Here is a 91186-nt window from a genome sequence, read left to right as displayed (position 1 = left end):
TCCCGACCCGACCCCCGACGCCGACCCGGCGGCGTGTTCAGGAACCGGTCGAGGTAGACGTTGACTGCGGCGTCGAACGCGCCCCGATAGAGCTCCGCGGCCCCGGTCCGCTCGGCGAGCCGGTGGACCGCGTTGGCGTAGGTGAACGTGTGGTGGACCGTGTTCCAGTCGCCGAACTCGTTGGTGGTCGAGAACCGCGCGACCCGCGTGCCGGCGGCGAAGGCGACGGCGTCGGCGAGTTGGGCGGGCGTCGCGCCGGCCCGAATCGCCTCGGCCAGCGCGTCGACGATGTCGTGCGGGTCGTCGCCGAGGAGGGTATCGAGCAGGTCGTCGGGGCGTGACCACGTTGCGCCCGCGCCGGCGTCGACGTGGTCGTCGAGGTCGGCGAACACGTCGTCGAGCGTGCCCGCGAGGTCGATTGGGCGACGCCACTCGGCGGACTCCTCGGCCCGGTCGGCGCGGGCGAGTCCGCGGACGAGGCTCGGGAGGACCTCGTCGGCGCGGTCCCAGCCGACGTGGTCGAGCGCCTCGCAGGCCTTGTTGACGAAGTCGAGGACGTGTCCCGTGTCGAGGTAGCGGTGGTCGGTGGCCGCGGCGGCGACCATGCCGGCGAGTTCGGCGTCGTCGTGACCGGCCGCGATTGCGGTCCGGAGGACGCGCTCCGCGCCGTCGGGGTCGCGGACTTCGACGTTCTCGCGGAACCACGACCGCAGGCGGTCGAAATCGGTGTCGGTCGCGCCGAGGGCGTCCTGTTCGAACCGCGGCGGTTCGTCGGAGACGTCGCCCGCGACGTGGACGAGTCCCTGATAGAGCGCGCGCTTTCGGTCCTCGGGGTCGAGGTCCGAGAGGACGTTCGCCATCGCGGTCAGGATGGTGAGTCCCGACCCCCAGCCGTCGCGCCTGTAGCGACAGCCGAACCGGACGCCGGTCGAAAGCGGCTCTGTCGGCTCGACGCCGGCGTCGAGGAGGCCGATGACGGACTTCGCGACCACCAGCCGGAGGTTCTGTTCGAGGCCGTCTTCCAGCCGGTTCGACCAGCGGACCGCCGGCGGTTCGTCCGAGTCGGGGCGGGGGTCGACGTAGACCGTCCCGTCGCGCACCTCCACGGGGTAGGTCCGCACGTCGTCGGCCCACGGGTCGAAGGTGTCGCCGCAGGAGAGCTCGAACCGGGCGTGGTGCCAGTGACAGGTCAGCACGCCCTCGTCCACGGAGCCGCGAGCGAGCGGGAACCCCATGTGCGGACAGGCGTTGTCGACGGCCCTGACGGAACCCTCGTGGTCGAAGAGGGCGATAGAGCGCCCGTCCAGCGCGACCAGTTCGCGGCCGGACTCGCGGAGGTCCGCGAGGTCGGCGGCCGGTCGAAAGCGGTCTTCGGATGCCATGTGCACACGTTCGACACGACGATTCCTAAAGATTCGCTGAAACGAATTTACGTCCGCGACGTGACTCGTTTCCGGGAATCACCCAGTCGCGGACGCTCCCGACCGATTCACGTGGGTTCTGGATTTCACCGTCACCGCCCCTTCCCGTGCCGCGAGCTAGCACGATTCGGGCGTGTCTTTTTCGTCACCGAGGCCCAACGAGGAGTCGTGTCCGCGCTGACCGTCCGCATCGACCCCCACGTGCACTCGGAAGGCTCGTACGACGCGCACGACCCGGTGGAGCTCATCTTGGAGCAGGCCGCCGAAATCGGGCTGGACGCCGTCGTCGTCACCGACCACGACGTCATCGACGAGTCGGTCCGAGCGGCGCAACTCGCACCGATGTACGGCCTCGTCGGCATCCCCGGCGTGGAAGTCTCGACGGCCGACGGCCACCTCCTCGCGCTCGGCGTGGAGGAGCTTCCGCCGCGGCGTCGCCCGCTGGACGAGACGGCCCGGTGGGTGCGCGAGCGCGGCGGCGTCGCCATCGTCCCGCACCCGTTCCAGCGGAGCCGACACGGCATCGGTCGCCGCCGGCTCGGCCGGTACCACGACGCCGCGGGCGGCGACGCCTTCGACGCCATCGAGACGTACAACTCGTGGCTCTTCACGGGCTACAAGAACCGCCGCGCCCGCCGGTTCGCGGCGAATCGGCAGTACCCCGGCGTCGCCGGCAGCGACGCCCACAGGGTCGGGTACGTCGGCCGTGCCTACACCGAAATCGACATCCCCGACGTGTCGCGGGCCTCCCTCACCGCCGACGACATCTTGGACGCCATCCGAAGCGGTTCGACCGAGGTGCAGGGCCGTCGGACGCCGATTCCGACGAGCACGAAGCACTACGCCGGCGCGGCGGGCCGGAAGTCCGCGTACTACGCCAAACGCGGGGCGCTCGGGAGCGCGCTCCTCGCCAAGAAGGGCGCGTTCAAGTCCGGCTACTACGCGAAACTCGGCGCGCTCAAAAGCGGGTCGCTGGCGAAGACCGGCGTCGCGCAGGCCGCGCGGATGCTCTACCGGCTGTCGCCGCTGTCGCGGTAGGCGGACTGATGTGACGCGGACGGCGGCGCAAGCGTCGAAAACGAGCGGTGTTCGGGCCGGCTTTGGTCCGTTTTCTCACTCAGTCGCCCGAACTCACGAGCTCCTCGTACTGCGCGCCGGTCTGCTTCAGTTTCGCCGTCGAGTACAGTCGCTCGTGGTCGAACGGGAGGTGGTCGGCGGCGAGTTCGTCTATCTTCTCGTCGACGGCGTCGGCGTCCCGGCCGTGAATCATGGTAAAGAGGTTGTACTCCCAGCCCTGCTCGGGGCGGCGCGGGCGGTGGTAACAGAGCGTGACGTACGGGAGGCTCCCGACGGCCTCGCCGCGGGCGTCGAGTTCGTCGTCGGGGACGTCCCAGACGACCATGCAGTTGTTCCGAAAGCCCGTGACGATGTGGTTGACGACGCAGCCGATGCGCTTGATACAGCCGTCCGCGAGGAGGCGATCGACGGCGACGAGCACGGCGTCGACCTCGGCGTCGAGGCCGTCGGCCACGTCGCGGTAGGGCGTCTTCGACAGCGGGAAGCCGCCCTGAATCGCCACGAGCAGGCGGGCTTCGAGCGCCGAGAGGTCGCCGGTCGCGTCCTCGGAGATACGGGTGGCGCTCACGTCGGTCGCGCCGAGGCTCTCGCGCGCGAAGCGGTCGTCGTTGACGATGGGGAATTCGAGGTCGATGTAGTAGTCGGTGAGCATCGGGAGGTTCAGCACCGCACAGCCGGTGCGCTCCTCGATTTCGTCGAGGATGCGGTCGCGCGTCTCGCGGGAGCCGGCGGTGACGACGAACCACATGTTCCACTCGTGGGCGCGGCGGTAGTTGTGGTTCACCTGCCGGTAGCCGTTGATGATTTCGGCTATCTCCTCGAAGCGCTCCTCGGGTGCGGCGACGGCCGCGAGGGTCGAACTGCCGATGACCGGCGGGTTGAGCACCGGGCCGAACCGCCGGAAGATGCCGTCCTCGCGGAGCCGGCGGACGCGGTCGATGGCGTCGTCCTCGTCGATGCCTAGCTCCTCGGCGACGACGCGGAACGGTCGTTGCTCGACCGGAAAGCCGCTCTGGTAGCCGTCGATAAGCGCCGCATCGACCTCGTCGATGCCGTCCCGCCAATCGTCCGCCAACGCGCTCATTACCCCGCGTTAGGAGTCGGGAAGCCTATCGCTTTCGGACGGCGTCGACGCTCCCGGGCGACGGGACCGAACGGGACGTTTTTTGAGCGCTCGCGCGAACACAGGCGCATGGCAGTAGTCGAAAGCGAGTTCGGGGAATGGCCGCTGAAGCGTCTGATGACGGAAGTCGTCGGCACGGGCACGAAGTCCGCCGAGGACATGACCCGCGAGCAGGCGTCCGAGGCGATGCGCCGCATCCTCGCCGGCGAACCGGACCACACGACGCTCGGCGCGTTCTGGCTCGCCAACCGCTGGAAGCACAACAACGCGGAGGAACTCGCCGCCTACGCCGACGTGATGGCCGAAGGCGTCGAGTACGCCGAACCCGACGTCGACCCGGTGGACTGCGGCGCGAACTACGACGGCAAGGGCAAGACCGCCATCCTCGGCGTCGCCGCCGGCGTCGTCGCCGCCGCGGCCGGCACGCCCGTCGTCGTCCACTCCGGCGACCGCGTCCCGACCCAGAAGCAGGACGCCTACAAGCACGTCCTCGACGAACTCGGCGTCCGCACGGAACTCGACCCCGAGGAGTCCGCCGACATGGTCGACGACACCGGCTTCGGCTTCTACTACCAGCCGCGATTCAACCCCGCCATCCACGCCCTCTGGGAGCGCCGCGACAACATGGGCGTCCGGACGTTCGTCAACACCGTCGAGACCATCGCCAACCCCGCGAACGCCTCGGTCCACCTCGGGTCGTTCTACCACCTCGCGTTCGCCAAGAAGATGGTCGACACCTTCGAGGCGAGCGAGCACCACGACCTCGACCGCGTGCTCATGTTCCAGGGCATGGAGGGCTACGACGACATCCGCCCCGGCTACACGAAGGTCGCCGAGTGGACCGCCGGCGACGACGGCGAGGCCACCTTCGACGACTTCGACATCGAGACCGCCGAGTACGGCATGGACTTCGAGTACGACGACCTCGGCGTCGACGAGGACGACGTGGCCGGCGACTCCGCGGCAATCACGGAAGCCGTGCTCGCCGGCGACCGCGAGGACCGCTTCGCCGACGCCGTCGCCCTCAACGCGGCGCTCCGCATCTACGCCCGCGAGGACGCCGAAACCATCGACGAGGGACTGGAGATGGCCCGCGAGGCCATCGCCTCCGGCGACGCGGAAGCCGTGCTCGAAGACCTGCGCGACTTCTAAAACCGACTCGAACGCGCTCGCCTCGACACGTCGGTCCCGCTTGTTCGACTGAACCGCCGTTCTCTATATGTCGAGGTCGCCGTCGGTCTCGTCGAACGGGTCGTCGCCCTCGACGTCGCCCTCGCCGTCGTCCAGCGGGAGCGCGATGCCGACGAGCGTCTCTCCGGCCGTGACGGTGGCCTCGCGGGCGATGGAGTAGACGATGCCCGCGCGCTCGGCTTCGACCTCCTGGAGCACCTCGTAGGTCGTCGGGTCGTACACCCAGCCGAGGTGGTCGCCGGGGCGGACCTCGCGGGCGAGTTCGACGTCCTCGCGGGCGACGAACAGTCCCGAAGCGTCGGCTTTCACGCGGCCGAGGTGGTTGCGGTAGGTGCGGCCGTCCCACGGCTCGACCGCGCCCGAGAGGATTCCCATGTCGCGGCAGACGTTGAGGACGCCCTCGACGCCGGCGACGACGGCCGGCTCGACGAGCTGTTTGTTGTGGGCGAGTTCGGGCGTGATGGAGGGGATGCCCGCGTTCGTGGCCGCGACGCGGAGTTTGCCGTCGAAGCTCCGCTCGGTCCACTCGTCGTCGGCCTCGTCGCCGGCGGCCTCCGCGAGGAGGATGTCGACGCCGAACGCCCGCGCGAGGTCGCGGGAGGACTCGTCGCCCCGGAGGTAGACGGTGTGAGTGAGCATGTCCGGGCTCCCGGTGTGGAGGTCGATGATGGCGTCGGACTCGCTGATGTACTCCCAGAGCTTCGCGGCCATGCGCTGGTGGAGCGAGCCCTCGGCGTCGCCCGGCCAGACGCGGTTCATGTTGGAGTTGACGGAGTCGAGCACCTCGGGAGTGACGTAGGAGACGCGGTCGAACGTCAGCGGGTCGGCGACGGGGACGGCGACGACGCGCCCCGAGAGCTCCGCGCGTTCGAGGCGGCCGTGCAGTCGGCGGAGCACTTCGGTGCCGTTGATTTCGCGCCCGTGTTGGGCGGCCTGCACGTAGAGCGTCGGCCCGTCGGTCCCGTCTGCTGGTTCGTAGGTGTGAACTGTCGTCTGTACCGGGACGCCGGAGGGGAGGCGGGTGAGCGTCACGGTCTCCGCGGTGTGCATATCCGACGCATCGCGGTGGGGTGTCTTGTAGTTAGGGGAGCGAGAAAGACGGACGGCGCGGGGCGACCGTCAGTTCCGGTCGTCCGAGGTGTCGATGCCGAACGGGAGATACAGCGGACACGTTCGCCGGAACCCGGTCACGAGCAGGGCGACGCCGACGGCGGCGACGAACGCGGCACCGAGCGCCGCGGGCACCGGCCCGAACCCGAGCGAGAACAGCCCCGCGTAGCTTCCGACCCCGCCGATGACGAACAGCGCACCGAGCGCGAGGCGAACGGTCCGGTCGAGCGTGCCGACGTTTCGTACCATACAGTAGTGCTTGTCCTTCGCAATACATTAACGTGGCGTTGCTTCTCGGGAGACGGGCAGTCTCAAAAATCGAAGGTCGTTTTTGACGACTCAGTCGTCTGCCGGCGTGGTGCCCGACGGTTCGCTCGCGGTTCGGGAGAAGTAGCTCGCGAGGAGCGGGCCGGTGATGTTGTGCCAGACGCTGAACAGCGCGGGCGGGAGCGCGGCGGCGGGCGAGAAGAACGACAGCGCGAGGGCCGCCGCGAGCCCGCTGTTCTGGAGGCCGACTTCGAACGTCGTCGTTCTGACGCGGTCGTCGGACATCCCGGCGAGGCGGCCGGTGCCGTAGCCGGTGCCGAGCCCGATGGCGTTGTGGAGGACGACGGCCCCGATGGCGGCCGCGCCCGCGCCGAGGATGGTGTTGACGTTGAGGCCGACGACGGCCGCGACGATGGCGACAATGCTCAGGACCGAGACGAGCGGGAACACGTCGAGACCGACCTCGGCGACTTCGGGCGCGTTGCGGTCGAGCAGGAGGCGGAGCGCGAAGCCGAGGACGACCGGGATGAAGACGATTTGGACGATGTTGAGAAACAGGTCCATGAAGCCGACCTGAAGCTGTTCGCCGGCGAGTGCGACGACCCACGCGGGCATGACGAGCGGCGCGGCCAGCGTGGTGACGGTCGTGATGGCGACCGACAGCGCCACGTCGCCCTTGCCGAGGTAGGCCATGACGTTCGAGGCGGTGCCGCCGGGGGCCGCGCCGACGAGGATGACGCCGACGGCGAGTTCCGGCGGGAGAGACAGGACGACCGTGAGCGCGTAGGCGGCGGCCGGCATGATGAGCCACTGGGCGAGCGCGCCGATGGCCACGTCTCGCGGGCGCTCGGCGAGGCGGCGGAAGTCCACGGGCTGGAGTGTTAGCCCCATCCCGAGCATGATGAGTCCGAGAAGCGGGGAGATGTACGGCGCAATCCACGTGAACAGGTCCGGTTGCGCCAACGCGGCGGCCGACGCGAGGAGCACGAGGCCGACGAAGTAGGTGTTTGCGAGTTCCGACAGGCGTTCGAGGGTCGAGCGGGCGTTCATTCGGAGCGCCCTCCGTCGAATCGTGATGTCATCTCACACCACTCGGTCGCGGGGTAAAGAAACGTCTGTCGGTGTGACAGTCGTCGACGGCGGCGACGAACGCGGCACCGAGCGCCGCGGGCACCGGCCCGACCCCGAGGCGGCACGGTTTTCACTCGCCCGCCCGACGGGGCGAGTATGAGCGACAACCCAACGGCCACGCTCCACACGAACAAGGGCGACATCACGGTCGAACTCTTCGAGGACAAGGTCCCGAACACGGTCGAGAACTTCGTCGGCCTCGCCACGGGCGAAAAGACGTGGGTCCACCCCGAGACGGACGAGACGATGGAGGGCGAGCCCCTCTACGAGGACATCCTGTTTCACCGCATCATCTCGGACTTCATGATTCAGGGCGGCGACCCGACGGGAACCGGCCGCGGCGGCCCCGGCTACACCTTCGACGACGAGTTCCACTCGGACCTCAGCCACGACGGCCCCGGCGTGCTCTCGATGGCGAACCGCGGCCCCAACACGAACGGCTCGCAGTTCTTCATCACGCTCGACGCCCAGCCCCACCTCGACGGCAAGCACGCCGTCTTCGGGAAGGTCACAGAGGGCATGGACGTGGTCGAGGACATCGGCTCGGTCCCGACCGACCGCGACGACAAGCCGGTGTCCGACGTGGTCCTCGAATCCGTCGACGTCGAGCAGTAACCGCCGCGAACACCGAGACGCGACCGAGCGCGCCGGACGCTACCCGCTCGCGTTCGTCGCGGGGGCGACGGTCCGGCCGCCGGTCGACCCGTCGGCGCGGTCGAGCCACGCCGGTCGCGTGACCGCCGTCTCGCCGACCGCGCCGTACGCGAACCAGACCTCGACGCCGAGGCCGTCGCGGGTCTCGTATGTGACGCGCATCGAGCGGACGAACCCGTCTTCTTCGACGACCGCTTCGACCCGGTAGTCGCGCGACCGCGGGAAGTCGGTGCCGCGGCCCCGAACTCGGTACAGCGCGGTCCCGCTTTCGGCGGTCGCGTTGGTCACGCTCTCTACGCGCGTCACGCTCGTCTCGTCGGTCGAGAGGTACCATTCGACGTAGCGGGCGGCGCGCGAGGCCTGTCGCCCCGGGCCGTCGCGCACGTCGGGGTCGAGGACGCGAGCGGCGACGCCGTCCGGCTCGGCGGGGCGGCGGGCGTAGCGCGTGGTTCCGTCGGCGTAGGCGTCCTCCGAGGCGGTCGGGCGCGGGAACGCCCTGAGTTGTCCGGCGCGCTCGACCTCGGAGACGTAGACGTTCGGGGCCTCGACGCGGACGGTCTCCACCTCGCGGCCCGTCTCGTCGCCGGCGATCGACTCGCGGTATCGGATCGTCCACCGGTACGACCGGTTCGCCGCGGCCCGGCGGTGGGCCGCCGCGAGACGCGTCGCGTTCTCGACGCCGGCGGTGGTCACGCCGGGGGCGACCGTCCGCGGTTCGGGCGTCGGCGTCGGGTCGGGAGTCGGCGTCGCGGCCGACGTCGGCACCGACGGCTGTTGTCCACCGAGCGCCGGCCCGAACTCCAGCACGCCGCCCGGCCCGGCGGTCACGACGACCGCCGCGAGAAGGAGTGCGACGAAGAGAAGCGGCGCGACCGGGAGCGACGAGAGCGAGGGCGGAAGCCGAGAGACGACCGCGCCGTTCGCGCCGTTCGCGCCGTCCGCACCGTCCGAACCGACGCCGCCCGAACCGGCCGGCAAGTCGGCGAGGCGGACGCCGAAGTGGTCGGCGACGATGTCGTCGCCGCGGTCCTCGGGGAGGCCGTACCGGACGAGGTCGTAGAGGTCGTCGAGCCCGAGGACGCGGGCGGCGTCGGGGGCCGCGCGCCGGGCCCGTTCCGGGTCGCCGAGCGCGACGACGACGGTCGCTTCGGCCGGAACCGACGGCGACAGGCGGAACCGCGAGCGCGAGACCACCGCGAGTCGCTCGGTTCGGTCGCCGCGGCGGGCGGTTACGAGGCGGTCTTCGACGGTCGTCTCCCACCCGCGAGCGGTCCAGAGGTCGGCGAGGAATCGGCGGCGGTCGCTGGGGCCGGCGGCGCGAATCAGGTCGCCGAAGCGCGAGCGACGGGACTGCCGCATCGCTCGGAATTAGGGCTCGACGGCGAAAGAATCACCGGGCGGTCGCTGAGGGGCGGTCCCTTCCGACCGGTTCCGGCCCGTTCCGACTCGCACTGACCGGTCCCACCCGGTCAGCGGTCCGCCGAGTTCTCGTACTCCGACAGCCGGGCCGACACCTGTTCGTCCATCGTCGTCAATACGGCGTCGAGGTCGCGGCCGCCGAACAGCTCGGACAGCCCCTCGGAGACGATGGTTCTGACGGTCGTGAAGGGGCCGACTCGCGCGCCGCGGGTGGCCGGCGTGTCGACGGTCTCGGCCAGTTGGTCGAACGCGACCGCGAAGCCGGGGTGCTCGTCGAACCAGCCGTCGTCGCGGAGGAGGTCCCGCGTCCGGCGGTGGACCGGGAAGTACCCCGTCCGGCGGTGCCAGCGACGCTGTTGTTCGGGCCGGGTGAGCCACGCGATGAACTCGCCCGCGGCGGCCCGCTTTCGGGCGTCGACGCCGTCCGCGACCCACAGCGACGCGCCGCCGACGACCACGCCCTCGCGGGTCGACCCGGGCGAGGGGAACCGTCCGACCTCGGCGGTGAAGCCGCGCTCTGCGGCCCCTCGAACGACCGACGCGGCGCTCGAACTGGAGTCCACGAGCATCGCGGCGCGGCCGTCGAGGAACGCCTCGCGGGCGTCTCGGCGGGCCTCGACGCCGGGGTTGTACAGCAGGTCGTTGCGTTCGAGGTCGCACCACCACTCGAACACGCGCGTCCCGACCGGGCCGTCGAGGTTCGAGGTGCGGGCGGTGCCGCTCCGCCCGTTGTCGGCGTCGAAGAGACACTCGCCGGCGGCGGCGAACCACTGCTCGACGAACCAGCTGTAGTTCGCCCACGTCGCGCCGTAGTCGACCGCGCCGCTCGTCTGCAGCGTCGCCGCGGCGGAGGTGACCGCGTCGAACGTCGCCGGCGGGTCGTCGGGGTCGAGGCCGGCCCGCTCGAACGCGTCGGCGTTGTAGTACAACACGGGGTTCGAGGCGTTGAACGGCATCGACCAGAGCGCGCCGTCGTGGCGGTAGTAGTTGGCGATTTCGGGGACGAGTTCGCCCGCGGACGCCCCGTCTGGGAGCACCGACTCGACGGGAGCGAACGCCCCGCTGTCGAGGGCGCGCTGGGTGCCGACCTCGTACAGTTGCGCGATGGTCGGCGGCGTCCCCGACCGGGCCGCGGCGAGCGTCGCGTCGAACGTGCCGCGGTAGCTCCCCTTCGACGCGGTGTCGACGCGGACGCCGTCGTGGTCGGCGTTGAACTCGTCGACGAGCGACTCCAGAACCTCGGCCTTGTCGCCGGACATACCGTGCCAGAACTGGACGACGGTCTGTCCCGACCCGGTCGCCTCGGCGTGGAGGCGGTAGTCGTCGATGGAGTCTTGGAGGTGGTCGGCCTGGTCGGAAAGCGCGCCTATCTTCGTCACCGCCTCGGAGAGCGACACGGTCTGTCGGCGGGCCGACCCGGCGGCGTCGACCGCGAGCGCCGCGGTCTCGTCGCTTATCTCGCCGACGCCGTCGGCCTGGCTCACGACCTCTTGGGAGGTCGCCGCCTGCGAGTCCGTGGCGTCGGAGATCTCGTGGAGGCTCCCGTTCGTCTCTTCGAGGTCGGAGACGACGCCGTCGAGCGCCGACAGCGCGTCCTGAATCGTCTCGCTCCCCTCGTCGAGGCGGTCGCTCGTGTCGGTGATGTCGTCGACCGTCGCGGCCGACCGACTGCGAACCGTCTCGATGGTCGATTCGATGTCGGCGGTCGCGGCCTGCGTCTCCTCGGCGAGCGCCTTCACCTCGTCGGCGACGACGGCGAAGCCCGCGCCCGCGTCGCCGGCGCGGGCGGCCTCGATGGAGGCGTTGAGCGCGAGGATGTTCGTCTGCTCCGCGATGTCGGAAATCTTGGTCGCGATGCCGGTGATGTCGTCGATGTGGTCGTCGAGTTCCTCGACGCGCTCGACGGTCGCGTCGGTCCGCTCGCCGATGGCGGTCAACTCGTCGATGGCGGTCTCGGCGGCGCGTTTGCCGCGGTCGCCGCGCGCGACGGCCTCGTCGGTCGCGTGCCTGATTTCGTCGGCGGAGGCGGCGACCTCCTCGATGGTCGCCGAGAGGTTCCGCATCTCGTCTGCGACCTCCTCGACGCTCTCGCTTTGCCGGCGCGCGCCCGCCGCGATGTCGTCGACGGAGTCCGCGACCGACCGGCTCTCCTCGCGGCTCTCCTCGGCGGCGTCGGCCACGATTCGGGTCGACGCCGAGACCTGGTCGGCGAAGGCGTCGACGTCCCGCATGGCGGCCTGCCACTCCTCGAACAGCTCGTTGAGGAGGCGGGCGTGGCGCGCGAGCGCCGGGTCGTCGGGCACGTCGACCCGGACCGTCAGGTCGCCGTCGATACAGCGTTCGATAGCCGCGGAGAAGTCGTCGATGTCGTCGAGCGCGGCGGCGTTCGAGCCCGCCGACCCGGTGGCACCGTCGTCGGCGGGGAGAGATTCCCCGCCCACCGACTCGACGGCGACCGAGGGAGTCCCCCCGCCGTCGCTTCGCGCGTCGTCGGCCGGCGGCGCGTTCGCGGCGTCCGATTCGGAGTCGTCGTCGGTCGCGCGCGAGCCGAGCGCGTCCCGGACGGCGGCGCGAACCGACGACGCTCGTCTCCGGAGGTGGCTGTCGTCGTCCATTGGTTCAGAAGATTTCTGGTCGGTGATAAGACCACGCTCTCGGCTATCAAATATGAGAACGCATTCGTGACTGGCGGTGACACAGTCGGATACCCGTTCGCCGGGAGCGACCCACTGCGTCCGGATTCGTCCGAGATAATACGGTACGTGTACTCGGCGTTTCGCCGGAAGAGCGCTCGGAGGGGGCGCTTCGGCGGACGTGACAGAAGTTCGAAGCGTGTCGCGGGTCCGGCCCGCGGCGTCGCCGCGCGACCGACAGCGCAAAGACCACCGCGCGGCAAGGGCCGACGATGAGCGAGGAGTCCGACCGTCCGAAGCCGAGCGACTTCGGAACCGACGAGAACGCCCCGCCGGTCGACGAAAAGCCCTACAAGATAATCTTCGAGGCGAACAAGTGCTTCGGGGCCGGCCGGTGCGCGGAGGTCGCGGACAACTGGGAGATGGACCTCGAAACCGGCCTCGCCCGCGCCAAATCCTACTTCATCGGCGAGGACGAACTCGACGAGAACGTCGACGCGGCGGAGGTCTGCCCGGCGAAGAAGGGCCGCGGGGTCATCCACGTCATCGACCGCCGGACCGACGAGGAGCTCTCACCGAACCCCCACGGCGACGGGACGCTCTCCGTCGACTGGTAAAGCGAAAGCACTTTTCTCCCCCTCGAAGAACGGGAGAGTGCGCGGGGGTGGCTGAGCCAGGCCAAAAGCGGCGGACTTAAGATCCGCTCCCGTAGGGGTTCGCGAGTTCGAATCTCGTCCCCCGCATCGATTCTCTGAACGTAGTGAAGGGAGCGATGCGGCCAGAGAGATTTGAACTAGGGAGCGTCGCGAACGGAGTGAGCCGAGCGAGTGGAGTTCGAATCTCGTCCCCCGCACTTTCATCGCCGAGCGGCAGCGAGGCGTGAAAACCGAACGACGAAACGGGACTCGGGAGCGGCGCGTCTCCACTTCGTCTACCCGAGACGCGCGAGGTCGCCGCCGACCCGGCCGACCCGGACTGAGAGAGCGAGGCGAGTAGGACCGCACCCACAACTATTTTGACAGTTCGAATAATGAGATGTAATTAGACCGTGACACCCGGACACCTCATCACGCGATTCGACGCCGCGCTCCTCGGCATGGCCGTCTGTCTCCTCGTCGGAGCCGTCGTCGGCGTCGTGTCCGCCCTCCCGACGCCGCTGGCCGCGGGCGGCGGCGCGACCGGTGCCGCCGCTCTCGCGCTCGGCGTCACCGCGAGCGAACTGTAGCCGAGCGTCAGCATCGCCGTCGGACGCGAGCGAACTGTAGCCGAGCGTCAGCATCGCCGTCGGACGCGAGCGACGCCGTGATCGCCTCGCCACCGACGACTCGGTCGCTCACGATTCGGGTTCTGGAACGCGTACTGAGGGGACGTCGCTCGGTTCGGGTTCTGATTCGAGCGCGCGAGAACGCGAGCCGGCGGCTCTCGGATGTGAGTTTCGTGAGAAAGGGATAGGCAGCCGCACGGGATCGGCCCGCGCGGCGAATGCCGCCCTAGATTGGTCCCCGCTGACGCTTCGGCCCTCCAAAGCGAAGCGTCACCTGAACGGAGTGCGGCGAGATACTTAAACGTGCCGCCATTCGCCCAAAACCGCCGCAGGCGGGCGATTCGAGGGCGCTCGCGACGCAACGGGCTTTTCTCCCGTCGGCACCTTCGTCCGTGCATGAGCGAAGACGACATCCCCGGTCGAGTCCGCCGCGCGTTCGGCGACCACGGGTCGTTCGAACCGGTTGACGACCGAACCTTCGAGTCCGTGACGACGCCGTTCGACGGCACCGTCGGCGTCGCGGCGCGGGACGGCGGCCGCGTCGAGTTCGACGTGGAGGTGCGCGTCCCGATGCTCTCGGCGGTCGCCGACGACGTGGCCCCCGTGGTCGAAGACGGCTGGTACGAGACGTTCGAACTCCGCCTCGAAGACGTGGGCGGCGTGGTCGCCGGCGACCACGACCTCGACCCCGACGTGGCGCGCGCGGGCGACGAGGCGGTCGTCCGGACGAGTTTCGCCGACGTCAACGAGCGCCGCGGCGTCGACGACGCCGGCGCGGTCATCGACTACGTCGAGGGCACGTTCGTCGAGGGAATCATCCCCGGCTACGACTACGGCGAGCCGGTGACGAGTCTCATCCAGAACGCGAGAGACGCCGCCGGCGCGGGCTTCTGAAAAACGAGCGTATTCGGTTCGAGCGCGGCTCGGATGGCTCCGCGGGGCTGGCCCCGTTGTCCGGGCTCAGTCCATCGCGATGTACGTCTGGGTGTCTTCGATGCCCGACACCGACTGGATGCCGCCGGCGATGTCCTTTACGTCCGCGGGCGAGTCCACCTCGACTTTGACGATGAAGTCCACGTCGCCGGCGACGATGTGGGCGCTGACGATGCCGTCGGAGACGGCCAAGAGGTCCTCTTTCAGTTGGTCGATGCCGCCGGAGACGGGCGCGGCCTTGACCATGATGTAGGCGTAGACCATCGTCACGCACCCCCCGCCGCGGTGGCGACTTCGTCGCCGACGAGCAGCTGTCGCACGTCGTCGAGCACGTCGAAGTCCGCGAGGACGGCCACGCGGTCGCCGGTCTCAAGCGAGTCGTCCGAAAGCGGGATGCCCATCGGCCCGTCTCTCTTCCCGAACGCGAGGATGCGGGCGTTCGCCGGGAGCGCCACCTCCTCGATGCTGTAGCCGTTCATCGGCGACTCCTCGGTCACCGTCACGAGGATGACCTGCAGGTGTTGCGCGATGTCGGCGATGGCCCGGATGGAGCCGCCGAGCAGCGCGTTCTTCGCGCCGATAGCGCCGAGTCGCTCGGGGTAGACGATTACGTCGACCTCCTTGGCGTACTTCTGGTACACCTCCTCGCGGTAGTCCTCGTCGACCCGGAGCACCGTCCGACAGCCGAAGTGCTTGCCGATCATGCACGCCGCGAAGTTCACGTTGAGGTCGGCGGTGAGCGCGCCGAGGGCGTCGGCCGCCTCGATACCGGCGTCGACGAGCACCTCCTCGCGGGAGCCGTCGCCTTCGACCACCTCGAACTCCGCCTCGCGGGCCCGCTTGACCCGGTCGCGGTCCAACTCCACCAGGACGATGTCGTGGCCCTCCTCGCGGAGGACGCGAGCGGTGCGCAGCCCAACCCGTCCAGCACCAATGATAACGAACCGCATGGTAAGACGGTATGTCGGCGGAGGCAAATAACCTTCCCCCGGTTCGGCCGAGCGGGGCACGGTCGGTCGAAGCAAGGCTTTTGACGACCGTGGTAGAATATCTCACGCATGGTTCACGCGTTCATCATGGTGAAGACCGGAGCCGGCGAGTCGGAACAGCTGCTCGGTCCCATCCGCGACTTCGAGACGGTGACCGAGGCCCACATCGTCGCGGGCGCGTACGACATCATCGCCGAGGTCGACACCGACGCGGTGTACGAGGTGCTGAAGACGGCGTCGAGCCACGTGCAGGGGTTACAGGGCGTCGCCGACACGAAGACGTACATCTCCTTGGACGACTGAGGAGAAACGCGACCGCGACCTCGCCGGGCGGCTGCGGAAACCCGACTCGCTGGACGACTGCGGGAGCCGACCGCGGCTCAGCGCTCGATGTCGAACGGCCCGTTGCGCTCGACGAACGCGACGTGTTCCTCGCGCTGCCGGGCGAGTTCCGGCGGCAGCTCCTCGTAGACGTTGTCGAACAGCTCGTCGGTCCCCGGTTCGGGCGTCGCCTCGGCGCGCTCGACGGCCTCGCGCAGTTCCTCGTCGGCGTCGTCGCGCATGGTCCCGACGGCCGCGTCGTCGACGACGCCCTGCTCGCGGCAGAACGACTCGAAGCGGTCGAGCGGGTCGCGCGTCCGCCACTCGGGGAGCTCCGGGTCGTCGTCGCGGTAGCGCGAGGGGTCGTCGGCGGTCGTGTGCGGCCCCTGTCGGTAGGTGAGGCTCTCGATGAGCACCGGCTCCCCGGCTCGGGCCTTCTCGAAGCCGCGCTCGACGGCCTCCCTGACCGCCAGCGGGTCGTTGCCGTCGACCTGCATCCCGTCCATCCCGTAGGCGTCGGCCTTGGCCGCGATGGATTCGCTGGCGGTCTGGCGCTCGCGGGGGAGCGAAATCGCCCAGCCGTTGTTCTCACAGAAGAAGACGACCGGCGCGTCGAAGACGCCGGCGAAGTTCATCCCCTCGTGGAAGTCGCCCTCGGAGGTCGCGCCGTCGCCGAAACAGACCAGCGCCCCGTAGTCGTCGCCGCGGTAGTTGGCGGCCATGCCGACGCCGGCGGCGTGGGGAATCTGGCTCCCGATGGGGACCGCCTGCGGGAACACCGGCACGTCGTGGTCGGAGTCGTATTCGGCGTGGCCGCGCCGGAAGAGGAGGATGTCGCTCGGCGGCACGCCGCGGGCGAGTTGGAGGGCGTTCGACCGATACGTCGGCAGCAACACGTCGTCGTCGCGCATGGCGTGGGCGGCTCCGATTTGGGAGGCCTCCTGTCCGCGGAAGGGCGGGTAGCCGCTCATCCACCCGCGTCGCTGGAGGGCGAGTGCGCGCTCGTCGAACCGCCGCGCTCGAATCATGTCGCGGAGGGCGGCGCGGGCGTCGTCCGCGGTGAACCGCGTGTCGTCCAGCCCGCGCTCTGCGATGAGTCGGTGCATGGCGGTGAGTCACGGTCCTTCGTGATAAACGTCACCCGTGGCGGGGGCGGACCCGGCGGGCGGTTCGACAGCCGGCGGCGCGGGGCGAGCGGGTCGCCGAGAGCGACAGGCCAAAGACCACCGCCTCCCTAGGTCGACTATGGTCTCGGTGGTCAACCTCGTGCTCATGGGCGCGGTTATCGTCCTCCACACCCTCATCGCGGCGGTCATGACCCGCTTTTTCCGCCTGCGGCTGAACACGCAGTGGGGGTACGTCCTGTACGCCCTGTTTCTCATCCCGCTCGTGCTGTTCGTCTCGACGCTGGTGTTCTCCGGGGTGTTCAGCATCGGCGTGGACCTCGGCAGTCCCACGGCGGCGGCCGGCGTGATGATAGGGATGCCGCTCGCGCTCGGCTTCACCATCGACACGCTCTACGTCCCGCCGCCGGAGGAGTACGGGAACCTCCCGGACTCGCGGTGAGCCGCGGCCGGTCGGCGGTTACTGTTCCGCGAGACTCTCTTCGAGCGCCGCCTCGACCGCGTCGAGCACGTCCTCGGGCGACTGCGTCGCGTCGACGCGGACGAACCGCTCCGGCTCGGCCTCGATGAGCCGTTCGTAGTTGGCGCGCACGTCCGCGAGGTACGCCGCCTGTTCGAACTTGTTGGTCGAGCCGCTGCGCGCGGCGGCCGTCTCGGGGTCCACGTCGAGGTAGATGGTCTTGTCCGGCGGGCGGGTGAAGGCCGCGTGGATGCCCATGATGTACTCCATCGGGCGGCGGAGGTCGCTGTCGCGGAGCGCGGCGGCCTGATAGGCGTACCGCGAGTCGGAGTAGCGGTCGGAGACGACGAGGTTCCCGTCGGCGAGGGCGGGCCGGACGACCCGCGAGAGGTGGTCGGCGTGGTCGGCGGTAAAGAGGAACAGCGTGGCCAGCGGGTCGGCGTCGTCGTCGTCGATGGCGCGGTTGACTGCCTCTCCGTACCACGAGTCCGACGTGGGCTCGCGCGTGAAGACGGCGTCGGGGTACGCGTCGTGGAGCGCCTCCCAGACGGTCGTCTTCCCGCTCCCGTCGAGCCCTTCGAGCGTGACGAGCATACCCTACCAACTCGGCGCTCCGGAAAAAGCGCGCCGAAGCGAGACGCCGCAACGATGATGTCAACGCGGGCCCATATGCGGGATAGTGACACCCCCCTGCGAGCGGTGGGACGACCTCCGACCGAGGGACAAACGGTACAGCGTCGTCCGCTTCGACGAGCGCGTGTCGCCGACCGACCCCTCGTTCGCGACGAAACGGTCGGAGGTCGACCACCCGAACGACGCCCCCGACGAGTGGCCCGCGGCGGCCGAAGAGCTCGTCGTCTACGACCGAATCGGTCGGATGGTGAAACGCACCGACGGGTCGGTCGCGCCCTCGGTCCTGTTTTGAACGCGCTCGGCCTCGATTTTGAACGCGCCCGGGATCGCCGCGGGGGCGCGGACGACGGGCCGCGCCCGAACGCGAGAACGTCCTTCCCATCGGGGCGTTCGCCGGCGAAATCGACCTCAGTTTCCCGTTAGCTTTACCCTCATTCCACCGAATATTACGGTATGAAAGTCCTTGTTGTCGGCGGAAGCGGATTCATCGGGAGCCACCTCTGCCGCGAACTGCAGTCGCGGGGACACAGCGTGACCGCGATGTCGCGGAGTCCGAACAGCGAGGACCTCCCCGACGGCGTCGAGAGGGCGATGGGGGACGTGACGGACTACGACTCCATCGCGGGCGCGTTCGAGGGGAAAGACGCGGTCGTCAACCTCGTCGCGCTCTCGCCGCTTTTCGAGCCGAGCGGCGGCAACCGAATGCACGACATCGTCCACTGGCAGGGGACCGAAAACGTCGTGAAGGCCGCCGAGACCCACGACGTGCCCCGGCTCGTCCAGATGAGCGCGCTCGGAGCCGACTCGGACGGCGACACCGCCTACATCCGCTCGAAGGGGAAGGCCGAGGGGGCGGTCAAGTCGTCGGGGCTCGACTGGGTCATCTTCCGGCCGTCGGTCGTCTTCGGCGACGGCGGCGAGTTCGTCTCCTTCACGAAGCGGCTCAAGGGGATGTTCGCGCCCGGCGTTCCCCTGTACCCGCTTCCCGGCAACGGGAAGACGCGGTTCCAGCCCATCTGGGTCGGCGACCTCGTGCCGATGCTCGCCGACGGCGTCGAGGGCGACGAACACGTCGGCGAGACCTACCGCATCGGCGGGCCGGAAAAGCTCACGCTCCGCGAAATCACGGAGATGGTGTACGACGCCGAGAACAAGTCCATCACCATCGTCCCGCTCCCGATGGGGCTCGCGGGCGTCGGCCTGACCGTCCTCGGGGCGGTCCCCGGCTTTCCGATGGGGAAAGACCAGTATCGGTCGCTCCAGTTCGACAACACGACCGACCGGAACGACGTGGGCGTCTTCGGCGTCGACGTGTCGTCGATGAAAACGCTCGGCACGTACCTCGCCGAGCGAAACTGACGGCGACCCAACCGTTTCCCGAGGTTAAGGGGTTGTGAACTGCGGCTCATTTCGCCGGTATTAGGGGCTCTCCCGGGATAACGTCCGATTAACATCGGTTTCGAGTCGCCGTTTTTGGCCGATAATCTGATGGTGCAGAGACACGTCCCCATCACAACGCTTATGTCCGCGTTCGTACTGCAATTCACGCAATGGCGAGGGGACTGAACCTATGAAGCTCGCAATGATCGGATTCGGGCAAGCCGGGGGAAAAGTAGTCGACAAGTTCGTCGAGTACGACCGGGAACGCAACGCCGGAATCGTCCGCGCTGCGGTCGCGGTGAACTCCGCGAAAGCCGACTTGCTCGGACTGAAGAACATCCCGAAGGACCAGCGCGTCCTCATCGGCCAGTCCCGCGTGAAGGGACACGGCGTCGGTGCGGACAACGAACTCGGTGCCGAAATCGCCGAGGAGGACATCGACGAGGTACAGGGTGCCATCGACAGCATCCCCGTCCACGAAGTCGACGCCTTCCTCGTCGTGTCCGGCCTCGGTGGCGGCACCGGGTCCGGCGGCGCGCCGGTCCTCGCGAAACACCTCAAGCGCATCTACACCGAACCCGTCTACGGGATCGGCATCCTGCCGGGGTCCGACGAGGGCGGTATCTACACGCTCAACGCCGCGCGCTCCTTCCAGACGTTCGTCCGCGAGGTCGACAACCTCCTCGTGTTCGACAACGACGCCTGGCGGAAGACCGGCGAGTCGGTCCAGGGGGGATACGACGAGATTAACGCCGAAATCGTCAACCGATTCGGCGTGCTCTTCGGTGCCGGCGAGGTCCAGGACGGACAGGAGGTCGCGGAGTCCGTCGTCGACTCGTCGGAGATCATCAACACGCTGGCCGGCGGCGGCGTCTCGACCGTCGGCTACGCCTCCGAGGGCGTCGAGCCGCGGAAGAACAAGGGCGGCGGCCTCCTGTCTCGGCTGACGGGCGGCGACGAGCCCGACGACAACCTCGACACCGCACACACGACCAACCGCATCACGAGCCTCGTCCGCAAGGCCGCGCTCGGTCGACTCACGCTCCCGTGCGAGATCGAAGGCGCGGAGCGCGCGCTGCTCGTTCTCGCTGGTCCGCCGGAGCATCTGAACCGGAAAGGCATAGAGCGCGGGCGGAAGTGGATCGAGGAGCAGACCGGTTCCATGGAAGTTCGCGGCGGCGACTACCCCATCCCGGGCGCGGAGAAGGTGGCGAGTGTCATCCTCCTGTCGGGCGTGACGAACGTCCCGCGCATCAAGGAACTGCAGCAGGTCGCCATCGAAGCACAGGACAACATCGAAGAGATCCGCCAAGAGAGTGATTCGAATCTGGAGACCCTCATAAACGATGACGAGGACGAACTGGAGTCGCTTTTCTAAGCTGGCGCTCGCGCTCGTCGTGCTCCTGTCGGCCTTCGCGGGGCAGGCAGGGGCGGTGAGCGTCGCGTCCGACGACGTCCCCGACGAGGCGCAGGTCGGTTCGCAGGTGACCGCGTCGGTCACCCTCGAAGAGCTGTACCGGAGCCCGCAACTCGAATCGTGGACGCTCGCGGGCCAGACCGACCTGGAGGACGTGACGTGGACCGTCGCGTACTACGACCAGACGGGCGCGAGAGTCGACCAGCAGTCCTTCGACGGGCAGAACTTCAGCGGCGCGGAAATCGCCACTGCCGACGGGACGAGCGAAGTGGAGGTCACCGTGACGGGAATCGTTCCCGAGGTGGAGTCGTACAGCTACGACCCCGCACAGACGTTCACGATAATCTCGCTCGACCAGACCCGCGAGGGCGGCTCCAGTAACGATATCGACTCGTGGACGGTCCACCACTACACCGAGGAGAGCGCCGCCGCGCGCGACGAACTCGACAGCGCGCGGGACGCGATTCAGCGTGCGAGTGGGGCCAACACGCAGCAAGCCGAACAGACGTTCAACAACGCCGTCGAAGCGTACAACGGCGAGGAGTTCAACCTCGCGACGAACCTCGCCAACGAGGCCGAGACCAGCGCGAACCAGGCCCGGCAGTCGAGTCAGACGACCCAACTGCTCATCTACGCGGCGGGCGGCCTGCTCGTCGTCGCGCTCATCGTCGGTGGGTTCCTCTACTGGCGGTCCCAGCAGTCGACCTACGACAAACTGGGCTGATTTCCCGTGCGAGTCGTCGTTCCCTTCGGGGGACGCGAGCCGAAGACCCGACTCGCCCCGTTTTTCGACGCCGACGAGCGGCGCGACTTTGCGGTCTCGATGCTCCGCGACGTGCTCGACGCGGTCCGCGCGGCCGGCGGCGACCCCGCGGTCGTCGCGGACGCGCCCGTCTCGGTCGAGGCACCCGTCGCCGTGGACGACCGGCCGCTCACGGAGGTCGTCGGCGACGAACTCGACGAACTCGACGAATTCGGCGGCGACCCCGTCGCGGTCGTCATGGCCGACCTCGCGCTCGCGACGCCCGCGGCGCTCGCGCGACTGTTCGAGACCGACGCCGACGTGGTCGCCGCGCCCGGCCTCGGCGGGGGAACGAACGCGCTCGTCGTCCGGCATCCCGAGTTCTCCGTCGACTACCACGGCGCGTCCATCCTCGACCACCGGCGAATCGCCCGCGACGCCGGCTGTTCGTTCGCCGAGGTGGATTCGATGCGGCTCGCCGTCGACGTGGACGAGCCGAGCGACCTCGTCGAGGTCCTCGTCCACGGCGAGGGCCGCGCCCGCGAGTGGCTGGTCGACGCCGGCGTCAGACTCGAACGCGGGACCGGTCGGGTCGCGGCCGTCCGCGAGCGCCGATAGGGCCTTAACGGTACGCGGTGAACGTTGAGAGGCGCGGTCGTCCGTCCGCCCGGCGGGAACTGAGGCGACGTGTGCCGCGCGTTCCGCGTCGCGAAGACGGCGCGGGGGGCGAAGTGGAGTGGAGTCCGAACGTCGCGGCGACGACGCGAGTCTCGGTCGAAACCAACACGGGGCGAGCGTCCGACGTCGCTTCGGACGGGCCGGTGACGTGTCTGGCACCAACTATCCGGCCCCGAAGCTCCGACTTCCGTTCTTCGGTCTCGACGCCGCCGTATCGGCCGGGGAGTGACACGCTTTTAGTGGTTCGTCACGCACCGGGAGACATGTTCCCGGGTGCCGACGAGTACGGAGTCGACCTGACTATCGACGACGCCGAGGTGGACCGACTGCTCGCCGTCACCCCCGCCGACGCCGACGCGCCGGCGTCGCTTTCGTTCTCGCGGAACGTCTTCGTCCCGCTGACGACCGCCTGCCGGTACACCTGCACCTACTGCACCTACTACGACGTGCCCGGCGAGGCGACGCTCATGTCGCTCGACGAGGTCCGCGAGGTGGTCCGCACGGGCGCGGACGCCGGCTGTACGGAGGCGCTGTTTACCTTCGGCGACGCCCCCGACGAGCGCTACACGGCGATTCACCGCCAGCTCGACGAGTGGGGCTACGACGACATCCTCGACTACCTCGCGGCGGCGTGCGAAGTCGCGCTCGACGAGGGGTTGTTGCCGCACTCGAACCCCGGCGACCTGACCCGCGAGGCGTTCGCCGACCTCGCGCCCCTGAACGCCAGCATGGGCGTGATGCTGGAGACGACCGCCGACGTGGCCGCCCACTCGGGGAACCGCCGGAAGACGCCGGGCCAGCGGCTCAACACCATCCGCGCCGCGGGCGAGGTGGGCGTCCCCTTCACGACGGGCATCCTCGTCGGTATCGGCGAGACGTGGCGCGACCGCGCGGAGAGCCTGCTGGCAATCCGCGCGCTCCACGAGCGCTACGGCCACGTACAGGAGGTCATCGTCCAGAACGTCGTCCCCAACGAGCGGTCGGACTACGAGCGCCCGTCGCTCGACGCGATGCGCCGGGTCGTTTCGATGGCGCGGGTCGCGCTCCCCGAGGAGGTGTCGGTACAGGTGCCGCCGAACCTCTCGGCGGCGGCCGACCTCGTGGCCTGCGGCGTCGACGACCTCGGCGGCGTCTCGCCGGTCACGGACGACTACGTCAACCCCGACTACGAGTGGCCCGCGCTCCGGGAGCTCGCCGACATCGCCGACGAGGCGGGCGTGCCGCTCCGCGAGCGACTGCCGGTCTACGAGCGGTTCCTGCCGGACGGGGCGCTCGGACCGGCCGGCGAAACCGGGGACCCGCCCGCGAGCGCGCCGGACCGCGAGTGGCTCCGCGACCCGATTACCGAGCGTCTCGACGCCGACGACGTTCACGGGCGGCGGTTCCGAAACGTCGCCCGGGGCGACGGGCCGCTGTCGATTCCGCGGTGAGAGCGGCGCGGCCGTCGGTCGGCGGTCTGGCGTCGCGCGCTACCGACGACGAACGAGAACTGAGTAGAGCGCGACGACCGCGCCGGTCACGGCGGGCCCGCGCCCCGAGAGCTGTGGCACGCGCTTTCTGACGAGCGTGTAGGCGACGCCGACGGCGAGGCCGGCGAGGAGAATCCCACGCGGACCGTCGCCGAGCGTCAGGACCCCCGGCACCGACAGCGCCGCGGCGAGCGCGAGGTCGCCGGGAGAGCCGTCGTAGGCGGCGAGGCGGCGGGGTTCGACCCAGCCGCCGAGGCTGCGGACGTAGACGCCGCGGTCGGTTCGGGCCTCCCACGGGCGGGCCTCGCTGCTGCCGCCGAGGTAGTCGGCCGCGCAGTGGAGCGCCGCCGCGACGAACCCGGTCGCCGCGGCCGCGGCCAGCGGGTCGCCCGTGACGACCGCGACCGCGACCGCCCCGACCGAGCCGACGACGAACGCCTCGACCTGATGGAGCGTCTTGCGGTGGACGCCGACGACCATGTCGAGGTCGGGGAAGACGCCGCCGACGAGCGCCGCCGCGACGACGAGCGGTGCGGCGGCGGGGGCGACGAACACGACGGCGGCGGCGAGCGCGAGGCTCATCGCCACGTGCGTCGGGGCCATCACGGGGCGACCGCCCCCCGCGCCGGTCGGCGTCGTCGAGTCGTCATCGCTTCGCCTACTCGGCGACCGAGACGTATGAGTTTCGTGGTTGAACCGAACGTCCGCGGGCGCTGTCGTCCTCGCAGACGCCGCGTCTCAGATGCCGAACCACTCGGGCATCCGCTTTCTGAAGCCGGTGTAGAACAGCGCGACGGCGACGCCGACCGCGACGGCGACGCGGATGCCCCCGGGGAAGACGAGAAACCCGGGGACCGAAAACAGGAGCGTCAGCGCGAGGTCCTCGGGTGCGCCGTCGTAGCGGACGAGATAGCGGGGGCGAAGCCAGCGCTTCGCGGGGTGGACGTACACCGCGCGGTCGGAGGTCCGGTCCCACGGCCGGAGTTCGCCGCCCGCGCCGAGCCAGTCGGACGCGGAGTGGAGCGCCGCCGACGGGAAGAAGAAGGCGGCCGCGACGGTGAGCGACGAAGGTGAGACGACGGCGACGGCTCCGAACACCGCGGCGGCGACGCTGTAGTAGACGGGGAAGTGCAGGGTCTTGCGGTGGACGCCGACGAAGAGGTCCACGTCGGGGAAGACGCCGCCGGCGAGCGCGCCGACGGCCGCCGCGGTGGCGAGTTCGGGCGCGACCCAGACCAGCGGGGCGGCGAGGGTCAACCCCACGGCCGCGTGGGTGGTCACCATCATCTCAGTCGTCGGCGGTCGCCGGGCCGCGGCGGCCGTCGAGGAGCGGTGTCCCGTCGGCGCGGGGGCCGAGCGTCGGGCCGTGCGGGCCGTCGTCGATGTCGATTGGGCGGCGGGTCCGGTAGTCGGTCGAGCGCTCGACGGGTCGGCGGCCGATGGCGGTTATCATGTCGACGTAGTCGTCGAACGAGCGGAACTCGCCGAAGCCGCCGCCGGCGCGCTTCGTTATCTCCTCGGAGAGAATCGTCCCCATCAGGTCGTCCGCGCCGCAGTTGAGGAGCTTCAGCGCCTTCGCGTTCCCGAACTTCACCCACGACGACTGGATGTGGTCGACGTTGTCGAGGTAGAGCCGCGCGACGGCGACCATCAGTTCGTCCTCGTCGTCGGTCGCGCCGCCGGTCACGAGGCCGCGGTCGTACAGCGGCGTGTTCTGGTGGATGAACGACAGCGGGACGAACTCGGTGATGCCGCCGTAGCGGTCCTGGAGGTCCCGAACCACGTCGAGATGGAGCACCCGGTGTTTCTCGGTCTCGACGTGACCGTACATGATGGTCGCCGTCACGTCGAGGCCGGCTTGCATCGCGCCCTCCATGCCGGCGACCCACTCGTCGGTGCCGATTTTGCCGGGGCAGATGACCTCGCGCACCTCGGGGACGAGAATCTCCGCGGCGGTGCCGGGCGCGCTGGCGAGGCCCGCGCCGGCGAGGCGACGGTAGACCTCCTCGTAGCTCCAGTCGGTGCCGCGCTTGGCGTGGTGGGCCTCCTCGGGGGTCATCGAGTGGACGTGCGCGCCGTCGGCCGCCATCGCCGAGAGCTGTTCGGCGTAGCTCGCGGGGTCGGTGTCGTACGCCTCGGGCGGTTTGTAGTTCACCTCGGCGGCGGGGTTGTCGTAGGCTTCGAGAATCTCGCGGTGTTCCTCGTCGAGCACGAGCGCGGGGTGGAGGCCGGAGACGGACGTGACCTCGTAGACGCCCATCTCGACCGCGTCGGCGACGATGTCGCGGGACTCGGCGGGCGTCTTCGTGAAGCCGCCGTGGTCGGCGTCGGAGTCGGACTCGAATAGGTGGGCGGTGTTCTTGAAGTTACAGAACAGACAGCCGGTGTTGCAGGCCGTCGTCACGTTGTTGTTGAGGTTGGCGACGAACGTCACCTCGTCGCCGACCGTCTCGGCGCGCCGCCGGTCGGCGGCTTCGAGCACGAGTTCCTTGCGCGCGGGGTCGATTCCCTCGCGGTCGGTCCCCGTCGTGATGAGTTCGACGCCGTCGTCGACCGTGAGGCGCTCGCCCGCTCGCGCCTTCGCCAAGGCGTTCTCGAACGACTGGTCTGTCTCCGGGACGTGGTCGAACCCGAAGTCGTGGGCGGCACCGGTCATGCTCGGTTGCAACGCGCCACGGTCGTAAAAACGGGGCGGTACCGGAACTCCGACCCCGGGACGCCGCGGCGGAGAAAGCGTTAGGCCCTCCCGCCGTGTTGTGTCGGGCATGGAACGCTCCCCGACTTCGACGACCGAACCCTCCCTCGGCGACGACGGAGAGAGCCTGCTGTTTTCGGCGCTCGTCGGCGCGGTCGCCAGCGTCGTCCTCTCGCCGCTTCCGGGGTCGACCGTTCTGGGCGGCGCGGTCGCCGGCTATCTCACCGGGAGCGACCGCGAACTCGGCGTGAAGTCCGGCGCGGTCTCGGGGCTGTTCGTGAGCCTCGTCGGCGTCGTCCTCGGCGTCGTCGTCCTCGGTTTCTTCGGCGTCTTCGCCATCGGCGTCACCCCGTTCGAGTTGGGATTCGGCCTCGGCATCCTCGGCATCGTCATCGTCGCGCTGTTCGTCCTCGTCGCGCTGCTCGTCTACACCGTCGGCCTCGGCGCGCTCGGCGGCTACCTCGGCGCGTACCTCCACGAGGAGTTCGCCTGAGTCCGCTCCGCCCCGATTCGGCGGTCAGGACTCGGATTCGACGCCGGTGAACTCGAAGCGAGCGCCGCCCGCGTCGCTTTCTCCCACCGATATCGTCCAGCCGTGGGCGTCGGCGACGTTCGAGACGATTGTCAGTCCGAAGCCGATGCCGGCGGTGCCGGTCGAAAAGCCGCTGTCGAAGATTCGCGAGCGGAGTTCGGGCGGGACGCCCGCGCCGTCGTCTTCGACGTAGAAGCCGTCGTCGAGCGCGCCGACGGTGACGGTGAGGCGGTCGTCGTCGTCGGGAGCATCCCGACTGCCGGTCGAACCGTGTTCCACGGAGTTCCGCATCAGGTTCTCGAACAGCTGGTGGAGCCGACCCGCGTCGGCGACGACGGTCCGGTCGGACGCCACGACGAGCGCCGCGTCCCCGGTCTCGACGTGTTCCCAACATCGCTCCGCGGTCTCCGCGAGGGACACCGGCGTCGTGGCGAACACGTCGGTGCCCTGCCGCGCGAGGACGAGCAGTTCCTCCGTCAGCGCGTTCATCCGGTCGTGCGCCCGCGCCACCGCCGCGAGGTGGTCGTTGTCGACTTCCTCGCGGGCGATGTCGAGGTGGCCCGTGGCGACCGAAAGCGGGTTGCGGAGGTCGTGGGAGACGACGCTCGTGAACTCGTCGAGCCGGCGGTTCTGGGCCTCGACCTCTCGTTCGACGTCCCGCCGCGCCGTGATGTCCGTGTACACCGCGTAGATGGTGTTCTCGCCGACCGGGACCGACCGGAGGAGGAAGTCCCGCTCGCCGTCGGCGGTCCGCCTGCGCACCTCGGTCTGGACGAAGTCGCCGGCGCGGACCATCTCGGTGAGCTTCGCGGCCTCGTCGAGGCGGTCGTCCGGCGCGACCACGTCGTCGATGGCGCGGCCGACGACCTCGGATTCGTCGTAGCCGAACGTCGCCTCGAACGCCGGGTTGACCGCGCGGATGACGGACTCGCCGTCGACGAACTCCGAGTCGATGATGCAGTCGGCGCTGTTCTCGAACAGGGCGGCGTACTGGTCGCGTTCGATACGGAGCCGGCGCTCGAAGCTGAGCCGCTGGAGCGCCGCGTTCGTGTGGGCGACGAGCAGTTCCGCGAGTTCGAGGTCGATTTCGTCGAACGCGCCGGTCTGTTCGGAGACCGCCTGAAACACGCCGAAGGAACCGATGGCGACGCTCAGGCCGGAGCGGTAGTCGCCGAACTCGGGGCGGCCGAACGCGTGGAGTTCCATGTCGACCGCGCGGTGGGACTCGCCGGTGCGGAACGTCTCGCCCATCGCGCCCGAATCTTTCGGGACCGGTCGGAGTTCGCGGTCGGTCGGCGTCGACGACTGCGCCTTCGGGACGAACCGCTCGGCCTCGGCCTCGAAGGCGAAACAGATGTCGAGGTTCAGGATGCGCTCTGCGGCCTCGACGGTCTCCGCGTAGATGTCGTCGGCGTCGGCGGTCGACGCGAGCCGCATGGCGACGCCGTGGAGCGACGTTATCTTGCGCTCGGTGCGCTGAATCCGGCGTTCGAGCCGGGAGACGATGTCGCGTTCGGTGCGCTGGGCCTGCGAGCTTCGGTAGCGGGCGACCGACGCCCGGACGCGGTCGGCGAGGCGGTCGTACGAGATGGATTCGATGTCGTCGGAGAAGCGGTGGACGGCGGGGTCGGCGACGAGCGGGCCGGCGGGCGAGGCGGTCGCCGCGCCGTCGTCGTCCGACCGACCGGGGCCGAGGAGGACGACGGGGAGTTCGGGATGGCGGTCGCGGACCAGCGCGACGAGGTCGACGGCGGTGTGTCGGCCGAACCGGCCGGGAATCAGGAGGCAGTCGACCGTCCGGTCGTCGACGCGGCCGAGCGCGGTTCCGAGGTCGAATTCGACGGTGACGGGCACGTCGTGGCGGGCGAGCGCGGCCGCGACGGCGTCCGCCCGGGTTCGGTCGGGAGCGACGAAGAGAACGGACGGTGCCGTCCCCGCCGGCGCACCCGGCGAGGGAAACCGAGTCATGCACCGACATGCCCGGGAGAGAACATCAATTGATTGGTGAGTGTAACCGGGCGCTCGTGCACTCGGCCACCACCTATTTGCCGCGGGCGACGTGAGCTAGGGGCCCGATGTCCGACGACACCGAAGCGGACGTGACGGACCGCGAACCGAGCGTCGAAGACGACGACGGCCACGGCGTCACGGTCGACGGCGGCGGCGACGCCGGCGCGTCGTCGCCCGAGGAGTCCGAGGAAGTCGACGCCGAGCGTCCGGACGAGGGGGAGGAACCGGACGCCGAAGACGAGGTGCGAGAGGAGGAGGCGGCCGAGACGGAGAACGTCGACAACCACCGCGACGACGAACCGTTCTACTCCTGACGGGGCGGTCGCGCGGTCGCGCGGTCGCGCGGTCACGAAGTCACGCGGTCGCGGTCAGATTCGTTTTTCGACCTCGGGGAGGAACGCTGCGAGGTCCCCGCGGACGAGGCGGTCGGCGCGGTCGTCGTACTGCGTCGCGTCGAAGTTGACGACGACGAGCGAGCCGCCCTCGGCGGCGCGGCCGGCGAGGCCCGCCGCCGGGTGGACCGTCAGCGACGACCCGAGCGACAGGAACACGTCGGCGTCGCCGGCGAGGCGGTTCGCCTCGCTGTAGGCGACCCGCGGGAGGTGCTCGCCGAACAGGACGACGCCGGGCTTGAGCAGGCCGCCGCAGTCGCCGCACCGAGGCGGCGCGTCGCCGGCGCGGACCGTCTCGAACGCGGGTTCGGCGTCGGTTCGCGCGCCGCAGTCCTCGCAGACGACCTCCGCGGCGTTGCCGTGGAGTTCGACGACGCGGTCCGACCCGGCCTCGCGGTGGAGACCGTCGGTGTTCTGCGTCACGACCGCGTCGAGGACGCCCCGCGATTCGAGGGCCGAAAGCGCCTCGTGGCCGGGATTCGGTTCGACGCCGTCGGGGAACATGCGCTCCTGTAAGCGGACGCGGTCGCGCCAGAAGCCGGCGGGGTCGTCGACGAAGCGGTCGCGGTGGAACGACGCCGGGTCGAACTCGGTCTCCCAGATGCCGTCGTCGCCGCGGAAGTCGGGGATGCCCGAGGCCGTGCTCATCCCCGCGCCGGTGAAGGCGACGGCCGTGTCGGCCTCGCGGAGTCGGCGGGCGACCCACGCGGCGTCTGATTCGAGGGCAGCGTCCATAGCCCGACGGACGGGCCAGCCGCGAAAAAGCGATGCGATTCGCTCGGTGAGCGCGTTCGTGCATATAATAGAGTCTCCTGCGACCGAGATACGCACGGAAGTGGAAGCTTCTTAGTGGGATGAGTCCAGAGGACGACCATGACCAGCGTGAAGGACTTCCGCGTCGAGGAGGAGCCGACGGCGACCGACCTCGGGCGGGGCCGCTTCGTCTTCTCGGACCGCTACTCGGTGTTCGACTGGGGCGAGATGCCCGACCACGTCCCGAACAAGGGCGCGAGCCTCTGTCTCATGGGCGCGTACAACTTCGAACTGCTCGACGTGAACCACGTCCCGACCCACTACCTCGGGGTCGTCGAGGACGGCGAGGTCAAAGAGCTCGGCGAGTGCGAGTCGCCGCCGACGGAGATGGCCATCGAACTCACGCAGGTGCCCGACCTCCCCCACGTCGACGGCGCGTACGACTACGACGCCTACCACGAGGCCGCCGGCGACAACTACCTCATCCCGCTGGAAATCGTCTTCCGCAACACCGTCCCCGTGGGGTCGAGCCTCCGGCGGCGCGGCGAGCCCTCGGAGTACGGCCTCGACGCCGACGAGTGGCCCGACGAGGCCGTCTCCCTCCCCGAACCGGTCGTGGAGTTCTCCACGAAGTACGAGGAACAGGACCGCTATCTCTCCCGGGAGGAGGCCGACGACATCGCCGGGAAGGTCGACCTCGACCGCCTCGAAGAGCTCGCGCTCGCCGTGAACCACGTGCTGACCGAGCGCGCCGAGACGGCCGGCTTCGACCACGAGGACGGCAAAATCGAGTGTCTCTACCACGACGGCACCGTCAAGGTCGGCGACGTGGTCGGCACGTTCGACGAAAACCGGTTTTCCTACGGCGGCCAGCAGGTCTCGAAGGAGGTCGTCCGCCAGTACTACAAGCGCGTCCAGCCCGAGTGGGTCGCGGCCGTAAAAGACGCGAAGGCCGAGGCCATCGAGACGGGCGAGCCGAACTGGCGCGAGCACTGCGCGGTCGAACCCGACCACCTGCCCGCCGACATCGTCGAGGCGCTGTCGGACCTCTACTGCGCCGGCACCAACGCCTACGTCGACCACGACTGGTTCGACGCGCCGGCCATCGAGGACGCCGTGGCTCGCGTCCGCGACCTGTAGTCGGTCGCCGAGCGAGCAACGCCGGTTTTCGTCTGTCCCCTTCTCACGACGCGTCGTTCTCCCCGACGAGGAATCGCCAGCCTCGGCGGAGGAGTTGGACGACGCCGAGCGCGAAAAACACCGTCGCGCCGGTCACGACGCCCGGTTCGACGCCGGGAAGGAGCGGGATGAAACCGAGTTCGTGTGCGGCGAGGAGGACGGTCGCCACGAGCCACAGCGCGTAACAGCCGAGGGCGACGCGATGGCGGAGGGAGACGGGCACGGCTCCGAGTCGTGGCGGCGGCAAAATAGGTCTGCTGGTGGTCGCCCCACTCAGCGTCGCCTCAGTCCTCGGACGGGTCGGGCGCGAGCGCCTCGCGCTCGCCGAGGGCGTCGATGATGCCGTCGACCGGGCGGTCGGGGTTCGACGCCTGCGCCTCGCGGGTGAGGCCGAGTTGGTAGCGCTCGGGGTCGGCGCTCTCGCGGAGGCTGGTGCGCCCGCGGTGGACTGAGACGTCGTTGTTGAGGTGAAGCTTCACGGCTTCGAGGAGCGCGTCGGCCTCCAGCGGCTGACCGCGTTCCTTTATCTCCTCGATGGTGGCGTCGTCCGGCACGTCGAAGGCGCGCTGGGCGATGATGGGCCCCTGGTCGAGGTCGGTCGTCACGTAGTGGGCGGTGACGCCGGCGATGCGGACGCCCTCCTCTTTCGCCTGCCGGTAGGCGGCCGCGCCGGGGAACGCCGGGAGCAGCGACGGGTGGATGTTGATGATGCGGTCCTCGTAGCGGAAGACGACGTTCGGGCCGAGGATGCGCATGTAGCGCGCGAGGACGATGAGGTCCACGTCGTACTGTTCGAGGAGGTCGAGCAGGCGCTGTTCGTTGGCGGTGCCCTTCTGGTCGCCGATGTCGTGGAAGGGGACGTCGTAGTGGCTCGCCAGCGGTTCGAGCGTGTCGTGGTTGCCGATGACGACCGAGATATCAGCGCCGAGGTCGTCGTTGGCCCACGCCTCGAACAGCGCTTCGAGGCAGTGGGACTCCTTCGTAACGAGGACGGCGATTTCGCGGGTCTCGCGGTCCGAGGGGAACCGGACCTGCACGTCGACGCCGAGGTCGTCGCCGAGGTCGGACAGCGCCGCCCGAAGCTCGTCGCGGGAGCAGGTCATCTCCGCGGTGTCGGCGTGGAGGGTCATCCGGAAGATTCCCTCGCGGACCGCCTGGTCTAAGTCCTCGACGTTGATTCCGCGCTCGAACAGCAGGGTGGTCACGTTCGCGATGAGTCCGGTCTTGTCTCCTCCGATGACCGTGATTTCGGTGAGTTCGCGAGTCATACCGTCACCTCCAGCTGTTCGAAGCTGAACATACCCGTCCTGCGTCGGCGAACGGTAAACCGCTGTCGTTCTCCGCAAGCGGATTCCTCCGGAACGACCGTGAACTACCGAAAGGGCGTCGAACGCGTCCGACTCGCTTCGCGCGACCTCGCGTTCGAATCCCGGACGGAGCGCTCGCGCTCACGAACGGCGCGGACCTCGACGGCCGCGACGTAACGCGGTCGTCACCGCCGTAACTGCCGATTCGAACTGATACGCACATCTGTGTATATCAAACACGACCCAAAACCGTTTTTGCACATGACCGCGCATCGCCACCTGATGACCACTTACACCGCGACGGTGACGGTGCGCCTCAAGCGCGGCGTGCTCGACCCGGAGGCGGAGACGACGAAGCGCGCGCTGGAACGACTCGGGTTCGAGCTCGACGCGCTACGCTTCACCGAACGCTACGAGGTGGACCTCGACGCGGCCGACGCCGACGAGGCCGAGGCCCGCGCCGACGAGATGGCAGAACGCTTGCTGGCGAACCCGACCATCCACGACTACGAGGTCGCGGTCGCCGAGGCCTGAGATGATCGCAGTCGTGCAGTTCGGCGGCTCGAACTGCGACCGCGACGCCGTGCGCGCGCTGTCGGACCTCGGGTTCGACGCCGAGCGCGTCTGGCACGAAGACCCCCTGCCCGAGGCGACGACGGGAATCGTGCTCCCCGGCGGCTTCTCGTACGGCGACTACCTGCGCGGCGGCGCGATGGCCGCCCGCTCGCCCATCATGGGGTCGGTCCGCGAGGCGGCCGACGACGGCGTCCCCGTCCTCGGCGTCTGCAACGGCGCACAGATCGGCTGCGAGTCCGGGCTCACCCCCGGCGCGTTCACGACGAACGCGAGCGCCCGCTTCCAGTGCGAACGCGTCTACCTCCGCGTCGAGAACGCCGACACGCGCTGGACCGCGGCGTACGAGGAAGGCGAGGTCATCGAACTCCCCATCGCCCACGGCGAGGGTCGCTTCGAACTCGACGCCGAGCGCTACGAGGAACTCGAAGCCGACGACCGGATTCTGTTCCGCTACTGCGACGAGGACGGCGACGTCACCGACGAGGCGAACCCCAACGGCTCGCTCGGGAACGTCGCGGGCGTCCTCGGCGACAGCGAGTCCGTCGCGGTGCTGATGCCGCACCCCGAGCGGGCGTCGCTCCCGCAACTCGGCAACACCGACGGTCGGGGCGTGCTGGCGGGCTTCGAGGGATAGGGGTATAAAAAAGACCGTCCGCCGCGGTGGCGGGCGGCACGGGGCCGGTTGGCGAGTGAAGCGGCGTACACGATGAGCGATGTTGGAGTGTCGAGGTTTCCGGCCCGCATGCCGCGTGCTATGGGGCGAGAGCGCAGGGAGCGTCCGTGGCGATCCACGCCTCGGTGTTCTCCTCTTCGCGTATCTCGAACCACCCATCCGCGTAGTAGACGGTCTTGTACGTGTGTTTCGTCATGATGGCGGGCGGTTCGGATGGACACGTCCGAACCACCGAATATGACAACGACTCACACCCTCTTTGATACGAATATCCTATTCGACGGTTAGGGGTCAGTTACTCTGAGACGTCACACCCTAACGCGGCCGAATCGGAGGAAATTCGGGGAGATACTGGACGAACAGTCACCGGTTCGGGACGGGACGGGACGGGACGGGACGGCTCCGTTCGCGGCGGGCGTCGGGCCGCGCGGGGAGATGCGATTCGGGGGGCTCAGCGCGCGGCGCTCACTTGACGAGCGGCATGTTGTAGCTCGTCTCGTTGTCGAGGACGAACTCCCACGTCGCCTCGCAGTCGCAGGACACCTGGTCGAAGACGCTCGGGTCCTGTCGGAGGTTGAAGTCCTTGACCGCCTTGAACACGAGTTCGTCGCAGTCGCCGCAGTTGTGCGCGCCGCGTTCCTGCCCGCCGCCGACGGGGTCGGAGACGACGATGGCGTCCACGTCGGCCGTCTCGCGGAGCGCGTCGGCGACCGACCAGAGCCACGGCGGGCGATAGCCGCCGTTGAAGAACAGCTCGTCGACCATCGTGTAGCGCTGGACGTTCGTCGGGTTCATCGAGACGGTGTGGCAGTTGTCGACCGCCGCACACCGGCGGATGGAGGACTTCATGTCGTCGAGCGCCTCGGGCTCCGAGAGGAACGGCGGCTTCATCAGGAGGTACGCCTTGACGCCGCCGCCGGCCGCGGCGGCCTCCTCGCAGGCGTCCTCGAAGTCCGCGAAGTCGAAGTACTTGTTCACGCAGTCGTGGCGAACGCGGTCGGTGGCGGTTTCGAGGCCGATTGCCACGTCGGTTTCGAGGCCGCGGTCGGTGAAGTCCGCCAGCTTCTCGCGCGTGACGAAGTCCGGGAGCGACTCGACGACCATGCGGTCGCGGTCGGCGAACGTCTCGGCGATGGCGTCGCGGGTCTCGGCGGGCACCTCGCGCTCGTCGAGGAACGAGCCGGAGGTGTAAATCTTGATGAGACCGGCTTTCTCGCCGTCGTCCATCTCCTCGGCCTCGTGGTCGAGACAGACCTGAATCTGGTCCATCAGCGCCTCGTGGGCGACGGTGCCGCCCTCGACGGACTCCGCGACGTAGCCGCACATGGTACAGCCGCCGGCGCGCGCCCACCGACAGCCGCCGGTGTTGAGGATAATCGTCAGCGAGTCGTAGACGCCGTCGGGCGTGTTGTCCTCGTCTAACCACACCCGGGTCGGCTCGTGGGGGTCGTAGGTCTTCTGCTTCCGCGAACGGATGTCGCGCATCACCTTGTTGTGCGCGTCCATCCCGCGTCCCCGCTCGTAGACCTCGGGGCTCGGCTTACTCATTGGATACCCGTATCGGACGGGTGCGTAAAGCGGCTTCGTCTGGGTGCGGCCGGCGGCGGTCGCCGGCCTGTCCCGCCGCTCACATGTTCCGCGAGATGTAGCGGTCGATGTCGGCGACGAGCGACGGCCGGAACGTCCAGTAGCCCTCCCACCGCCTCGGTTCGGTCTCCAGCGCGAGGAGGGCGACGGGCTGACCCGGAGCCGCGCCGTCGACGCTCCCATCGCCCGGTCGCCGCCCGTCGGTCGCACCGCCCGCCCCGGACGACTCGGTCGGGCCGTCGTCCGGCGGCGTGTAGACGACGAACCACGAGTCGTAGAAATCGTCCGTGTAGCCGCCGTGGGTCAGGAGGCCGGAGTCCGACGGCGGGGACCAGTCCGGAATCCCGTAGACGTGGGTCTGCACGTCGGTCGACGCGACTTTCTGGTAGACCGCTCGCGTCCCGCGTTCGTCTTCGATTCGGGAGAGCCGTTGGAACGACGACCGCAGCCTCCCTCGCCCGGCGCGCCACGCGTGTCGCTCGATGTACCGCGAAATCGCCACGAGAAGGAGTTTCTCCTTGTCCGACTCGGGATAGCCCCGGAGGGAAAACGGCACGTCGTCGAGTCGCGTGAGCACCGACGGGAGCTCGAACTCGTCGAGTTTCGTCTGGCCCGTCTTGTAGAGGTCGGAGTTCACGAGGAGGACGGCGTCCATCACCTCCGACAGCGGCGAGGTGGCGACCACCTCCCGCTCGTCGGCCGTCCGCTCGGTGAGCACGACCACGTCGTCGCCGCGGTCGTCGTCGGACAGCTCGTCGACGTCGACCGGCTGGTCGGAGAACGTGGTTTCGAGCATTCGCTGGACGGGGTCGGGTGCCGAGCGATTGACCACGGAAAGCGACCGGCTCGCGGCGTCAATCGCGTCGAGGTAGCTGTCGAGTCCCATCTAGTCGTGAGAACGACTGACCGCCGACGAAATAGCTGTTTTGGAGGCCGGAGCCGCGACGGGTTCGGCGGCCGCGGCGACAGGCGTTCATATGCGTCGCGCCCGTAGGTGAGGTATGGAGCGCCGCACGCTCCTCTCGCTTCTCGCGGGCGGCGTCGCCGGACTCGCCGGGTGCGGGACGCCGGACGGAGAGACGGAGACGCCGACGCCAGAGGAGGGGACCGACGCGCCGACCGCGACGCCGACGACCGAAGCGCGCGTAGAGCGGTCGCTGACGCTCTGGAACCCGACGCCGGACCCCGTGTTCACGACCGTCGTCGGCGTCCGCGGCGACCGCGACGCGTTCTTCGAGAACCGCGACCTGTTGCCCGGCGAGCGCGCCGCGCTGTCGGTGGCGGTGCCGACCGGAGAGACGGCGGTGCTCGTCGAGACGGACTCCGGCCTGCGGGCGCGCTCGACGTGGACCGTCGACGCGGCGTTCGAGGGGCTGGAGGTCGTGCTCGGCCGAGACGACGCGGCGTTCTGGCGGACCGTCTCGTGCGACGCGCGGGGGGCGTGTTCGCTCGCGGCGTCGCCCCCCGACGACGGGCCGAGAATCGACCTCCCGCTCGTCGGCGACGGCTCAGCACGGTGGTACGCGCCCGCGGGCGTCGTCGTCGAAAACCCCGGTCCAGAGACGACCGCGCGGCTCCGCATCGACCTCGGTGACACGGCGCTGGTCGACCGCGCGTACCGCGTCCCCACGGGAGCGCGGCTGTCGGTGCCGGTGACGTACCGAAGCGGGAGCTACCGCGTCGAAGTCGAGACCGACGACCGGCGCGTCGAGGCGGCGTGGCCGGTGCCCGACCAGCCGACGAAGTACGTCGACGTGTCGAGCGGGGCGACCGGCTGCGGTCCCGCGAACACGACGCTCACGGTCGCCAACCGCGACGGCGAACCCCACCGGCTCTCGCTCCGGGTCGACGCCGCGGGCGGCGGCGAGTCGTTCGACCGCGTGCTCGCGCTCGACCCCGGCGAGGTCCGCGAACTCGTCCCCGTGACGACCTCCGGGGGCCACGCCGTCTCGGCGAGCCTCGAAACCGGCGCGACGGCCTCGGGTACGTGGTGGTCGTGCCCGCCGCGGGGCCCCGCGAGCGTCGTCGTCGACGCCACCGGAACCGTCGCGCTGCGGGCGGCCGGCCCGCAACCGGGATGAGTCGCACGGATTGCCGCAATCCCGTGACGGTCCGGCGTCGGTTCGCGCCGGCGTAACCACTATCGGTTACTCGGAGGTGGGAATCACTAACCCGACAGCGACCGTATATAACTAACGAGGATTACAATGACTGAACTCGGTGGTTATCACGACAGGGTCGCTCGGGTGGACCTGTCGTCAGGCGACATCGCGTACGAGGGAATCGACGACGAGGACGCAAAGAAGTACATCGGGGCCCGCGGCCTCGGCGTGAAGTACGTCTTCGACCAGGGACCGGACGTGGACCCGCTGGGACCGGACAACCTCCTCGCGTTCATGACCGGCCCGCTCACCGGCACGCAGACCGTGATGAGCGGCCGAATCGCGGTCGTGACGAAATCCCCGCTCACGGGGACCGTCACCGACTCGCACCACGGCGGCTGGAGCGGCGCGCGCCTCAAGTGGTCCGGCTTCGACGGCCTGCTGTTCGAAGGCAAGGCCGACCACCCGGTCTACGCGGTCATCGAAGACGGCGAACTGACGCTCCACGACGCCGGCGACCTCTGGGGCAAGGGCGTCCACGAGACCATCGAGACGCTCGAAGGCGAGGTCGACGGCAGCCTCGGCAAGAACCTCTCGATAATGGCCATCGGCCCCGGCGGCGAAAACGAGGTCAGATACGGCTGTATCATCAACGAGGACGACCGCGCGTCCGGCCGCGGCGGCACGGGCGCGGTCATGGGCTCGAAGAACCTCAAGGCGGTCGTCGTGAAGTCCGGCACGCGGATGCCGAAGCCCGCCGACGCCGACACGTTCAAGCAGGGCTACCAGCAGGCGATGCAGCTCATCCGCGAGTCCGAGGTCACCGCGCCCAACGAGGGCGGCCTGTCGCTGTACGGGACGAACGTGCTGATGAACGCGGGCGAGGAACTCGACGGCCTCCCGACGAAAAACGGGAAGTACACCTCGACCGCGGCGATGCGAGACGCCGAGGGCGTCGACATCGACTCCGAGCGCGTCTCCGGCGAGAACGTCCGCGAGAACATCCTCGTCGACGAGCCGACGTGTCACTCCTGTCCCGTCGCCTGTAAGAAGGAAGTCGAGGTGTCGGTGATGCACAAAGGCGAGGAGCTGAACGTCCGCGGCGAGTCCTACGAGTACGAGTCCGCCTACGCGCTGGGCCCGAACTCCGGACACACCGAGCGCGACGAGATCGCCGTCATGATCGACCGCTGTAACGACATGGGCGTCGACACCATCGAGATGGGGAACATAATGGCGATGGCCATGGAGATGTCCGAACAGGGCAAGCTCGACGACCTGAGCGAACAGCTCGACTGGGGCGACACCGAGCGCATGATCGACCTCATCACCGAGGTCGCCAACCGCGACGGCGACCTCGCCGACGCCCTCGCGGAGGGCGCAAACGGCCTCGCCGAGCGCTTCGACGCCCACGACAACTCGCTGGCCGTCAAGGGCCAGACCATCGCGGCGTACGACCCGCGCTGCATGAAGGGGATGGGCATCGGCTACGCCACCTCGAACCGCGGCGCGTGTCACCTCCGCGGCTACACGCCGTCCGCCGAGATTCTCGGCATCCCGGAGAAACACGACCCCCACGAGTGGCGCGGGAAGGGCGAACTCGTGGCGCTGTTCCAGGACATGCACGCCATCTCGGACTCGTTCGACATCTGCAAGTTCAACGCGTTCGCGGAGGGCATCGAGGAGTACGTCCTGCAGTACAACGGCATGACCGGCCGCGACGTGACCGAAGAGGAACTGCTCGAAACCGGCGACCGCATCTACACGTTAGAGCGGTACTACAACAACCTCGCCGGCTTCGACGGCGCCGACGACTCGCTGCCGGGACGCTTCGTCGAGGGCGACGAGGCGATGCCCGGACAGGGCGCGTCCGAGGGCCAGCTGTGCGAACTCGACGAGATGAAAGAGGAGTACTACGCTCGCCGCCAGTGGGTCGACGGCGTCGTCCCCGACGAGCGTCTCGCCGAACTCGAAATCGACGTCGGACCCGGCACGGGCGTCTCCCGCGGCGACTCGCCCGCGCCCGCCGACGACTGAGCCGCCAGCTGGGCCGTCCGAACGGCCCGGCCGCGGTCCACACCCGCACGAATCACGCTTTTTTCGACCGATTGCGAACCGCAGTAGCGACGAGTCCGCCGACGAGCGCCGCGGCGGCGACGACACCGAGCCCGGTGAACACCATCGGCGAGACGAGCGGGAAGTCGAAGACCGGTCCAACGAGATGGAACGCGGCACCGACGACCGCGGCTCCCGCGGCGAGCCGAACCGAACCCTCCCCGCGGTACGCCCGCGTCCCGACGCGCCCGAGCGCGAGGCCGTAGGCGACGAACGGGAGTTCGTACACCCAGTAAATCACCGGGAAGCCGCCGGCGGCGAAGGTGTAGAGCCGGTAGTGGTCGCCCTCGTAGACGACGGCGTACAACCCCTGACCCGGGGCCGTGTAGTCACTGTAGAAAAAACGGTCCGGCCAGTCCTCGTCGCCGTAGACGACGTGGGAGCCGTCGGGCGACTCGATGGCCCGCCGAACCGCGTCCTGTGCGTCGGCGTCGAGTTCGTCGTACCGGAGCACGGGTGTCTCGTCTCGGACCTGGGACGCGTCGATTTCCGACGCGGAGAACGACACCTGCTCCGACCAGTCGGCCATCGTCACCGGCGCGCCGACGAGCGAGAGCGCGACGAGGAGCGCGACGACCGAGACGACGAGTCGCCGGGACATAGAGGCTCTGTGTGAGCAAAGCGGTGAATATCTTCTGGGGAGCGACGCCGGCTACCGGAACGGGCGAAGCGACGCCGCCGCCCCGCCGAGGCCGCCGAAGACGAGGCCGTACACCAGCCCGGAGAACGCCCCCCAAAGCGGGAGGCCGACCGAGTCGCCGTCGAGGTCGGTCGGGTGAAAGCCGGTCGAACCGACGCGGACGACTCCGTCCGCGTTCGGGGGCACGTCGCCGAGGCCGACGCGGGCGACGAGCGCGGCGACGGCGACTGCGGCGGCGAAGCCGAAGGCGACGGACGACCCGGTGGCGAACCCCTCGGCGGGGCGTCGGGACCACGCCGTGAGGCGCGCCGTGACGACGCCGACGAGAAAGAGGCAGGCGGGCGGCAGCGCGCCCAGCCAGTACCACGGGTCGGCGGGGCCGTCGAGTCCATCGACGAGGTTGCGGAGGACGACCGCGCGGCCGGGGCCGGTCGTCTCGACGAGTCGAACGGGCAGACCCATCGCGCCGCCGAACGTCCAGACGGGGACAAACGGGGCCGGCACGGGTTTTCCGGCGGTCATCTCGGTCGCGGCGTCGAGCGTCGAAAACGAGCCGTCGGTGGCGAAGGCGAGCCAGCCGGCGACCGCGAGCGTGCCGACGACGAACGCGGCGACGCCGGCGGCGAACCCGGTCGGGAGAAGGGCGCGACCCTCGTCGCTGGGGAACGAGTAGCGGCGCGGGGACGGGGAGGGCATACGTGCGGTCGTGGTCGCCCGCGAGACGAGTATCTTGGGGGTTGATGGCGCTGTTGAAATTCTCAGAATTTGACACGTACGGCGTGACACAGACAGAGGGTGAGTTCAGCAATCCGCCATTCTGTGTTTCACAGTTGATGGAGTGAACAAACGATAGGATGGGCGTTCGGGTCTAACAGTCGATTCATTATGAACCTGTTTTGCAGAAAGTACTTACCACAATTAATCATTTTTTCACCATGGTCCACCTCAATAGAAGATTACTCTATTGCCTCCTTCTCGTTTGTCTCATGGTGTCGCTCGCAGGTTGTGGGTCGCTCGGCGCATCATCATCTGGAACGCCGACTACTGAGACCACTTCGACAGCATCACCGTCAACGACAACAGGAGGAGTCCACGGTAATACGTACCCAGTCCGCATCGACGTATCAGTCAGTGTCGTCAGCAACGCGTCGGCGCTCGACGTTGAGGTTCCAACGCTCGCAGAAGCAAATCTCACAGAGGAGCAGCGAACGGCGGTGGTCACTGCTATCGAAGCAGACGAATCCGTTTCATGGAGCGGTCAAAGTAACGAGACCCCGCCGGCTCAACTTCGGGCACTAGTCGCAGCCTCCGACCGCCTCCCACCATCACCCTTCGAGCGGGACCCAGCAGGGGCGTGGCGAGTCGCCCGCGAGACGACGGGTTACGTCACCTACCAGAACGCGACGTACAAACTCCAAATGGTGAAAATAGCACCGTAAAAACTCGCCAGATGCCGACCGGTCAATGACCGACTTGCACCCTGTATTCAGCACGGTCTCAACAAACGATCAGTAATTGAATACTTCAACAGAACCGGGCCGATAGCTGGCGTGAGGATGGGCGGCGGTTCAGACGACGAACCGGAGAATCCAGAGCGCGCCCATGCCGACGAGGATGGTGGCGAGCACGCGTTCGGTGTACCACGCGGCGAGCGCGGCCAACGCGCCGGCGACGAGTTTCTCGTTGCCGACCGAAACCGCGAGGTCGCCCGACGGCGCGAGGAGCGCGGGGAAGACGAGCGCCGCGAACACCGCCGCGGGGACGTACTCAAGCGCCGATTCGACCGTCGGCGGCACATCGTCGATGCGGCCGAACAGGTAGATAAACGAGCCGCGGATGGCGAACGTGAGGACGCCCGCGAGGGCGATGACGAGCCAGACCGTCGCCGAGTCGTAGCCGGTCGGCATTCAGGCGTCGCCTCCGCGCGATTCGACCGCGAGGCCGGCGAGGACGCCGACGACGGCCGCGACGATGATGTCGAGGTGGAACGGGACGCCCGCGACGACGACGCCGGTGGCGACGAGGCCGCCGACAAGACACGACGCGCCGGAGGCGCGGTCTTTCAGCGTGGGGACGAGCAGGGCGAGAAAGACCAGCGGTGCGGCGAAGTCGAACCCCCACACGGGCGGGAGCCCGGAGCCGAGGAGCGCGCCGGCGACGGTCGTCACCTGCCAGACGAGCCACAGCGACGCGCCCGCGCCGAAATAGTACGCGAAGCGGTCGGTCTCGCCGTCGCGGCCGTAGCGGGCGATGGACACCGCGTACGCCTGATCGGTCAGGAGGTACGACGCGAGCGCCTTCGACCGGGCGGTCAGGTCGCGGAAGTACGGCGCGATGGAGGCCGAGTACATCATCGTCCGGAGGTTGATGACGACCGCCGTTCCGACGACGATGGCCAGCGGCGCGTCCGCGCCGAGGAGTTCTATCATGGCGAGTTGCGACGCGCCCGCGAAGACGACACTGGAAAAGCCGAGGGCGTGCGCGACCGACAGCCCCTGTTCGACGGCCGCGACGCCGGCGACGAGGCCGAACGGCGCGATGCCGAGTTGGAGCGGCCCCGCGGCCCGGACGCCGTCGAGGAGGTCGGAAGAAACGGTTGGCATCTGTCGGTAGCAGGTCGTCGTCCCCGAAATAGGCGTCTATCGTCGGGCGGATTGCCGGCTTTTCCGCCTACCGACTGACGACGGCGACCTCGCGGATTTCGAGCGCCGTCTCGAACTCGTCGCGTCGGTCGGCGTCCGCACCGACGCGCCGGAGGTGCTCGGCGTGCGCCCGGCGGACGGCGTCGACCTCGCGGTGCGAGAAGTCGAGGTCGAGTCCCTTCGTGTCCCAGTGGCCGAGGGGGACGAGGTACACCGCCGTCTCGTCGTCCTCGTGGACGCATTCGAACCCCTGTGCGTACTCGCCGGTCCGCCCGTCGAGATACGCCTGCGCCCGGTCGAGCAACAGCGGGAGATTGCTGGCTGGGACGCTCGCCTTCGCGGCCGCGAGCATGATGGCCGTGCCGTCGATGGCACCGCCGCGGGGCGCGCCGTCGTCGCCGTCCGGCGCGAGGCGTTCGCTGAGTCGTTCGCGCCCCGGTCGCCGCTCGCCGTCTGCTCCCACGGTCATCCCCCCGCGCGCATCGCTTTCTGCGCGAACCGCTTGACGAGGTCGTCGAGCGTCTCCTCGTCGCCCTCGAACGAGAGCCGTACCTCGGTGAGTTGGATACTGCTCGTTATCGTGACCTCCTCGGTCTCGATATCGACGGTCCAGTCGGGACCGACCACGCGGCCGTCGCCGTCGGCTTCGCCCCCGAGTCCTTCGAGGTACTGAATCGCGAGTCGGGGGGAGATGCCGCGAAACGCCCGCTGTCGGCGCGCCACGTCAGCCCCCCGCGACCGGCGGGAAGACGCTCACGGCGTCCCCGTCGTCGAGCGTCGTGGCCATCCCGTCGAGGTGAACCACCTCGCGCCCGTTTTTCAGCACGTTCACGTGCGGTTTGACCTCGCCGTCTTCGATGAGTCGCCCGGCGAGGCCGTCGTACTCCGCTTCCAGCGACCGGAGGACGTCGCCGACCGTCGCGTCGTCGTCGGCCCGCCACGAGATGGTCTTCTGGCCGACCACCTCCCGAAACGTCGCAAAGAAGCGCAATTCGAGTTCCATACCCCTTTTCGGCGTCCCCGAGACAAAAAGGTACGTCGCGGGGGCGCGAGGAAATCCAGGCATCGTCACCGGGAACAGGTGTGCATACAAACTACAATTACGATGCCGGAACGTTCTCAACCAACTAAGTCGTTCGGGCCGGGAAACGTTCCGGTAAAGCGTATTTCTCAAACGTATTTGATACCGATTCGGGGTGAATCGAGGCGAGATGGTCGGTCCGTTCGGCGACGGTCGGCCCGTCCCGAGCTGGTGCCGAGCGGGCCGCCCGATTACCGTCCCGCGTCGCGGACTTCGATGCGGCCGACGGACTCGACAGTGACGACGAGGTCGGCGTAGTCGAATTCGAGCGACGCACCCGATACGCGCGGCGCACCGGGCGTGTCGCAGCCGAACAGGGCGTCGAGGGCGTCGGTGTCTACGTGCTCTGTGAGCGGCGGTAACTCCGCGTCGCGGCGGATGTGTTCGTTCACGGCCGCGACGACCGCTTCAGAGACGGGCTCGGTACGCTCGCAGTCGTACCAAACCCGTGTCGGTTCGAACTCGTCTCGGAGCTGCGTGTCAGATTTGATGATAGCTTCGTCCCCCCAGTATCGTCTGTTCGATATGTCTCCTCTATCTGTTATATTTCTTGCGTACTATCGGTATGTGCCCACGATAGTGGTAAAATTGCACAATATAAAAACCCGAGAGACGGTACTGAACGGTTCGAGCGGGGCGAATCATCGAGGCGGTCGAGCCGAGGGAGCGGTCGAAACGGTCCCGGGACACGTCGCCGCGAGAGTACTCGGCGCGGCCTCCTGTCTGTCGGACGCGGATTCGAACCGGGACTGGGTCGTTTCCGAGACCGTCTCGAACAGAGGCCGCGAGTCTATCGCGCCCGCTGTCTGTGTCACGCCGCTCGTGTCGCAGGACGGGGTTCAACGGAAACCGAGCGAGACGCAGTCGGACGGGAGCAAAACGAAGCGGAGACGCGGAACGCGGCGCGGACTGCCCGCACTCACGGGCCGGTGAGTCAGGCGGTCGGCGTCACGTCGGTGCCCCACGTGACGCGCCGGTACGACGCGTCGAGGGCCTGGGCGTCCTCCGGGAGGAGCGCCGCGACGAGGAACGTCGAGTACTGCTCGAAGTGGTCGACCAGCGCGGCGATGCGCTCGGCGTCGATGGCCTCGACCGAGTCGAGGAGCATGAACGGGACGGTCTCGTACACCTCGTGGACGAGGTAGCCCGCGAGGGCGAACACGAGGCCGACGACCTCGCGCTCGCTCTCGCTGAGGTGGTCGATGGAGTCCTCGTACACCGCGCCGGAGTCCGACGCGCGGACGATGTGAAGTTCGAACTGGGTCTTGTCGACCTTGCGACGGCCCTCGCGGACCCGGCGTTCGACCCGCTCCAGCCAGACGCGCTCGATGTTGTCGTAGCCGAGGAGACCGAGCACCGTCTCCATCTCCTCGTTGAACGACTCGGCCGCCGCGGTCGTGAGCGAGCGGATTCGGGTCCGTGCGGTTTCGAGGTCTTCGTCCACCTGTTCGCGTTCGGCTTCGAGTTCCTCGCGCTCGTCGAACCGGGCGTCGAGCGCGTCGAGGTCGTCGTGAACGGACGCGAGCTCGTCGCGCTTCCGGTCGAGCGCGAACTCGACCTCGTTGAGCTCTTTGTGGAGTTCGATGAGGTCCCCGTCGGCCTGTCCGCGGAGGTCCGACGCGTCGGCTTCGAGCGCTTCGACCCGCTCGGCGAGCTCCTCGCGCCGCTCGGTCAGCGACTCTATCTGCCCGGTCCGGCGGTCGCGTTCGGCCCGTTCGGCGGCCCGCATCGACCGTTCGAGTTCGTCGAGTTCGCGGCGGAGTTCGGCGCGCTCCTCGCGTTTCTCGTCTCTGACCTCGCGGAGGCGGTCGGTCGTCCCCCGAATCTGGTCGCGGTCGACCTCGGTGCCGCAGGTCCAGCAGGTGGTGGTCTCCGACGAGACGAGCCGGTCGGTCACCGAGCCGTCGCCGTCGACCGGGCCGAGCGAGTCCTCGACGAGGTCGGCCTTCCCGTCGAGCACGTCCTCCGTGTACTGGACGACGGTCTGGAGCTCCGAAATCGTCGAGTTGAGCGACTCGATTCGCGACCGAATCGACTCGATGCGGTCGCTCGCCTCGCCGGGGTCGACCGCCTCGGCGTCGAACGAATCGAGCTCCGTCTGTAGCTCGCCGCGCTCCTCGCGGAGCGATTCGACGCTCTCGCGCTCGCTTTGCAGGCGGAAGCGGACGGTTTCGAGGTCCGACCGCGCCGACTGGAGGTCGGACAGCACCTCGTCTAACGCCGCCTGATTCTCGCGTTGGGTCTCTACCGTCCGGTCTTCGGCGTCGATTTCGGCTTCGAGGTCGTCGCGCTCGGCTTCGAGCTCCTCGATTTCGGCTTCGAGGTCGTCGCGCTTCGATTCGAGCGACCGCCGGTCGGCTTCGAGCGAGTCGAGCGAGTCGAGTCGCGTTTCGACCTGCGAGCGCCGCGACCGGAGACGCTCGATTTCGGCCTCGATAGCCTCGGTGTCGACCGGGGCCATGATGACGTCGTGGAGGTCGCGCTCGGCGACGACCGCCCGCCGCGCCTCGTTCGAGCCGAGGAGGAACGCAAAGCGGTCCGCCGTCGTCGTGTCTCGGAGGTACGGCGTCCCGTCGGTCGAGACCGTACCGTTCTCGCGCGAGAGGATGCGGGTGTACGTCCGGCCGTCGAGTTCGAGTTCGACCGTCCCCTCGTCGGCGTCGCCCTTGAGACTGACCGCGTCGCTCCCGCACGCACCCATGAGCGCGCGAAGGAAGGACGTTCGGTTCGTCGCGTTGCGGCCGGTGAGAACGGTGACGCCGGGGTCGAGTCTGACGGTCCGCTCGTCGATGCCGCCGATGTTTCGTATGCGGACAGTCGCTGCCTGAAGTGCCTCTGAATCGTTCATGTGTCGGATGTTGGTGTGTTGGTGAGCCCGAACCGCTACTCGTCTCCGTCGTGGTCGCAGTCGCAGTGCCCGGATGAAAGGAGCGCCGTCGGGGTCATTCGCGTGTCGCAGTCGGTACAGGTGACTCTGATGTCGACTTCGACCTCATACGCGCCAATGAAGACCTCCTCGGCCTTTACTAGGCGGTCGATAACGTCGATAGTCACGGTGCGAAGTCGGGACCGGAGCTTTCGAATCGTCGCGAGCCCCGACTCGGTCGCGTCCGTCTCGTCGTCGGTGTCGTCGCGTTCGACGTTTCGGTGTCGCTTGAGGTAGTTGTACACCGACTGGTAGGAGATGATGTCGGCCTCTAACTGCTCGACATCGACGCCGCGCTCGCGGAGCGTGTTCCGCGCGTCGGTGCGGCTTCCCGCGGTCACGTCATCGCTCGTCAGGAGTCGGTGAAAGTTCTCCGCCTCCCCTTCGAGGACGTGCGCGCCGGCCTCGTCCAGCGCGGCCCGAACGAGTCGCTCGTTCACGTCGCCTTCCAGTTCGCGGAGGCTCCGTTGCGGTCGCCCCTCGCCGAGCCACGCGTCGACGAGATCGTCCCCGAGGCCGTCGAGCCCGTACCGGTCCGCGATGCGTTCGATTTTCGGACCTCGGCCGCCGCGGCGGGAAACCGTTCTTCCAGAGTCTCGCATTGTGACCTCGCTGGCGAAAGCTTGGGGTGCAACACCCTAAACGTTACTTATGGATTATCAGAGATGATAAAACTAGAACACGAACGAGTTACACGAGCAACGCTCCGGTTTTTTCGGATTTCGGGGATGTACAGTGAAATATCAGCAGGCCGGGTGACCGCGCGCCGCCCGACCGCGGTCGGGTTCGGCCGTCAGTTCTCGCGAACTGTCACCCAGAGGTGGACCTCCCGGTAGGCGTTGTCGACCGTCGGCGACGCCGGCGGCGCGCCCTCGTAGAGGAGGTACGTCAGTCGCAGGCGCTCGCCCGTCATCGTCGGGCGAACCTCGTGTGGCTCGTGCCACGTCTCGTTGCGTTCGAGCCGGGGGGTGAACGTCCGGAGCCGCTCGGACTCCACGACGGTCGTCGAGTTGTTCGACACCTCGACGCGCTGGAGCACCGCGACGACGGTGTAGTTCATCGCCCGGTGTTCCCGATTGCCGACGCCGAGAACGAGCGACGCGGACTCGCCGCGGACGAGTTCCTCCGGGTAGCTGTCGGCGGTGAGTTCGCTGTCGCCGTCTTCGGTCAGGAGGTACAGCTCGGTGAACGACTCGCCGTTCTTCGGCACCGCCACCGCGTAGCCGACGCTCGTGGTCGCGAGAACCACGCTCACCACGAGGACGACGTTCAGCATCGCGTCGGTCCGCGACGCCGGCTCGAACAGTTCGTCGCGCGCGGCGGCGACCCAGCGCTCGTACGGGACCACGAGCCGCTCGTCCTCGGGGAGCGCCGACCGCCGGGCCGCCGCGAACGCCGTGGCGACGAGCGCGAAGCCGCACACGACGACGAGGATGGGAACGAGCCGTAGCCCCCACGGGGTGAAATTGAGGACGAGGCCGAGAAGCGGGACGACCGCGATGCTCGTCCCGAACGACAGCGCCACCCGCTCGATGCCGTCGATACCGTCAGTCCGCTCGTGGTCCTCGGGGGCGTCTATCGGCGGGCCGCGCTCGGGAAACAGCGCCGCGATGAGCGCGTAGCCGGGGGCGAAAAGCAAGAACGCGAGGCCGACGACGTCCCGGAGCGGCGTCCCCGCCAGTCCGGGCGTGAGCGTCGCAATGAGCGTGAGCGCGACCCCCGCGACGACGGCCGCGAGGTCGGCCGGGAGGCTGCGGAGGGGTTCGGGGAGGAACAACCGCCAGTCGTGGCGCTGCGACATCTATTCGAGGTGGGAGACACGAGCACAAAAATCATTTGTCGGCCGCGGCGTCCGCGGCCGCGCTACTCGGCCGCGCCGACCGCTTCCGACGCGTCCGCATCGCCGGCCGAATCGGGCGATTCGAGCGCGTCGGACCCGGACGGGTCGGCGAGCGAGCGGGCCGTCTCGACCAGTTCGGCGGCGTGTTCGTCGCTCACCGAGAGCCCGCTGTAGGCCGCGCGCTCGTAGCCCGCGGTCAGCGATTCGAGCGCGTCGGCTGACGCGACGTCGGCGTCGACGCAGCGGTCGCAGAACTCCCAGTGGGTCGCGGCGTCGTCCACCCCCGCGGCGGTTCCGAGCGACGCCCGGACGCCCGCGTAGGCGACGACCACCGCGTCGTTCGGCCGGCCGGCGTCGAGGGCGTCGACCGCCGACTCCAGCGTCGGCGTCCTCGTCGCCACCGGTTCCGAGTCGCCCGCATCGTCGTCGGCCGACGCGGCCGACTCGTCGGCGACCGCCGCCCGTACCGAGTCGCCAGCGCCGTTCCGTCGGAGGAGAACGGCGGCGGCGAGACCGACCACCGCGAGTCCGGCGACGACCCACGCGAGGTCGAGCGGGTCGAACGGAAGTCCGTCGGACGCGTCGCTTCCGGTCGCGGCCCCGCTCGAAAGCCGGATACTCGCCGTCGCGGCCGACGATTCGAGGTTCGTCCCCCCGCCGTCGAACGCGGCCGAGACGGTCGCGTTCTCGGCGCTGGCGTCGCTCGGGAGATCGAACGTCGCCCGGTACGCGCCCGACCGGCCGGTCGTCGCCGACGCGACCGCGCGTCCGTCGACGCTGACGGCGACCGTCCGACCGCGCACGGCCTCGCCCTCGTCGGTTTCGAGGCGGCCGTCGACGACGACCGTCCCGTTCCCGGTCCCGCGGGCGCTCGCGTCGAGCGCCGTCCCCTCGGTTTCGAGCGGGACCGACGCCGTCGCGGGGGCGAACGTGACCGCCCTGCCGTCGCCGTCGGGCGCGACGCGGAGCGAGGCCGCCCCCGTCGCGGTCGCCGGGACGGTCGCCGAGACGGTCGACTGGCCGCTCGCGTCCGTCGCCGCCGCGGTCGCCGGCGACCCGGCGAACGTCGCGGAAAGCGGGTAGTCGGTCACCGGCGACCCGTTCACGCGAATCGTCGCGCGGGCCGAGACGGCGTCGGCGTAGCCGTAGGGCGACGCGGACGGCTCCGAGAGGTCCGCGGTCGCGTTCACCTGCGAGACGGCGACGGGGACGGCCCGCTCCGTCGCCTGATACATCGACGTGTCGTTCGGGAGGTACCGGACCACGAGCGACGAGGTGCCGGCGGGAATCCGCGTCGGCCGGTAGGTCAGTTCGAACGAGCCGTCGGCGTCGACCGCGGCTCGAACCGTCTGCCCGCCGACCGCGAAGCGGGCGGTCGTCGCCCGCACCGGCGTGCCGTTATCTGCGACGAGCGACCCCGAGAGGACGAGCGGGTCGGTAAAGGAGATGTCCCGGTCGTAGTCGTCGACGGCGAGGCGGGTGGCGACGAACTCGCGGGAGACGATCTCCTCGCGCCGTTCGGAGATGTTCGCCTGCACCGCCTCGATCTGGGCGCTGCTGTCGGTCAGGTCGCTGTCGGTTCGGTTCGAAATCGCGTCGAACGCCGCCAACAGTCGGTCGGACTGCGTTTCGCCGTCCTCGGCGAGGCGCGTCAGTTCGCGGGCGAGTTCGCGGGCGCGCTCGTCGTCTCCCGCCTGCCTCGCCGCCTCGTACTCGCGGCGCGTCTCGCGGAACTCGCTGACGGTGTCGACGTACTCCCGTTGGGTCTCCCCGACGGTGCGGTACTCCTCGCCCGCGCCGTCGCCGCCGGCCTCGCCCTCAACGTCGACGTACTTGGCCAGCGAGTCGTCGTAGTCGTCGCCGAGCGCCGCCTTGGCGGCCTCGTACTCGCCTCGGCTGAGTCGCAGGCTGCTCGCGCTGATGTCGCCGTTGAGTTCGCCCGAGAGGTACGAAAGCAGACGGTCGAATTCGTTCTCGTCGCCGACCTCGTCGGGGTTCTCGTGGAGGACGCCGGTGCTGTTGTTCGTCTCGTTGGCGGTCTGTCGCGGCGGCCCCGCGGCCGGCCCGAGCGCCGAAACGCGGCCGGTGCCCGGGCCGAGAGACGCCGGTGCGGCCGCCCCGTCCCCGGACGCAGCGGGAACCGCGCCCGCGGAAACCACGGTCACGGGCGCTGTCGCGACGAGACAGGCGACGACGAACATCGTCCAAAGCAACCGCGCGGGGCGGCCCGATTCTCCACGCACTACCCGTAGCCAGACGGGGGGAGCTAATGGGTTTTGGCATTCGGCTGACGCTCCGCGGACGGGCGAGTCGCGTGATTCGCAGACTGCGCGGGGTTAACAACCGATTTAACGGTTGATTGAGCCCCCGGGTCAGCCCCGGTTCGTCGGGGGGCGCGCGGCCGACAGCGGCCCGCGCCAACACAAACATTCAACTTGGCCGGCACGAATCGAATCCACGATGCTTCCGACCCGCCGGTGGGCCGCGCTCGCAGGCGTCGCCTGCTTTCTCGCCGTTTACGCGGTCGTTCTCGACGAACCGACGCCGCTCGTCGCCGCCTGCGGCCTCGCCGCGTGGCTCGTCGTCGCGCAGGTCGACGCCGTCGGGACGATGCGGGCGGTCGACCGCGACCTCTCGGCGACCGTCTCGGTCGACCCCACGTCGGTCTCCGTCGGTGACCGCGCCGCGGTGACGCTGACGGCGTCGCTGCCCGAGGCCGTCGACGCGCCGGTCAGGGTCGAACTCGTCGCGCCGCCGAGCGTGAACGCGCCGGAGCGGCCCCGCCGGACGGTCGCGTTCGACCCCGGCGACACCGAGGGGTCGGTCACGTACAGCGTCGAGTTCCCCGTCGCCGGGCGAATCGCGTTCGACGAGGCCGCCGTCGACATCGAGGGCCGCGCCGGCCTCTTCACCGAGACGGTGACGCTCGACCTCGACGCCCGCTGTCTGGTCGAACCGCCGGCCCCCGACGGCATCCACGTCGGCCGCGGCGGCGAACTGGTCGGCGCGACCTTCGGCGACCACGCCAGCGACCAGACCGGCCCGGGCCACGTCCCCCACGAGACCCGGCAGTACCTCCCCGGCGACACGCTCTCGCAGGTCGACTGGAAGACCACCGCGCGGATGAACCACCCGTACATCCGCGAGTTCGAATCGGAGTCCGACTACCTGCTGTCGCTCGTGGTCGACTGCGGGTCGCACATGAACCGCGGGCCGACCGGGCGAACGATGCTGTCGTACGCGCGGGAGGTCGCGCTCGGCCTCGTCGACGCCGCGGAGTCCCACGCCGACCCCGTCTCGGCGCAGTTCGTCGGGGACGCCGCGACGACGTGGGAGTTCGGCCCCTCCTCGTCGTCGAACGCCTACCAGACGGTCCGGCGGCGACTGCTCTCGATAGCGCCGACCGCCAGCCCGCGCCGACCGGTCGGCGCGTCCCGGCCGGTCGCGCCGGAAGACGCCCGCAAGCGGAGCCGCCGCCTCGACGGCGACGACTCGGCGTTCGCGGAGACGCTCCGCCCGTACCTCAAAGACGGCGAGAGCTACGTCTCGCGGGTCAGCGACCGGCCGCTTTTCGACGCGGTGAAGTCCGCGTGCTCGCGGTCTGACCGACAGGACCACCTCGTGCTCGTGACGGACGACTCGGCGAAAGTCGAGACGTACGAGGCGGTCGTCGTCGCGTCGAAGCGGACCAGTCAGACGAGCGTCTTCCTCACGCCGACGACGTTCTTCGACGACGCGGCCGAAGGCGAGACCGTCGAGGCGGGCGGCGCGGGCGACGCGACCGGGTTCGTCGCCTTCGAGGAGTTCAGAAAGCGCCTCGAACGCCTGCCGAACGTCACCGCCTACGAGGTCGCCCCGAAGGGCTCGATTGAACTGGCGACGGGACGGGCCACCGCAGCGGAGTGAACACCGATGGAGACACCTGTGAACCAGCGCAAACGGACGATTCGAACCGTGTTGGACGCGAACGAACTCACGCCCATGGACGCGGCTGGCGTCCTCTGTTTCACCCTCGCGGTGAGCCTGACGGACGGGCTGTGGGGCGTCGCCGGGGGCGTCCTCGTCCTCGCCGCGGCGGCGGCGAGCGAGGGGCCGCTCGCGTTCGTCGTCGCCCAACTGACCGCCGTCTCGCTGTTCGGAGACGCGGGTCTCGTCGCGGTCGGAGCCGCGCATCTCGCCGCGTTCCCGCTTCTCGCGAGCGCCGCGTGCGCGTGGCCGCCGGACCGCGCTCGGCTCGCTCGACTGGCGGCGGGCTACGTCGTCGCCCTCGGGGTCGCGTGGGCGCTCTGGACGACGCTCCGGTGGGCGTGGCAGGCCGCGCTGGTCGCCGCCGTCCTCGCGGCGGCGGTCGCCTACGGACTCCACCGCTACGAGCGCGTCGCACTCGGCCTCGTCGGCGCGATGGAGGCCGAGCGATGAGCGCGGACGACGCCCGCGACCGAGACCGGGAGTCGGCGTTGGCGAACGGTGAAACCCGCGCCGTCGTTTCGGCCGCGACCGACGACGGCGGCGAGGGTCGACCGGACGCCGACGAGGCGGGGGCCGCCCGCGCCGAACTCGTCGACCTCCGGCGCGAGAACGCCCGACTCAGACAGCGCTACGAGGCGCTCAGAAGGGGCCGGTACCGGCAGACCGCCGTCGCGCTGGCCGCGCTCGGCGTCGCCGGCCTGCTCGGCGGCGCGCTGTTTCCGCCCGTCCGGGAGACGCTCGTCGTCCTCGGCGCTATCGGGCTGTTCGCCGCCGCGGTGACGCGCTATCTCAGCCCCGAGCGGTTCATCCCCGTCGGCGTCGGGTCGGCCGTGTTCGGCGCGCACGCGCGTAACCACGCCGCCGTCGTCGACGAACTCGGCCTGCAGGACGCGGCCGTCTACGTCCCCGACGCCGACCGCGACGGCGTTCGCCTGTTCGTCCCGGAGCACCGCGACTACGCGCTCCCCGACGCCGAGGCGCTCCGCGACACCTTCGTCGTCACCGACGACGACGACGCCCGCGGCGTCGCGTTCGACCCGAGCGGCGGCGGCCTGTTCGACGAGTTCGCACGGAGCCTCGACGGCCCGCTCGGCGACGACCCCGACGCGCTGGCGCGACAGGCGACCGACGCCCTCGTGGAACTGTTCGAACTCGCCGAGACCGCGACCGCCGAGACCGATGCCGCGGACGGTCGCCTGACGGTCCGCGTCGAGGGCTGCCGGTTCGCCGCCGCCGAGACGTTCGACACGCCAGTCGCGTCGTTCGTCGCCGTGGTCGTCGCCCGCGGCCTCGACGCGCCGGTCGTCACCGAGGTCGCCGCGGGCGAGGAGACGGACTTCGCCGTCACCTGCCGGTGGGAGGTCGAAGACGGTGACGGCGATGAGCCGTCAGCTGACGCGGCGTCGGAGACGGAGAACGAGGCCGGAGAATCGGTGACCGGAGAAACAGCGGCCGACGAGCGCCGATAACGACCCGGGTCGCGCTCAGTCGTCGTCGCCCGCGACCGAGGGCGTCGTCGACCCGTCGAGACTGACTTCGGGCGTCGGCACGGTGTCGACGACCTCCTCGACGACGTCCCGGGGGTCGCGCCCGCTGATGTCCGCCTCGGTCCCGAGGACGAGGCGGTGCGACATGATGATGGGAGCCAGTCGCTTCACGTCGTCGGGAATCACGTAGTCGCGGCCGCGAATCGCCGCGGCGGCCTTGCCGGCCCGCAGGAAGGCCAGCGAGGCGCGGGGCGACGCGCCGAAGTCGACCGCGGCGTGCGTCCGCGTCGCGCCGACGAGGTCGAGGATGTAGTCGAACACCTTGTCGTCGACGTGGACGCCCGTGACGACCTGCCGGGCCTTCCCGATGTCGGCGTCGTCGATGACGTTCGAGATGTCCGAGGGCTTGAGCGACGGCGAGCGGTCGAACCGTTCGAGGATCTCCCGCTCGTCGGCCCGCTCCGGGAGGTCGACGACGACCTTGAACTGGAAGCGGTCGCGCTGGGCCTCCGGGAGGTTGAACGTCCCCTCGTACTCGATGGGGTTCTGCGTGGCGACGACCATGAACGGGTAGGGGAGTTTGAGCGTCTCGCCCTCGATTGTCACCTGTCCCTCCTCCATCGCTTCGAGGAGCGCGGACTGGGTCTTCGGCGTCGCGCGGTTTATCTCGTCGGCGAGGACGACGTTCGAGAACACCGGCCCCCGCTGGAGTTCGAACTCGCCGAGGTTCTCGCGGTAGATGTGGGTGCCCGTGATGTCGGCCGGCAGCACGTCGGGCGTCATCTGAATCCGCTGGTAGTCGAGGTTCGCGGCGTGGGCGAACAGGTTGGCAATCGTCGTCTTGGCCACGCCCGGAACCCCTTCGAGGAGGACGTGCCCGTTCGTCAGCAACGCGATGGTGAGCGCCTCCATCGCGTCTTCGTTCCCGACGAGGAGTTGCGACGTCTCGTCCAGGATGGCCTCGTAGACCTCTTCGGGAGCACTCATATAGCACTCACTCGGAACGGCGGCCACATATAACTGCGGTCTCGGTCGCCCGCGAGGCGAGCGGGGGCCGACCGCGCCGAGCATGTCGAGCGCCTCGACGGCCTACGAGAGCCGTCCGCGCCGGGCGACGAGCGCGACCGCGCCGACGGCGAGGCCGCCGAACAGGAGTTGCAGCGCGCCCGACCCCCGGAGCGCCCGAAGCGCGACCTGCAGGGGCGGACGCTCCTCGGCGTGCGAGAAGTCCAACACGACGGTCTGTCGGTCGGCCGCGAGCGCCGCCGCGAACGCCCGGTTGTCCGGCCGGTCGAGCATCGCGTTGATGAACACGCTCGGGTCGCTCACGACGACCACGTCGCCCGCGCCGAGGCGCTCCGTGGTCACGACCGGATGCGACCGGAGCGTCTCGGCGTCGTCCAGTTCGCCGTCGTCGTCGCGGTCGAGATACGAGAAGTTCGACGAGCGGACGAGGACGGTGCTCTCGTTCGCCGTCACCGTCGCCGGGTGGTTCAGCGTGAGTTGCGTCACGTTTCGGGTGAGCGGGTCGGCGGCGACGCGCGTCACCACCGGGAGCGCGCCGGACCGATACTGGTGGCGGTCGTCGCGGAGCGGCGTCCGGTCGATGCGCGCCGACGCGCCCAGTCGGGCGAGCAGGTCGTTGCCGTGCGGTCTGAAGTCGTCGGCGACGACGACGGTCCCGCCGGCGCGGACGAACGACTCGATGCGGGCGGCCTCGGCGTCGGTGTAACCCCGCTCGGGCGAGATGACGAACGCGACGGTGCCCGCCGGGTCGACCGCGTCGTACTCGGTGGTGTTGTAGACGACCTCGGTCTCCGCGCCCGCGTCGGCCGCGACCCCGCGGACGCCGGAGCCGCCGTCCCACGCGGCGTTGAACGCGCCGTAGGTGGACGACGAGGTGCCCGCGCCGACGCCGACGCCGACGAGCATCGCGACGAGGAGCGCCGCGGCCAACAGGTGCGGGTAGCCGACCTCGCGGGAGCCGAGACGCACTCAGAACACCCCCGGCGGGAGGATGTCGAGGACGCGTCTGACCACGATGTAGCCGAAGGCGACGAGGCCGCCGCCGATGAGCCACAGGAGCCGTCGCCGCCACGCGGGCGTCACCGCGACCGGCGCGGTGAGTTCGACGACGACGAGGAAGCCGATGAGGGACACGACGAACACCAACTCGTAGGACAGCGCGTCGAGGAGGACCAAGACGAGGGTCGCGCCGAGCATCCAAGCGAGTTGGGCGCGGACGAACCGCTCGCGTCGTGCCGTTGCCATGTACGGTCGTGGACGGGGCGGGATAACTAAACTATCGCTTGCGGGGGTCGGAAGCCCCCCGGACGCCCCGCCGCGACTACAGGTGGTCGAGCGGCCGAATCCCGGCTATCTGCCGGCTGACCGCGAGCGACGAGACGAGGCTCATCACGAACGCGATGGCGAAGCCGCCGACGAGGACCGTCTGCGGGAGGACGACCACGTCGCCGAAGCCGACGAGGAGCCGGGCCAGTCGGTTCAGGCCGACCGCCGCCGGGAACGAAAGCGCCACTCCGAGCAGGCCGCCGAGCGTGCCGAGGACGAGCGCCTGCGCGGCGAGCGTCAGCGACAGCGTCGACGACGACGTGCCGAGCGCCTTCAGCGCGGCGAGCTCCCGCGTTTGATGGTAGACGTGCGACAACAGGACGTTCACGCTGAGCGCCAGCCCCGCGAGGAGCGCGAGGAAGACGAGGCTCCCGCCGGCGGCCATGATGACCGCCTGGTCGCGCAGAATCTCCGCGAGCTGTTCCTGATTCGTCCGCACGTCGTAGTCCGGATAGTCCGCTTGGATGTCGGCCGCGACCGCCTCGGGGTCGGCCCCGTCGGCGACGGTGAGCGTCATGAGCGTGGCCGTGTCCGCGCCGGTCGAGCCCGTCACCTCCTGAAGCTCGCTCAGGTGGACCACGACGCTCGGCGTGCCGAGGAACCGCGAGAACGTCGGCGAGATACCGACGACGGTGAACTCGTTTTCGCGGGCGATGCCCGTGGTCCCGCCGACGTACAGCGAGTCGCCGACGGAGACGTTCATCATCTCGGCGGTCCGCTGGTCGATGACGACCTCGTGAGTCATCGGCCCGGTGTAGTTGCCGCCGGCGTAGTGGACGTCGGTCCGATTGAACCCCGTGCCGTTCGTAATCTGGACCGACCCGCCGCGGGCGGGCGCGCCGACGCCGACGAGCGTCTCGTAGTCCGACTCGTCGGACCTGACGTACACCGTCTGGAACGACATCGGCGTGACGAGTTTCACGTCCTCGCGGGCCTCCAGCTCGGCGTCTAACCCGTGGGCGTCGACGATGGTGTTCTCGAAGCCGCCGACGCCGGTCGGCGAGAACCGGACCGGGCCGCCGGTGATCCACACGTCGCGGCCCGCCGCGTCGAACTGCTGTTGGCCCGTCTGCATCACGCCGATTCCCGTCCCCGCCAAGAGCGTCGCCGCGAGGACCGCGAGCGTGATGCCGAGGACCGTCAGGACCGTCCGCCCGCGGGCGTGAGAGAGCTGCGAGAACGCGATTCCCGCCGACGCGCGGACGCGGGAGAGCCGCGGGAACCGCGACGACTCCGGAAGTGTGCTCGCGTCCGAACCCCGGTTCGGGTCGGCGTCCTCAGTCATGCGACATCGCCTCCAGCGTCGGCGTCCGCCAGGTGAGCCACGCCGGGTACACCGAGGAGACGAGGCCGATGAGCGCCGCGACCGCGACGCTGTAGCCGACGAGCACCGGGTCGAACAGCGCGACCTGCACCCCGAGTAGCTCCCGCGTGATGGCGTTCGTCAGGTGGATGCCGCCGATGCCGGCCGCGACGCCGACGACGCCGCCGACGGTGGCGACGACCACCGTCTCGGCGACGACGAGCAGCATCTGCGAACTCGTCCGGTAGCCCATCGCCGAGAGCACGGCGAGATTGCGGCGGTCCGCGTTGACTTCGAGGCCCATCATCGTGGCGACGAACAGGACGCCGACGAGGACGGCGACGACGAGCGAGACGGCGGCCATCGCCAGCGGGAGACTGGAGGTCGACGCGCCGCGGACGGCGAGGCCGGTCTGCGTGACGACCGAGGTCCGCGGGTAGAGCGTCTCGATGTCGGACCGCACGCCCGCCGAGTCGGTGCTGACGAGCAGTTGGTCCGCGAGGTCACCCTCGGTGGCCCCGGTCATCGTCTGCAGCTCCGAGAGGTGGACGAGCGCGACCGGGACGGGCCCGACCCCCGACGACAGCGACCCCTCGCGGACGTCGGCGACGGTGAACGTAGCCCGCGACCCGCCGACGCTCGCGGTCACCTCGTCGCCGGCCGAGACGCCGAGGAGCTCCGCGGCGGCGTCGTTGAGGACGAGTTCGCCGGTTCGGGGACCGTCGTAGCTCCCGTTGGCGTAGTGGGGGTCGCCCGGCGTGAGCGCCTCCGTCGAGACGCCGACGACCGACGTGGGTTCCTCGGGCGGGATGATGCCCGCCGCGAGGACGTACTCGTCGGTCGAGCCGTCTTCGGGCGCGAGCGTCACCAACTGCGTCTGGACCGGCGTGGCGTAGTCCACCCGCTCGTCGCGCGAGAGTCGGTCGGTAATCGCGTGGGTGTCGCCGAGTTGGGGGCCGCCGACCGAGACGGCCACCGACGAGGCCGTGCTGGCCTCGGGGACGACCCAGTAGTCGACGCCCTCGCTCTGGATGGCGTTTTCCGCGCCGAGGCCGAGGGCGATGCCGCTGACGGTCGTCATGAGCGTCACGGCGAGGGCGACGCCGAGGACGCTCAACAGCACCTGCTTCGAGGAGGTGGTCCGCAGGCGACCGAGGACGCGCCGGCCCGCGAGGCCGACGACGCCGAACAGCCGGTGTCGCCTAGCCATCGCTCACCACGTGGCCGTCGCGGAGGCGGACGACGCGGTCGGCCCGCTCGATGACGTGTTCGTCGTGCGTGGCGACGACGACCGCCCGTTCCGTGGCGGTCTGTTCGATGTAGTCGAGGACGCGCTGGCCCGTCTCGGTGTCCAACTCGCCGGTCGGCTCGTCGGCGATGAGCACCGCGGGGTCGGAGACCAGCGCGCGGGCGATGGCGACGCGCTGTTGCTCGCCGCCGGAGAGTTCGCCCGGCTTGTGGCCGGCGCGGTCGCCGAGCCCAACCTGTCCGAGGAGGTCCTCGGCGCGGGCGCGTCGGTCGCGCTTCGACACGCCGCGCTCGATGAGCGGGAGCGCGACGTTGCCGCGGGCCGAAAGCGAGGGCAACAGGTGGAAGTGCTGGAAGACGATGCCGATGGTGTCCCGGCGGAGTTTCGTCCGCCCGCGGTTCGACAGCGACCGGACGTCGGTGCCCGCGACGCGGACGTCGCCGCGGGTGGGCGCGTCGAGCGCGGCGAGGAGGTGCAACAGCGTGGACTTGCCGCTCCCGCTCGGGCCGGCGATGGCGACGAACTCGCCCGTCGAGACCGAAAGCGAGACGCCGTCGAGCGCGCGGACCGTCGGGGCGTCGGACCCGCGGGAGAAAAACGAGTCGGAGCCGCGGGTGTACTCGCGGACGACCCGCTCGCAGCGGAGGGTCGCCGCCGAGTCCGCCGCGGCGGGAGGACGGTGTTCGGAGACCGAGTCAGACATACTGCCACGTGGTCCCCGACGTGACATATACTTGGTGCGTGGTCGCCGCGCCGACGGGGGGCGACGCCGACGCGACTCGACGAACGTCCAGATTCGCGGGGCGGCGTCGGCTCGCGTCGTCCCCACGGTTGAATAGCCTCGGCGTCGTCCACCTCGGTAGTGTTCCCAATCGGCCACCTCGCCCTCGGATATCTCTCGGTCGCGCTCTTCCGGGTCGGCCGTCGCCGCCCGCTTCCGACCGAGTGGACGCTGGCCGCCGCGCTCGTCGGCTCGCAGTTGCCCGACCTCATCGACAAACCGCTCGCGTACTACGGCGTCCTCGTCAGCGGCCGCTCGCTCGGTCACTCGCTTCTCGTGATGCTGCCCGTCCTCGTCGTCATCGTCGGCGTCGGCTATCGGCTGGGCTACGACGAGCACGCGGCCGCCATCGTCGTCGCGACGTTCTCGCACTACCTCGGGGACACCTACCGGGCGCTTCTCGCCGGCGACTGGAGCGCGATGCAGTTCCTCCTGTGGCCCCTGTTCCCGGCGACCGACTACCCCGCGGACTCGATTCCGCCGTGGGTCCGCGTCCTCGAATCGCTGGGCGACCCGCGGTACAACCTCCAGTACGCGCTCGCGGTCGTCGCGTTCGGCATCTGGCTGGTCAACCGACTCGACCGTCGGCGAGCGCGAGCGGAGCGCTAGACCAGCGGGGCGGCGAAGAAAAGCGGGGGTGACGCGGGTTCCGATTAGCTGACGAGTCGCCGACCGACCGCGAAGACGACGAGCGCGCCGAACAGGAGGTACGGTGCCGTGTTCGGGACTTCCGAAGAGGTCGTCGTCTGGGCCGTCGCCGTCGTGGACTCGCTGGGCGTCACGACGCTGTCGGTCGTCGTGGTCGCCGTCGAATCGGTGGAGTCGTCCGCCGAGTCGGTGGAGTCGTCCGTCGAATCGGTGGAGTCGTCCGTCGAATCGGTGGAGTCGTCCGTCGTCTCGGCGGTGTCGGTCGCCGACGTCGACGTGTCGTCGGAGTCGGACGTGGTCGTCGCGGTGTCGTCCGTGTCACTGTCGTCGTCATCGTCGTCGTCGGGCGTCGCCGTGTCGTCCGAGTCTGACGACTGTTCGGTCACCTCGACCGTCGAGGCGTCGCTCACGCCGATGAGTTCGTCCTCGCCGAGCGCCTGGTCGTCGCCGCGGACGACCGCGTACAGCGAGTAGTCGCCGGCGTCCAAGTCGTCGGTGGAGACGGACGCCGAGTAGTGCGTGTCGTTGACCGACGAGGCGTCGACGCGGACGTTCTCGGAGTCGTCCGCGAGGACGACCTGCACGGCCTCGGCGGATTCGCCCGACTCGACCTCGTCGAGTTCGACGGTCACGTCGAGGTCGTCGGACCGCTCGACGCTCTCGGCGGCCTGCGTCGAGACCGCGTAGGCGCGGATCACGAGGGGTTCGCCGGCGTAGACTTCCTCGGTCGACTGGTTGCCGACCACGACGGCGTAGGTTCCGGGTTCGAGTCCACCGGTTCCGAACTCTTCGGTCGCGTCGCCGGTCGCGGGCGCGGACCGCCGGATTCGCTGTTCGGAGTCGAGAATCGTGATCGCGTAGTCGCTGTCGCTCGGCGCGTCCACGGAGACCGAAACGGTGTCGCCGGCGTCGGCGCGGCCGACTTGGGTGACGGTGAACTCGCCTTGCGAGGTCGAAACGGTTCTGTCGACGGTGTCGATGGAGCCGTCGATATCGATATCGTAGTCGCCGTTAGCCCCCACGGCCGGGGGTGCGACGGCCGCGAGAAGCATCGCGGCGACCACGAGAACGGAGATCGAGACGCGAGGTCGTAGCATCATCGTTCGTTTTGCCCACCTGTGGTAAAAGCTTGTAGGCAGTTCGTCGCACTATCCGCGGGCGTCGCTGGTCGGGTCGAAAGATGAAGGAGAGACGAACCGCGCGGCGCGGTCGTTAGTCGTTCCGGCGGACCGCGAGGAGCGCGGCCGCGAGGAGCGCGACCACGGCGAGCGCCGCGCCGAATCCGGGAATCGGGGAGTCCGTCGTGCTGCTCGCGGCGGTCGTCGTGTCGTCGTCGAAGCCGGGCGTACTGGACGCCGTGGTGGTGTCGTCGTCGGCCGGCGTCGTCGTCGTCGCGTCGTCGTCGTCGGTCGGCGTCGTCGTGACAGCCTGCCGCGACGTCACGGCGAAGTACGAGAAGCCGGGCGTGTCGGCCTCGATGACGACCGCGCCGTCACCGCTGTTGACGACGCGGGTTTCGAGGTCGTCCCACGAACCGGCGTCCTCGTTGAACCGCCGGACCACGAGGTCGGACGACTCGATGCCGAGTTCGTCGAGCCGGCTCTGTCTGACGGTGAACCGGAGGGTCGACTGGCGGTCGCGCGCGCTGTCGGGAACGTCGATGCGCACGTAGCTGACGGCCGTGCCGCCGGGCTGTCCCACGCTGCCGGGGACTCCCGAGCGTTCGCTGACGATGACCTCGCCGGTCGTCTGCTGGCTGAACGTGATGCTCACCGCGGAGACGCCCTGCCCGCCGTCGAACCGGGCGTCGAAGCCGCGAGCCGAGAACAGCCGGTCGCTGTCGGTCGTGTCGTCGTGGGGGAGGCCGCTACCGCCGCCGCCGCCGCCGCCACCGCCGCCGCCGACGTTCGCCTCTTCGACGGTGATGCTGCCGATCGTGACGTTGTCGACCTGCAGGTCGTACGTGCCGGCGTCATCGATGGAGACGGAGTACGTCAGCGTGCCGGAGGAGCCGGGGCCGACGGTGACGCTCTCGGTGGCCAGCGTCGCACTGCCGGCCGTGAGCGCCCTGGTGTACGTCCCCTCGGCGGTGCCGGTGTTGTTCACGCGCACCCTGACCGTGAACGTCTCGTCGGTGTCCACGGTCGCCTGCGAGATGGAACTCGCGCCCGCGTCGATGCTGAACGCCGGGGCACGCTCCGAGACGGAGACCGTGTCGATGGTCGTGCCGTCGAACGCGTAGACGTAATCGCCGGTTCCCGGCGGGGTGTCGGTGAAGGTGAACGTCCGCTGTGCGCCGGAGGCGAGCGAGGTCGAGATGTTCCCGACCGCCGTCCCGTTCCGGGTCACGGTGCCGGAGACGTTGCCGCTCGCGCCGCCGAGGTTACCGAGTTTGACCGTGACGGTCGCCTGCTCGCCGTCGACGAGCGACGTCGGACTGACCGACGAGTCGCTGAGCAGTTGGATGTCGGCGGTCGGCGAACTCACGCCGAGCGCGTTCGTCGCTGTCGTACCGTTGACCGCGACGGTGTAGGTGCCCGCGTTCGTCGGCTCGATGACGAAGCTCACGGACTGGTTCGCACCGGCGGCGAGGGCCACAGGCTTCGTGACGCCGAAGTCGGTGGTGCCAGCCTGACTGGTGCCGGTGACGCCGACGTCGAGCGAACCGGACTCGTCGCCGAAGTTCTCGGCCCGCGCGGTCACCTCGACCGGGTCACCGGTCTGCACGCTGGTCGCGTTGAGTTCGACGGACGTCACTGCGATGTCCGGACCCTGATTGACCGAGAACGTCGTGTCGTTCGTGGTCGTGTCGCCGTTGTTGTTGGTGACGCGAACGCTGAGTTGGTGTTCGCCCGAGTCGATCTCGGACGAGTTGAGTTCGAGCGTCGCGCCGGGGTTCGGGAACACCGTCGCGTCGTCGGTCACGTCCTCGCCGTCGACCAGAAGCGTCACCGCGGAGGCGTCGATGCCGCTCTCGGGGTCGGTGTAGTTCACTTCGACCGAGAAGTCGGCACTGCTCTCGAAGGTGGCGTTCCGGGAACTGACCCGCGTGACGTTCGGTGCCGTCAGGTCGGGCGCGACGCTGAAGTTCACCGTCGACGCGTTCTCGTTCCCGCTCTCGTCGGCCGCCGAGACGGACACCGTGTGGTTGGTGCCCGGTTCGAGACCGGTCTCGTTGAGCCGGACGTTCGAGAGGTCGTCGAGGTTCGCCTCGCTCGTGACGTCGGTCCCGTCGAAGGAGACGGTCACGCTGCTGAGGTTGACGCCGCTTTCGGCGTCGTCGACGCTCGCGGTCACGTTGACCGAGGTCGTCGTGTTCGAGAGTTCGTCGCCCTCTGTGGGGGTCGAAATCTCGACCGCCGGCTCGGCGTCGTCGCCCGCGACGCTGAAGTTCGTCGTGCGGACGGCCGTGTTGCCGGCCCCGTCTGGCACGCGAACCGTCAGGTTGTGCGTCTCGTTGTCGCCAACCGCGACGGTCGTGTTGAACCCGGTCGAATCGAGCGTCGTCGCGGACGTGATGTCCTGTCCGTCGTACAGGACGGTGACGTTCTCCGCGTCGATGCCGGTGTCGTTCACCGGGTCACTCGCCTCCTCGTAGGTCGCGTTGAGTTCCACCGCGTCGGTGCCGAACGGGAAGGTCGTGCCGTCGGCCGGGCCGATGGACGTGACCGTCGGCGATTCGCGGTCGTCCCGCACGGTGAAGTTGACCCGCTCTGTCGCCGTGTTGGCGGTCAGGTTCGTGTCTGACGCCTCGACGGTGACGGTGTAGTTCGCCGGCGGGAGCGCGGACGTGGTGTAGTTGACCGACTCGTTCGTGACGGTCGCGTCGTCGGTCACGTCCACGTCGCTGACCTGTCCGTCGCTGTCGAGCGTCACCGACACCGTAGACGCGTTGACCTCCACGTTGTCGGAGAGCGTCGCGTTCACCGACACCGTGTTATTGACCTCGGAGAACGCAGCGCCCTCCGTCGGGTCGTCGTAGCTGATGGTCGGCGCTTCGGTGTCGTTTTCGACCGCGCCGTAGGTCGACAGGCCGGTTCGGGTCGCCACGTAGTAGTCGCCCGTGACGCCCGGGACCGGGTCGGTCTGCAGCGTCGTCGGCAGCACTCGGGTGCCGCCGCGCTCGATGTAGACGATGTAGAAGCCGTTGCCGGTGGTGTCGAGGTCCTCGCTGAAGCCGTAGGTGACGTCCTCTATCTGGTCTTCGGTGAGTCCGGCGTTGGCTTCGAGGTACTTCGTCGCCGCCGTGCCCTGCGAGAGCGCGTTCGGCGGGACGTTCGTGTCCGTCAGCGTGACGACGGTCTGCCCGGCGGGCAGGTCCGCGTCGTCGCTGGCGTTGATTCGAATGAACGTGTCGCCGCTCGCGCTCACGAGCAGCACCGACGACTGCTCCGAGAAGTTGTGGCTCTCGACCGTCGCGGTACTGGAGTCGCTCGCCGTGTTGCCGGCGAGGTCGGTCCCCGTCACGTCGAGCGCGTACTCGCCGGACGCGGCCGTGTCGAGTTCGGCGGTCCACGTCGTCGAGTCCTGCTCCGTGAGGGTCAGCGACTCGACGTTGCTGTTCGGGTCGGTGAGTTCCGCGTCGGGGGTGCCGGCGAGCGGTTCCGTGCTCGCCACGGTGACCGACAGGTTACCGGACGCGGTCGTGTTGAGCGTCGCGGTGAGTCCGGGGTCGGTCGTGTCGACCACGACGGGGGCGCTCCGTTCCACGGTAACGTCGTTGTCACCGAGGTCGGTGGCGGTCGCCGTCATCGTGTAGTTCCCGTCGGGGAGCGCCGACGCCACGTCGAGCGTGTGGTTTCCGGTCCCCTGGTCGGGCGTCCGTTCGAACGTCGCCGTCACGCCCGAGTCGGACTCGAACGCGTACTCGACGGTGACGCTCTCCGAGGTGCTGTAGGTGACGTCGACGCTGCCGTTCGTGTGGACGTCGTCGGTCGTCCCGTCGACGGCCGACACGTCGTAGGTCGGCTCCTCGTTGTCCACGCAGACCGTGGCGTTGTCGACGCCGGTGTTCCCGCCGGCGTCCGTGCCCACGAGCGTGAGGTTGTAGGAACAGCTGGAGACGGTCTCGCCGTCGTCGTTCGTGCCGTCCCACTCGATTTCGAACTCGCCGGTCGAGCGGGCGAGCGAGGTCACGTCGCGCGTGTACACCTCGTCCCCGTCGTCGTTACGGACGACGAACGCCGCGGATTCGAGGTTGTCGTCGGCGCTGTCGAGCGTGATGTCGATGGGGTTGTTCGCGCTCACGTCCTCGTCGTCCTCGACGTAGTCGGGGTCGAGCGCGAGACTCGCGGTCGGCGCGGTCTCGTCGTACTCGAACTCGAACAGCCGCGAGGTGGCGTGGCCGGCCTCGTCGACGACGGTCAGTCTCGCGGTCGTCGGCCCCTCGTCGAGCGAGACGCCGAGTTCGGAGACGTTGATTTCGAGCGTCGAGTTGTCGTTCGTCGTCGCGCCCGAGAGGTCGACGGTCGTGCCGTCGACGACGAGCGTCGTCGCGCTGGCGTTGATTCCGGACTCCGCCGCACCGTTGCGGTCGTCCGCGAAGGACGCCGTGATGGTGCTCGACGGGCCGGCGACGTCGGTCGGCGCGACGCTCGTGACGCGCGGCGAGGAGACGAAGTCGAACGTGAACGTCCGGGTGATCGTGTTCCCGACCGCGTCGGTCGCGTTGACCGTCAGCGTCGTCCGCCCCTCGTCGAGTTCGTCCGTCGGGACGGTCGCGCTGCCGTCCGCGTCGAGCGAGAGCGGCTGCGGGCCGTTACCGAAGTTGTAGGTCGCACGACGGATGTTCGACTCGTCGCCCACGTTGAGCGTGAGGTCCGTTCCGAAGGGTACCGCGCCCTGTGCGGGTTCCGGAAGCGTGACGTGCGGCGGGAGCCGGTCGCGCCTCGTGACCGTCAGCGTCGAGTCGGCCTCGACGCCGTTGACGGCGACGGTGAAGTCCCCGACGTCGTCGGAGCCGAGCGCGGTCGGCGCGAGCGCGGTCACGTTCCGCGTGACCGTGGAGTCGGCCCCCACGACGACGGTTCGGGTGGTGTTGTAGACCTCCGTGTTACCCTCGTCGTCGGTCGTCGTGTACGTGAGCCGGACCAGGTCGGAGCGACCACCGGTGTTCTCGACGGTCGCCGAGACGGTGTACCGCTCGGTCGTGTTGATGCTCGTCGGCTCGACGCTGACGTCGGTCACGCTCGTGTTCGCGGGCGAGATGACGCGGACGGTCCGCGAGACGAGTTCGGCGTCGTCGGTCGAGAGCTCGTCGATGGAGACGTTGTAGATTCCGGGGTCGTCGAACGAGGTCGTGAAGCTCACCTCGGTCGACTCGCCGGGCCGGAGCCCGCCGGTGTCGGACGGCGACTGCGCCTCGCCGTCGACGGTGAGCGCCGCCTCGTAGCTCCCGTTGACGTCACCGACGTTCTCGACGGTCGCGTTGGCGACCACGTCGCCCCCGGGAAGGACCTGCTGGGGCTCGACGGTGAGGTTGCTGTACTCGAAGGTCGCCGGCTCGAACACGTCGAGCGCGAGCGCGGCGTCGGCGAACGCCTCGCCGTTCGTCGCGTTCTTCGACGCGGTGGCGTTGTACTCGCCGGCCGTCGAGACGGTGGCGACCGCGACGCCGTTGGCGTCAGTCTGGACGGTCGTGTCGCCGACGGTGACCGTCGCGTTCTGCACGGCCGCGCCGGTGTCCTCGCGCGTGACGGTGAACTCAACGTCCTCGCCCGCGACGGGCGTGGTCGTGTTGGCCGTCAGGTTCAGTTGGACGCTCTGGGCGACCTGTAGCGGCGCGCGGTTCGTCACCGACTCGGTGCCCGACAGGTTCGTCGCCACGTGCATCACGACGTAGTCGCCGGGCGTGGCACCGTCGGGGACGGGGACCTCGACTGTCGTCCGGTTCCCCGCGACCGTGGTCACGACCGAACCGTAGACGGTCGCGCCGGGGTCGACGACGGTCACGTCGTCGAACCGCGACGTGCTGTCGTTGAAGCGGTCGAAAATCGACACCGCCGTCTGGCTCCCGACGAACGACCGCGAACCGGGCGTGACGCCCATGACGTTCGCGTCCGTCGACAGCTTTCCGGTGCCGTTCACCCGCGCGATCTGCGTTTCGAGCGCGATGTTCGACCGGTCGGTCGCGTTGATGGTCTGCTCGTAGTTCGAGAGGTCAGACTCGTTGAAGATTGCGACGGTGTGGCTGACCTCGGTCGCGTCGAGCGACGAGGCGTCCACGGTGACCGTCACGTTCTGGCCGTTACCCGCGAGCGACGGCGTGCTCACCGACGACGACCCCTGCTGGACCGGGAGGGCGTCGACGCCGACGAAGGTGACGTTGCCGTCGGTTTCGAGGTTCCCGTCGCCGTCGGCGTCCGAAAAGCCGCTCCCGTCGTCGACGGTGACGACGGCGAGCATCCACATGCCGGACTCGTCGGGCGTGAACGCGAACGAGTTGTCGTTTTCCGTTCCCGTGGTCTCGCTGACGACCGAGGCGCTCACGCTGTCGTCGCTCGTGAGCGTCTCAGCGACGCCGGAGATGCTCCGCGGAACCGACGCGCCTCGTTCGAGTTTGGCCGCGACGAGTTGGACATCTTGGTCTTGGATGGCTCGGGGAGCACCGGCGCTCGAACCGGAGAACGTGAACGGAACCTCCTGTCCCACGTCGTACACGTACATCGGGTTCTTCCGGAGGGACTGTTCCTGCCCGTCTACCTGTACGTACGTGTTAGTCGACTGGACCTGGTACGCCGCGGCCGAGTCGAATCGGGAATCGGTCGTGTCCGGCCGGAGCGTCAGGAACGCCCCGTCCCAGACGCTGATGTTCTCCGACGCCTGCGTCAGTTGGTCGCCGTCGACCGTGTCGAGTTGGTTAACGGGCGGTCCACCCAGCTGTGCCTCACCTGTGGTGGTCCCGACGCTCGCAGATACTGGCCCTGCGATAACCGAGAATACCACGATGAGCGCGAGTGCGAGACTCAACCCCTGTTGGGAGAGCCTGCGGTAACGACTCATATCTCACTCAACAAATACGAACGCCATAATACTTTTGAATGTAAAACTTTCTGAAAAATCGACTCGTAGTCACGGACGACCCTCACGCGGTCGAAATCACTCCCCGTCGACGCGGGGCCACAGCGTCCCCATCGGCGTCGCGCAACTACTGATACTGTCAGTTACAATAGCGGCGGCATCGGAACCGCGTCGTCTCATCCGCGGCGAGGGAGCGCCGCGAGGCGACAACGGCGGGCGACGTTCGAGTAATCGGCGGAGGTGTAACGGGCATATACCCATCACACTTCGGGGCGGCCGCCGTCTGAATGCGTCCGCGAGCGCGCGAAGACACCCGTCTCGCTTGTTGGGTAACGATTATCATGTTGGTCGTTGGAGTTGTAGTCGAAACTCGACAGGATATCTCAAGAGGTGGGTGAGATACTGCTCGGAGCCGCTACAGAGTGTGGGTTGTCAACGAATGGTTAACAAGCGATACGAAGCAGGAGAGAACGTACCGACGGATATCTGCTCGGCTCCCGCTGCCGAGGATGCGCTGACGTTCGCCGTTCCGGTCGAGGTCTACCACGGCTACGGGAGCGCAAAGCACGTCTATCCGACAGAACAGATCGAGCGCATCTCTGACCTGTTCGCCACGGACGGTGACCCCGACGAGATGACCGTCGCAGACGAGGTTCGCCTCTACACGATTCCGCACGACGCCCTCCGCTGAGCGCGACGCCGCGTCGCGGGCGTCTGAGAGGCGAACTATCCGTGAGCTGATGGTCGACTATCCGGACGAATGCGCGCCGATATACCAGTAAGCCGACTAGACAGCTGGCTGACTGTCCCCTCGGCGACGCGTCGGTCCTCGTTCGAGTCGGTAGCTCCGGCTTTCGACTTCGTCCCGTCTAAACTGGCGAAGAACACACTGCGGGCGTCAGTCAGCGGTCGAGGGCCAGCGGTTCGGTTCCGACGCAGTGACTCGACGCACGCGAGTCGACGCGCCGTCAAACGCATCAACTACACATATAGTTCCGATAGTTGAGTAATAGTTATCACGGTGCTCGTTATATATGTGACTGAAACTTGAACAGTGTGTCCCCGAAGAGTGGACGGGGAGAGGCGCTGCTCAAGATAATGAAAAATGGTGTGGATTGTCAACGGATGGTCAGTGTGACTCCCGTTGGCGAGGCGCTGTCGGAGCGAAGGGACTACTTACCTGACCGTACCCATCACGAGCAATGACGCTCGAAGACGACGCCCGAGACTACCATCGGCGTCCGCCCGCGGGGAAAGTGGAGATAGCGACGACGAAGCCGACGAACACTCAACGCGACCTGAGTCTGGCGTACTCGCCGGGCGTGGCCGCGCCGTGTCTCGACATCGCCGACGACGAAGACGCCGCCTACGAGTACACGGCGAAGGGCAACCTCGTCGGCGTCGTCTCGAACGGCTCCGCCGTGCTCGGTCTCGGCGACATCGGGGCGCAGGCGTCGAAGCCGGTGATGGAGGGCAAGGGCGTGCTGTTCAAGCGCTTCGCCGACATCGACGTGTTCGACGTCGAGTTCGACCACGACGACCCCCAAGCGTTCGTGGAGTCGGTCGCCGCGATGGAGCCGACGTTCGGCGGCATCAACTTAGAGGACATCAAGGCACCGGAGTGCTTCGAAATCGAGGAGTCCCTGCGCGAGCGGATGGACATCCCCGTGTTCCACGACGACCAGCACGGCACGGCCATCATCTCCGGCGCGGCGCTCCTGAACGCCGCCGACATCGCCGACAAGGAGCTGTCGTCGCTGAACGTCACCTTCTCGGGGGCGGGCGCGGCCGCGACCGCGACGGCGCGGTTCTACGTCTCGCTGGGCATCCCCCACGAGAACATCACGCTGTGCGACATCGACGGCGTCCTCTCGGAGTCGCGGGCCGAGGCCGGCGAACTCGACGAGTACGCGGAACCGTTCGCCCGCGGCGTCGACGACGGCGACCTCGAAGACGCCATCGAGGGCGCGGACGTGCTCGTCGGCCTCTCGGTCGGCGGCATCGTGAGTCAGGAGATGGTGCGGTCGATGGCCGACAACCCCATCATCTTCGCCATGGCGAACCCGGAGCCCGAAATCGCCTACGAGGACGCGAAAGAGGCCCGCGACGACACGGTCATCATGGCGACGGGTCGCTCGGACTACCCGAATCAGGTCAACAACGTTCTCGGCTTTCCCTTCATCTTCCGCGGCGCGCTCGACGTGCGCGCGACCGAGATCAACGAGGAGATGAAGCGCGCGGCCGCCGAGGCGCTGGCGAACCTCGCCCGACAGGACGTTCCGGACGCGGTCGTCAAGGCCTACGGCGACGGCCCGCTGCAGTTCGGCCCCGACTACCTCATCCCCAAGCCGCTCGACCAGCGCGTCCTCTACGAGGTGACGCCGGCCGTCGCCGAGGCGGCCATGGAGAGCGGCGCGGCCCGCCGCGAGCGCGACCTCGACGCCTACCGCGAGGAGTTGGAGGCGCGCCTCGGGAAGTCCCGCGAGATGATGCGCGTCGTCCTCAACAAGGCGGCGACGAACCCCAAGCGGGTCGTCCTCGCCGAGGGCGAAGACGAGAAGATGATTCGCGCCGCGAGCCAGTTGGTCGAGGAGGGCATCGCCGAACCCATCCTCGTCGGCCGGACGAAGGAGATTCTCCGGACCGCCGAGGACCTCGGCCTCGACTTCGACCCGACCATCGCCGACCCCGAAAGCGGCGAGTGGAACCACTACGTCGACCACCTCTACGAGCGCCGCCAGCGCAAGGGCCTCACCCGGACGGAGGCCGCCGAACTCGTGCGGGGCGACTCGAACTACTTCGCCAGCGTGATGGTCTCGATGGACGACGCGGACGCGATGCTGACGGGGCTGACTCACCACTATCCGTCGGCGCTCCGCCCGCCGCTCCAGATTATCGGCACCGCCGACGACGCCGACTACGCCGCCGGCGTCTACATGCTGACGTTCCGGAACCGGGTCATCTTCTGCGCCGACGCGACGGTCAACCTCGACCCCGACGAGAACGTGCTCGCCGAGGTGACGAAACACACCGCCGAACTCGCGCGGCGGTTCAACGTCGACCCCCGCGCGGCGCTGCTCTCGTACTCGGACTTCGGGAGCGTCACGAACGAGGGGACGCGCAAGCCCCGCGACGCGGTCGAACAACTGCACGCCGACCCCGACGTGGACTTCCCGGTCGACGGCGAGATGCAGGCCGACACCGCCCTCGTCGAGGAGATGTTGACCGACACGTACGACTTCGCGGAACTCGACGATCCCGCGAACGTCCTCGTGTTCCCGAACCTCGAAGCGGGTAACATCGGCTACAAACTGCTCCAGCGCCTCGGCGGCGCGGAGGCCATCGGCCCGATGCTCGTCGGCATGGACAAGCCGGTTCACGTCCTCCAGCGCGGCGACGAGGTCAAAGACATCGTCAACCTCGCGGGTGTCGCCGTGGTGGACGCCCAAGCCGAGTAGCGCGCTCCGACCGGAGTAGCTCGGCGGTCGACGTCACACCGCGGCCGCCCGCTCGGTCGCGCCAGCACGAGAGATTAAATATATTCGGGCGAGTCAGGGAGTATGGTCGAGTTGGGTACACACACGTCGGCGTCGGAACGCCGGTTCGCACTCGGATGGGTCGGGATGGCCATCGTGATGTCGCTCGCGGTGGCGGCTATCGACTTCCTCGAACTCCCGTTGCAGACGGTGTACGTGTTCGCGGCGGGCGTGACGCTTCGGGAAGCCATCGGACTGGCGGTCTGGGCGCTCCGGCGCTGACCGCGGGGGTGCGGTCGAATTCTCACCCCGCGGCGGCCACCCGCCCCGCTTTTGTGAGTTCGCTGAGAATACCGGGCCATGTTCGACCGACTCCTCTTTCCGACCGACGGGAGCGACGGCGCGGACGCCGTCCTCGACCACGTCGTCGACATCGCCGCCGCCTCGGACGCGACCCTCCACCTACTGCACGTCGCCCCGGCGGAGCCCGAGCGGCGCCCGAGTCTGCGCGGCGAGGGCGACGACGCCGACGGTGATGGCTCCGAGCGCCGCCGAAGCGACGGCGAGCGGTTCGTGAGCGACGCCGCGGCCCGCGCGTCGCAGTCCGGCGTGTCGGTCGTGACGAGCGTCGAACGCGGCGAGCCGTATCGGGTCATCACCGAGTACGCGACCGAACGGGACGTCGACCTCGTCGTCATGCCGACCCACGGGCGGACGGGGCTGAGCCGACTGCTCCTCGGGAGCACCACGGAGCGCGTCGTCCGTCGGTCGGACGTGCCCGTGCTCACCGTCCGACCGGACGCGGCGACCGACCTCGCGTACCCCTACGCCGACGTGCTGACGCCCACCGACGGGAGCGCCTGTGCGACCGCCGCGGTCACGTTCGGCGGCGAGTTGGCGGCGGCGACCGACGCGACGCTCCACGCGGTGTCGGTCGTCAACGTCGCCGCCTTCGGCGCGGACATCCGCGGCCCGCTCCTCATCGACGAACTCGAAGCGCGGGCGAGCGACGCGGTCGACGCGGCGAGCGACACGGCGGCCGCCCTGGGCGTCGAGACGGTCAGGAAGTCGGTCGGCCGCGACGTGTCGATTCACGACGGCATCCTCGCGTACATCGACGAACACGACGTCGACCTCGTGGTGATGGGGACCCACGGCCACACCGGCTTCGACCGCTACATGCTCGGGAGCGTCGCCGAGAAACTGGTCCGGACCTCGCCGGTGCCGGTGGTGACGGTCAGAGAGCCGCGAGACGAGTAATCGGCGGTCGGCGCAGACCGTCGGTCGCGGTCCCCGCTACCGCCCGTCAGTTCCGAAGCAAACTCGTGACGCCCGCGGTCTCGGCGATAATCCACCCGACGAAGACGAGGTACGCCGCGCCGAGCGCGTAGCACTCCAGCCGGGTGAGCGACAGGTCCGTCCGGAGCAGGCCGAAAAGCAGGACGGTCGCCAGCGTCAGCACGCCCAGCATGGGGACGGCGACGGCGAAGTCGACCGGGACGCTCCCGACGATGAGCACGCCCACCGGGATGGCGACGAGCAGGTCGAACGTGTTCGACCCGAGGACGTTGCCGAGGCTCGTCGCGCTGTTGCCGTCGGCGGCCGAGCGGACGCTGACGAGCGTGTCGGGGAGGCTCGTCGCGGCGGCGACGACGGTGACCCCCGCGAGGAACGTCGGGACGCCGAAGGTCGCGCTGAGCGACTCAACGCTCCCGACCAGTTGCTCGACGCCGACGAGGATGACGAGGAGGCCGCCGAGGAGCCGCGCCCACTCGCGGCCGACGCCGTCGGCGACGCCCGCCTCCTCGCTTTCGTACTCCGAGACGTCCTGCCACTGGATGAACAGGTAGAGGCCGTAGAGGAGCAGGGGGATGAGCGCCACCGGGCGGGTGAGCTGTCCCGTCAGCGCCGGGCCGTCGGGCGCGGGGAAGTAGATGACCGCCAGCGAGAACGTGACGACGAGCGTGGCGACCGCGACCATGTAGAACTGCGCCTCCTTGTAGACGACGAGGCGGCTGGTTTCGAGGTCGCCGTCGGTGGCGAGCCCCGACAGCGCCGGAATCACGAGGATGTTGAAGATGGCCGAGCCGACGATTGCGCCGACGCCCATGTCGAAGACGCCCGCGCTCGCGGCGATGGCGACGCTGGCGAACTCGGGGAAACTCGACCCGAGGGCGACGATGATGGAGCCCTGCACGACCGCGGGAAGGCCGTAGTACGACGCGAGATGGTCGGCCGATTCTTCGAGCCAGCCGCTCCCGACCCAGATGAGCCCGGTCGTCAGGAGAATCACGGCGACGTTCGCGAGCGGCGACGACGGGAGGAGACTACCGAGGACCATTGGAAGCCCGTTCAGCGACGCGGAAAAAGAAGCCACCGACACGGGGTGGTCGCCCGCGCGGTGGGCTCGGTCGACGGCCCGGGAGCCGGTCGGTCGGAAGACGGTGGAGTCGGTCGGTGGACCACGGACTCGGACAGTCGTCAGTCGTCGCCGTGGGCCGATTCGGGCGTGAACGTGACGCCGCCGATTTCGATTTCGTCGGGGACGCGGTCGGTGTCGTGCGCGCCGACCGGCGGGAGGTTCGCGTCGGCCGCGGGCGACGCGTCGAGGTCGGTCGCGGACGCGATTTCCGCCATCTCGCCGTCGGCCTCGCGCGCGTCCTGGTCGATGCGCATCGAACAGAACTCGACGCCGCACATCGAGCAGAAGCGCGCCTCCTTGTAGTTGTCGCCGGGGAGCGTCTGGTCGTGGTACGACCGCGCCCGCTCGGGGTCGAGCGCGAGGTCGAACTGCCGCGCCCAGTCGAACTCGTAACGCGCCTCCGAGAGCGCGTCGTCCCAGTCGCGCGCGCCGGGAAGGTCGGTCGCTACGTCGGCCGCGTGGGCGGCGATTCGGTAGGCTGCGAGCCCCTCGCGCACGTCCTCGCGGTCGGGGAGCCCGAGGTGTTCCTTGGGCGTGACGTAACACAGCATCGCCGCGCCGGCGCGGCCCGCCTCGGTCGCGCCGATGGCGCTCGTGATGTGGTCGTAGCCCGGAGCCACGTCGGTCACGAGCGGGCCGAGGACGTAGAACGGAGCGCCGTCGCAGACGTCCTGTTGGCGCTCGACGTTCTCGGCGATTTGGTCCATCGGGACGTGGCCGGGACCTTCGACCATCACCTGCACGCCGTAGTCCCACGCGGTCCGCGTGAGTTCGCCCAGCGTGTCGAGTTCGGCGAACTGCGCGTCGTCGCCGGCGTCGGCCAGACAGCCGGGTCGGAGGCCGTCGCCGAGCGAGAACGTCACGTCGTGCTCGGCGAAGATGTCGCAGATGTCCTCGAACGCGACGTACAGGGGGTTCTGCTCGCCGTGTTCTTCCATCCACTGAGCGAGGATGGAGCCGCCGCGGGAGACGATGCCCGTCTTCCGGCCGTCGGTCAGGGCGAGGTGTTCCATCAGCACGCCCGCGTGAATCGTCATGTAGTCGACGCCTTGCTCGGCCTGTTTCTCGATGATTTCGAGGAGCAGGTCGCGGGTGATGTCCCCGGGGCTGTCGACGCGCTTGACCGCCTCGTAGATGGGGACGGTGCCGATGGGGACCGGCGAGTACGCGACGTTGGCCTCGCGTATCTCGTCGAGGTTCGACCCCGTCGAGAGGTCCATCACCGTGTCCGCGCCGTAGTGGACCGCGGTGTGGAGCTTCTCCAACTCTTCTGTGAGGTCGCTCGTCGTCTCGCTGTTGCCGATGTTCGCGTTGACCTTCGTGGCGAACTCGCGGCCGATAACCATCGGGTCCAGCGAGTCGTGGTTGCGGTTCGCGGGGACGACCGCCTGCCCCTCGGCGACCTGCTTTCTGACGAACTCGGGGTCGCGGTTCTCGCGCTCTGCGACCCGTTCCATCGCCGGGGTGACGCGTCCCGCTCGGGCGTGTTGGAGTTGTGTCGACGCCATTGATTACCTAGTGATACAACTAGCTAATAACAGTTGTGGGGCGGCTCGGAACCGAGGGACCGAGCACGCGGGCTATCGGCTTACAGACTCCGAAAGCGCGACGGCGCGTCGCTCAGGCCTCGTAGCCGGCGTACTCCATCAGCTTCGCGAAGATGTCGGTGTCCATAACCTCCTTGTAGACGACGCCGCTGAGCATGCCGCCGGGGTAGAAGTTCCCGTTCATGACGTGGTTGACCTTGTGGCAGTGCATGAGGTAGATGCCGGGTTGGGCGTCGGCGGTGAACTCGACCGTGTGGCGCTCCGCGGGCGCGATGTTCGTCACGTCCATGTCGTGGCGGGCGGCCTCGGGGATGACGCCGCCGTCCTTTTCGACCAGTTGGAAGCGGTGGTTGTGGATGTGCATCGGGTGGCTCATGTAGCCCGCGTTGACGTAGTGAATGCGGACGGTGTCGCCCTGTTCGACGATGATGGGCGAGCCGTCCTCGGGGTGGAGCGTCCGCGGCGCGCTCTTGCCGTTGACGGTGAACACGTCGGGCTTCCGGTTCCGGGGGTCGTACGTCACGTTCTCGCCGGCCATCTGCCGGGGGAGCCGCGAGTCCCAGTCGCGAACGGTCATGAAGTACTCCCGGTCGGCCGGTTCGTACCCCTCCGGGTCGACGCGGAGGATGCCGTACATCCCCATCTCGATGTGTCGGTGGGTCTGGTAGTGGCAGTGGTAGAGGTGCGTCCCGGGGACGTTCGCCGGGATGGTGTAGGTGTGTTTCTCGCCGGGGTCGACGCGGATGCCCGTCGTCGTGGGCACGCCGTCGTCCTCCCAGGCCTTGCGCACGCCGTGGAAGTGGACCGTGTGGGGGCGCATCCCGTCGGTGTTGTCGAGCGTGACCTCCATGTCGTTGCCCTCGGTCGTCCGGAGAATCGGTCCCGGGACGCTCGGATTCCCGTCGTCGGCGCTGAACGCCCACACCTGCGGGAGTTCGACCGGCCCGCCCATCGTTTCGAGGGGGTGGGCCGCGTGGCGCGCCGGCGCGCTCTTGAGGGTGACCTGCCCGCCCTGCTCGTCGACCTGTACGACCTCCGGCGGACTGGTGTACGGCAGCGTCGACTCGCTCGTCTGGGCGACCGTCGTCTCGTCCGCGCCGACGGCGGCCGAGCCCCCGTTCGTGGGCGCGGCGCACCCCGCGAGACCGAGCGCTCCAACGCTTCCAGTGGCGGCGAGGAATTCGCGACGCGACACCGTCGAACCGGGTGCACCAACGTAGTTTCGCATTACAGTCGGTCGTTGCCCGGGGGGATGGAATACCGTCTCGCCAGTTCCCGACGCACAGGAGCATGACGAACATGTTCGGCACGGTCGCTACGTGCCGGGCCGGTGAACAGTCGAATCGGGCGTACCAGTCCGAATCGACGGCCATCGGTTCGACCGAACCCGACGCTGGTACCCCGCGACTTTCATACGCCCCGGCGGCGTATCGGAAACCGAACCGGCGGCGAGCGGGTCGCCGTCGAGCAACCCACACCCACGCAGATGTCGACGAATCCACTCTCAGACGCGCTCGAACCGGACTTCGAGACGGTGTTCGACGCCCTCACCAGTCCGCAGTGCCGGGCCGTGCTCAAGCAGCTCGACGGTCCGATGACCGCCTCGGACATCGCCGCCGCGTGTGACCTCCCGCGGTCGACGGTGTACCGAAAGCTCGAACAGATGGTCGAGGCGGGGCTCCTCGAAAAACGCGACCGCGGCCGCGACGCCGCTCGCTACGCGGTCGGCTTCGAGGAGGTGGTCGTGACGCGCGAACCGGGCGACCTCTCGATTTCGGTGTCGTCGCCGTCGCGGTCGGCCTCGGACCAGCTGTCGTCTCTGTGGTCGGCCGTCGGCGACCAGGCCGGCGACTGAGGCCTACCCGACCGTCGCGTCGTCCCGCGCGAGAAACGCCTTCATCACCTTCCCCTCCGCCCGGTGGAGCTTCTCGCTCGTCGTCGACTTCGCCAGCCCCACGGCCTCGGCGAGCCCGGTGAGCGTGCACGTCCGCGGCGTGTCGTAGTACCCCTCGGCGACGGCCGTTTCGAGGAGGTCGTACTGGTCGTCGGTGAGAAGCGACTCCGTGTCTATCGACTGGTGGATGGAGACGAGGTCGAACGGGATGCCGAACTGCGTGAGCTGTTCGCCCAGCTCCGAGAGGTTCTCGCGCGGCGCGGTCACCTCGACCGTCACCTCGCCGTCGACGATGGTGATGGGCAGCTCCAGCGGGATTCCCACCTCGCTGAGCGTGAGAATCAAAAGCGGCTCGGTCGTCTCGAACTGCACGAGCGCGCGCTCCGGCTGCGCTTCGAGAATCGTCACCGAGACGACCGAGTCGTACTCGTCGATGGTCGTGACGACCGGCTCGATGTCGGCCGTCCGTATCTCGACGAGGCCGACGCCCGTCTCGTCGGCCGGCATCGCCGCGAGGACGGTGAACTCGGCGTCCGGATACCGTCCCGAGAGGTCGGAAACCCAGACCTGCTCGGGGAGCGTGATGGAGAGTGTTGCGCGGGGCATCGGTAGTATAACGAACTTATTCCTCCCGGACAAAGATAGTTCCGAACATGTTCGCCCTTCGGCCGCGTTTCGGGAACCACCGAGACGGGTTTTTCACCGGACCACCGACCGTCGAGTGTCGAGCGAGGCGGGACCGCCGCCTCGCCACCTTCAATCATGAACCCGAACGACACCACATCTCCGACGCTCGGCCGGCGAACCGTACTTCGACTCCTCGGCGGCGCGGCCGTCTCCGCGACCGCGCTGGGAGGCGCCGCCGACGCCGCGCGAGCGCAGTCGGGGACCGACCTCGATTCGTGGTTCGCTCAGACCTCGAACTACGACGGGGTGGTGGACGAGACGGGAAGTTCGACGGTGACGGTGACGGTCGGGGCGCAGGCCAACGGCGGGGCGTTCGGATTCGGCCCGGCCGCCGTGCGCGTCGACCCCGGAACGACCGTCGTCTGGGAGTGGTCCGGGGAGGGCGGGTCGCACAACGTCGCCGCCGAGGACGGGAGCTTCGAGTCCGACCTCGTCGGCGACAGCGGCCACACGTTCGAGCACACGTTCGACGCGGCGGGCGTCTACAAATACGTCTGTACGCCGCACAAGACGCTCGGCATGAAGGGCGCAATCGTCGTCGGGGACGCCGGTGGGGCGACCGCGACTGAGGCGGCCGACTCGACCGGCGAGGGCGAATCGGAGGCGGCCACCGAGAGTGCCGACGAGGGGGACGCCGACCTCGACGCGTGGTTCGAAAACACCTCCAACTTCGACGGCGTCGAGGCGCAGACCGGTCTCCAGCGCGTGACCGTCGACGTCGGGGCGCAGGCCAACGGCGGCGCGTTCGGCTTCGGTCCCGCGGCGATTCGCGTCTCGAAGGGGACGACCGTCGCGTGGACGTGGACCGGCGAGGGCGGGTCGCACAACGTCGCCGCCGAGGACGGGAGCTTCGAGTCCGACCTCGTCGGCGACAGCGGCCACGCGTTCGAACACACCTTCGAGGAGGCCGGGACGTACACCTACGCCTGCACGCCGCACAAGACGCTCGGCATGAAGGGCGCAGTCGTCGTCACCGACGACGAGGGCGGGTCGAACGCGCAGGTGGCCGAGCCGTTCGGCGACCCCGGAACGGAGCGCCTCGGCGGCATCGCGCTGGCCGGGACGTTCGGCGCGATGCTGGCGTCGCCCGCGCTGTTCGGCGCGTTCATGTGGCTCAAAGGCGAGGGCGGCGAGTCGGCGGGCGAGACGTATCCGAAGGGGAAGTCGGAGTAGGCCGCCCACGGCCGGACAACGCTTTCGAAGACCGGGCGACCGCAACGCGGTCGTGACGAGACGACGGCGACGACCCATCGCGGCGGCGGCGAGCGGTCTCGGCGCTGTCGTCGGTCCGGAACATTGTTACTGCTGGCAGCTTGTTGACAACTATGCGCCGCCGCGCGTTCCTCGCGTCCGCACTGACCGCCGCCTCCGCCCTGACCGCGGGATGTAGCTCGCTCAGTCCGCGAACCGAACACACCGACCCGGCGGTCGAGACCGACGACAACCCCCGAGACAGGGCGAAGTACCTCCAGTTCGACGGAGACAGGGACGACGGAGACCTCGCCACCGTGGGCGTCGACCCCACGACCGGGCCCCTCCCGAGGCCGCTCGCCGTCTCGATTTCACACTCTCGCGACACCGAACTTCGGTCGCTCACACAGCGGTTCGCGGCCCCCGACGGCGACGGGTCCCCACCGAAACTCTCGCTACGGGGGCCGTTCGAGGCCGGTCACAGTCCCCACCCGGCCGTGTCGCTGTTCCGAGACGAGACGGCCGCGGTCGTCGAAGTCCACCGGTTCGGCGAACTCGCCGACGAAACGGCGTTCATCGACCTCGCGGTCACCGAATGGCCGGAGTCGGCCCGCAGGCTCGTCGTCGACAGTACCGCGGAACTCGTCGAGGCGGGGGCGTTCGAGCGAACGCACGTCCTCGACGGGGAGTTGGCGTTCGAGTTCTTCGCCGAAGCCGACGACGGAACCGCTGACACGCCCGGTTCGTCGGGATAACCGGGAACCGTCTCGCCGCGAGCGCCCAAACGCCGCAACCGTCCTCGGCGGGCGAGACGTATCGAAGGGAAAGAAGCCGTAAGTCGTCTGCGGTGGGTGGTATTTCCGAGGCGGGGCGATTCCGATTTCTCGCGTGCGCGCTCAGAACAGCGACGCGAGCACCCCCGAGATATCGACGTGGAGACCCAACCGCTGGATTCCCTTGTATCCGAGGTAGATTCCCACGATACCCAAGATTCCGGCGAGGTTGGGCGGGGCCGGAATAGGTGTTTCTATGAGGCCGAACAGGGCTCCGGCGAAGACGCCTGCCAGCAGGGCCAAAACGAGTTGCGAGGCCATAGTCGTGCCATCCAGGTTCCGGGATAAATAGGTACAGTAATCGACGCGGGCACGGGGACAGTCCGCCCACGGTTCGAGACCGAACTACTCGACGGACACCCGCGTCACGTGCCCGCCGCAGCCGCACTGTTCGACGTACTCGTACTCCAAATCCTCGTCGAGTCGCGCCGCGAGCGCGTCGTAGAGGTACGTCTCCGGATGGCCGTGGTCGCCGTGGGTGACGAGGTTGACGTGGTGGCCGGCGGTCGTGTGTTCGACCGCGTCGACGGCCTCCGAAATCACGAGGTCGCGGTCGGCGGCGTGCCGCGGGTGTTCGAGGTTCGCGGACCACGACGTGTCGTGGACGCGGTCGGTCGCCGAGTCGGGCGTTTCGTGGTCGTGGTCGGAGGAGCGCGAGTCGGTCGTCATACAGTTCGAGAGACGACTTCCGACTCAAAGAGCGGTAATCCGAACATGTTCGCCCGGGCTGTCCGAGGCCGGGAAGCGGCGCGTGTAGCCTATAGCAGGCGTGTGAACCACGACGTGTATGGAGATTCAACGCAAGACCATCGCGAAGGCAATCGTCGTCGTGTTCGTCTTCAACCTCGTCGTGATGGGTGCGGGCGCGTGGTTCGCCTATCAGGAGGCCCCGCCCATCCCCGACGAAGTTGTCGGACCCGACGGCGACGTCGTCGTCAGCGGCGACGCGATTCGAGAGGGCAAGACCGTGTTCCAGAAAGACGGCCTGATGAACCACGGGTCGATACTGGGCAACGGCGCGTACTACGGCGCTGACTACACCGCCGACGCGCTGGACCTGAAAGTCCGGTTCATGCGGAACTACTACGCCCAAGAACGGTACGGTGAGTCCTACGACCAACTCGACTCCGCCGACCAAGCGGCCGTCGCCGACGTGGTGAAAAACGACCTCGACGACAGCTACGAGGGCGGGTCGATTCAGTACACCGCGGCCGAGGTGTACGCCCACGAGCAGGTCCGTCAGGAGTACGTCGAGCGCTACCACGAGGGCGACCACGAGCGCGGTGTCCCCGTGAACATGATCGACTCCGAGGAGGAGGCGCGGACGTTCGCGGACTTCGCCATGTGGACGGCGTGGTTCTCCCACACCGACCGCCCCGGCGGCACGCACTCGTACACGAACGACTGGCCGTACCAGCCCGGCGCGGGGAACGACGCCACCGCCGCCTCGATGACGTGGAGCGTCGTCGCCATGGTGCTTCTCGTCGCGGGCGCGGGCCTCGGCATCTGGCTGTACAAGTCGGTCGAACTCCCCGAGCCGTCGGCCGAGGACATCACGGTGCCCGAACCCGGTGACGTGAGCGTCTTCCCGAGCCAGCGCGCGGCGCTCCGGTTCATCCCGGTCGCCGCGGGGCTGTTCTTGGCACAAGTGCTGTTGGGCGGCCTGCTCGCGCACTTCTACATCGAGCGCGCCGGCTTCTTCGGCGTCGAGTCGATATTCGGCGTGCCCATCCTGCAACTGCTCCCGTTCGCCATCGCCAAGACGTGGCACATCGACCTCGGCATCCTCTGGATCGCCGCGACGTGGCTCGGCGCGGGGCTGTTCCTCCCGCCGCTTCTGACCGGCTACGAGCCGCCGAAGCAGTCGACGTACATCAACGTCCTCCTCGGCGCCATCGTCGTCGTCGTGGTCGGCGGCATGTCGGGTATCTGGCTGGGCGCGAACGGCTACATCGACGGCTCGCTGTGGTGGATTCTCGGCAACGAGGGGCTCGAATACCTCGAAGTCGGGAAGCTCTGGCAGTTCGGCATCCTCGCCGGCTTCCTCATCTGGGCGGGGCTGGCGGTCCGCGGCCTGAGGCCGCTTCTCGACAAGGAAGCGCCGTACGGACTGGCGCACATGATTCTGTACGCCGGCGGCTCTATCGCCCTGCTGTTCACCGCGGGCTTCCTGTTTACCCCCGAGACGAACATCGCCGTCACGGAGTTCTGGCGCTGGTGGGTCGTCCACATGTGGGTCGAGGGGGCCTTCGAGTTCTTCATCGTCGCCATCGTCGGTCTGACGCTGGTGTCGATGAACCTCCTCAGTCGCCGGAGCGCGGAGAAGGCGGTCATGCTCCAGGCGCTGCTCGTCATGGGGACGGGCATCATCGGCGTCTCGCACCACTACTGGTGGGTCGGCATGCCCGACATGTGGGTGCCCATCGGGAGCGTCTTCTCGACGCTCGAACTCATCCCGCTCGTGTTCATCCTCTACGAGGCGCTCGGGCAGTACCGCGCGATGTCGGGCGAGTCGTTCCCGTACCGCCTGCCGTTCATGTTCATCGTCGCCAGCGGCGTCTGGAACTTCGTCGGCGCGGGCGTGCTCGGCTTCTTCATCAACCTCCCGCTCATCAACTACTACGAGCACGGGACGTACCTGACGGTCGGCCACGCCCACGCCGCGATGTTCGGCGCGTTCGGCTTCCTCGCGCTCGGGATGGTCACCTACATGCTCCAGCTCTCCATCGACGCCGAGCGCTGGGACGGCTCGTGGCTGCACGCCGCCTTCTGGTGTTGGAACGTCGGCCTCGTGTTGATGGTGTTCGTCTCCGTCCTCCCGGTCGGCTTCCTCCAGTTGGAGACGGCGTTCACCGGGAGCTACGCCGCCGCCCGGAGCGTCGCCTTCTACAACCGGCCGCTGATTCAGACGCTGTTCTGGGCGCGGCTCCCCGGCGACACCCTCATCATCCTCGGGACGGTCATCTACGCGGCCGACCTCGTCAGAAAGCGGTTCGTCCTCCGGCAGTCCGCCGACGACCCGAGCGTCGAGGACATGGCCGTCGCCGAAGGCATCCTGGGCGACGACTAACGGGCGAGCGCTGTCGACCCGTTTATTTTCTGTTCGCTTTTCGAAGTCGTGCTGCATAGAGAGCGCGAGTCGGTCATCACACACCCGTTCCCGAACGAATCACGTGTTCATTTCGACCGTGAGAGCAGCATGCCGAATGCTTATACAGTTCATCGGGCAACTAGAGGTGAGATGGCCAGTTCGACTCGTAACGGCGATACCAACGAAGGCGAGATTCGTCTCTGGCAAGAGGACAGCTGGTGGGTCGCGAAGGACGTCGATACGGGCGTAACCACGCAGGGAGAGTCCAGAGAAGAAGCGCTGGATAACCTCGACGACGCTGTCGCGGTCCACACCGGCGAACGCGGCCGCGAACCGACGGACGAGGAACTTCGTGCACTAGGTATCGACCCGGCGAACAACGCTACTGGCGGCCAAGAACCGCCGGACGTTCTCGACTAATCGATGGGGCGGCGGACGTTCTCCGGGATGGAGGTCGTGAAAGTTCTAGTCAACGCCGGCGGGTTCGAGTGGCGGCGAACGACCGGGGACCACGCTCAACTGTACTACGAACACCCGACGAACGAACAGGACCGCCGACAGGTGACCGTCCCGCTGCATAGCGAGCTACGTACCGGGACGCTCCGGAGCATCGCTGAGAGTGCCGGAGCACACGATTTCGATGCGTTCTGTGCGTAGATAGACGAATATTCCTAAGTTTCACTCTCGGCCACAGGGAGCTGAGTAACGCGCTCTAGTTTCTCTTTGATGTCGGCTCTCCCGACTCACTCCCACGCGAGCGCCAACCCCGTCGCGGCCCCGACGACGACCGTTCCACCGAGCGTCGCAATCACGCCCAACGCCCCGAGCAACAGCGGGACGACGAGAAACAGGACGACACCCCTCACGAGCGCCGCCACCGGCCCCATCCCGACCGGCGCTTCGAACGGACTGCCCTCCATCACGACCACCGCGAGTTCGAGCAGGTACATCGGGACGGGGAGTGCGAGCAATCCCACGAGTCCGCCGACGAGCGCGCCGCGGACTCGGGAGTTCGGCCCGCCGAGTCGCCGCCAGAGCAGGCTGGCGAGCAGGCCGCCGCCGAGAAACCCCCCGGCGACGAGCACCGCCAGCGGCGCGGAGGGGACGGTCGGGTCGCCGCCGGTCAGCAACGCGACCACCGGGTCGGCGAGGACGTACCAGAGCGCGAACGCGCCGCCCGCGAGAGCGAACGTCATCGACGGGCGGCGGCGCGCGGCGGCGAGGAGCGAGTGGCCCATGCGGGAGATTCGTCGGACCGGGAGAAGAAGCTCGCGGCAGTCGTGAATCGGCCGACGACGGGGAAAATAGACCGGAAACGGCGCGGTCGGACGCTACTCGACGACGACCGCGCCTTTCATCCCGAGCGTCTCGTGGGGCGTACAGGCGTAGGTGTACGTCCCGGCCGCCTCGAAGGTGTGTTCGAACGTGTGGCCGCTACTGCCCGCTAACTCCGATTCGAAGGAGCCGTCGGCGGCGGCGACGTTGTGCGACCCGCCCTCGCCGTTCCATTCCCAGACGACCGTGGTGCCCGGAGAGACGCGCACGGCGGCCGGGCCGAACCCGAACGCCCCACCGTTGGCTTGCGCGCCAACCGTCACCGTCACCGTCGAACTCCCCGTCTCGTCCACCACCCCGTCGTAGTTGCCGACGTTGTCGAACCAGCCGTCGAACTGCGGGGCGCTCCCGCCGCCGGAACCGCTGTCCGCGCCGGTCGTTTCGCCGGATTCGGTCGTCGGTTCCGCGGTCGATTCGGCGGTCGTCGCGTCGTCGCCGTCCGCCTCGGCCGCGTTCGCGGCGTCGCCGCCGGAGCCGGAACAGCCGGCGAGCGCCGTCGACAGCGCCGCCGTCGCGGTCAGTGCCGTAAAGCGCCGTCTCGTGAGATTGGAGTCGCGCGTCATCAGGTGTACCTCGGCGGCGACGAAAGCAAGCGGTTGTCCCGAATATGTTCGGGGAGATTCCAGCAAGCCGCGACGGGCTACGGGGCGTCGCCCGCCGACAGGGTCGTCGGCACCGGGCCGTCGTAGTCGGCGGGCACGTACTCGCAGAGCGGGTCGCTCGCCAATGGGTCGCCGGTGTGGGCGTACGCCCGCGACCGACTGCCGCCGCAGACGTGGCGGAACTCGCACGCGCCGCACTTCCCGCGGAGTGCGTCGCGGTCCCGGAGCGACCGGAAGAGGTCGCTCTCGCGGTATCGCTCGACGAGCCCGCCGTCGCGGACCGAGCCGGCGGACGCGGGGAGGAAGCCCGACGGGAACAGCTCGCCGGTGTGGCTGACGAAGGCGAAGCCGTCGCCGGCGGTGATGCCGAGTCGACGGCCGATGCCGTCGGTCGGGGGCGCGTCGCTCGCGTCACGACGGCGCTGGATGGCGACCCGACGGTAGTGGGGCGCTTCGGTCGTCTTGACGCCGAAGGGGGCTTCCTCGCTCACTTCGGTCAGCCACTCCATGACGCGCTCGGCGCGCTCCGGGGAAATCGGGTCGAGGACGCGCCCGCGCCCGACGGGGACGAGGAAGAACACGGACCAGAGCACCGCCCCGAGGTCGGCCACGAGGTCGCAGAGCGCCGGGAGTTCGTCGACCGTCTCGGCGCAGACGGTCGTGTTTATCTGGAGCGGGAGGCCGGCCTCGCTGGCGGCGCGGGCGGCCGCGACGGTCTGGTCGAAGCTTCCGTCCTCTCCCCGGAAGGCGTCGTGGGATGCCGCCGTCGCGCCGTCGAGGCTGAGCGCCATGCGCCTGACGCCCGCGTCGGCGAGGTCGGCGACCGTCTCGGGCGTCAGCGACGACGTTCCGCTCGGGGTGAGCGTCATTCGGAGGCCGAGGTCGGTCCCGTACTCGACGAGGTCCGCGAGGTCCGGGCGGGCCAGCGGGTCGCCGCCGGAGAGGACGACGAGCTGCCCCGGTCCGAACTCGCGGGCCTGGTCGAGCAGGCGTTTGCCCTCCGCCGTCGTCAGTTCGTCGGGGTGTCGCGCGGGCGTCGCGTCCGCCCGGCAGTGGTCGCACGCGAGGTCGCACGCCTGCGTCACCTCCCAGACGAGGACGAACGGCCGCCGCGAGGTGTCGATGCTCGACGGGTCCGGCGGGGCGGCCGCCGTCGGCGGCGCGTCCGCGTCGCTCCCCTCGCTCGTGTCGGTGTCGACGTGTGGCGGTCGAGACATGGCTCTGGTCGGCTGGTTCGACGGCGCGGGAGGTGAGCGACGCCCCGAACGTGTTCGGCCGACTGACCGGGGGAACCCGAGACGAACACGTTCGGGGTGAACTTCCTGCGCTGTCGTCCCCACGACTCGCATATGGAGCACGAGGCGTACCTCGACGGACTCGACGCACCGACCGACCGAACGGTGGATTTCCTCGACGTGCGGGAGTTGCCGCCGCCGGAGCCGCTCACCGAGACGATGAACCGCCTCGCCGACCTCGACGGCGAGACGGTGTTCGTCCAGCTCAACGACCGCGAGCCGAAGTTCCTCTACCCGAAGCTCGACGACCGGGGGTTCGCCTACTGCTCGGCCGAGCGCGAGGACGGCGTCGTCACCGCGATTTGGGAACCCTGAGTCGGCGTAGTCGCCGAATTCCTTTCAGTCAATCCCGTCCAGTCAATCCCCCGCGAGCGGCGGTGTCGGCACCGCTTGCGTCCCGAAAGCTATCAACCCACCCTAATTTGGTATAATCGTTAATGTAATAACAACCCACGCGTTTGTACGTGGTATGAGTTCAGACCACACGAATACCACCCACTCCGAGTGGTGTCCGGACTGCGGTTCGAAAATGGCCTTCACCGGCACGCAGCCGGCGGGGCTCGCACAGTTCTTCTGCGAGCAGTGTCGGTACCGCCGCGACCGCTTCGTCGGCGACGACTGAACCGTCCGCGCGATTTCTACAGACTCGCACGCCCGCGAGCGGTGGCCGTCCTCGCGTCTCACGGAGTGGTACGACTCGCGAAGATGTTCGGAGCGCGTCTCCAAACCGTGCAATCATTGTTCGTTTATACCCGTGTTCGGATACTCGATTCAACCGGAGGGAGACAACATGCTATCTACGACTCGGCGGCGGACGCTCCAGTGGCTCGGTCTCGGCGGTGCCGCCTCGCTGGCCGGCTGTGCGACGAAAGCGCCGACCGCCGCGCAGTCGCTCGACGGGACGGAGGAACCGACACAACAGAGTCCGACGAACATCGTCGACCGGGTCGCGGCCGACCCGACGGACATCCCCGGTCCCATCGACCGGAGCGAACCGGCCGAAGTCGACGTGACGCTCCGGCCGGAGGAGGTCACCGCCGAGGTCGAACCCGGCGTGACGTTCACCTACACGACCTACAACGGGCAGGTTCCCGGGCCGCTCGTCCGCGTCCGGCAGGGAGACACGGTGAACGTGACGTTCGAGAACCCCGGGGAGAACACCATGCCGCACAACGTCGACTTCCACGCGGTCGCCGGGCCCGGCGGGGGCGCGGAGGCGACGATGACGAACCCCGGTGAGACGGCGCACCTGCGGTTCAAGGCGACCTACCCCGGCGCGTACATCTACCACTGCGCCGTGCCGAACATGGACATGCACATCAGCGCCGGGATGTTCGGCATCATCCTCGTCGAGCCGCCGGAGGGGCTTCCGGAGGTCGACCACGAGATATACCTCGGACAGCACGAGCTCTACACCGACAAGGCCGCCGGCGAGGAGGGCCAGCACACCTTCGACTACGAGTCCATGCGGAACGAGGACCCGACGTACGTCCTCATGAACGGCGAGAAGTACGCGTGGACGCCCAACGGCCGAGGACCGGCCGCGACCGTCGGCACCGACGAGACGGTCCGGGTGTACTTCGTCGACGGCGGGCCGAACCTCTCCAGTAGCTTCCATCCCATCGGGAGCGTCTGGGAGACGCTCTACCCCGAAGGGTCGCTGACGACCGAGCCGCAGACCCACATCCAGACGCGGCAGGTGCCGCCGGGGAGCACGACCATCGCGACGATGAGTTCGCCCGTCCCCGGCGACTTCAAACTCGTCGACCACTCGCTGTCCCGCGTCGTCCGCAAGGGCTGTATGGCCGTCATCCGCGCCGAGGGGCCGGAGGACCCCGAAATATTCGACCCCGACCCGCAGTAGCGCCGTCGCATCGACCCGCAATCATCGCTGTCCGCTTTTTTCTATCTGGCTCTTTCGAGAGGCATCGTCACTGAGCGGCGGTCTGTCGGAAGCGACCGCCCGAGAAGCGACCACAGCGTTATGCCGTTCGCTTTCAAAATGCGAAGCCAAGGATGCCTGACGACAAACAGGGCCGAAATAAGCAAGCGGCCAACGAAGAACAGCGCCAGCGCGAGCGAGCGATTCAAGAGGCGCGTGACCGCGCCGACGAACCCGAGCCCGGGAAGCAACTCGGGGACCTCGACGATGCGCTTGAGGTTCAGGACTATCCGACCACGACGGAGCAACTCGTCGAGAACTACGGCGGCTACGAGGTCGAAACACGAGGCGGGTGGGCACCCGTCGACGAGGTGCTCGCTTCGGTTGACAACGAAATATACGACTCCGCGGACGACGTTCGAGAGCGGATTCAGCGAGTGATAAATCAGAGATGAGCGCGGCCGAAGCGGCTTCTGTCGTGACGATATTTCCGTAACCCGCGTTCCGAGACGTGTCCGCTCTGTCTGTACCGTTTGGCTCGTCCACATCAGTACCTTCCTTCCCGTGACCGAGACGCGGGCAGTACTCAGCCCGGACTCAACAAACGATCCGTGACTAGAGATTTCGACAGCGCCATCGATGCAACTCAACCGCATCGGAGCGCTGGCACCCCGACAGTGAGGTGAACGTGTTCGGGGGTGGGCCTACGCCCGTGGCGACCCTATTTCGGACCATGCCAGACATCCCATCCCTGTTCGGCGGCGGGTCGCGGGCCGACCGGTTCGACGACATCGACCAGTTCGTCCCGGAACACCTGCCCGACCCTGACGCCTTTCTCGACGGCCACCGCGTCCTCGACGGCGACGACCACGTCGCCGTCCACCGGGTCGCTCGCGACCTGTTCGAGGACCGCGGCGTCTACGATGTGACGTTCGGCTACAACCTCGCGCGACTGAACCTCGACCGACGCCACCCGGACGCGGGCTTCCGCTACGCGGAGGACCGGGACGACCCGTCGGTCCTCCTCGCGGAGTTCACGCCGACGACGCCGTTTTGCCCGCAGTCGAAGACGCTCACCGTCGGCGCGTTCCGGGCGTGGAACGGCCTCGCCGACCGACACGACTACGACCGCGTCCGGGTCCGCGTCGCACCCATGCACCACCACGCGGCGGCCATCAACGCGGAACTCGACGCGATGGACGCGGCCGACTCGCAGGCGACCGGCGAGTCGGACCGCAACGGCGAGACGCCGGCGGCCGACGACGGCGAATCCGAGTCGGGAGCGGTCTCGCTGTCCGAGGAGTTCGAGGCGGCGTTGCAGCGGCTGTCGAGCGAAAAGCAATGACGTCCTCCCCGGCGCGAACGCCGGGGTTCCCTCTCGCTGGGGGTGTAGGTTCGTTTTCCCCGCGTGGTCGGCCCCGCGGTTCAGTCGTCGCCCGCCGGCGCGAACACGAGCACTGCGCTACTGTCGACCGGCGCGCGCGGCGAGATGTCGCGGTCGCCGCCGAAGCGCATCAACTCCCCCGCCGCGATCTCGTATGTCTCGCCGTCGAGCGCGAGCTCCATCCGGCCGGCGACGACGTGGAAGACGATGTCGAAGCCGGGATGGGAGTGCGCCGGCACCTCGTCGCCGGCTTCGAGGCGGAGTCTGACGGTTTTCGGGCGGTCGGTCTCGAAGACGGGCGTGCGCGTCTGCGCCGGGAGGTCGGCGAGCGCGGCGTGTTCTGGCATCACGGGTGAACTGTCGGCCGCGCGGTCGGTAAGCCTGCGGCCGAACATGTTCGGGAATGACACGGGCGGAACCGAACGAGAGCGGGACCGAACGAGGTGGGCAACGGTAGGTGCTATTTTGTCGTTCCAAACGAAATACATGTTCGATGCCCTCCATAGTTGACAAAACCGTGTTCAGCGAGCCCTCCGGCGGCCTCTTTCCGGTCGTTCAGCTCTGCGGCGTGCTCGTCATGTCGGGTCTCTACTGGCAGTACGCCGTCGTGGAACAGTCCATGTCTGGCAACTGGCTCCTGTTCATGATAGCGGGGACCGCGCTGTCCGGGGTCGCCGAGTCGCTTCCGAACAATCGACGGCGGGAAGCCGGCGTCCTGCGTCTCGCGGCGGTTCTCGTCCTGACGTGCCTGCTCGCGGTTCTCTTTCTCGCGCCCGAACTGCTCATAGAGTGACCGCGTCCGAGACGCGTCTCTGACGAGCCGACTCAGTCCGCGCCGTCGTTCGCATCGACGGCCGACGCGGCCGCGCCGCCGACCAGCGACTGCGGGCTGTGGACCCAGATAACTCGCAGGAGGTTCGCGGCGAACGCCGCGACGCCGGCGAGCACGAGCGTCCAGCCCGCCGTCTCGACGGTCGACGAGAGTCCGGCGAGGTCGCCCGCGACGACGGCGGCGACGCCGGCGACGACGAGGCCGAAGTCGAGGCGAGCGAGGCGAGCGCCGTAGAGGTCGTCGAGCATCGGCACGGGTTCGAGGCCGAGGCGGTCGCTGTAGCGGTGGACCCAGACGATGAAGGGGACGACGTGGTAGAGCGTCCCGAGCACGACGAACCCGACGAACCCGAGGCGGAACAGCGAGTCGGCTCCCGGCGCGCCGAACAGGCGGTCGCCGGCCAGCGGGGCCGCGAGCCACG

At 68.7% G+C, this 91186-nt stretch carries 92 protein-coding genes, 1 tRNA gene and 1 pseudogene (1 of these 94 running past the window's edge); 43 read left to right on the top strand and 51 right to left on the bottom strand.

Annotated features, from left to right (window positions below; translation table 11 throughout):
* On the bottom strand, positions 1 to 1382 hold a 1382-nt coding region (locus tag FY251_RS16605), incomplete at its 3' end, for a Rieske (2Fe-2S) protein (RefSeq protein WP_148416179.1).
* Between the two features lie 207 nt (positions 1383 to 1589).
* Between FY251_RS16605 and FY251_RS16600 the strand changes: the two genes are divergently transcribed.
* A complete protein-coding gene (locus FY251_RS16600) occupies positions 1590 to 2459 on the top strand; it encodes a PHP domain-containing protein (protein WP_089781881.1) in 870 nt (289 codons plus the stop codon).
* Between the two features lie 79 nt (positions 2460 to 2538).
* Here the strand turns inward: FY251_RS16600 and FY251_RS16595 are convergent, their stop codons facing one another.
* On the bottom strand, positions 2539 to 3582 hold the full coding sequence (locus FY251_RS16595; protein WP_148416178.1) for an Lrp/AsnC family transcriptional regulator: 1044 nt from the start codon (positions 3580 to 3582) through the stop codon (positions 2539 to 2541).
* A 108-nt stretch (positions 3583 to 3690) separates the two neighbouring features.
* On the opposite strand from FY251_RS16595, the gene FY251_RS16590 reads away from it, so the two are divergent.
* A complete protein-coding gene (locus FY251_RS16590; protein ID WP_148416177.1) occupies positions 3691 to 4773 on the top strand; it encodes an anthranilate phosphoribosyltransferase in 1083 nt (360 codons plus the stop codon).
* A gap of 63 nt (positions 4774 to 4836) precedes the next feature.
* Here FY251_RS16590 and FY251_RS16585 read toward each other — a convergent pair whose 3' ends face one another.
* From FY251_RS16585 to FY251_RS16575, 3 genes are all read right to left on the bottom strand, one after another.
* Positions 4837 to 5862, bottom strand: a complete 1026-nt coding sequence (locus tag FY251_RS16585) for a succinylglutamate desuccinylase/aspartoacylase family protein (protein ID WP_148416176.1) — start codon at positions 5860 to 5862, stop codon at positions 4837 to 4839.
* 69 nt (positions 5863 to 5931) lie between these two features.
* Positions 5932 to 6171, bottom strand: coding sequence for a DUF2892 domain-containing protein (locus FY251_RS16580; protein WP_148416175.1), 240 nt, complete (start codon positions 6169 to 6171; stop codon positions 5932 to 5934).
* A gap of 90 nt (positions 6172 to 6261) precedes the next feature.
* The gene (locus tag FY251_RS16575; RefSeq protein ID WP_148416174.1) at positions 6262 to 7239 is read right to left on the bottom strand and encodes a bile acid:sodium symporter family protein; all 978 of its coding nucleotides are present in this window, start codon (positions 7237 to 7239) and stop codon (positions 6262 to 6264) included.
* A 177-nt stretch (positions 7240 to 7416) separates the two neighbouring features.
* On the opposite strand from FY251_RS16575, the gene FY251_RS16570 reads away from it, so the two are divergent.
* Positions 7417 to 7935, top strand: coding sequence for a peptidylprolyl isomerase (locus tag FY251_RS16570; RefSeq protein WP_148416173.1), 519 nt, complete (start codon positions 7417 to 7419; stop codon positions 7933 to 7935).
* 39 nt (positions 7936 to 7974) lie between these two features.
* On the opposite strand, the gene FY251_RS16565 is transcribed toward FY251_RS16570, so the two are convergent.
* Together FY251_RS16565 and FY251_RS16560 are read right to left on the bottom strand one after the other, a co-directional pair.
* On the bottom strand, positions 7975 to 9333 hold the full coding sequence (locus FY251_RS16565) for a hypothetical protein (RefSeq protein ID WP_148416172.1): 1359 nt from the start codon (positions 9331 to 9333) through the stop codon (positions 7975 to 7977).
* Positions 9334 to 9443: 110 nt separating this feature from the next.
* Positions 9444 to 12008, bottom strand: a complete 2565-nt coding sequence (locus FY251_RS16560) for an extracellular solute-binding protein (RefSeq protein ID WP_148416171.1) — start codon at positions 12006 to 12008, stop codon at positions 9444 to 9446.
* 290 nt (positions 12009 to 12298) lie between these two features.
* On the opposite strand from FY251_RS16560, the gene FY251_RS16555 reads away from it, so the two are divergent.
* The 4 genes from FY251_RS16555 (at position 12299) to FY251_RS16545 (ending at position 14184) form a co-directional block, all read left to right on the top strand.
* A complete protein-coding gene (locus FY251_RS16555; protein WP_148416170.1) occupies positions 12299 to 12643 on the top strand; it encodes a ferredoxin in 345 nt (114 codons plus the stop codon).
* Between the two features lie 41 nt (positions 12644 to 12684).
* A tRNA-Leu gene (locus FY251_RS16550) sits at positions 12685 to 12769 on the top strand.
* 305 nt (positions 12770 to 13074) lie between these two features.
* Positions 13075 to 13251 carry a hypothetical protein gene (locus tag FY251_RS22650; protein WP_167344077.1) on the top strand — a complete coding sequence of 59 codons (177 nt, stop codon included), beginning with the start codon at positions 13075 to 13077 and terminating at the stop codon, positions 13249 to 13251.
* Between the two features lie 435 nt (positions 13252 to 13686).
* The gene (locus FY251_RS16545) at positions 13687 to 14184 is read left to right on the top strand and encodes a DUF5813 family protein (RefSeq protein ID WP_148416169.1); all 498 of its coding nucleotides are present in this window, start codon (positions 13687 to 13689) and stop codon (positions 14182 to 14184) included.
* Positions 14185 to 14250: 66 nt separating this feature from the next.
* Here FY251_RS16545 and FY251_RS16540 read toward each other — a convergent pair whose 3' ends face one another.
* Both FY251_RS16540 and FY251_RS16535 read right to left on the bottom strand, forming a co-directional pair.
* Positions 14251 to 14487, bottom strand: coding sequence for an Lrp/AsnC ligand binding domain-containing protein (locus tag FY251_RS16540; RefSeq protein ID WP_089776642.1), 237 nt, complete (start codon positions 14485 to 14487; stop codon positions 14251 to 14253).
* Positions 14488 to 14489: 2 nt separating this feature from the next.
* Positions 14490 to 15173 (bottom strand): TrkA family potassium uptake protein, encoded by a 684-nt coding sequence (locus FY251_RS16535; protein ID WP_089776643.1) that lies wholly within the window; start codon positions 15171 to 15173, stop codon positions 14490 to 14492.
* Positions 15174 to 15281: 108 nt separating this feature from the next.
* Between FY251_RS16535 and FY251_RS16530 the strand changes: the two genes are divergently transcribed.
* Positions 15282 to 15515, top strand: coding sequence for an Lrp/AsnC ligand binding domain-containing protein (locus FY251_RS16530; RefSeq protein ID WP_089776644.1), 234 nt, complete (start codon positions 15282 to 15284; stop codon positions 15513 to 15515).
* 77 nt (positions 15516 to 15592) lie between these two features.
* On the opposite strand, the gene FY251_RS16525 is transcribed toward FY251_RS16530, so the two are convergent.
* A complete protein-coding gene (locus FY251_RS16525; protein WP_148416168.1) occupies positions 15593 to 16639 on the bottom strand; it encodes a thiamine pyrophosphate-dependent dehydrogenase E1 component subunit alpha in 1047 nt (348 codons plus the stop codon).
* A gap of 139 nt (positions 16640 to 16778) precedes the next feature.
* On the opposite strand from FY251_RS16525, the gene FY251_RS16520 reads away from it, so the two are divergent.
* Positions 16779 to 17099: a hypothetical protein gene (locus FY251_RS16520; protein ID WP_148416167.1), complete on the top strand. Its 321-nt coding sequence runs from the start codon at positions 16779 to 16781 to the stop codon at positions 17097 to 17099.
* An 18-nt stretch (positions 17100 to 17117) separates the two neighbouring features.
* Here the strand turns inward: FY251_RS16520 and tmk are convergent, their stop codons facing one another.
* Positions 17118 to 17711: a dTMP kinase gene (gene tmk / locus FY251_RS16515; RefSeq protein ID WP_148416166.1), complete on the bottom strand. Its 594-nt coding sequence runs from the start codon at positions 17709 to 17711 to the stop codon at positions 17118 to 17120.
* 85 nt (positions 17712 to 17796) lie between these two features.
* Here tmk and FY251_RS16510 point away from each other — a divergent pair, with 85 nt between their 5' ends.
* From FY251_RS16510 to cofG, 6 genes are all read left to right on the top strand, one after another.
* Positions 17797 to 18042 (top strand): hypothetical protein, encoded by a 246-nt coding sequence (locus tag FY251_RS16510; RefSeq protein WP_148416165.1) that lies wholly within the window; start codon positions 17797 to 17799, stop codon positions 18040 to 18042.
* Between the two features lie 161 nt (positions 18043 to 18203).
* On the top strand, positions 18204 to 19109 hold the full coding sequence (locus tag FY251_RS16505) for a complex I NDUFA9 subunit family protein (protein WP_148416164.1): 906 nt from the start codon (positions 18204 to 18206) through the stop codon (positions 19107 to 19109).
* Between the two features lie 211 nt (positions 19110 to 19320).
* A complete protein-coding gene (locus FY251_RS16500; RefSeq protein WP_004969204.1) occupies positions 19321 to 20508 on the top strand; it encodes a tubulin/FtsZ family protein in 1188 nt (395 codons plus the stop codon).
* Positions 20477 to 21271, top strand: a complete 795-nt coding sequence (locus FY251_RS16495) for a hypothetical protein (RefSeq protein WP_148416163.1) — start codon at positions 20477 to 20479, stop codon at positions 21269 to 21271. The genes FY251_RS16500 and FY251_RS16495 overlap by 32 nt, the downstream gene beginning before the upstream one ends.
* Before the next feature lie 6 nt (positions 21272 to 21277).
* Positions 21278 to 21907 (top strand): 2-phospho-L-lactate guanylyltransferase, encoded by a 630-nt coding sequence (gene cofC, locus FY251_RS16490; RefSeq protein WP_148416162.1) that lies wholly within the window; start codon positions 21278 to 21280, stop codon positions 21905 to 21907.
* A gap of 323 nt (positions 21908 to 22230) precedes the next feature.
* Positions 22231 to 23397: a 7,8-didemethyl-8-hydroxy-5-deazariboflavin synthase subunit CofG gene (gene cofG, locus FY251_RS16485; protein ID WP_148416161.1), complete on the top strand. Its 1167-nt coding sequence runs from the start codon at positions 22231 to 22233 to the stop codon at positions 23395 to 23397.
* A 39-nt stretch (positions 23398 to 23436) separates the two neighbouring features.
* Here cofG and FY251_RS16480 read toward each other — a convergent pair whose 3' ends face one another.
* From FY251_RS16480 to cofH, 3 genes are all read right to left on the bottom strand, one after another.
* Positions 23437 to 24039, bottom strand: coding sequence for a hypothetical protein (locus tag FY251_RS16480; protein ID WP_148416160.1), 603 nt, complete (start codon positions 24037 to 24039; stop codon positions 23437 to 23439).
* A 135-nt stretch (positions 24040 to 24174) separates the two neighbouring features.
* On the bottom strand, positions 24175 to 24723 hold the full coding sequence (locus FY251_RS16475; RefSeq protein ID WP_148416159.1) for a metal-dependent hydrolase: 549 nt from the start codon (positions 24721 to 24723) through the stop codon (positions 24175 to 24177).
* Between the two features lies 1 nt (position 24724).
* Complete coding sequence (gene cofH, locus FY251_RS16470) at positions 24725 to 26092, bottom strand: 7,8-didemethyl-8-hydroxy-5-deazariboflavin synthase subunit CofH (RefSeq protein WP_148416158.1); 1368 nt, start codon at positions 26090 to 26092, stop codon at positions 24725 to 24727.
* Between the two features lie 109 nt (positions 26093 to 26201).
* Between cofH and FY251_RS16465 the strand changes: the two genes are divergently transcribed.
* A complete protein-coding gene (locus FY251_RS16465; protein WP_148416157.1) occupies positions 26202 to 26624 on the top strand; it encodes a DUF5518 domain-containing protein in 423 nt (140 codons plus the stop codon).
* Positions 26625 to 26648: 24 nt separating this feature from the next.
* On the opposite strand, the gene FY251_RS16460 is transcribed toward FY251_RS16465, so the two are convergent.
* Positions 26649 to 28631, bottom strand: coding sequence for an ATP-binding protein (locus tag FY251_RS16460; RefSeq protein ID WP_148416156.1), 1983 nt, complete (start codon positions 28629 to 28631; stop codon positions 26649 to 26651).
* Positions 28632 to 28738: 107 nt separating this feature from the next.
* Between FY251_RS16460 and FY251_RS16455 the strand changes: the two genes are divergently transcribed.
* Positions 28739 to 28987: a hypothetical protein gene (locus tag FY251_RS16455; RefSeq protein ID WP_148416155.1), complete on the top strand. Its 249-nt coding sequence runs from the start codon at positions 28739 to 28741 to the stop codon at positions 28985 to 28987.
* 54 nt (positions 28988 to 29041) lie between these two features.
* On the opposite strand, the gene FY251_RS16450 is transcribed toward FY251_RS16455, so the two are convergent.
* A complete protein-coding gene (locus tag FY251_RS16450) occupies positions 29042 to 29800 on the bottom strand; it encodes a Sir2 family NAD-dependent protein deacetylase (protein ID WP_148416154.1) in 759 nt (252 codons plus the stop codon).
* 138 nt (positions 29801 to 29938) lie between these two features.
* On the opposite strand from FY251_RS16450, the gene FY251_RS16445 reads away from it, so the two are divergent.
* Complete coding sequence (locus FY251_RS16445; protein WP_148416153.1) at positions 29939 to 30958, top strand: phosphoribosylaminoimidazolesuccinocarboxamide synthase; 1020 nt, start codon at positions 29939 to 29941, stop codon at positions 30956 to 30958.
* A 43-nt stretch (positions 30959 to 31001) separates the two neighbouring features.
* On the opposite strand, the gene FY251_RS16440 is transcribed toward FY251_RS16445, so the two are convergent.
* Both FY251_RS16440 and FY251_RS16435 read right to left on the bottom strand, forming a co-directional pair.
* Positions 31002 to 31220, bottom strand: a complete 219-nt coding sequence (locus tag FY251_RS16440) for a DUF4175 domain-containing protein (protein ID WP_148416152.1) — start codon at positions 31218 to 31220, stop codon at positions 31002 to 31004.
* Between the two features lie 61 nt (positions 31221 to 31281).
* Positions 31282 to 32265 carry a formyltetrahydrofolate deformylase gene (locus FY251_RS16435; RefSeq protein ID WP_148416151.1) on the bottom strand — a complete coding sequence of 328 codons (984 nt, stop codon included), beginning with the start codon at positions 32263 to 32265 and terminating at the stop codon, positions 31282 to 31284.
* A gap of 321 nt (positions 32266 to 32586) precedes the next feature.
* Here FY251_RS16435 and purS point away from each other — a divergent pair, with 321 nt between their 5' ends.
* Both purS and purQ read left to right on the top strand, forming a co-directional pair.
* Complete coding sequence (gene purS, locus FY251_RS16430; RefSeq protein WP_004969187.1) at positions 32587 to 32838, top strand: phosphoribosylformylglycinamidine synthase subunit PurS; 252 nt, start codon at positions 32587 to 32589, stop codon at positions 32836 to 32838.
* Between the two features lies 1 nt (position 32839).
* Entirely contained in the window at positions 32840 to 33514 is a 675-nt protein-coding gene (gene purQ, locus FY251_RS16425; protein WP_148416150.1) for a phosphoribosylformylglycinamidine synthase I, read from the top strand.
* Positions 33515 to 34018: 504 nt separating this feature from the next.
* Here purQ and FY251_RS16420 read toward each other — a convergent pair.
* On the bottom strand, positions 34019 to 35101 hold the full coding sequence (locus FY251_RS16420; RefSeq protein ID WP_148416149.1) for an archaeosine biosynthesis radical SAM protein RaSEA: 1083 nt from the start codon (positions 35099 to 35101) through the stop codon (positions 34019 to 34021).
* 79 nt (positions 35102 to 35180) lie between these two features.
* Positions 35181 to 36026, bottom strand: a complete 846-nt coding sequence (locus tag FY251_RS16415) for a DICT sensory domain-containing protein (RefSeq protein ID WP_148416148.1) — start codon at positions 36024 to 36026, stop codon at positions 35181 to 35183.
* 115 nt (positions 36027 to 36141) lie between these two features.
* Here FY251_RS16415 and FY251_RS16410 point away from each other — a divergent pair, with 115 nt between their 5' ends.
* Positions 36142 to 37221 (top strand): hypothetical protein, encoded by a 1080-nt coding sequence (locus FY251_RS16410; RefSeq protein ID WP_148416147.1) that lies wholly within the window; start codon positions 36142 to 36144, stop codon positions 37219 to 37221.
* 126 nt (positions 37222 to 37347) lie between these two features.
* The gene (locus FY251_RS16405; protein WP_148416146.1) at positions 37348 to 39279 is read left to right on the top strand and encodes an aldehyde ferredoxin oxidoreductase family protein; all 1932 of its coding nucleotides are present in this window, start codon (positions 37348 to 37350) and stop codon (positions 39277 to 39279) included.
* A 52-nt stretch (positions 39280 to 39331) separates the two neighbouring features.
* On the opposite strand, the gene FY251_RS16400 is transcribed toward FY251_RS16405, so the two are convergent.
* Positions 39332 to 39958 (bottom strand): hypothetical protein, encoded by a 627-nt coding sequence (locus FY251_RS16400; RefSeq protein WP_148416145.1) that lies wholly within the window; start codon positions 39956 to 39958, stop codon positions 39332 to 39334.
* 51 nt (positions 39959 to 40009) lie between these two features.
* Positions 40010 to 40693: a hypothetical protein gene (locus FY251_RS16395; RefSeq protein ID WP_148416144.1), complete on the bottom strand. Its 684-nt coding sequence runs from the start codon at positions 40691 to 40693 to the stop codon at positions 40010 to 40012.
* A 239-nt stretch (positions 40694 to 40932) separates the two neighbouring features.
* Here FY251_RS16395 and FY251_RS16390 point away from each other — a divergent pair, with 239 nt between their 5' ends.
* Complete coding sequence (locus tag FY251_RS16390) at positions 40933 to 41436, top strand: hypothetical protein (protein WP_148416143.1); 504 nt, start codon at positions 40933 to 40935, stop codon at positions 41434 to 41436.
* 129 nt (positions 41437 to 41565) lie between these two features.
* Here FY251_RS16390 and FY251_RS16385 read toward each other — a convergent pair whose 3' ends face one another.
* The 10 genes from FY251_RS16385 to FY251_RS16340 all read right to left on the bottom strand — a co-directional run bounded on the left by FY251_RS16385 (position 41566) and on the right by FY251_RS16340 (position 50687).
* Positions 41566 to 41904, bottom strand: coding sequence for an AzlD domain-containing protein (locus FY251_RS16385; RefSeq protein ID WP_148416142.1), 339 nt, complete (start codon positions 41902 to 41904; stop codon positions 41566 to 41568).
* Positions 41905 to 42600, bottom strand: a complete 696-nt coding sequence (locus FY251_RS16380) for an AzlC family ABC transporter permease (protein WP_148416141.1) — start codon at positions 42598 to 42600, stop codon at positions 41905 to 41907.
* Positions 42601 to 42667: 67 nt separating this feature from the next.
* Positions 42668 to 43108, bottom strand: coding sequence for a hypothetical protein (locus FY251_RS16375; RefSeq protein WP_148416140.1), 441 nt, complete (start codon positions 43106 to 43108; stop codon positions 42668 to 42670).
* Positions 43105 to 43362 (bottom strand): hypothetical protein, encoded by a 258-nt coding sequence (locus FY251_RS16370; protein WP_148416139.1) that lies wholly within the window; start codon positions 43360 to 43362, stop codon positions 43105 to 43107. Before FY251_RS16370 ends, FY251_RS16375 begins: the two co-directional genes overlap by 4 nt.
* 1 nt (position 43363) lies before the next feature.
* Positions 43364 to 43642: a ubiquitin-like modifier protein SAMP3 gene (samp3, locus tag FY251_RS16365; protein ID WP_148416138.1), complete on the bottom strand. Its 279-nt coding sequence runs from the start codon at positions 43640 to 43642 to the stop codon at positions 43364 to 43366.
* A 269-nt stretch (positions 43643 to 43911) separates the two neighbouring features.
* On the bottom strand, positions 43912 to 44211 hold the full coding sequence (locus FY251_RS16360) for a HalOD1 output domain-containing protein (RefSeq protein ID WP_187367425.1): 300 nt from the start codon (positions 44209 to 44211) through the stop codon (positions 43912 to 43914).
* A gap of 443 nt (positions 44212 to 44654) precedes the next feature.
* Entirely contained in the window at positions 44655 to 46568 is a 1914-nt protein-coding gene (locus FY251_RS16355) for an archaea-specific SMC-related protein (RefSeq protein ID WP_148416136.1), read from the bottom strand.
* 35 nt (positions 46569 to 46603) lie between these two features.
* Positions 46604 to 47248: a rod-determining factor RdfA gene (gene rdfA, locus FY251_RS16350; RefSeq protein ID WP_148416135.1), complete on the bottom strand. Its 645-nt coding sequence runs from the start codon at positions 47246 to 47248 to the stop codon at positions 46604 to 46606.
* Between the two features lie 191 nt (positions 47249 to 47439).
* Positions 47440 to 48447: a DUF1616 domain-containing protein gene (locus FY251_RS16345; RefSeq protein ID WP_148416134.1), complete on the bottom strand. Its 1008-nt coding sequence runs from the start codon at positions 48445 to 48447 to the stop codon at positions 47440 to 47442.
* Positions 48448 to 48509: 62 nt separating this feature from the next.
* Complete coding sequence (locus FY251_RS16340) at positions 48510 to 50687, bottom strand: DUF4129 domain-containing protein (RefSeq protein WP_148416186.1); 2178 nt, start codon at positions 50685 to 50687, stop codon at positions 48510 to 48512.
* Between the two features lie 259 nt (positions 50688 to 50946).
* Between FY251_RS16340 and FY251_RS16335 the strand changes: the two genes are divergently transcribed.
* The 3 genes from FY251_RS16335 to FY251_RS16325 are packed head-to-tail and all read left to right on the top strand — an operon-like array spanning position 50947 to position 53924.
* The gene (locus FY251_RS16335; protein ID WP_148416133.1) at positions 50947 to 52392 is read left to right on the top strand and encodes a DUF58 domain-containing protein; all 1446 of its coding nucleotides are present in this window, start codon (positions 50947 to 50949) and stop codon (positions 52390 to 52392) included.
* An 18-nt stretch (positions 52393 to 52410) separates the two neighbouring features.
* Entirely contained in the window at positions 52411 to 52905 is a 495-nt protein-coding gene (locus FY251_RS16330; protein ID WP_148416185.1) for a hypothetical protein, read from the top strand.
* Positions 52902 to 53924: a hypothetical protein gene (locus FY251_RS16325; RefSeq protein ID WP_148416132.1), complete on the top strand. Its 1023-nt coding sequence runs from the start codon at positions 52902 to 52904 to the stop codon at positions 53922 to 53924. The genes FY251_RS16330 and FY251_RS16325 overlap by 4 nt, the downstream gene beginning before the upstream one ends.
* Positions 53925 to 53939: 15 nt before the next feature.
* Here FY251_RS16325 and FY251_RS16320 read toward each other — a convergent pair whose 3' ends face one another.
* From FY251_RS16320 to FY251_RS16295, 6 genes are all read right to left on the bottom strand, one after another.
* Complete coding sequence (locus FY251_RS16320; protein ID WP_148416131.1) at positions 53940 to 54929, bottom strand: MoxR family ATPase; 990 nt, start codon at positions 54927 to 54929, stop codon at positions 53940 to 53942.
* A 102-nt stretch (positions 54930 to 55031) separates the two neighbouring features.
* Complete coding sequence (locus FY251_RS16315; protein ID WP_148416130.1) at positions 55032 to 55937, bottom strand: DUF4350 domain-containing protein; 906 nt, start codon at positions 55935 to 55937, stop codon at positions 55032 to 55034.
* Entirely contained in the window at positions 55938 to 56213 is a 276-nt protein-coding gene (locus FY251_RS16310; RefSeq protein ID WP_089776679.1) for a hypothetical protein, read from the bottom strand.
* A 76-nt stretch (positions 56214 to 56289) separates the two neighbouring features.
* Entirely contained in the window at positions 56290 to 57579 is a 1290-nt protein-coding gene (locus FY251_RS16305; RefSeq protein ID WP_148416129.1) for an ABC transporter permease, read from the bottom strand.
* Complete coding sequence (locus FY251_RS16300; protein ID WP_148416128.1) at positions 57572 to 58807, bottom strand: FtsX-like permease family protein; 1236 nt, start codon at positions 58805 to 58807, stop codon at positions 57572 to 57574. Before FY251_RS16300 ends, FY251_RS16305 begins: the two co-directional genes overlap by 8 nt.
* Complete coding sequence (locus FY251_RS16295; protein WP_148416127.1) at positions 58800 to 59549, bottom strand: ABC transporter ATP-binding protein; 750 nt, start codon at positions 59547 to 59549, stop codon at positions 58800 to 58802. Before FY251_RS16295 ends, FY251_RS16300 begins: the two co-directional genes overlap by 8 nt.
* 159 nt (positions 59550 to 59708) lie before the next feature.
* Between FY251_RS16295 and FY251_RS16290 the strand changes: the two genes are divergently transcribed.
* Entirely contained in the window at positions 59709 to 60236 is a 528-nt protein-coding gene (locus FY251_RS16290; RefSeq protein WP_148416126.1) for a metal-dependent hydrolase, read from the top strand.
* Positions 60237 to 60280: 44 nt separating this feature from the next.
* On the opposite strand, the gene FY251_RS16285 is transcribed toward FY251_RS16290, so the two are convergent.
* Together FY251_RS16285 and FY251_RS16280 are read right to left on the bottom strand one after the other, a co-directional pair.
* Positions 60281 to 61375, bottom strand: a complete 1095-nt coding sequence (locus FY251_RS16285) for a cell surface protein (RefSeq protein WP_148416125.1) — start codon at positions 61373 to 61375, stop codon at positions 60281 to 60283.
* A 112-nt stretch (positions 61376 to 61487) separates the two neighbouring features.
* On the bottom strand, positions 61488 to 68219 hold the full coding sequence (locus FY251_RS16280; protein WP_148416184.1) for a PGF-pre-PGF domain-containing protein: 6732 nt from the start codon (positions 68217 to 68219) through the stop codon (positions 61488 to 61490).
* Positions 68220 to 68733: 514 nt separating this feature from the next.
* On the opposite strand from FY251_RS16280, the gene FY251_RS16275 reads away from it, so the two are divergent.
* The 4 genes from FY251_RS16275 (at position 68734) to FY251_RS16260 (ending at position 73030) form a co-directional block, all read left to right on the top strand.
* Complete coding sequence (locus FY251_RS16275; RefSeq protein WP_089776685.1) at positions 68734 to 68985, top strand: hypothetical protein; 252 nt, start codon at positions 68734 to 68736, stop codon at positions 68983 to 68985.
* Between the two features lie 511 nt (positions 68986 to 69496).
* Entirely contained in the window at positions 69497 to 71752 is a 2256-nt protein-coding gene (locus FY251_RS16270) for an NADP-dependent malic enzyme (protein WP_148416124.1), read from the top strand.
* A gap of 102 nt (positions 71753 to 71854) precedes the next feature.
* Entirely contained in the window at positions 71855 to 72052 is a 198-nt protein-coding gene (locus tag FY251_RS16265; protein WP_004967129.1) for a hypothetical protein, read from the top strand.
* Between the two features lie 78 nt (positions 72053 to 72130).
* The gene (locus FY251_RS16260) at positions 72131 to 73030 is read left to right on the top strand and encodes a universal stress protein (RefSeq protein ID WP_148416123.1); all 900 of its coding nucleotides are present in this window, start codon (positions 72131 to 72133) and stop codon (positions 73028 to 73030) included.
* Between the two features lie 46 nt (positions 73031 to 73076).
* Here FY251_RS16260 and FY251_RS16255 read toward each other — a convergent pair whose 3' ends face one another.
* From FY251_RS16255 to FY251_RS16245, 3 genes are all read right to left on the bottom strand, one after another.
* Entirely contained in the window at positions 73077 to 74111 is a 1035-nt protein-coding gene (locus FY251_RS16255) for a sodium:calcium antiporter (protein WP_148416122.1), read from the bottom strand.
* A gap of 140 nt (positions 74112 to 74251) precedes the next feature.
* Positions 74252 to 75700: a phosphomethylpyrimidine synthase ThiC gene (gene thiC / locus FY251_RS16250; protein ID WP_148416121.1), complete on the bottom strand. Its 1449-nt coding sequence runs from the start codon at positions 75698 to 75700 to the stop codon at positions 74252 to 74254.
* A 112-nt stretch (positions 75701 to 75812) separates the two neighbouring features.
* Positions 75813 to 76967 (bottom strand): multicopper oxidase domain-containing protein, encoded by a 1155-nt coding sequence (locus FY251_RS16245; RefSeq protein ID WP_148416120.1) that lies wholly within the window; start codon positions 76965 to 76967, stop codon positions 75813 to 75815.
* Positions 76968 to 77225: 258 nt separating this feature from the next.
* On the opposite strand from FY251_RS16245, the gene FY251_RS16240 reads away from it, so the two are divergent.
* Positions 77226 to 77594 carry a helix-turn-helix domain-containing protein gene (locus tag FY251_RS16240; protein WP_089776693.1) on the top strand — a complete coding sequence of 123 codons (369 nt, stop codon included), beginning with the start codon at positions 77226 to 77228 and terminating at the stop codon, positions 77592 to 77594.
* A gap of 3 nt (positions 77595 to 77597) precedes the next feature.
* Here FY251_RS16240 and FY251_RS16235 read toward each other — a convergent pair whose 3' ends face one another.
* The gene (locus FY251_RS16235; RefSeq protein ID WP_148416119.1) at positions 77598 to 78239 is read right to left on the bottom strand and encodes a helix-turn-helix domain-containing protein; all 642 of its coding nucleotides are present in this window, start codon (positions 78237 to 78239) and stop codon (positions 77598 to 77600) included.
* A gap of 156 nt (positions 78240 to 78395) precedes the next feature.
* Here FY251_RS16235 and FY251_RS16230 point away from each other — a divergent pair, with 156 nt between their 5' ends.
* Complete coding sequence (locus FY251_RS16230; protein ID WP_148416118.1) at positions 78396 to 79493, top strand: halocyanin domain-containing protein; 1098 nt, start codon at positions 78396 to 78398, stop codon at positions 79491 to 79493.
* Between the two features lie 152 nt (positions 79494 to 79645).
* Positions 79646 to 80266, top strand: a complete 621-nt coding sequence (locus FY251_RS16225; RefSeq protein WP_148416117.1) for a hypothetical protein — start codon at positions 79646 to 79648, stop codon at positions 80264 to 80266.
* 141 nt (positions 80267 to 80407) lie between these two features.
* On the opposite strand, the gene FY251_RS16220 is transcribed toward FY251_RS16225, so the two are convergent.
* Together FY251_RS16220 and FY251_RS16215 are read right to left on the bottom strand one after the other, a co-directional pair.
* Positions 80408 to 80605 carry a XapX domain-containing protein gene (locus tag FY251_RS16220; RefSeq protein ID WP_089776696.1) on the bottom strand — a complete coding sequence of 66 codons (198 nt, stop codon included), beginning with the start codon at positions 80603 to 80605 and terminating at the stop codon, positions 80408 to 80410.
* 84 nt (positions 80606 to 80689) lie between these two features.
* Positions 80690 to 81013 (bottom strand): CGCGG family rSAM-modified RiPP protein, encoded by a 324-nt coding sequence (locus FY251_RS16215; protein WP_148416116.1) that lies wholly within the window; start codon positions 81011 to 81013, stop codon positions 80690 to 80692.
* Positions 81014 to 81131: 118 nt separating this feature from the next.
* Between FY251_RS16215 and FY251_RS16210 the strand changes: the two genes are divergently transcribed.
* The 3 genes from FY251_RS16210 to FY251_RS16200 all read left to right on the top strand — a co-directional run bounded on the left by FY251_RS16210 (position 81132) and on the right by FY251_RS16200 (position 84092).
* Positions 81132 to 83414, top strand: coding sequence for a nitric-oxide reductase large subunit (locus FY251_RS16210; RefSeq protein WP_148416115.1), 2283 nt, complete (start codon positions 81132 to 81134; stop codon positions 83412 to 83414).
* A gap of 171 nt (positions 83415 to 83585) precedes the next feature.
* Entirely contained in the window at positions 83586 to 83855 is a 270-nt protein-coding gene (locus FY251_RS16205) for a type II toxin-antitoxin system HicB family antitoxin (RefSeq protein ID WP_148416114.1), read from the top strand.
* 3 nt (positions 83856 to 83858) lie between these two features.
* On the top strand, positions 83859 to 84092 hold the full coding sequence (locus FY251_RS16200) for a type II toxin-antitoxin system HicA family toxin (RefSeq protein ID WP_148416113.1): 234 nt from the start codon (positions 83859 to 83861) through the stop codon (positions 84090 to 84092).
* 86 nt (positions 84093 to 84178) lie between these two features.
* On the opposite strand, the gene FY251_RS16195 is transcribed toward FY251_RS16200, so the two are convergent.
* From FY251_RS16195 to FY251_RS16185, 3 genes are all read right to left on the bottom strand, one after another.
* The gene (locus FY251_RS16195; RefSeq protein ID WP_148416112.1) at positions 84179 to 84673 is read right to left on the bottom strand and encodes a hypothetical protein; all 495 of its coding nucleotides are present in this window, start codon (positions 84671 to 84673) and stop codon (positions 84179 to 84181) included.
* A 93-nt stretch (positions 84674 to 84766) separates the two neighbouring features.
* Entirely contained in the window at positions 84767 to 85333 is a 567-nt protein-coding gene (locus tag FY251_RS16190; protein WP_148416111.1) for a halocyanin domain-containing protein, read from the bottom strand.
* Between the two features lie 77 nt (positions 85334 to 85410).
* Positions 85411 to 86589 carry a TIGR04053 family radical SAM/SPASM domain-containing protein gene (locus tag FY251_RS16185; protein ID WP_148416110.1) on the bottom strand — a complete coding sequence of 393 codons (1179 nt, stop codon included), beginning with the start codon at positions 86587 to 86589 and terminating at the stop codon, positions 85411 to 85413.
* Between the two features lie 32 nt (positions 86590 to 86621).
* Between FY251_RS16185 and FY251_RS16180 the strand changes: the two are divergent.
* The 5 genes and pseudogenes from FY251_RS16180 to FY251_RS16165 all read left to right on the top strand — a co-directional run bounded on the left by FY251_RS16180 (position 86622) and on the right by FY251_RS16165 (position 89894).
* Positions 86622 to 86982 (top strand): annotated as a pseudogene (locus tag FY251_RS16180) (DUF2249 domain-containing protein).
* 154 nt (positions 86983 to 87136) lie between these two features.
* The gene (locus tag FY251_RS22645; protein ID WP_167344076.1) at positions 87137 to 87289 is read left to right on the top strand and encodes an HVO_2142 family zinc finger protein; all 153 of its coding nucleotides are present in this window, start codon (positions 87137 to 87139) and stop codon (positions 87287 to 87289) included.
* Between the two features lie 168 nt (positions 87290 to 87457).
* A complete protein-coding gene (nirK, locus tag FY251_RS16175; protein ID WP_148416108.1) occupies positions 87458 to 88531 on the top strand; it encodes a copper-containing nitrite reductase in 1074 nt (357 codons plus the stop codon).
* A 152-nt stretch (positions 88532 to 88683) separates the two neighbouring features.
* Positions 88684 to 89004 (top strand): hypothetical protein, encoded by a 321-nt coding sequence (locus FY251_RS16170; protein WP_148416107.1) that lies wholly within the window; start codon positions 88684 to 88686, stop codon positions 89002 to 89004.
* 278 nt (positions 89005 to 89282) lie between these two features.
* A complete protein-coding gene (locus FY251_RS16165) occupies positions 89283 to 89894 on the top strand; it encodes a hypothetical protein (RefSeq protein ID WP_148416106.1) in 612 nt (203 codons plus the stop codon).
* A gap of 80 nt (positions 89895 to 89974) precedes the next feature.
* Here FY251_RS16165 and FY251_RS16160 read toward each other — a convergent pair whose 3' ends face one another.
* Complete coding sequence (locus tag FY251_RS16160) at positions 89975 to 90280, bottom strand: cupin domain-containing protein (protein WP_148416105.1); 306 nt, start codon at positions 90278 to 90280, stop codon at positions 89975 to 89977.
* Positions 90281 to 90426: 146 nt separating this feature from the next.
* Here FY251_RS16160 and FY251_RS16155 point away from each other — a divergent pair, with 146 nt between their 5' ends.
* On the top strand, positions 90427 to 90726 hold the full coding sequence (locus FY251_RS16155; RefSeq protein WP_148416104.1) for a hypothetical protein: 300 nt from the start codon (positions 90427 to 90429) through the stop codon (positions 90724 to 90726).
* Between the two features lie 32 nt (positions 90727 to 90758).
* Here the strand turns inward: FY251_RS16155 and FY251_RS16150 are convergent, their stop codons facing one another.
* On the bottom strand, positions 90759 to 91186 hold the final stretch of the coding sequence (locus tag FY251_RS16150; RefSeq protein ID WP_148416103.1) for a hypothetical protein. 913 nt of this gene lie beyond the right edge of the window; the window shows 428 of its 1341 coding nt (coding positions 914-1341); its start codon lies off the right edge, out of view; the stop codon is at positions 90759 to 90761.

The organism is Haloferax sp. KTX1, assembly GCF_902410085.1.
GTDB lineage: Archaea > Halobacteriota > Halobacteria > Halobacteriales > Haloferacaceae > Haloferax > Haloferax massiliensis.
Note: the sequence above shows the minus strand (reverse complement) of the source record. Positions and strands in the feature narration are given on the sequence as shown.

Coding starts and splice junctions, on each gene's coding strand:
- FY251_RS16595 (WP_148416178.1), bottom strand. CDS start 3,582: ATGAGCGCGTTGGCGGACGATTGGCGGGACGGCATCGACGAGGTCGAT.
- FY251_RS16590 (WP_148416177.1), top strand. CDS start 3,691: ATGGCAGTAGTCGAAAGCGAGTTCGGGGAATGGCCGCTGAAGCGTCTG.
- FY251_RS16585 (WP_148416176.1), bottom strand. CDS start 5,862: ATGCACACCGCGGAGACCGTGACGCTCACCCGCCTCCCCTCCGGCGTC.
- FY251_RS16580 (WP_148416175.1), bottom strand. CDS start 6,171: ATGGTACGAAACGTCGGCACGCTCGACCGGACCGTTCGCCTCGCGCTC.
- FY251_RS16575 (WP_148416174.1), bottom strand. CDS start 7,239: ATGAACGCCCGCTCGACCCTCGAACGCCTGTCGGAACTCGCAAACACC.
- FY251_RS16570 (WP_148416173.1), top strand. CDS start 7,417: ATGAGCGACAACCCAACGGCCACGCTCCACACGAACAAGGGCGACATC.
- FY251_RS16565 (WP_148416172.1), bottom strand. CDS start 9,333: ATGCGGCAGTCCCGTCGCTCGCGCTTCGGCGACCTGATTCGCGCCGCC.
- FY251_RS16560 (WP_148416171.1), bottom strand. CDS start 12,008: ATGGACGACGACAGCCACCTCCGGAGACGAGCGTCGTCGGTTCGCGCC.
- FY251_RS16555 (WP_148416170.1), top strand. CDS start 12,299: ATGAGCGAGGAGTCCGACCGTCCGAAGCCGAGCGACTTCGGAACCGAC.
- FY251_RS16545 (WP_148416169.1), top strand. CDS start 13,687: ATGAGCGAAGACGACATCCCCGGTCGAGTCCGCCGCGCGTTCGGCGAC.
- FY251_RS16540 (WP_089776642.1), bottom strand. CDS start 14,487: ATGGTCTACGCCTACATCATGGTCAAGGCCGCGCCCGTCTCCGGCGGC.
- FY251_RS16535 (WP_089776643.1), bottom strand. CDS start 15,173: ATGCGGTTCGTTATCATTGGTGCTGGACGGGTTGGGCTGCGCACCGCT.
- FY251_RS16530 (WP_089776644.1), top strand. CDS start 15,282: ATGGTTCACGCGTTCATCATGGTGAAGACCGGAGCCGGCGAGTCGGAA.
- FY251_RS16525 (WP_148416168.1), bottom strand. CDS start 16,639: ATGCACCGACTCATCGCAGAGCGCGGGCTGGACGACACGCGGTTCACC.
- FY251_RS16520 (WP_148416167.1), top strand. CDS start 16,779: ATGGTCTCGGTGGTCAACCTCGTGCTCATGGGCGCGGTTATCGTCCTC.
- tmk (WP_148416166.1), bottom strand. CDS start 17,711: ATGCTCGTCACGCTCGAAGGGCTCGACGGGAGCGGGAAGACGACCGTC.
- FY251_RS16505 (WP_148416164.1), top strand. CDS start 18,204: ATGAAAGTCCTTGTTGTCGGCGGAAGCGGATTCATCGGGAGCCACCTC.
- FY251_RS16500 (WP_004969204.1), top strand. CDS start 19,321: ATGAAGCTCGCAATGATCGGATTCGGGCAAGCCGGGGGAAAAGTAGTC.
- FY251_RS16495 (WP_148416163.1), top strand. CDS start 20,477: ATGACGAGGACGAACTGGAGTCGCTTTTCTAAGCTGGCGCTCGCGCTC.
- cofG (WP_148416161.1), top strand. CDS start 22,231: ATGTTCCCGGGTGCCGACGAGTACGGAGTCGACCTGACTATCGACGAC.
- FY251_RS16480 (WP_148416160.1), bottom strand. CDS start 24,039: ATGGCCCCGACGCACGTGGCGATGAGCCTCGCGCTCGCCGCCGCCGTC.
- FY251_RS16475 (WP_148416159.1), bottom strand. CDS start 24,723: ATGATGGTGACCACCCACGCGGCCGTGGGGTTGACCCTCGCCGCCCCG.
- cofH (WP_148416158.1), bottom strand. CDS start 26,092: ATGACCGGTGCCGCCCACGACTTCGGGTTCGACCACGTCCCGGAGACA.
- FY251_RS16465 (WP_148416157.1), top strand. CDS start 26,202: ATGGAACGCTCCCCGACTTCGACGACCGAACCCTCCCTCGGCGACGAC.
- FY251_RS16460 (WP_148416156.1), bottom strand. CDS start 28,631: ATGACTCGGTTTCCCTCGCCGGGTGCGCCGGCGGGGACGGCACCGTCC.
- FY251_RS16455 (WP_148416155.1), top strand. CDS start 28,739: ATGTCCGACGACACCGAAGCGGACGTGACGGACCGCGAACCGAGCGTC.
- FY251_RS16450 (WP_148416154.1), bottom strand. CDS start 29,800: ATGGACGCTGCCCTCGAATCAGACGCCGCGTGGGTCGCCCGCCGACTC.
- FY251_RS16445 (WP_148416153.1), top strand. CDS start 29,939: ATGACCAGCGTGAAGGACTTCCGCGTCGAGGAGGAGCCGACGGCGACC.
- FY251_RS16435 (WP_148416151.1), bottom strand. CDS start 32,265: ATGACTCGCGAACTCACCGAAATCACGGTCATCGGAGGAGACAAGACC.
- purS (WP_004969187.1), top strand. CDS start 32,587: ATGACCACTTACACCGCGACGGTGACGGTGCGCCTCAAGCGCGGCGTG.
- purQ (WP_148416150.1), top strand. CDS start 32,840: ATGATCGCAGTCGTGCAGTTCGGCGGCTCGAACTGCGACCGCGACGCC.
- FY251_RS16420 (WP_148416149.1), bottom strand. CDS start 35,101: ATGAGTAAGCCGAGCCCCGAGGTCTACGAGCGGGGACGCGGGATGGAC.
- FY251_RS16415 (WP_148416148.1), bottom strand. CDS start 36,026: ATGGGACTCGACAGCTACCTCGACGCGATTGACGCCGCGAGCCGGTCG.
- FY251_RS16410 (WP_148416147.1), top strand. CDS start 36,142: ATGGAGCGCCGCACGCTCCTCTCGCTTCTCGCGGGCGGCGTCGCCGGA.
- FY251_RS16405 (WP_148416146.1), top strand. CDS start 37,348: ATGACTGAACTCGGTGGTTATCACGACAGGGTCGCTCGGGTGGACCTG.
- FY251_RS16400 (WP_148416145.1), bottom strand. CDS start 39,958: ATGTCCCGGCGACTCGTCGTCTCGGTCGTCGCGCTCCTCGTCGCGCTC.
- FY251_RS16395 (WP_148416144.1), bottom strand. CDS start 40,693: ATGCCCTCCCCGTCCCCGCGCCGCTACTCGTTCCCCAGCGACGAGGGT.
- FY251_RS16390 (WP_148416143.1), top strand. CDS start 40,933: ATGGTCCACCTCAATAGAAGATTACTCTATTGCCTCCTTCTCGTTTGT.
- FY251_RS16385 (WP_148416142.1), bottom strand. CDS start 41,904: ATGCCGACCGGCTACGACTCGGCGACGGTCTGGCTCGTCATCGCCCTC.
- FY251_RS16380 (WP_148416141.1), bottom strand. CDS start 42,600: ATGCCAACCGTTTCTTCCGACCTCCTCGACGGCGTCCGGGCCGCGGGG.
- FY251_RS16375 (WP_148416140.1), bottom strand. CDS start 43,108: ATGACCGTGGGAGCAGACGGCGAGCGGCGACCGGGGCGCGAACGACTC.
- samp3 (WP_148416138.1), bottom strand. CDS start 43,642: ATGGAACTCGAATTGCGCTTCTTTGCGACGTTTCGGGAGGTGGTCGGC.
- FY251_RS16355 (WP_148416136.1), bottom strand. CDS start 46,568: ATGAACGATTCAGAGGCACTTCAGGCAGCGACTGTCCGCATACGAAAC.
- rdfA (WP_148416135.1), bottom strand. CDS start 47,248: ATGCGAGACTCTGGAAGAACGGTTTCCCGCCGCGGCGGCCGAGGTCCG.
- FY251_RS16345 (WP_148416134.1), bottom strand. CDS start 48,447: ATGTCGCAGCGCCACGACTGGCGGTTGTTCCTCCCCGAACCCCTCCGC.
- FY251_RS16340 (WP_148416186.1), bottom strand. CDS start 50,687: ATGTTCGTCGTCGCCTGTCTCGTCGCGACAGCGCCCGTGACCGTGGTT.
- FY251_RS16335 (WP_148416133.1), top strand. CDS start 50,947: ATGCTTCCGACCCGCCGGTGGGCCGCGCTCGCAGGCGTCGCCTGCTTT.
- FY251_RS16325 (WP_148416132.1), top strand. CDS start 52,902: ATGAGCGCGGACGACGCCCGCGACCGAGACCGGGAGTCGGCGTTGGCG.
- FY251_RS16320 (WP_148416131.1), bottom strand. CDS start 54,929: ATGAGTGCTCCCGAAGAGGTCTACGAGGCCATCCTGGACGAGACGTCG.
- FY251_RS16310 (WP_089776679.1), bottom strand. CDS start 56,213: ATGGCAACGGCACGACGCGAGCGGTTCGTCCGCGCCCAACTCGCTTGG.
- FY251_RS16305 (WP_148416129.1), bottom strand. CDS start 57,579: ATGACTGAGGACGCCGACCCGAACCGGGGTTCGGACGCGAGCACACTT.
- FY251_RS16300 (WP_148416128.1), bottom strand. CDS start 58,807: ATGGCTAGGCGACACCGGCTGTTCGGCGTCGTCGGCCTCGCGGGCCGG.
- FY251_RS16295 (WP_148416127.1), bottom strand. CDS start 59,549: ATGTCTGACTCGGTCTCCGAACACCGTCCTCCCGCCGCGGCGGACTCG.
- FY251_RS16285 (WP_148416125.1), bottom strand. CDS start 61,375: ATGATGCTACGACCTCGCGTCTCGATCTCCGTTCTCGTGGTCGCCGCG.
- FY251_RS16275 (WP_089776685.1), top strand. CDS start 68,734: ATGGTTAACAAGCGATACGAAGCAGGAGAGAACGTACCGACGGATATC.
- FY251_RS16270 (WP_148416124.1), top strand. CDS start 69,497: ATGACGCTCGAAGACGACGCCCGAGACTACCATCGGCGTCCGCCCGCG.
- FY251_RS16265 (WP_004967129.1), top strand. CDS start 71,855: ATGGTCGAGTTGGGTACACACACGTCGGCGTCGGAACGCCGGTTCGCA.
- FY251_RS16260 (WP_148416123.1), top strand. CDS start 72,131: ATGTTCGACCGACTCCTCTTTCCGACCGACGGGAGCGACGGCGCGGAC.
- FY251_RS16255 (WP_148416122.1), bottom strand. CDS start 74,111: ATGGTCCTCGGTAGTCTCCTCCCGTCGTCGCCGCTCGCGAACGTCGCC.
- thiC (WP_148416121.1), bottom strand. CDS start 75,700: ATGGCGTCGACACAACTCCAACACGCCCGAGCGGGACGCGTCACCCCG.
- FY251_RS16245 (WP_148416120.1), bottom strand. CDS start 76,967: ATGCGAAACTACGTTGGTGCACCCGGTTCGACGGTGTCGCGTCGCGAA.
- FY251_RS16240 (WP_089776693.1), top strand. CDS start 77,226: ATGTCGACGAATCCACTCTCAGACGCGCTCGAACCGGACTTCGAGACG.
- FY251_RS16235 (WP_148416119.1), bottom strand. CDS start 78,239: ATGCCCCGCGCAACACTCTCCATCACGCTCCCCGAGCAGGTCTGGGTT.
- FY251_RS16230 (WP_148416118.1), top strand. CDS start 78,396: ATGAACCCGAACGACACCACATCTCCGACGCTCGGCCGGCGAACCGTA.
- FY251_RS16225 (WP_148416117.1), top strand. CDS start 79,646: ATGCGCCGCCGCGCGTTCCTCGCGTCCGCACTGACCGCCGCCTCCGCC.
- FY251_RS16220 (WP_089776696.1), bottom strand. CDS start 80,605: ATGGCCTCGCAACTCGTTTTGGCCCTGCTGGCAGGCGTCTTCGCCGGA.
- FY251_RS16215 (WP_148416116.1), bottom strand. CDS start 81,013: ATGACGACCGACTCGCGCTCCTCCGACCACGACCACGAAACGCCCGAC.
- FY251_RS16210 (WP_148416115.1), top strand. CDS start 81,132: ATGGAGATTCAACGCAAGACCATCGCGAAGGCAATCGTCGTCGTGTTC.
- FY251_RS16205 (WP_148416114.1), top strand. CDS start 83,586: ATGGCCAGTTCGACTCGTAACGGCGATACCAACGAAGGCGAGATTCGT.
- FY251_RS16200 (WP_148416113.1), top strand. CDS start 83,859: ATGGGGCGGCGGACGTTCTCCGGGATGGAGGTCGTGAAAGTTCTAGTC.
- FY251_RS16195 (WP_148416112.1), bottom strand. CDS start 84,673: ATGGGCCACTCGCTCCTCGCCGCCGCGCGCCGCCGCCCGTCGATGACG.
- FY251_RS16190 (WP_148416111.1), bottom strand. CDS start 85,333: ATGACGCGCGACTCCAATCTCACGAGACGGCGCTTTACGGCACTGACC.
- FY251_RS16185 (WP_148416110.1), bottom strand. CDS start 86,589: ATGTCTCGACCGCCACACGTCGACACCGACACGAGCGAGGGGAGCGAC.
- FY251_RS22645 (WP_167344076.1), top strand. CDS start 87,137: ATGAGTTCAGACCACACGAATACCACCCACTCCGAGTGGTGTCCGGAC.
- nirK (WP_148416108.1), top strand. CDS start 87,458: ATGCTATCTACGACTCGGCGGCGGACGCTCCAGTGGCTCGGTCTCGGC.
- FY251_RS16170 (WP_148416107.1), top strand. CDS start 88,684: ATGCCTGACGACAAACAGGGCCGAAATAAGCAAGCGGCCAACGAAGAA.
- FY251_RS16165 (WP_148416106.1), top strand. CDS start 89,283: ATGCCAGACATCCCATCCCTGTTCGGCGGCGGGTCGCGGGCCGACCGG.
- FY251_RS16160 (WP_148416105.1), bottom strand. CDS start 90,280: ATGCCAGAACACGCCGCGCTCGCCGACCTCCCGGCGCAGACGCGCACG.
- FY251_RS16155 (WP_148416104.1), top strand. CDS start 90,427: ATGCCCTCCATAGTTGACAAAACCGTGTTCAGCGAGCCCTCCGGCGGC.